This window comes from Streptomyces sp. NPDC048521 (assembly GCF_043199855.1).
Lineage (GTDB): Bacteria > Actinomycetota > Actinomycetes > Streptomycetales > Streptomycetaceae > Streptomyces.
In genome coordinates this window covers 56779-172121 of sequence record NZ_JBICWR010000018.1, presented here as the reverse complement: position 1 = coordinate 172121, position 115343 = coordinate 56779, and the positions used below count along the sequence as shown (strand labels likewise).

At 69.4% G+C, this 115343-nt stretch carries 91 protein-coding genes and 18 pseudogenes (2 of these 109 only partly in view); 56 read left to right on the top strand and 53 right to left on the bottom strand.

All coding sequences use genetic code 11. The features are described 5' to 3' along the window. Positions 1 to 1967: the 3' portion of a S8 family serine peptidase gene (locus tag ACGFRF_RS33185; RefSeq protein ID WP_393746320.1), read on the top strand. 1795 nt of this gene lie to the left of the window's left edge; the window shows 1967 of its 3762 coding nt (coding positions 1796-3762); its start codon lies beyond the left edge, outside the window; it ends in the stop codon at positions 1965 to 1967. A gap of 303 nt (positions 1968 to 2270) precedes the next feature. On the opposite strand, the gene ACGFRF_RS33180 is transcribed toward ACGFRF_RS33185, so the two are convergent. Next, positions 2271 to 2810, bottom strand: coding sequence for a hypothetical protein (locus ACGFRF_RS33180; RefSeq protein WP_393746318.1), 540 nt, complete (start codon positions 2808 to 2810; stop codon positions 2271 to 2273). After that, the gene (locus ACGFRF_RS33175) at positions 2798 to 3700 is read right to left on the bottom strand and encodes a serine hydrolase domain-containing protein (RefSeq protein WP_393746316.1); all 903 of its coding nucleotides are present in this window, start codon (positions 3698 to 3700) and stop codon (positions 2798 to 2800) included. Before ACGFRF_RS33175 ends, ACGFRF_RS33180 begins: the two co-directional genes overlap by 13 nt. Positions 3701 to 3744: 44 nt before the next feature. On the opposite strand from ACGFRF_RS33175, the pseudogene ACGFRF_RS33170 reads away from it, so the two are divergent. Continuing rightward, positions 3745 to 3982: pseudogene (locus tag ACGFRF_RS33170) on the top strand (IS5/IS1182 family transposase); the annotation flags it as partial. Positions 3983 to 3991: 9 nt separating this feature from the next. On the opposite strand, the gene ACGFRF_RS33165 reads toward ACGFRF_RS33170, so the two are convergent. Continuing rightward, a complete protein-coding gene (locus ACGFRF_RS33165) occupies positions 3992 to 4861 on the bottom strand; it encodes an alpha/beta fold hydrolase (RefSeq protein WP_393746314.1) in 870 nt (289 codons plus the stop codon). A gap of 566 nt (positions 4862 to 5427) precedes the next feature. Here ACGFRF_RS33165 and ACGFRF_RS33160 point away from each other — a divergent pair. The 3 genes and pseudogenes from ACGFRF_RS33160 to ACGFRF_RS33150 all read left to right on the top strand — a co-directional run. Further along, a pseudogene (locus ACGFRF_RS33160) lies at positions 5428 to 5993 on the top strand (serine/threonine-protein kinase); the annotation flags it as partial. Next, positions 5982 to 7265 carry a transporter substrate-binding domain-containing protein gene (locus ACGFRF_RS33155; protein ID WP_393746367.1) on the top strand — a complete coding sequence of 428 codons (1284 nt, stop codon included), beginning with the start codon at positions 5982 to 5984 and terminating at the stop codon, positions 7263 to 7265. The pseudogene ACGFRF_RS33160 and the gene ACGFRF_RS33155, both read left to right, overlap by 12 nt. Before the next feature lie 311 nt (positions 7266 to 7576). Next, a complete protein-coding gene (locus ACGFRF_RS33150; RefSeq protein ID WP_393746365.1) occupies positions 7577 to 10798 on the top strand; it encodes a TIM-barrel domain-containing protein in 3222 nt (1073 codons plus the stop codon). A gap of 74 nt (positions 10799 to 10872) precedes the next feature. On the opposite strand, the gene infA is transcribed toward ACGFRF_RS33150, so the two are convergent. The 4 genes and pseudogenes from infA to ACGFRF_RS33130 all read right to left on the bottom strand — a co-directional run. After that, on the bottom strand, positions 10873 to 11097 hold the full coding sequence (infA, locus tag ACGFRF_RS33145) for a translation initiation factor IF-1 (protein WP_393746312.1): 225 nt from the start codon (positions 11095 to 11097) through the stop codon (positions 10873 to 10875). Then, entirely contained in the window at positions 11094 to 11885 is a 792-nt protein-coding gene (locus ACGFRF_RS33140) for a GNAT family N-acetyltransferase (protein ID WP_393746310.1), read from the bottom strand. Before ACGFRF_RS33140 ends, infA begins: the two co-directional genes overlap by 4 nt. A gap of 347 nt (positions 11886 to 12232) precedes the next feature. Further along, positions 12233 to 13126: a response regulator gene (locus tag ACGFRF_RS33135; RefSeq protein WP_393746363.1), complete on the bottom strand. Its 894-nt coding sequence runs from the start codon at positions 13124 to 13126 to the stop codon at positions 12233 to 12235. A 98-nt stretch (positions 13127 to 13224) separates the two neighbouring features. Further along, positions 13225 to 14070 (bottom strand): annotated as a pseudogene (locus ACGFRF_RS33130) (short-chain dehydrogenase/reductase); the annotation flags it as partial. Positions 14071 to 14181: 111 nt separating this feature from the next. Here ACGFRF_RS33130 and ACGFRF_RS33125 point away from each other — a divergent pair. The 3 genes from ACGFRF_RS33125 to ACGFRF_RS33115 all read left to right on the top strand — a co-directional run bounded on the left by ACGFRF_RS33125 (position 14182) and on the right by ACGFRF_RS33115 (position 16382). Then, complete coding sequence (locus ACGFRF_RS33125) at positions 14182 to 14679, top strand: winged helix-turn-helix transcriptional regulator (protein WP_393746308.1); 498 nt, start codon at positions 14182 to 14184, stop codon at positions 14677 to 14679. A gap of 111 nt (positions 14680 to 14790) precedes the next feature. Next, a complete protein-coding gene (locus ACGFRF_RS33120; protein ID WP_393746306.1) occupies positions 14791 to 15324 on the top strand; it encodes an SRPBCC family protein in 534 nt (177 codons plus the stop codon). Then, positions 15324 to 16382 carry an LLM class flavin-dependent oxidoreductase gene (locus tag ACGFRF_RS33115; RefSeq protein ID WP_393746304.1) on the top strand — a complete coding sequence of 353 codons (1059 nt, stop codon included), beginning with the start codon at positions 15324 to 15326 and terminating at the stop codon, positions 16380 to 16382. The genes ACGFRF_RS33120 and ACGFRF_RS33115 overlap by 1 nt, the downstream gene beginning before the upstream one ends. A 137-nt stretch (positions 16383 to 16519) precedes the next feature. Here the strand turns inward: ACGFRF_RS33115 and ACGFRF_RS33110 are convergent, their stop codons facing one another. After that, positions 16520 to 16681 (bottom strand): hypothetical protein, encoded by a 162-nt coding sequence (locus ACGFRF_RS33110; protein ID WP_393746302.1) that lies wholly within the window; start codon positions 16679 to 16681, stop codon positions 16520 to 16522. Positions 16682 to 16693: 12 nt separating this feature from the next. Here ACGFRF_RS33110 and ACGFRF_RS33105 point away from each other — a divergent pair, with 12 nt between their 5' ends. Next, on the top strand, positions 16694 to 17728 hold the full coding sequence (locus tag ACGFRF_RS33105) for a hypothetical protein (protein ID WP_393746300.1): 1035 nt from the start codon (positions 16694 to 16696) through the stop codon (positions 17726 to 17728). A gap of 409 nt (positions 17729 to 18137) precedes the next feature. Here the strand turns inward: ACGFRF_RS33105 and ACGFRF_RS33100 are convergent, their stop codons facing one another. Continuing rightward, positions 18138 to 18899, bottom strand: coding sequence for a DeoR/GlpR family DNA-binding transcription regulator (locus ACGFRF_RS33100; protein WP_393746298.1), 762 nt, complete (start codon positions 18897 to 18899; stop codon positions 18138 to 18140). An 89-nt stretch (positions 18900 to 18988) separates the two neighbouring features. Here ACGFRF_RS33100 and ACGFRF_RS33095 point away from each other — a divergent pair, with 89 nt between their 5' ends. The 6 genes and pseudogenes from ACGFRF_RS33095 (at position 18989) to ACGFRF_RS33070 (ending at position 23094) form a co-directional block, all read left to right on the top strand. After that, a complete protein-coding gene (locus ACGFRF_RS33095) occupies positions 18989 to 20176 on the top strand; it encodes an MFS transporter (protein WP_393746296.1) in 1188 nt (395 codons plus the stop codon). 157 nt (positions 20177 to 20333) lie between these two features. Further along, a pseudogene (locus ACGFRF_RS33090) lies at positions 20334 to 20426 on the top strand (hypothetical protein); the annotation flags it as partial. 130 nt (positions 20427 to 20556) lie between these two features. After that, positions 20557 to 20745, top strand: a pseudogene (locus tag ACGFRF_RS33085) (alpha/beta hydrolase); the annotation flags it as partial. A 125-nt stretch (positions 20746 to 20870) separates the two neighbouring features. Next, positions 20871 to 21941 carry a MerR family transcriptional regulator gene (locus ACGFRF_RS33080; protein ID WP_393746294.1) on the top strand — a complete coding sequence of 357 codons (1071 nt, stop codon included), beginning with the start codon at positions 20871 to 20873 and terminating at the stop codon, positions 21939 to 21941. A 23-nt stretch (positions 21942 to 21964) separates the two neighbouring features. Next, positions 21965 to 22471: a hypothetical protein gene (locus tag ACGFRF_RS33075; protein ID WP_393746292.1), complete on the top strand. Its 507-nt coding sequence runs from the start codon at positions 21965 to 21967 to the stop codon at positions 22469 to 22471. Between the two features lie 143 nt (positions 22472 to 22614). Then, on the top strand, positions 22615 to 23094 hold the full coding sequence (locus ACGFRF_RS33070; RefSeq protein ID WP_393746290.1) for a hypothetical protein: 480 nt from the start codon (positions 22615 to 22617) through the stop codon (positions 23092 to 23094). 312 nt (positions 23095 to 23406) lie between these two features. Here the strand turns inward: ACGFRF_RS33070 and ACGFRF_RS33065 are convergent, their stop codons facing one another. Beyond that, entirely contained in the window at positions 23407 to 24210 is an 804-nt protein-coding gene (locus ACGFRF_RS33065) for a MerR family transcriptional regulator (protein ID WP_393746288.1), read from the bottom strand. A gap of 80 nt (positions 24211 to 24290) precedes the next feature. Between ACGFRF_RS33065 and ACGFRF_RS33060 the strand changes: the two genes are divergently transcribed. Together ACGFRF_RS33060 and ACGFRF_RS33055 are read left to right on the top strand one after the other, a co-directional pair. Beyond that, a complete protein-coding gene (locus tag ACGFRF_RS33060) occupies positions 24291 to 25082 on the top strand; it encodes an SDR family oxidoreductase (protein ID WP_393746287.1) in 792 nt (263 codons plus the stop codon). 47 nt (positions 25083 to 25129) lie between these two features. Then, on the top strand, positions 25130 to 25477 hold the full coding sequence (locus tag ACGFRF_RS33055; protein ID WP_393746285.1) for a nuclear transport factor 2 family protein: 348 nt from the start codon (positions 25130 to 25132) through the stop codon (positions 25475 to 25477). A 532-nt stretch (positions 25478 to 26009) separates the two neighbouring features. Here the strand turns inward: ACGFRF_RS33055 and ACGFRF_RS33050 are convergent. The 5 genes from ACGFRF_RS33050 to ACGFRF_RS33030 all read right to left on the bottom strand — a co-directional run bounded on the left by ACGFRF_RS33050 (position 26010) and on the right by ACGFRF_RS33030 (position 33271). Continuing rightward, positions 26010 to 26618, bottom strand: a complete 609-nt coding sequence (locus tag ACGFRF_RS33050) for a TetR/AcrR family transcriptional regulator (RefSeq protein WP_393746362.1) — start codon at positions 26616 to 26618, stop codon at positions 26010 to 26012. A gap of 359 nt (positions 26619 to 26977) precedes the next feature. Beyond that, positions 26978 to 29023 carry a glycosyltransferase gene (locus ACGFRF_RS33045; protein WP_393746283.1) on the bottom strand — a complete coding sequence of 682 codons (2046 nt, stop codon included), beginning with the start codon at positions 29021 to 29023 and terminating at the stop codon, positions 26978 to 26980. A 535-nt stretch (positions 29024 to 29558) separates the two neighbouring features. Beyond that, complete coding sequence (locus ACGFRF_RS33040) at positions 29559 to 31622, bottom strand: hypothetical protein (protein WP_393746281.1); 2064 nt, start codon at positions 31620 to 31622, stop codon at positions 29559 to 29561. Further along, the gene (locus tag ACGFRF_RS33035) at positions 31615 to 31929 is read right to left on the bottom strand and encodes a hypothetical protein (protein ID WP_393746279.1); all 315 of its coding nucleotides are present in this window, start codon (positions 31927 to 31929) and stop codon (positions 31615 to 31617) included. The genes ACGFRF_RS33040 and ACGFRF_RS33035 overlap by 8 nt, the downstream gene beginning before the upstream one ends. Positions 31930 to 32188: 259 nt before the next feature. Beyond that, the gene (locus tag ACGFRF_RS33030; protein ID WP_393746277.1) at positions 32189 to 33271 is read right to left on the bottom strand and encodes a multicopper oxidase domain-containing protein; all 1083 of its coding nucleotides are present in this window, start codon (positions 33269 to 33271) and stop codon (positions 32189 to 32191) included. A gap of 254 nt (positions 33272 to 33525) precedes the next feature. On the opposite strand from ACGFRF_RS33030, the gene ACGFRF_RS33025 reads away from it, so the two are divergent. Next, positions 33526 to 35961 carry a ThuA domain-containing protein gene (locus tag ACGFRF_RS33025; RefSeq protein WP_393746275.1) on the top strand — a complete coding sequence of 812 codons (2436 nt, stop codon included), beginning with the start codon at positions 33526 to 33528 and terminating at the stop codon, positions 35959 to 35961. Further along, positions 35958 to 38162, top strand: a complete 2205-nt coding sequence (locus ACGFRF_RS33020) for an OmpL47-type beta-barrel domain-containing protein (RefSeq protein ID WP_393746273.1) — start codon at positions 35958 to 35960, stop codon at positions 38160 to 38162. Before ACGFRF_RS33025 ends, ACGFRF_RS33020 begins: the two co-directional genes overlap by 4 nt. Here ACGFRF_RS33020 and ACGFRF_RS33015 read toward each other — a convergent pair. Beyond that, a pseudogene (locus ACGFRF_RS33015) lies at positions 38163 to 38340 on the bottom strand (ATP-dependent DNA ligase); the annotation flags it as partial. 127 nt (positions 38341 to 38467) lie between these two features. On the opposite strand from ACGFRF_RS33015, the gene ACGFRF_RS33010 reads away from it, so the two are divergent. Both ACGFRF_RS33010 and ACGFRF_RS33005 read left to right on the top strand, forming a co-directional pair. Then, positions 38468 to 38797: a WhiB family transcriptional regulator gene (locus ACGFRF_RS33010; RefSeq protein WP_393746271.1), complete on the top strand. Its 330-nt coding sequence runs from the start codon at positions 38468 to 38470 to the stop codon at positions 38795 to 38797. Between the two features lie 139 nt (positions 38798 to 38936). Continuing rightward, positions 38937 to 39470 (top strand): 2'-5' RNA ligase family protein, encoded by a 534-nt coding sequence (locus ACGFRF_RS33005; protein WP_393746269.1) that lies wholly within the window; start codon positions 38937 to 38939, stop codon positions 39468 to 39470. Between the two features lie 408 nt (positions 39471 to 39878). On the opposite strand, the gene ACGFRF_RS33000 is transcribed toward ACGFRF_RS33005, so the two are convergent. From ACGFRF_RS33000 to ACGFRF_RS32955, 10 genes and pseudogenes are all read right to left on the bottom strand, one after another. Further along, a complete protein-coding gene (locus ACGFRF_RS33000; protein ID WP_393746267.1) occupies positions 39879 to 40673 on the bottom strand; it encodes an oxidoreductase in 795 nt (264 codons plus the stop codon). A 72-nt stretch (positions 40674 to 40745) separates the two neighbouring features. Further along, positions 40746 to 41573, bottom strand: a complete 828-nt coding sequence (locus tag ACGFRF_RS32995; protein ID WP_393746265.1) for an alpha/beta hydrolase — start codon at positions 41571 to 41573, stop codon at positions 40746 to 40748. A gap of 208 nt (positions 41574 to 41781) precedes the next feature. Next, a complete protein-coding gene (locus ACGFRF_RS32990; RefSeq protein ID WP_393746360.1) occupies positions 41782 to 42756 on the bottom strand; it encodes a LuxR C-terminal-related transcriptional regulator in 975 nt (324 codons plus the stop codon). Next, the gene (locus tag ACGFRF_RS32985; RefSeq protein ID WP_393746373.1) at positions 42753 to 43892 is read right to left on the bottom strand and encodes a hypothetical protein; all 1140 of its coding nucleotides are present in this window, start codon (positions 43890 to 43892) and stop codon (positions 42753 to 42755) included. The genes ACGFRF_RS32990 and ACGFRF_RS32985 overlap by 4 nt, the downstream gene beginning before the upstream one ends. A 221-nt stretch (positions 43893 to 44113) precedes the next feature. Then, a pseudogene (locus tag ACGFRF_RS32980) lies at positions 44114 to 44467 on the bottom strand (helix-turn-helix transcriptional regulator); the annotation flags it as partial. Between the two features lie 731 nt (positions 44468 to 45198). After that, complete coding sequence (locus ACGFRF_RS32975) at positions 45199 to 45762, bottom strand: hypothetical protein (RefSeq protein ID WP_393746263.1); 564 nt, start codon at positions 45760 to 45762, stop codon at positions 45199 to 45201. Positions 45763 to 46975: 1213 nt separating this feature from the next. Then, positions 46976 to 47155 carry a hypothetical protein gene (locus ACGFRF_RS32970; RefSeq protein ID WP_393746261.1) on the bottom strand — a complete coding sequence of 60 codons (180 nt, stop codon included), beginning with the start codon at positions 47153 to 47155 and terminating at the stop codon, positions 46976 to 46978. Then, on the bottom strand, positions 47152 to 47331 hold the full coding sequence (locus ACGFRF_RS32965) for a hypothetical protein (RefSeq protein WP_393746259.1): 180 nt from the start codon (positions 47329 to 47331) through the stop codon (positions 47152 to 47154). The genes ACGFRF_RS32970 and ACGFRF_RS32965 overlap by 4 nt, the downstream gene beginning before the upstream one ends. 90 nt (positions 47332 to 47421) lie before the next feature. Next, a complete protein-coding gene (locus ACGFRF_RS32960; RefSeq protein ID WP_393746257.1) occupies positions 47422 to 48402 on the bottom strand; it encodes an aldo/keto reductase in 981 nt (326 codons plus the stop codon). Between the two features lie 45 nt (positions 48403 to 48447). After that, on the bottom strand, positions 48448 to 49212 hold the full coding sequence (locus ACGFRF_RS32955; protein WP_393746255.1) for an SDR family NAD(P)-dependent oxidoreductase: 765 nt from the start codon (positions 49210 to 49212) through the stop codon (positions 48448 to 48450). 230 nt (positions 49213 to 49442) lie between these two features. Between ACGFRF_RS32955 and ACGFRF_RS32950 the strand changes: the two genes are divergently transcribed. Both ACGFRF_RS32950 and ACGFRF_RS32945 read left to right on the top strand, forming a co-directional pair. Further along, the gene (locus ACGFRF_RS32950; protein ID WP_393746253.1) at positions 49443 to 50333 is read left to right on the top strand and encodes a helix-turn-helix transcriptional regulator; all 891 of its coding nucleotides are present in this window, start codon (positions 49443 to 49445) and stop codon (positions 50331 to 50333) included. A 527-nt stretch (positions 50334 to 50860) separates the two neighbouring features. Continuing rightward, on the top strand, positions 50861 to 51466 hold the full coding sequence (locus ACGFRF_RS32945) for a dihydrofolate reductase family protein (protein ID WP_393746251.1): 606 nt from the start codon (positions 50861 to 50863) through the stop codon (positions 51464 to 51466). A gap of 369 nt (positions 51467 to 51835) precedes the next feature. Here the strand turns inward: ACGFRF_RS32945 and ACGFRF_RS32940 are convergent, their stop codons facing one another. The 3 genes from ACGFRF_RS32940 to ACGFRF_RS32930 all read right to left on the bottom strand — a co-directional run bounded on the left by ACGFRF_RS32940 (position 51836) and on the right by ACGFRF_RS32930 (position 53818). Then, a complete protein-coding gene (locus tag ACGFRF_RS32940) occupies positions 51836 to 52120 on the bottom strand; it encodes a hypothetical protein (protein ID WP_393746249.1) in 285 nt (94 codons plus the stop codon). A gap of 244 nt (positions 52121 to 52364) precedes the next feature. After that, positions 52365 to 52733, bottom strand: a complete 369-nt coding sequence (locus ACGFRF_RS32935; protein ID WP_393746248.1) for a MerR family transcriptional regulator — start codon at positions 52731 to 52733, stop codon at positions 52365 to 52367. A 59-nt stretch (positions 52734 to 52792) separates the two neighbouring features. Then, the gene (locus ACGFRF_RS32930; RefSeq protein WP_393746246.1) at positions 52793 to 53818 is read right to left on the bottom strand and encodes an MDR family NADP-dependent oxidoreductase; all 1026 of its coding nucleotides are present in this window, start codon (positions 53816 to 53818) and stop codon (positions 52793 to 52795) included. A gap of 422 nt (positions 53819 to 54240) precedes the next feature. Here ACGFRF_RS32930 and ACGFRF_RS32925 point away from each other — a divergent pair, with 422 nt between their 5' ends. Next, positions 54241 to 54648, top strand: coding sequence for a hypothetical protein (locus tag ACGFRF_RS32925; protein WP_393746245.1), 408 nt, complete (start codon positions 54241 to 54243; stop codon positions 54646 to 54648). Here ACGFRF_RS32925 and ACGFRF_RS32920 read toward each other — a convergent pair. Together ACGFRF_RS32920 and ACGFRF_RS32915 are read right to left on the bottom strand one after the other, a co-directional pair. Then, positions 54645 to 55670 carry a hypothetical protein gene (locus ACGFRF_RS32920; protein ID WP_393746243.1) on the bottom strand — a complete coding sequence of 342 codons (1026 nt, stop codon included), beginning with the start codon at positions 55668 to 55670 and terminating at the stop codon, positions 54645 to 54647. The genes ACGFRF_RS32925 and ACGFRF_RS32920 overlap by 4 nt on opposite strands. A 305-nt stretch (positions 55671 to 55975) precedes the next feature. Next, positions 55976 to 56251, bottom strand: a pseudogene (locus ACGFRF_RS32915) (transposase); the annotation flags it as partial. A gap of 208 nt (positions 56252 to 56459) precedes the next feature. On the opposite strand from ACGFRF_RS32915, the gene ACGFRF_RS32910 reads away from it, so the two are divergent. The 3 genes from ACGFRF_RS32910 to ACGFRF_RS32900 all read left to right on the top strand — a co-directional run bounded on the left by ACGFRF_RS32910 (position 56460) and on the right by ACGFRF_RS32900 (position 60011). After that, a complete protein-coding gene (locus tag ACGFRF_RS32910) occupies positions 56460 to 57674 on the top strand; it encodes an MFS transporter (RefSeq protein ID WP_393746241.1) in 1215 nt (404 codons plus the stop codon). Positions 57675 to 58053: 379 nt separating this feature from the next. Then, the gene (locus ACGFRF_RS32905; RefSeq protein ID WP_393746239.1) at positions 58054 to 58848 is read left to right on the top strand and encodes an alpha/beta fold hydrolase; all 795 of its coding nucleotides are present in this window, start codon (positions 58054 to 58056) and stop codon (positions 58846 to 58848) included. Between the two features lie 530 nt (positions 58849 to 59378). Further along, positions 59379 to 60011, top strand: a complete 633-nt coding sequence (locus ACGFRF_RS32900) for a DUF6368 family protein (RefSeq protein ID WP_393746237.1) — start codon at positions 59379 to 59381, stop codon at positions 60009 to 60011. Between the two features lie 99 nt (positions 60012 to 60110). On the opposite strand, the gene ACGFRF_RS32895 is transcribed toward ACGFRF_RS32900, so the two are convergent. Further along, entirely contained in the window at positions 60111 to 61268 is a 1158-nt protein-coding gene (locus tag ACGFRF_RS32895; protein ID WP_393746235.1) for a Dyp-type peroxidase, read from the bottom strand. 87 nt (positions 61269 to 61355) lie between these two features. On the opposite strand from ACGFRF_RS32895, the gene ACGFRF_RS32890 reads away from it, so the two are divergent. Further along, on the top strand, positions 61356 to 62693 hold the full coding sequence (locus tag ACGFRF_RS32890; RefSeq protein WP_393746233.1) for a right-handed parallel beta-helix repeat-containing protein: 1338 nt from the start codon (positions 61356 to 61358) through the stop codon (positions 62691 to 62693). Between the two features lie 6 nt (positions 62694 to 62699). Here ACGFRF_RS32890 and ACGFRF_RS32885 read toward each other — a convergent pair whose 3' ends face one another. From ACGFRF_RS32885 to ACGFRF_RS32875, 3 genes and pseudogenes are all read right to left on the bottom strand, one after another. Further along, positions 62700 to 63380, bottom strand: coding sequence for a hypothetical protein (locus ACGFRF_RS32885; RefSeq protein ID WP_393746231.1), 681 nt, complete (start codon positions 63378 to 63380; stop codon positions 62700 to 62702). A 312-nt stretch (positions 63381 to 63692) separates the two neighbouring features. Then, positions 63693 to 66110 (bottom strand): SdrD B-like domain-containing protein, encoded by a 2418-nt coding sequence (locus ACGFRF_RS32880; protein WP_393746229.1) that lies wholly within the window; start codon positions 66108 to 66110, stop codon positions 63693 to 63695. Positions 66111 to 66757: 647 nt separating this feature from the next. After that, positions 66758 to 67036 (bottom strand): annotated as a pseudogene (locus ACGFRF_RS32875) (hypothetical protein); the annotation flags it as partial. A 106-nt stretch (positions 67037 to 67142) separates the two neighbouring features. On the opposite strand from ACGFRF_RS32875, the gene ACGFRF_RS32870 reads away from it, so the two are divergent. The 3 genes from ACGFRF_RS32870 to ACGFRF_RS32860 all read left to right on the top strand — a co-directional run bounded on the left by ACGFRF_RS32870 (position 67143) and on the right by ACGFRF_RS32860 (position 69052). Next, positions 67143 to 67646, top strand: a complete 504-nt coding sequence (locus tag ACGFRF_RS32870; protein WP_393746228.1) for an AAA family ATPase — start codon at positions 67143 to 67145, stop codon at positions 67644 to 67646. Between the two features lie 204 nt (positions 67647 to 67850). Further along, positions 67851 to 68372, top strand: a complete 522-nt coding sequence (locus ACGFRF_RS32865; protein ID WP_393746226.1) for a hypothetical protein — start codon at positions 67851 to 67853, stop codon at positions 68370 to 68372. 332 nt (positions 68373 to 68704) lie between these two features. Further along, positions 68705 to 69052: a hypothetical protein gene (locus ACGFRF_RS32860; protein WP_393746224.1), complete on the top strand. Its 348-nt coding sequence runs from the start codon at positions 68705 to 68707 to the stop codon at positions 69050 to 69052. Positions 69053 to 69066: 14 nt separating this feature from the next. Here the strand turns inward: ACGFRF_RS32860 and ACGFRF_RS32855 are convergent, their stop codons facing one another. The 3 genes and pseudogenes from ACGFRF_RS32855 to ACGFRF_RS32845 all read right to left on the bottom strand — a co-directional run. Next, the gene (locus ACGFRF_RS32855; RefSeq protein WP_393746222.1) at positions 69067 to 70140 is read right to left on the bottom strand and encodes an LLM class flavin-dependent oxidoreductase; all 1074 of its coding nucleotides are present in this window, start codon (positions 70138 to 70140) and stop codon (positions 69067 to 69069) included. Between the two features lie 12 nt (positions 70141 to 70152). After that, positions 70153 to 70707 (bottom strand): annotated as a pseudogene (locus ACGFRF_RS32850) (ABC transporter substrate-binding protein); the annotation flags it as partial. Continuing rightward, positions 70695 to 71678: pseudogene (locus tag ACGFRF_RS32845) on the bottom strand (ABC transporter substrate-binding protein); the annotation flags it as partial. The pseudogenes ACGFRF_RS32845 and ACGFRF_RS32850, both read right to left, overlap by 13 nt. 513 nt (positions 71679 to 72191) lie before the next feature. On the opposite strand from ACGFRF_RS32845, the pseudogene ACGFRF_RS32840 reads away from it, so the two are divergent. Continuing rightward, positions 72192 to 72925: pseudogene (locus ACGFRF_RS32840) on the top strand (IclR family transcriptional regulator). A 68-nt stretch (positions 72926 to 72993) separates the two neighbouring features. Here the strand turns inward: ACGFRF_RS32840 and ACGFRF_RS32835 are convergent. Then, positions 72994 to 73134 (bottom strand): annotated as a pseudogene (locus ACGFRF_RS32835) (DUF6233 domain-containing protein); the annotation flags it as partial. A 145-nt stretch (positions 73135 to 73279) separates the two neighbouring features. On the opposite strand from ACGFRF_RS32835, the pseudogene ACGFRF_RS32830 reads away from it, so the two are divergent. After that, positions 73280 to 73520: pseudogene (locus tag ACGFRF_RS32830) on the top strand (transposase); the annotation flags it as partial. Between the two features lie 16 nt (positions 73521 to 73536). Here ACGFRF_RS32830 and ACGFRF_RS32825 read toward each other — a convergent pair. The 3 genes from ACGFRF_RS32825 to ACGFRF_RS32815 form a co-directional block, all read right to left on the bottom strand. After that, positions 73537 to 75120: a serine/threonine-protein kinase gene (locus ACGFRF_RS32825; protein ID WP_393746220.1), complete on the bottom strand. Its 1584-nt coding sequence runs from the start codon at positions 75118 to 75120 to the stop codon at positions 73537 to 73539. Positions 75121 to 76076: 956 nt separating this feature from the next. Then, on the bottom strand, positions 76077 to 76517 hold the full coding sequence (locus ACGFRF_RS32820; RefSeq protein WP_393746218.1) for a hypothetical protein: 441 nt from the start codon (positions 76515 to 76517) through the stop codon (positions 76077 to 76079). 408 nt (positions 76518 to 76925) lie between these two features. Then, complete coding sequence (locus tag ACGFRF_RS32815) at positions 76926 to 79703, bottom strand: multifunctional oxoglutarate decarboxylase/oxoglutarate dehydrogenase thiamine pyrophosphate-binding subunit/dihydrolipoyllysine-residue succinyltransferase subunit (protein WP_393746216.1); 2778 nt, start codon at positions 79701 to 79703, stop codon at positions 76926 to 76928. Between the two features lie 415 nt (positions 79704 to 80118). On the opposite strand from ACGFRF_RS32815, the gene ACGFRF_RS32810 reads away from it, so the two are divergent. The 3 genes from ACGFRF_RS32810 (at position 80119) to ACGFRF_RS32800 (ending at position 82564) form a co-directional block, all read left to right on the top strand. Beyond that, positions 80119 to 80562, top strand: coding sequence for a DUF6884 domain-containing protein (locus tag ACGFRF_RS32810; RefSeq protein WP_393746214.1), 444 nt, complete (start codon positions 80119 to 80121; stop codon positions 80560 to 80562). 308 nt (positions 80563 to 80870) lie between these two features. Beyond that, on the top strand, positions 80871 to 82022 hold the full coding sequence (locus ACGFRF_RS32805; protein WP_393746212.1) for a TDT family transporter: 1152 nt from the start codon (positions 80871 to 80873) through the stop codon (positions 82020 to 82022). 74 nt (positions 82023 to 82096) lie between these two features. Next, positions 82097 to 82564, top strand: a complete 468-nt coding sequence (locus ACGFRF_RS32800) for a cupin domain-containing protein (RefSeq protein ID WP_393746210.1) — start codon at positions 82097 to 82099, stop codon at positions 82562 to 82564. Positions 82565 to 82920: 356 nt separating this feature from the next. Here the strand turns inward: ACGFRF_RS32800 and ACGFRF_RS32795 are convergent, their stop codons facing one another. Further along, entirely contained in the window at positions 82921 to 83409 is a 489-nt protein-coding gene (locus tag ACGFRF_RS32795) for a winged helix-turn-helix transcriptional regulator (RefSeq protein ID WP_393746208.1), read from the bottom strand. An 81-nt stretch (positions 83410 to 83490) separates the two neighbouring features. Between ACGFRF_RS32795 and ACGFRF_RS32790 the strand changes: the two genes are divergently transcribed. Together ACGFRF_RS32790 and ACGFRF_RS32785 are read left to right on the top strand one after the other, a co-directional pair. Beyond that, positions 83491 to 84501: a GlxA family transcriptional regulator gene (locus tag ACGFRF_RS32790; protein ID WP_393746206.1), complete on the top strand. Its 1011-nt coding sequence runs from the start codon at positions 83491 to 83493 to the stop codon at positions 84499 to 84501. 559 nt (positions 84502 to 85060) lie between these two features. Further along, positions 85061 to 85468 (top strand): hypothetical protein, encoded by a 408-nt coding sequence (locus tag ACGFRF_RS32785; RefSeq protein WP_393746204.1) that lies wholly within the window; start codon positions 85061 to 85063, stop codon positions 85466 to 85468. An 11-nt stretch (positions 85469 to 85479) separates the two neighbouring features. On the opposite strand, the gene ACGFRF_RS32780 is transcribed toward ACGFRF_RS32785, so the two are convergent. Next, positions 85480 to 86913: an MFS transporter gene (locus ACGFRF_RS32780; RefSeq protein ID WP_393746202.1), complete on the bottom strand. Its 1434-nt coding sequence runs from the start codon at positions 86911 to 86913 to the stop codon at positions 85480 to 85482. 462 nt (positions 86914 to 87375) lie between these two features. On the opposite strand from ACGFRF_RS32780, the pseudogene ACGFRF_RS32775 reads away from it, so the two are divergent. The 3 genes and pseudogenes from ACGFRF_RS32775 to ACGFRF_RS32765 form a co-directional block, all read left to right on the top strand. After that, positions 87376 to 87486, top strand: a pseudogene (locus ACGFRF_RS32775) (helix-turn-helix domain-containing protein); the annotation flags it as partial. Positions 87487 to 87573: 87 nt separating this feature from the next. Continuing rightward, positions 87574 to 87801: a hypothetical protein gene (locus tag ACGFRF_RS32770; RefSeq protein ID WP_393746371.1), complete on the top strand. Its 228-nt coding sequence runs from the start codon at positions 87574 to 87576 to the stop codon at positions 87799 to 87801. Between the two features lie 137 nt (positions 87802 to 87938). Continuing rightward, positions 87939 to 88316 (top strand): annotated as a pseudogene (locus ACGFRF_RS32765) (GNAT family N-acetyltransferase); the annotation flags it as partial. Positions 88317 to 88509: 193 nt separating this feature from the next. Here ACGFRF_RS32765 and ACGFRF_RS32760 read toward each other — a convergent pair. Next, on the bottom strand, positions 88510 to 89118 hold the full coding sequence (locus tag ACGFRF_RS32760; protein ID WP_393746369.1) for a hypothetical protein: 609 nt from the start codon (positions 89116 to 89118) through the stop codon (positions 88510 to 88512). A 649-nt stretch (positions 89119 to 89767) separates the two neighbouring features. Between ACGFRF_RS32760 and ACGFRF_RS32755 the strand changes: the two genes are divergently transcribed. Continuing rightward, positions 89768 to 90124: a hypothetical protein gene (locus ACGFRF_RS32755; RefSeq protein WP_393746200.1), complete on the top strand. Its 357-nt coding sequence runs from the start codon at positions 89768 to 89770 to the stop codon at positions 90122 to 90124. On the opposite strand, the gene ACGFRF_RS32750 is transcribed toward ACGFRF_RS32755, so the two are convergent. Then, entirely contained in the window at positions 90099 to 90851 is a 753-nt protein-coding gene (locus ACGFRF_RS32750) for an SDR family oxidoreductase (RefSeq protein WP_393746198.1), read from the bottom strand. The genes ACGFRF_RS32755 and ACGFRF_RS32750 overlap by 26 nt on opposite strands. A gap of 877 nt (positions 90852 to 91728) precedes the next feature. Here ACGFRF_RS32750 and ACGFRF_RS32745 point away from each other — a divergent pair. The 11 genes and pseudogenes from ACGFRF_RS32745 to ACGFRF_RS32695 all read left to right on the top strand — a co-directional run bounded on the left by ACGFRF_RS32745 (position 91729) and on the right by ACGFRF_RS32695 (position 104406). Next, positions 91729 to 92328: a sulfite oxidase-like oxidoreductase gene (locus ACGFRF_RS32745; protein ID WP_393746196.1), complete on the top strand. Its 600-nt coding sequence runs from the start codon at positions 91729 to 91731 to the stop codon at positions 92326 to 92328. Between the two features lie 2 nt (positions 92329 to 92330). Next, complete coding sequence (locus tag ACGFRF_RS32740; protein ID WP_393746194.1) at positions 92331 to 93053, top strand: FAD-binding oxidoreductase; 723 nt, start codon at positions 92331 to 92333, stop codon at positions 93051 to 93053. A 29-nt stretch (positions 93054 to 93082) separates the two neighbouring features. After that, positions 93083 to 93355, top strand: a complete 273-nt coding sequence (locus ACGFRF_RS32735; RefSeq protein WP_393746192.1) for a DUF6510 family protein — start codon at positions 93083 to 93085, stop codon at positions 93353 to 93355. Between the two features lie 282 nt (positions 93356 to 93637). Next, a complete protein-coding gene (locus ACGFRF_RS32730; protein ID WP_393746190.1) occupies positions 93638 to 94321 on the top strand; it encodes an SDR family oxidoreductase in 684 nt (227 codons plus the stop codon). A gap of 49 nt (positions 94322 to 94370) precedes the next feature. After that, positions 94371 to 94589: pseudogene (locus tag ACGFRF_RS32725) on the top strand (XRE family transcriptional regulator); the annotation flags it as partial. Positions 94590 to 94933: 344 nt separating this feature from the next. Then, positions 94934 to 96529: an amino acid permease gene (locus tag ACGFRF_RS32720; protein WP_393746188.1), complete on the top strand. Its 1596-nt coding sequence runs from the start codon at positions 94934 to 94936 to the stop codon at positions 96527 to 96529. Positions 96530 to 96605: 76 nt separating this feature from the next. After that, positions 96606 to 97529 carry an urea amidolyase associated protein UAAP1 gene (locus ACGFRF_RS32715; protein ID WP_393746186.1) on the top strand — a complete coding sequence of 308 codons (924 nt, stop codon included), beginning with the start codon at positions 96606 to 96608 and terminating at the stop codon, positions 97527 to 97529. 1 nt (position 97530) lies between these two features. Then, the gene (locus tag ACGFRF_RS32710) at positions 97531 to 98343 is read left to right on the top strand and encodes an urea amidolyase associated protein UAAP2 (protein WP_393746184.1); all 813 of its coding nucleotides are present in this window, start codon (positions 97531 to 97533) and stop codon (positions 98341 to 98343) included. Beyond that, the gene (gene uca, locus ACGFRF_RS32705; RefSeq protein ID WP_393746183.1) at positions 98340 to 101939 is read left to right on the top strand and encodes an urea carboxylase; all 3600 of its coding nucleotides are present in this window, start codon (positions 98340 to 98342) and stop codon (positions 101937 to 101939) included. Before ACGFRF_RS32710 ends, uca begins: the two co-directional genes overlap by 4 nt. 5 nt (positions 101940 to 101944) lie before the next feature. Beyond that, positions 101945 to 103630 carry an allophanate hydrolase gene (locus tag ACGFRF_RS32700; protein WP_393746358.1) on the top strand — a complete coding sequence of 562 codons (1686 nt, stop codon included), beginning with the start codon at positions 101945 to 101947 and terminating at the stop codon, positions 103628 to 103630. Between the two features lie 74 nt (positions 103631 to 103704). Then, complete coding sequence (locus ACGFRF_RS32695) at positions 103705 to 104406, top strand: TetR/AcrR family transcriptional regulator (protein ID WP_393746181.1); 702 nt, start codon at positions 103705 to 103707, stop codon at positions 104404 to 104406. 271 nt (positions 104407 to 104677) lie between these two features. On the opposite strand, the gene ACGFRF_RS32690 is transcribed toward ACGFRF_RS32695, so the two are convergent. From ACGFRF_RS32690 to ACGFRF_RS32670, 5 genes and pseudogenes are all read right to left on the bottom strand, one after another. Then, on the bottom strand, positions 104678 to 105178 hold the full coding sequence (locus ACGFRF_RS32690) for a PolC-type DNA polymerase III (protein ID WP_393746179.1): 501 nt from the start codon (positions 105176 to 105178) through the stop codon (positions 104678 to 104680). Positions 105179 to 105438: 260 nt separating this feature from the next. Beyond that, positions 105439 to 107328, bottom strand: coding sequence for an ATP-binding cassette domain-containing protein (locus ACGFRF_RS32685; protein WP_393746177.1), 1890 nt, complete (start codon positions 107326 to 107328; stop codon positions 105439 to 105441). Between the two features lie 40 nt (positions 107329 to 107368). Further along, positions 107369 to 107734: a hypothetical protein gene (locus tag ACGFRF_RS32680; protein ID WP_393746175.1), complete on the bottom strand. Its 366-nt coding sequence runs from the start codon at positions 107732 to 107734 to the stop codon at positions 107369 to 107371. 91 nt (positions 107735 to 107825) lie between these two features. Next, positions 107826 to 108411, bottom strand: a pseudogene (locus ACGFRF_RS32675) (ISAzo13 family transposase); the annotation flags it as partial. A gap of 12 nt (positions 108412 to 108423) precedes the next feature. Next, complete coding sequence (locus ACGFRF_RS32670; RefSeq protein WP_393746173.1) at positions 108424 to 108876, bottom strand: winged helix-turn-helix transcriptional regulator; 453 nt, start codon at positions 108874 to 108876, stop codon at positions 108424 to 108426. Between the two features lie 94 nt (positions 108877 to 108970). Between ACGFRF_RS32670 and ACGFRF_RS32665 the strand changes: the two genes are divergently transcribed. Both ACGFRF_RS32665 and ACGFRF_RS32660 read left to right on the top strand, forming a co-directional pair. Further along, positions 108971 to 110278: an MFS transporter gene (locus tag ACGFRF_RS32665; protein ID WP_393746171.1), complete on the top strand. Its 1308-nt coding sequence runs from the start codon at positions 108971 to 108973 to the stop codon at positions 110276 to 110278. Between the two features lie 207 nt (positions 110279 to 110485). Further along, positions 110486 to 110965 carry an HIT family protein gene (locus ACGFRF_RS32660; RefSeq protein ID WP_393746170.1) on the top strand — a complete coding sequence of 160 codons (480 nt, stop codon included), beginning with the start codon at positions 110486 to 110488 and terminating at the stop codon, positions 110963 to 110965. A gap of 773 nt (positions 110966 to 111738) precedes the next feature. On the opposite strand, the gene ACGFRF_RS32655 is transcribed toward ACGFRF_RS32660, so the two are convergent. After that, on the bottom strand, positions 111739 to 114078 hold the full coding sequence (locus ACGFRF_RS32655; protein WP_393746168.1) for a lamin tail domain-containing protein: 2340 nt from the start codon (positions 114076 to 114078) through the stop codon (positions 111739 to 111741). A gap of 34 nt (positions 114079 to 114112) precedes the next feature. Between ACGFRF_RS32655 and ACGFRF_RS32650 the strand changes: the two genes are divergently transcribed. Then, positions 114113 to 114703, top strand: a complete 591-nt coding sequence (locus tag ACGFRF_RS32650) for a hypothetical protein (protein WP_393746166.1) — start codon at positions 114113 to 114115, stop codon at positions 114701 to 114703. A gap of 9 nt (positions 114704 to 114712) precedes the next feature. On the opposite strand, the gene ACGFRF_RS32645 is transcribed toward ACGFRF_RS32650, so the two are convergent. Then, a protein-coding gene (locus ACGFRF_RS32645; RefSeq protein ID WP_393746354.1) for an IS5 family transposase occupies positions 114713 to 115343 on the bottom strand; the annotation gives its coding sequence in 2 pieces (ribosomal slippage) (positions 114713 to 115206 and positions 115206 to 115343; 861 coding nt in all); it runs 229 nt beyond the window's last position.

Genomic DNA, 115343 nt, shown 5'->3' with positions numbered 1-115343 from the left:
TCCAGCGCTGGACCGGACGGCTGACGGCGTCCGCAGGGGGCACCGCGGTGACCCGCACCCTGCTCGGCGTCAGCACCCGTCAGCAGTTGTTCCACGTCCGCACCAAGGTCACCGGCCGTTCCGGCGAGGCCACGGACGGCGTCCTCACCTTCTACCGCAAGGGCGACGAGTACGCGGGCACCTACCTCTACGGCAACGGCCAGTCCGACGAACTGCTGCCGCCGGGCGTCTACACCGTCTACGCCGACTTCCGGGTGCAGGGCACGCACGGCGCCGCCTCGGCCGGATACGCCCGCATGGTCATCCCCGAGGTGAAGGTCACCGGCACCACCGACCTCGTGCTGGACGGCACCAAGCTCAAGGAGATCAAGGAGGTCACGCCGAAGAAGACCGAGAACTTCACCCGGCGGCTGGACTACTACCGCGAGTTCGAGGACGGCTCCTCCGTCGCCGACAGCTCGTTGATCGGCGACGGCTACGACAGCCTCTGGACGGCGCCAACGGCCGCGCCCGGCGACGGTGAGCAGTACCTCACCGCCCGCTGGCGCAACCAGGAGCCGCTGCTGGAGGTGACCGCCGGCGGGCAGAAGTTCGACGACCTGTGGATCATGCCCGGCTCGGCGAAGCTGCCCAAGGACGAATACACCCTCGACCTGATCCACCCGGGCGACGGTCTCGCGGAGGACTACGAAGGCGTCGACGCCGCCGGCAAAGCCGCCGTGGTGCCCTGGGACTCCGGTGACGAGGACACGGCGGACGACCAGATCAGGGCCGCGCAGGCAGCGGGCGTGAAGCTGCTGCTGTTCGTCAACGACCTCGACGGGCGACTGCGCGAGCCCATCATCAAGTCCTCCATAGAGGTGGCGGGCCTGTCCCGCACGAACGGCGACAAGCTCATGGCGAGCGTGGACGCGAGCACGACCGGCGGCGTGCCGCTGCGGGCCGTCTCCCGACCTGACACCGACTACCTGTACGACCTGGTCCGCACCTGGAAGAACCGCATCCCCGCCAACCCCGTCTACGCACCCACGACCGGGCAACTGGCCCGGATCGAGACCTCCTTCCGCAACCCCACCGGCCGTGAGGTGTACGAGAACCGCTACGACATCCACCCCTGGACCGCCTACCAGGTCGGCACCAACCGGCTGAGCACGGCCGGTGCGCACCGCACCGACTACGTCAGCACCGACAGCACGTTCTCGTGGACCGAGGAGGGCGAGCTCCAGTCCCTGTCCTACAGCGCGTCCGGACCCGTCACCTATCCGGCGGGCAGTACGACGGACGTGGAGTGGTTCGGCCCCGTCGTGCGGCCCCGCATCAACGGCACCGTCCAGCCGCCCGTGCGCACCGGTGACCAGCTGGACGTCGTCATCCCGTCCTGGGGCGACTCCGGCGGAGGGCACGCCAACTACGCCGCCTTCGGCAGCACCGACACCACCCAGGAGACCTCGCTGTACCGGGGCGACACCCTGGTCGCCGAGGGCGGCTCCGGAGTGAGCGCGACCGTTCCGGCGCACAAGGGCACCTACCGCCTGGTGCACACGGCGACCCGTGCTGCCACGACCGCCTTCCCCTACTCGACCGCCACGCGCACCGAGTGGACGTTCACCTCAGCAGCACCCAAGGACGCCGACGGCAGCGAGCAACTCCCGCTCGTCCAGGTGGACTACACCCTGCCGACGTCCGACGACGGCAAGGCAGCCGCCGACGCCACCCTGCTCGTCACTCCGCTGCACCTGGAGGGCGGATCCAACGCCGCGCTGCACACCAGCAAGGTGGAACTGTCCTACGACGACGGCGCCACCTGGACGACGGCACGCCTCAGCGGCAGGGGCAACGGCAAGGTGAGCCTGCGCCTGCACGCACCCGCCTCGGCGCAGTACCTCACGCTGCGCGTTCAGGCCGGTGACAGCCGCGGGAACACCGTGACGCAGACCGTCGTACGCGCCGCGGGAATCGCCGGATGACCTCGGCCTGAACGAAGCCGCCCGGCAGTCCCGCACAACCGCCGGGCGGCCGGTCGAAGGCGATCGTCCACCGCTTCCAGCGCGAGTTACGGGAACTTCGTCCCCGCTACGAGCAACAGGGGGCCCGGCACCAGCCGGGCCCCCTGACGCGTTCCTCCGACCACTGGTTCGACACCGCGCGGTTCGTTCGGCTCGCCGGGCTCCACCGCGGCGCCCTGGCGGGCATCGTCCCCCGCAGCCGTCTTGCCCTGGTACACCCGGACTGAAGTTCCAACAGGTGCATTACGGAGGAAAGCGCATCACCTAGGCGACGTCGGGCCGTGTCATCAGCGGCGACCGCACATGCAACACCAGACTTGGGCTGGTCAGGGGCACGTTGTTCCACGTCGCCGTAGCTGTCCCCGCGTCGGCGTCGACCGACAGCCGAACCCGGTGCGGCGTGGTGATGACGTAAAGCTCGGCGACGAACGTGTCGCCCTGCCAGGCGCCGGCCGCGACGACAGGGCGGCCGAGCGGCGAACTTTCCCGCCATTCGCCCTGACTGACCTCGACGTTGAGGAACGGCCCGAGTCGAACGAGCCATCCACCGTCCACGGGATCCACGATCACCGTGGTTCCGTCGGGTAGAGCCGAACCCTCGGCGGAGGCGTCTAGTCTCGCCTTGGCGAAACGCTCCCGGGCGGCCGAACCCAGCACCGGTGCCAAGGACAACCGCCGCAGCCGAGCGGCGAGAACCTCGTCGTCCGAGGTGCTTCCCGCGTCCTCCACGCCGGGCAGCAGACACTCCCATAGGGCGTCGAGCACTGCCTGTGCCTGCGTATGGCCGCCGGTCACGGCGACCACAGATCGTGCGAGGGGACGACCACGCATTGTTGGCCGAATGAGCCGTCGCCGTGGTAGCCGTGACGCGACATCCAGAACTGGTAACCGTAACCGTGAAGGTAGTCGGCGTCCCCCGATCCGTCCTCGAGTTGCAGGGTAGCGGTGTGCCGTCCGGTCGCGAGCTCCACCCATTCGCGCGGGACGAGCCGACGGTCGCCCCACATGCCTCCGCGCAGAAGCAACTCACCGAAGGCGGCAACGGGCTCGGTCGTGAGGTGCAGTCCGTGGAATCCGAAGGCGGTACCGCTCGCCACACGGTCCCATTCGGCGTGATCGACGCCCATCGGCTCGAAGGGGCGCTCCTCGAGCAGTTCCGGGAGGCTGCGGCCCGTGGCCCGTTCCACCATCCGAGCCAGGACGAAGGTGGTCGGATTGTCGTAGGCGTGCCGCGTTCCCTCGGCATCGAAAAACGGTACGCGCAGGAAGCCCTTCACCAGGTCGCCCGGTTCCCGTTGCCAGGCCTCGGCAAGGCTGTCCGTGCGGTGTCCGGTCGTCATGGACAGCAGGTGGTGAACGGTGAGGCGGCGTCCCTGCTCCGAGATGTCGTCCGGAACGTGGTCGGGCAGCACGTCCGCCACCCGATCGTCCAGTGAGAGCATCCCGTCGGCGATCGCGAGCCCCACGGCGATCGAGGTGAACGACTTGGTCAGCGAGTAGAGAAGGTGCGGGCGTTCGGCCGAGTACGGCGCCCACCAGCCTTCGGCGACGACGCGACCGTGGCGTACGATCATGATGGAGTGACATTCGACGGATAGTGCTTCGAGCCGATCCAGCAGCGCGGTGATCGAACGGGACGACATCCCCGAGGCGGCCGGTGTCGAGCGCGGCAGCAGGGTGCGCTGAGAAGCCATCCGGGTACCGTATACGAAGGGTCTTTCGGGCTCCAGCGATCCACGACCGCGGCTACGACTTCGACAAGTACCGGCGCCTGCTGTGCAAGCGCGGCATCACACCGGTGATCGCCCGACGCTGCGTCGCCCACGGATCCGCACTGGGCAGGGCCCGCCTTCGGCTGGCTGCACCAGTTCAAGCGGCTCGGCATCCGCTGTGAGCGCCGCGCCGACCTCCATCAGGGCCTGCTCGAACTGGCCTGCAGCGTTATCTGCCTCCGCCGCCTCAGGACGTCATGTTGAAACGATCAGTTACTCAGGCCGTCCGGCGAAGAAGTCGGCAAGGGAGGACGCGAGCGCTTCCGGAGCCTCTTCGGCCACGTGGTGCCCGGAGTCGATGCCGTGGCCCCGTACGTCCGGTGCCCACTGGCGCCAGATCTCGACCGGGTCCCCGTACAGGTCCTCGAGGTCGTCCCGCAGCGACCACAGGATCAGTGCCGGACACCGGATCCGTACCCCGGCGGCGCGATCGTCCTCCTCGTGCCGCCGGTCGACGGTGAGGCCGGCCCGGTAGTCCTCCAGCATCGCGCGCACCACGTCGGGGTTCCTCGTGGCCGCACGCCACTCGTCGTAATTCTCCTGACCCATGCTCTGCGGATCGCCGCTGTACCAGCTGTCCGGATCGGCGTTGATGACCCGCTCGGGGATGTCCGGCTGGGCGAAGAAGAACCAGTGCCACCACTGCGTGGCGAACTCGGTCGTGATGCGGGACAGGTGCTCGGTGAGGGGCAGACAGTCGATCAGCGCCACCCGCGAGACCGCGTCGGGGTGATCGAGCGCGAGACGCAGCGCGGCAGCGCCTCCCCGGTCGTGCCCGGCGAGCGCGAACCGGTCATGGCCGAGCGAGCGCATCACCTCGACCACGTCACCGGCGACGGCCCGCTTGGAGTACGCGGCGTGGTCTGCGGTGGGCGCCGGGCCGGTGGACCCGCCGTATCCCCGGAGATCGGGACAGACCACGGTGAAACCGCGCCGGACGAGGAGCGGGGCGACACGATGCCAGGTCGCGGATGTCCGGGGATGGCCGTGCAGCAGCACCACAGGCGGCCCTTCCCCGCCGTGACGAACGAAAATCGACGCTTCGTCGACCTGGACCCGCTTGGCCTCGAAGTCCTCGAACAAGACCCGAACCTCCCGCCTCGCTGACACACCGACCACTGCACCTATCGGCCGGGGCGACCCCGCACTCGCACAGGAGGACCACCGAGCCAACAGGCTGCGCCGGCTGGCCTCCTCGACGGCGAGTCAGAACCGACACAGTCTTCCTCTTGCCCCAAGGGGGTCCGTGGACACAACGCCCAACCGCGGCGCGAACGGCAGGATTCGCCTGCCCTGCCAGCATGATCGAACAGAGTGCAAGGGGCGAGCGACCATCTCGCGGTGCACGTGCTCGATTGTCTCGGCAAAAGGCGACAAGCACATTCCTCAGGACCAGATCACGAAGTGGCTGAGCGGAGTGAACGGCCTGCCCGCCGCAGGTTGCGCGTGGACGGGACCCCAATGGTGATCACCGGTCTCATCCCGCTGCCCGGCTCCTCACTTGTGTGGCAGAGTCGGCCACGGCTTCGGTAGAGGGCCCGGTAACCGCACGACGACCGTGGACGGACCCTCGTTAAGGCACAGGGGGCGGCGTGGCGAGGGTGATCGACGGCCGTTTCGAGCTGGTGGAACGGCTCGGCGGTGGCGGCATGGGGCTGGTGTGGCGGGCGCGTGACCTCGCGCTGCACCGCGAGGTGGCACTCAAGGAGGTACGCCCGCCCGATCCGGCACTCGCCGAGTACGATCCCGAGGCCGCCGCCGCGCTGCGGGGCCGCGTCCTGCGCGAGGCCAGGGCGCTCGCCCGTATCGTCCACCCCAACGTGGTGACCATCCATCACATCGTGGACGGCGCAGAGCACCCCTACCCCTGGCTGGTCATGGAACTGGTCCCCGGCGGTTCGCTACACGACCGCCTCGACGGCGGCACCCTCACCCCCTACGAGGCCGCCGTCCTGGGCCGAGAGGTGCTGGCCGGCCTGCGCGCGGCCCACGCGGCGGGCATCCAGCACCGCGACATCAAACCCCCCAACACCTGCTGCGCCCAGACGGCCACCCCGTCCTCACCGACTTCGGCATCGCGACCGTCTTGGGCACCACCGTGCTGACCCCTGCCGGGTCGGTCATCGGCACTCCCGACTACATGGCCCCCGAGCGCGTCGCCGGCCACGACGGCGGCCCCGCGGCAGACCTGTGGTCCCTGGCCATGACGCTCTACGTCGCCGTCGAGGGCCACCACCCGCTGCGCCGCGCCAACACCCTCGCCACGCTCGCGGCGGTCCTCAGCGAGGACGTGCCGCCCCCGCGTCGGGCCGGCCCGCTGGCCGAGGCGTTGACCGCCGTCCTGGTGCGCGACGCTGCCGCACGACCTGACGCCGAGATACTGACCCGGATGCTCGCGGAAGCGGAAGCGGAAGCGGAAGCTGAGGCCGAAGCGGAGGCGGCCGCAGCACCCCGGGCACAGGCACCGTCCGCTGCCTCCGAACGCCCCGCCACCGACCCGACCTCGTACCGGATCGCCCCGCCCCGCCCGGCAGACCCGCAGGCGGCACAGCCACCGGCACCGACCATCACGCGACCGACCGCATCCGGCATGCACGGCCGCGCCTACGCGTACGCCGCAGGCTCCCTGGCCCTGGCCGGCGTCCTCCTGTGGGCCTTGCTATCCGGTGGCAACGGCAACGGCGACGACAAGGCCGACGTCAACTCCCCGGGGACCACAACCGGCACACCGGGCAGCACCGCGCCCGCCGCCGCAGGCGGCACCGGGGGCAGCGGCACGGCCGACGGCAAGAAGATCACCATCGGCATCAGGCCGGACCAGCCCGGCCTCGGGTTCCGGGCAACAAACGGTACGTATGCGGGCTTCGACATCGACGTGGCGCAATACGTCGCCGCGTCCCTGGGCTACGACTCCGCCCACATCGTGTGGAAGGAGGTGGCCAGCAGCCTGCGCGAGACCCAACTCGAGCATGGCGATGTCGACTTCATCGTGGGCTCGTACACGATCACCGACGAACGGGAGAAGCGCATCGATTTCGCGGGCCCCTACCTCGCGGCCCATCAGGACGTCCTGCTGCGCGCGGACGACACGTCGATCGAGGTGCCCCAGAACCTGAACGACAAGAAGGTATGCGCGATCACAGGCTCGGTCTCCGCCCTCAACATCCAGACCAAGTACGCTCCCGAGGCACAGCTCCTGCCCCGCGAGACGTACATGCTCTGCCTGAACGACCTCGCACGCGGCTCCGTGGACGCCGTCACCGGCGACGACACCATCCTCGCCGGCTACGCCGCCCGGGAACCGGGCAGGTTCACACTCGGCGGCCTCCAGATGTCCGACGAACGGTACGGCATCGGCATCCCCCGCAACAGCCCGCTCAGACAACGCATCAACACCGCACTGCAGAAGATGACCGAGGACGGCACCTGGACCAAATCCCTCCGCAAGAACCTCCCCGGCCTCAGGACCACCCCACCCACGCCGTAACAGCGTCGCCGAGCACGAGTGCCTGTGCGGGGCCTGCTTCTGGGAGAGCGTTGACAACGATGTCCGGTACGGGTGTGGACAGTTGGAAAAGCGGCATGGTCTCATGCCTGGGAACCGCGATGACAACGTTGTAATCGCCGTGCCGGGCCGGCCGGTTCGGGCGCCGGCGCATACCCGTCGCGCGTTCGCCGGAGTGCTGCCGTCCCGGAAGGGAGCTGTGCTGGATGGAGTGTGCTGTGCGACCGACGCCTTCGAGATTGCTTCGCAAGTGGCGCACGCCCGTGCTCGGCCACCTCGTGGCCTGTGTGTCGTTGGGGCTCGGCCTGGCCGCCCCAGGTGTCGTGGCCGCGGACACCCCGAGTCCGCCGGTCCGCACCGCGACGGTGTCCGTGTCGGACGCCCGGTTCGAGGTCCTGTCACCGACCCTGATCCGTACCGAGTACTCCGGGGACGGCCGCTTCGAGGACCGGTCCACCTTCAACGTGATCGGCCGGGGTTCCTTCACACCGCCCCACTACACCTCGTCGGTGCGCGATGGCGTCCTGACCATCACCACCGACGCGATGACCCTGCGCTACCGGGTCGGCTCCGGCCCCTTCACCGCGGACAACCTGACCGTGAGGCTCCAGGCGGGACAGCAGCCGGTGCTGGCGGCTCCCTGGCAGCACCCGGTCTGCGCCCCCGACGCCCTGTGCGAGGCAGAGGACCAGAGGTACGACGGCCCCGGACTCGCCACGGACCACGGCGGGTTCACCGGCAAGGGCTTCCTGGCCGGGTTCGAGGTCGACAACAACTCCCTCTCCACGGACGTCCAGGCCAGGACGACCGGCACGTACGACTTCGCCGTGCGCTACGCCAACTCCGTCGGCGGTGACGGCCGCCACGAGACCCGGACGCTCAGCCTCAGCGTGGACGGCGGCGTGGACCGGACGTTCAGCCTCCCCGAGACGGGCGACTGGAACACCTGGGGGGTGGCCCGGCTGCCGTTGTCTCTCGGCGCCGGTCACCACACGGTCCGACTTCACCGTGCCGCCGCCGACTCCGGGAACGTCAACATCGACAGCGTCGCCCTCCTCACGCCGGGAGCGGCCTATCCCTCCCGAGCCGAAAGCGCGGTCCCGGGCTGCCGGTTCGGTACGAGCTGTGAGGCCGAGGACGCGCTCCTGTCGGGCTCCGCGGTCGTCGCCACCGACCACAAGGGCCATGCGGGCTACGGTTTCGCCGGCGAGCTCGACCAGGGAGCCCGCATCACCGACCGGATCGCGGGGGTGCCCAAGGACGGCACCTACCTGCTCCATCTGCGCTACGCCAACGGCACGGGCGGCGACGGCCTGCACCAGACGCGGAGCATGCGGGTCAGCACCGAGGGCGGACCCGACAGCACCCTGTCCCTGCCACCGACGGACAACTGGGACACCTGGGCGTCGGCGTCCATCCCGGTCAGCCTGAAGGCCGGTACGGACGAGATCACCCTGGGATGCCCCGACGCCACCAGCTGCCACGTCAACGTGGACACCCTCGCACTGGCCCCCCAGCAGGACCCGGCCCCCGCGCCGCACCTCGCCCTGGGCGGCTACCGGCGTAGCCTCGACGGACTCGACGGCGACAACGACCCCACCCCCTGGACCACACCCGGCCTGCTGCACCGTGACGGCTGGTACCTGCTCGACGACACGCCTTCCGCGGTCTACGACCCCGACTCCAGGAAGGCGTCCGCTCGTCCCAGCCACAACGGCCGGCCCTACCAGGACGGCTACCTCTTCGGCTTCGGCCACGACTACCAGCAGGGTCTGTCCGATCTCGCCACCCTGACCGGCCCACCGCAGCTGCTGCCCCGCTGGGCCTACGGCGTGTGGTACTCCGAGTACATCGACCGCACGGCGAGCGACTACGAGAACACCGTCCTGCCCGCGTTCCGCGCCGCCGGCGTGCCGCTCGACGTGCTCGTCACCGACACCGACTTCAAGTACCCGAACACGTGGAGCGGTTGGAACTTCGACCCGGCCAAGTTCCCCGATCCCAAGTCGTTCTTCGACTGGTCCACGGACCAGGGACTGCACAACACCCTGAACGTGCACCCGAGCATCCTCGGATCCGACCCGCAGTTCGCCACGGCGCAGGCCACGGCCAACGGCAAGCTGCGCAAGGGCGGATGCGCGCCCGCGGGCGGCGCGGACTGCTACACCTTCGACTTCGGCGATCCCGGCCAACTCAAGGCCTACCTCGACCTGCACCGGCCGATGGACCGGGCCGGCAACGACTTCTGGTGGCTGGACTGGTGCTGCGACACCTCACGGTCCTCGCAGGCCGGTGTCACCCCGGACGCGTGGATCAACCAGCAGTACGCCGATCTCACCGCCGAGACCAGCGAGCGGGGCTTCGTCCTCTCCCGCGCCTACGGCTCCCTCCAGGCCGGCGGCTACAGCGGGGGAGTGGGCCTGCCCACCGGACCCTGGGCCGACAAGCGGACCACGCTCCACTTCTCGGGTGACACGACGTCCGACTGGGGCACCCTGCGCGCCGAGATCGGCTACACGCCAGGAGAGTCCGCCGCCACCGGCATGGCCGCCGTCAGCCACGACATCGGCGGCCACAACGACGGCTACGGCATTCCCGGAGCGGAGACGTACACCTCCGACGGCCAAACCCATCGCACCACCAAGCTGCCCGACGACCTGTACGCACGGTGGGTGCAGTTCGGGACGTTCCAGCCGATCGACCGTCTGCACAGCAACCACAGCGACCGACTGCCCTGGCAGTACGGCCCCGAAGCGAGGAAGTCCGCCGAGAAGTTCCTCAGGCTGCGTGAGGCGCTGGTGCCCTACACCTACACCCTGGCTCGGGAAGCCGCTGTCAGCGGAGTCCCGATCGTCCGGCCGCTGTACCTGCAGTACCCGGAGGAGGAGACCGCCTACACCAAGGCGGGCACCGAGTACCTGTACGGGCCCGACATGCTGGTCGCACCGGTCACCACGCCCGGCACCAGCACCACGACATCGGTCTGGTTCCCGCCGGGACAGTGGACGGACTACTTCACCGGACGCACCTACACCGCGCCCGCCGGCGGCACCACCTACGACGTCACGACGAGCCTGGACACCATGCCGGTCTTCGTCCGTGCGGGCGGCGTCGTCACCACGCGCTCCGAGAACGTGGCCAACGACGCGCAGCACCCGCTGAACAAGGTCGGCGTCACCGTCGCCGCGGGGGCCTCCGGCTCCTTCTCCCTCTATGAGGACGACGGCGTGGGCCCCGTGTCGCAGCGGGCGGCGACCACACAGCTGCGGTTCACCGAGCACAACGGCTCCCACCTGCTGAAGATCGCCCCTGCCAAGGGCTCCTTCAAGAGTCAGGTGACCCGGCGCGAGTGGACGGTGTCCTTCCTCGGCGTGGAACACGCGCCGACCCGCGTAGCCCTGAACGGCACCGGGACGGCCCCATCCACCTGGCGATGGGACGCCGACACGCACACCCTCCGCGTCACGGTGCCCTCACAGAGCATCCGGAAGGCAGCGACCGTCATGTATCGCTAGCCAGACCCTCCTGCCCGGCAGGGCGCCCCCGATTCCGGTGTGTCCGGACGGGGGCGCCCGGGTGCCGACCGCCGCTAGTTCCGGTACCGGAACACGATCCGGCCGCGCGTCAGGTCGTACGGCGGGAGCTCTACCAGCACCCGGTCCTCCAGCATGATCTTGATGTAGTTCTTGCGGATCTTCCCGCTGATGTGCGCGAGCACCTGGTGGCCGTTCTCGAGCTCCACGGTGAACATGGCGCTGCGCAGGCACTCGACGACCTTGCCCACGACTTCGATGACGTTCTTGTTCTTCGTCATCGCACCAGCTCCAGGTTGCTGCCCATCGACCGGGCGCCGATGCCCTCGAACAGCGCCGAGGCCGCTCGGTTGGACTCGTCGACCTCGGCCCAGGCCGCAGCGGACCCGGAGCGGTGCAGCGTCCCCAGCGCGTGGGCCAGCAGCGCCCGCGCGATGCCGCGGCGCTGCTCGCCGGCCCGGACCGCGACCAGCCCGATGCGCGGCCGCTTCACCCTCACCACCCGGATCAGACCCAGGTAGCGGTCCGGCGCCGCGGCCACCGCGTACTTCGACGGGTCGACGATGGTGTCGCCTTCGGGGCGGGGAATCACCTCCGCGGGCATCGACTGCCACCCGACGGTCGCCTCCACTTCGTCACGGATCGCGCGGTCCACGGCCCGCAGCAGACTCTCGTCCGCCTGACCGGCGGGCACGATCGTCACGCCCGGAGGCGGCAGGACTGCTTCGAGTCCTGTGACCCGCGGGTCGGTCGGCACGACGTACTCCGACTCGCGGCGCCCGATCGTGAAACCGGCCCGCTGCCAGCCGGCCGTCAGCTCGACGTCGGCTTCGTCGACCACCGTGTACAGCGGCGCCGGCAGTTCCGCCAGCATCGCCTCGGCGAGCCCGTCGAAGGCGACGTCGTGCCAGGCGTCGATGCCGACGAACAAGCGTCCGTCGGGCCGGTGATGCGCATACCCGCGGCCGACCACCAGGTCGTCATCCAGTGCATGCCACTGCCTGTCCGCGACACGCGTGATCAACACCGCGTCCTCGCTCAGGCCAGAGGTGAAAGGCTTCGTGTTCATCGGAGTCTCCCTCCAGGAGTGCCTCGATCTCAGGCGCTCCTGGCGACACCGAACGTCAGCCGCCGGACCGTGACGGGTTGAGGGAGCACCCACGGGTAACTGTGTTCACGGGGCTCACCTCCCTAAGACGACTTCACGGTCCACCACGAAAGTAGCAACGGGCCGCCGCATCGCTCAAACCCTTTCCTACGAGCGCGTGACGCGATCATGATCCGGTCTTGTTGAGGGTCAGGGCCGGCCGCGCCCGGCAGCCGGGCCGAGTCCGCAACCGGCGCCGCGACAAGCACTGCCCGAACCCGTGCCTTCTTCGGGTACGGGATCGGGCAGTGCTGTGTCTGTCCGGGGGCCTACTGCCCGTGTCGCTCCAGGTAGATGGAGGTGAACACGGCGACCTTGGCACGCAGGGCCCATGGGTCGAAAGGCTTGCTGATGTAGTCGACCGCGCCGGCCGCGTATCCACGGGCGGAGTGCTCGGATCCCACGCCCATCGCAGTCAGGAAGATGATGGGGATGTCCCGGGTCCTTGAGCGGCGTTTGATGTGAGCGCAGGTCTCGTAGCCGTCCATCTCCGGCATCTGCACGTCCATGATGATGACGGCGAAGTCGTCCTGGTCGAGCAGAGCTTTGAGAGCCTCTCGGCCGGAGGAGACGGTGACGAGTTCCTGTTCGAGCGTCGCCAGAACCGCGGTCATCGCCAGCAGGTTGTCCGGCTGGTCATCGACGATGAGGATCTTGGGCATGCTCCGGCGCCCCGGCGGCAGAGCAGCCGTTGTGGCCTGCTCGACGGCGTCCAGCTGGCGTTCGAGTAGATCGCAGCGGCCTTCCGCCGCAGCACGCTGTTCCTGTGCCTCTCGAAGAGCCGCACCGAGCCGCTCTACCTCCAGCTGAAGCTCGTCGCGCTCCTGGATGAGGCCATAGACATCCGGATGCGCCTCCGCGAGCTCGTCCGCCCGCTTCTGCTCCGCAATCCGGTCAGCCTCCAGCTGATTGAGTCGCGTCTCCAGGTCAGCGATGCGCTGCGTCCGGTCCAGCAGCGCATCGCCCAGGACGTCCCCGCGGACACTGGACCGCCGGGAGACATGGTCGGCGTCGGCCAGCTGCTGCTCCAGGATCTCCACCGCATGCTTGGGCGAAGAAGCGGCGTCCACGGCCGATCCGTACAGGGCCCGCACCAACTCGATGGCCTCGGTGGTGACTGCGGTCCCGCGATGCTCGGCAACATCGGTGAAGAGATCGATGATCGCGTGCGGAAGCCTCGCACCAGGCCGGCGCGCGCCTTTACGACTCGATCGTTCACGGCCGGTGAAAGCCGGGTGGCTGGGCGCCGCCCCGTGCGCGGCTAGGGCGACCTGGTCTCCGCCGCGTGGGCACTGCTACCTGGAGTGAGTTGGTCATGCCTGCCCAGTGCCGCGACCTCCCGTTCGAGGGGCGGAACCGCCCGGGCCGCGAAGCGTCTCGTCCAGGGCCAGACCAGCGGTGAGTTCAGCGCCGCCTTGGCCCAGTTGGTCACGACGACTGCGCGCGGGACGTACACGCGGCTGCGGCGACGCACGAGCCCGTCGACGATCGCGGCGGCCGCCCGTTCGGGGCTCGTGGTGACGTTGCCCGGGTACGGCAGTCGCCTGCGCAGGCCCTGGAACGAGGGAAGGTCAACCTCGGCGCACCGGACGAGGTCCGTTTCGATCCAGGAGGGATGTACAAGGCCGACCGTGACCCCGAGGTGCGCCACCTCCTGGCGGTAGGTGAGGGCGAGCAGCTCGGTCGCGGCCTTGCTCGCGCCGTAAGCGGCCATCGAGGCCAGCGGCGTGAAGGACAGCGCGGACGCCACGACCACCACGTGGCCCCGGCTTCGCTCGAGATGGGGTGTCGCGTACTTGAGGGTGCGGAAGACGCCGTTCAGATTGATGTCGAGCACTCGCTCGAACGACGCCTCGTCCGTCTGTCGCACCGTTCCGTACGCCACTACGCCGGCATTGGCGACGGCGAGGTCGATGCCGCCCATGATCTCCGCGGCCTCATCGATCGCCGACCGCAGAGCGGTGCCGTCGCGCACATCGGCCTCACGCCAGGAAGCGGCGGGGCCCAGGTCATCGGCGACGTCACGCAGCCGACCGGGCTCCAGGCCGATCAGGGTCACCCGGGCACCCCGGGCGGCGGCCAGGCGTGCCACCTTCTCGCCTATGCCGCGGGCCGCTCCATAGCTTCGTTATTACCGGGAGCGCAAGGTGTCGTGCGCCTTGACTGCCGTCTCTCCATCTGCTGAGTCTCACGACCGGATGAACCTATGCTGGCTGCCATGAAGCGGACATCCTTTGCACAGTGGCCCTGCTCCATCGCGCGGACCATGGATCTGCTCGGAGACTGGTGGACGCCGTTGGTGCTGCGTGAGGCGTTCTACGGAATCCGGCGGTTCGATGCGTTCCAGGAGTCGCTGGGGATCGCCCGCACCACGCTGGCGGACCGGCTGCGGCGGCTGGTGGATGAGGGCCTGCTGGAAAAGCGGCCGTACCAGACGGAGCCGGTTCGGTACGACTACGTGCTCAGCGCGAAGGGGCGGGACTTCTACGGCGTCCTGCTGGTGATGAGCCGGTGGGGGGACCGCTGGCTGGCCGGTGAAGCGGGCCCGCCGGTGGTCATGCGTCACGAGACGTGCGGGCAGGTGGCCCACGCCGAGGTCGTGTGTGCCGCCTGCGGCGAACCGATGACCGCGGACAACACCCGCCCCCGGATGGGTCCCGGCTATCCATCGCATCTGGCCGAGCGGTCGGATGTGCAGGAGCGTTTCGCGGGCTGACCCAGTGGCTCCGCCGGGCCTCTGTCTGCCCTTGACAAGTGAGTCTATCTACGCAACTTTACTGTTCAGGCGCTGTCAGGGGAGTCGGATGGGCAGGGAGGACGCGGCATCATGGAGTGGACGGGCGCGCGCTACGAGGACAAGCCGACGGTCGAGGTCCGCACCTGGATCGCAGCCCCGCCGGCCCGAGTGTGGACGCTGGTGTCCGACATCGAGCTGATGCCGCGCATGAGCTCCGAGCTGCAGTCCGTCGAATGGCTGGACGGCAGGACCGCCCCTGCTCCGGGAGCCCGATTCATCGGCCGGAGCAAGCATGAGGCATTGGGGGAGTGGGCCACTACGTCGCACATCGTCGAGTACGAGCCGCCAAGGGTCCTCGCCTGGGCGGTCGAGGATCCGCAGAACCCGACGGCGATCTGGCGGTTCACGTTGGAGCCACAGGACGGCGGCACCCTGCTCCGGGAGTGGATGCAGATGGGGCCGGCCCGCTCGGGCCTCTCCTTCGCCATCGATCGCATGCCGGAGAAAGAGCAGAAAATCGTCTTCGTCCGCATGCGGGAGTTCGAGGCCAACATGACCGTCACACTCGAAGAGATCAAGAAGCTGGCCGAGCGGGACCGGACCCCGGGCGAGGCGAGTCTCTGATGCGTACCTCCACCACGATCGAAGCCTCCGGGGGCGACTGGCGGGAGATCGTCGACTATGTCACCGAGGCGGAGAAACTCGGCCTGGACATAACCTGGGTGGCGGAGGCGTGGGGCTCCGAGGCCCCCTCGCCGTTGGGCTACCTGGCGGCGAAGACCGAGCGCATGCTACTCGGATCCGGAATCATCCAGCTCGGCACCCGCACACCGATGGCCATCGCTCGCGCCGCGATCACGCTGTCGCAGATCTCCCAGGGGCGCTTCCTTCTCGGACTGGGTCCCTCCGGGCCGCAGGTGATCGAAGGGCTGCACGGTGTGCCCTTCGACCGTCCGCTGTCACGGATGCGCGAGACCGTCGAGATCGTGCGACAGGCCGCCTCCGGCGACAAGGTCTCCTATTCCGGGCGGGAGTTCCAGATCCCGCTGCCGGGTGAGACGAAACCCATGCGGCTGTCGATGCGTGCCGAGTACGACATCCCCGTCTACCTGGCGACCCTCTCGCCGAAAATGCTGCACCTGACCGGTGAGATCGCCGATGGTTGGCTGGGCACCAGCTTCGTGCCCGAGGGCGCCAAGGAGGCGTACTTCGACCATCTGCACCAGGGCCTGGCCGCCGCCGGCCGCGCCCGCTCCGACCTCGACGTCTGCCAGGGCGCAGAGGTCGCTTTCGCGGATGACGAGGACGCGCTGCGCGCGATGGTGGCCGGACGCAAGAAGGAGTTGGCCTTCAGCCTCGGCGGCATGGGCTCCGCGACCACGAACTTCTACAACAACGCCTACAGCCGCCAGGGTTGGGCGGAGGTGGCGGCCGAGGTCCGGACCCGCTGGCAGGCCGGGGACCGGGACGGCGCGGCCGGTCTGGTCACCGACGAGATGGTGCTGGCGACCACGCTGATCGGAACCGAGGACATGGTCCGTGAACGCCTGCGCGTGTGGCGCGATGCCGGTGTTGACACCGTTCGGTTCTACCCCGCCGGCGAGACTCTCGATGCCCGACTCACCACCCTGGGCCGGGCCATCGACCTGGTCCATGACATCGAGACCGCGGCAGCACCATAGCGACACGCCATGTAGGCGGCCGAGGAGGGCTGCTGTGCGGTTCTGTCCGCCGGCCCACGGCCGACGGCAACCGTGGGCGCTGACGCCGTCCGCCGCCAGGCCCGGTATCAGCAGGGTGATCGCACGGAATGTCCTTGTCAGTGCAGGACGGTGAGCAGCCGTTCGCTCGGCGGCTGGGCGGCGCTGTCGTTGATGTGCCGGTACTGCTCCCCCAGGATCGAGGGCGCCCGGGCCATCAGCTCTCGGTGCAGGGGATCGTCGATGGTCCGACGCAAGAAGGCGTGCGTGAGGTTGGACACGGCGGTGAGTGCATGGTCGGCTGCCGGACAGGCGCCGCGAATCGCCTGACGAAGAACTACCTGTGGTTCGCCGAGAAGCGTGGCGTCCGGATCATCGCCGAACAGGAGGTCGTGGACGTCGCGCCGTTCGGCGCTGCGGACGGCAGCGGGGGATACCGGATCGTCGCCGCCCGCCGCGCGCCAGGCAACCACGGCAAGCAGTCGACCTTTTCCGCGCGCGGCGTCGTCTTCGCAGGCGGTACCGTCGCGACGAACGAGCTGCTCGCCGACTGCAAACAGCGTGGCTCACTGCCTGGGATCAGCAACCGACTCGGCGACCTGGTCCGCACGAACAGCGAGACGGTACTGGGCGTGGTGTTCCCCAAGGACATCGAGACGGTACTGGGCGTGGTGTTCCCCAAGGACATCGAGACGTGGCGCGACGTCACGGCGAGCAGCCGGCTCCTCCTCGACGGGGACACGCAGGTCGAGCTCCTGACGAGCGGGCCTCACGCCGACTCGCAGCTCGCCCTGTTCACCATGCTCACCGGCAAGGGCAGCGTCCCCGTGCGCTTGGCCAAGTGGCTGAGCAACGTCATGAGCAGCCCGCGCGATTGGCGCATGACGCTCCAAAGGTCCGGATCGAGTGCGCGCACCCTGCAGATGCTCGTCATGCAACCGCGAGACAACGCGATTCGGTTCCGCGCGAAGAAGCGCCGCTCCGGCGGGTATCGGCTCGTCACACAGACCGACCCGGAGCGTCCGGCACCGACTTACCTCGAGGTCGGCCATCGGGCCGCTTCGCGGGTCGCGGAGATGACCGGCGGGGTCGCACTCAGCAGCGTGTTCGAGGCCTTCGGCGACATCCCGCAGACCGCGCACATGCTCGGGGGTGCGGCGATCGGGTCTGACGCCGGCAGCGGTGTCATTGAGCGCGGCCTGCTCGTCGAACTGCTCGACCGCATTTCCACAGGTGGACACCGACCTGTCGACGAGGCAGGCCCCGCCTGTGACGCCGTCCGGCACCCGGGAAAGCCTGGCGCGCCCACGGAGACCCCCGTGCCATAACCGAACAGGTCCAGGCAAGGGCCCGAAGCACCTCGGCACGCGGGCTGAGCCCGGGCAATGGCGTCTCGTCGTGCTTCCGGCCAGGCCCGCAGCCTGATGGTCACGCTAGTGCCCCGCTGCGTTCGCCTGCGGGGCACGTGGGCCGGGCACCGCCGCCCGGACGGGCATATCCAGCTCGAGACGGCTGCTCATGTCCCGCTCGAACCGGCCGTAAGGACTCATACGGGCCCACAACAGCGGCGACAGCGCCCGGCGGTCCGCGCCGGTGAGCCTGTCCGCCCACTTCGAATCGGCCAGGACCCCTGCACCACCAGCGTGTTGACACGCACCAGGGCCTGCCGGAACTGGCCTGCAGCATCCGCTGCCCGGGGCGGCTACGGACCTCGTTCTGGACGATCAGTCGGACGATTCAGACGATCTTCAGAGTGGTGCCGCTGCCTTCGAGTGCGGTGGTCTCGTCGGCGGGTGCGGTGGTGTCGGTGACAAGGATGTGCACGAGGCTGGAGGGTCCGACGTAGGCGTGGGCGGTGCGGCCGAGTTTGGTGCCGTCGGCGGCGGCGATGATGCGGCGCGCTGAGGCGATCACCGCCTTCTTCACCGCTGCTTCGTCGAGGTCGTAGGCGGTCATGCCGTCGGCGGCGGTCAGGCCGCAGCAGCCCAGGACGGCGGTGTCGAAGCGCAGCGCCGACAAGGAGGCGAGGGTGAGGGGTCCGGTGAGGGCCCCCTCGCCGGAGCGGGGCCGGCCCCCGGGAACCAGGAGTTCGGTCGGTTCGGGGGCGTCGCTGAGGACGGCGATGGCCTGCAGCGACAGGGGCATCACGGTGACCTGCCGTCCGCGCAGCAGGCGTGCGACTTCCAGGCAGGTCGTGCCGCTGTCCAGCAGGACGGTCTCGCCGTCGGTGATGAGAGAGGCCACCTCGGCCGCGATCCGTCGCTTGGCGTCGACGGCTTCATGGGCGCGCAGCGCGAAGGGGGGTTCGTCTCCTCGCAGGAGCAGGGTGCGGGCGCCGCCGCGGAACCGTTCGAGGACGCCTTGCGCGGCCAGATGGTCGAGATCGCGGCGGATGGTCATCTCCGAGGCGCCCGTCAGGCCGGTGAGTTCGGCGACCGTGGCCGTTCCTGCCTCCTGGACGGCCTGGGCGATCAGACGGTGGCGTTCCGCGGTGCTCATACCGTGATTCAACACTACTCTCCCCGAACAGTGAAGATGTTCGAAAGGCCGGCTATCAAACAGATCGGTTGTTCGTTACGGTGTTCGGCATGGAAAGAGCGCTGCGCCTGGCCCGTGCCGTGACATTCGTCTACTTCGTCCTCAATGGCACGCTGCTGGGCATGTGGGTGGTTCAGATCCCGGCCATCGAGGAACACGTGGGCATCAGTCACGCGGCCCTGGGAGGATTCCTCGTGCTGCTGGGGGCTGGGGCCTTTGCCGGCATGCAGGTCGGCGGCCGCCTGTCCGACCGGCTCGGCACACGCACCGTCGTCCCCCTGGCTGGCGTACTGTGCAGCGTGACCCTGGTAATGCCCGGTCTCGCCCAAGAACCGTGGGCCCTCGGAGCAGCCCTGCTGGTCTTCGGATTCGGCAACGGCACCCTCGACGTCAGCATGAACGCGCACGCCGTGCAGGTGGAGAAGGCGTACCAGCGGCCTGTCATGTCGGCCTTCCACGCCACGTTCTCCGTCGGCGGTGTCCTGGCCGCGTTCGCCGGCGCCGCGGCCATCGACATCGGCTGGGGCCCGGCCACGACACTGGCTACGGCCGCAGGCATCGGCGTCATCGTCGCCTTGGTGTCAGCCCGTGGCCTCCTGCGCGCCGTGCCGACCACCCCCGCGACCGATGCCAATGGTGAGCCTGAGGTGCACAAAAGCGCTGTTCCCGCACGGATCTGGCTCCTGGCGGGCGTCGCGCTGCTGATCATGCTGTGCGAGGGAGCCGCCAACGACTGGAGCGTCCTGCACCTCAAGACCGTCCTGGGCGCGCCGGAGAGCACGGCCGCCTTCGCCTATGGGACCTTCGCGGCGACGATGACCATCGGCAGACTCCTGGCGGACCGGGTCTCCGCACGGTTCGGGCCGATCGCAGTCCTGCGCTACGGTGCGGCTCTGGCCACCGCAGGCATCACGCTCGTGGCTCTCTCGCCCTGGATCTGGGCGGCACTGGCTGGCTGGGGGCTGTTCGGCCTGGGCCTGTCCGGCTGCATCCCGCAACTGTTCAGCGCTGCAGGACACGCCGACCCGGCAGCCGCCGGCACCAACGTCTCCCGGGTCGCCGGACTCGGTTACATCGGCATGCTCGCAGGCCCCGCCGTCATCGGTTGGATGACCCACCTCATGGCCCTCAACCACACTTTTCTGCTGCCCGCCCTGTTCTGCGCCACCGCCTCCGCGGCGGCCGGAATCCTGCGCACTCCCTCAGACCGGCCGCGCACGGTCGAACTGACCTCCTGACCGCCTGTGCGGCGTGACCTGACCCCGCGCCGCACAGGCTCTTGCCCCGGCCGTACCGGCAGCGCCGCGCCTGCTGCGATTCGACCAGACCCGGCCCGAACCGCTGAACATCTGCTGGCCGCTCCTTGGCTCAACGTCCGCGAAAAGCACGCGTGGAGTGACGGCTGACGCATTCGGGCATGTGGCGGTGGTTGCCCCTGGTTCCTACGGGCTCCGCCACGTTCGCGATGACGAGGACCCGGGCCTTGAGAACGAGGTACGCGTGCTCAGGCTCGTGCGGGGGCATGGTCACGCAGCACGCGGAGACACTGCTGTCTCCGCGTATCCCGACGCTCGAAGATCCCCTCACCGACTGAGGCGTTTCCAGCGGACCACGCTTCTTCCGAGACGAGGACACCGACTACGCCACCCGCATCTGGGCGGCCGGCGGCCAGGTCGAACTCCACGTCTGGGCGGGCGGCTTCCACGGTTTCGACGCCCTGTATCCGCAGGCGAACATCTCGGTCCCAGCCCGCCGAACCCGCACCGACTGGCTCGCCCGACTCCTGCCCTCGAACGGCGTCGCATGAAGCATCGTCCATCCGGTGCACCGCGCGATGTTCCGGGTTCTGGTCTGAGAGCAGCGAAGGCTTCCTCGGGCACGACACCTGGTCGGTGTTGACCTTCGAGTTGGTTGAAGCTCGAGGATAGCCGGGTGCCGAACTCTGAATTGATGCCGATCGGGGTCTTCGCCGAGCGCAGTGGACTGACGTCCAGCGCGTTGCGGTTCTACGCCGACTCCGGGCTGCTTGCTCCCGCCGTGGTCGACCCCGCCTCGGGCTATCGCTACTACGGCGCCGACCAGGTAGCCCGGGCGGCCATGCTGCGTCGGCTCCGTGAGATCGCCATGCCCCTCACTGCTGTGGAGGCGGTGCTGGACGCTGAGACCGAAGCAGCGTCCCGGCTGATCGACGAGCACGTCGCGAAGGTCCTCGAAGACGCGGAAGTGGTGCGGCACAAGGCGGCTCTGATCAAGGCATCACTCACCGACGCGCCACGTCGGCCGATCGCCGCGCTGAAAGGACCGGTGCTGGCTGACGCGATCGAGCAGGTCCTGACCGCGAGCGCACCTGATCCAGGGATGCCGGTACTCGGTGGACTGCGCGTGGAGGCGACCGAAGAAGCGGTCACGCTGACCGCGACCGACCGGTACCGGCTCTCGACACGAACCCTGGTCCCCGCCGAACCGACGACCTCGACTTGGGCCGCCACGGTCGACGGTGACGAACTGCGCACCGCGGTCGCCGAGATCCGCCGCAGCGCGCTGGTACGAGTCGAAGCGACATCGCACGGAATCTGGTTGCGCATGGCGGACCGAGAGGACCGGCACTGCCGGCTGCTGGGGGAACGGTTCCCCGACTACCGGCTGATGCTCGCGGCACTGCCCGAAGTCACCACCCGGGTGACGGTCTCGAAGGATGTACTCCTGCGAGCTCTGGAGGAACACCCGGGTGAGCGGTTCTCGCTGTGCCTGACCCACCGCGGCCTGAACGTCCTGGCGTCCGACGGCAAGCACGCCGACTCCCTGCTCCCGGCCACCATGACAGGTCAGGACCTAAGGATCTCCTTCGAACTGACCACGCTCTATCCAGCCGTGAGCACCGCCATCGGCCCCGACGTGATGCTCGACCTGCGAGGCCCCGACCAACCCGTCACCATCCGCTCGGCCGACCGCGGCGACCTCACCACCCTGGCCATGCCCGTCAAACCCGACCACTCCGCCTGAGCAGAATGACGAGGAGCACTCCCATGACCGCCACCCCCACCAGCCCCGACCCGACCATGGAAGCCATCGGCCGAGCAGTCACCGAAGGATCCGGCGACGTCGAGGCCGCCCGCCGCAAACTACTGGCCCTCTGGTCCACGATCGGTGTCACCGGCGACCCGCTGCACCGATGCACCCTCGCGCACCATCTGGCAGACCTCCACGAGGACCCTGCCCTGGCCCTGGCCTGGGACATCCGTGCCCTGGACGCGGCTGACGCCTTGACCGAGCAGCGCGTCCGAGAACATCACGCCGGTCTTCACATCGCAGGCTTCTACCCGTCCCTGCACCTCAACCTCGCTGACGACTACCGCCGACTCGGGTCGTTCGACGCTGCCACCGAGCACATCGACGTGGCCAGAGCGCATGCCCCCAGCCTGCCCCAGGACGCTTACGGTGCCATGCTGCGTGCCGCGATCGAGCAGGTGGCCGAGGCCATCACCCGACGGGACACCGCCAAGCGAGCCTCCGCCCCGGGCCCCGCCGCATGACGCACATGGACGCGTCTCTCACCAACGAGCGGCGGCGTTGACAACAGCGGAACGAGTGTCAGTGCGGGGCCGTGCGGTATGCACACCCGCGCACTGTTCGCTGCCGGCGAGTGGTCGCGGCCACCTTCTACCGAGGACTTGACATGAGTACTGCTACACCCACCGACGGGCGCTCTGACTTCGATTTCATCTTCGGCCGCTGGCGGGTACGCAACCGCAAGCTCGTGGACGTCACCGACCCGGCCTGCCAGCAGTGGATCGAGTTCGACGCGACGGCCGAGGCCGAACCGATCCTGGGAGGTCTCGGGCACATCGACCGGATCCGGGCCGACGCCTTTGAGGGATTCACCCTGCGCCAGTTCGATCCGGAAGCCGGAGTCTGGCGCATCTGGTGGGCCTCCAGCAACAGGCCCGGGCACCTGGACCCGCCCGTCGAAGGGTCCTTCATCGACGGCCGCGGTCGGTTCTTCTGCGACGACGTTCTGGGCGGCCGTGCGGTGAAGGTCCGGTTCGAATGGACGACTCCGAGCCCGGACACCCCGCGCTGGGAGCAGGCGTTCTCCTACGATGACGGCTCCACTTGGCGCACCAACTGGACCATGGACCTGACCCGCGTCGACTGAGGCTCAGCAGCCGTCCTCTGTCGGGTCGGGTGGCCGCTGGTGCTCGCACGGCGGATGCATGGGGGCAGAGTTGGCGGCTGAGCGCGCATGAAGAAGGGGCCTTTTGGTAGCACGCGGGCGCTGAACCCGTAGGCACCAATCGGATCCGTAGGCACCAGCCGAATTCGGTAAGCACCAATCGAAGGCGTAGCCACCAGTCGAAGGCGTAGGCCCCACAGGGGTCCCTGTGCTGACGGCCATGGGGAAGGCGCCGGGGGTGATGCCTGCCAGGGGTGACGAGCGCGCCGACGAGGAAGCCGCAGCGACTGCTGATCAGCCTGTGCTGGTGACATGGAATACCGGCCAGCCGATCTCCGTGCGCCACTGAGCGGCGGCGGGGGTGTCGCGCGGGCCGACGACGTAGGTTTCGCGTACCGGCCCTGCTACGGCGAGGGAGTGGTCCGCCACCCACCTGCCGAGCTCGCCGTAGGTCACGTCGATCGTGTCGTGGGCGCCTGAATGCACGGCGACGGCGAGTTCCGCGCCCGGCAGTTCCATGGTCCGGACCCGTCCTACGGTCGGTACGCGCGCGTCGACCGGCACATGAACGAGGAGGTGCCCTCGCCCTTCGGTGAACAGCGCGTTGTCGTAGAGCCCGCCCGGGGGACCCGACGGCCTGCGGACGACCGCTTCGAGTTCGGCCATCGCGCCCGCGTACCAGTCGAGCACGTCGGCGTGCGCGACAGTGGCTTCCACCGCGGCCACGAGCTGTGCGGGCACCTGGCGCAGCTCGACATCGAAGCCGGCCGACTGGGGGTGCAGCAGGCGCTGCAGAGACGCGACAGCCGCCTGGGTGCGCGACAACTGCTCCTCCAGCCGCTGCAGGTGTTCGGTCACGAGTGCCGCACGCGCGGCCGGGTCCTGCGCCAGAAGCACTCGCCGGACGTCCGCGAGCGGCACGTCGAGATCCCGCAGCCTGGCGATCACCTGAGCGGTGGCGATCTGGCCGGCGTCGTAGTACCGGTAGCCACTCGTCGGGTCCACGCGGGCGGGCTCCAGCAGTCCCGACTCGTGGTAGCGACGCAGCGTCCGGATGGTCAAGTGGGTCATCTGGGAGAACTCGCCGATGGTCAGCACGCCTCCTACTGTGCACTCTCCCCCTGGGGGAGGGTGGAGGGCTTGACCCGGTCGCCGGGGGAGGCCGCAGCGTCACATGCATGACCAGCACGACATCTCCAGCCCTAGATCTTGAGGGGCGCCTCGCCCTCGTCACCGGCGCAGGCAGAGGCACCGGCGCCGCGATCGCGTCACGTCTGCGCGCGGCGGGCGCCACAGTGCTCGCCACGGCGCGTACGGCGCCCCCGACCGCAGACGAGCGCTTCTTCGTCACCGCCGATCTGACGTCGCCCGAAGGCATCGACCGCGTCGTCTCGGCTGTGCGCGAGCGGCTCGGCACCCTCGACGTCCTCGTGCACACCCTCGGCGGATCCCACTCGCCCGCCGGCGGGTTCGCCGCCCTCACCGAGGAGCACTGGCACGACGAGATCGCCCTGAACCTGCTGTCCGCGGTCAGGTTGGACCGCGCGCTGCTGCCGGCGATGCGCCAGGCGGGCCGCGGCGCCGTCGTCCACGTCTCGTCCATCCAGCGCCGGCTGCCGCTCTTCGACGCCACGCTCGGCTACGCCGCCGCCAAGGCCGCGTTGACCGCTTACAGCAAGGGCCTCTCCCGTGAGTTGGCGCCGTCCGGAGTGCGGGTCAATGTGGTCTCCCCGGGAGCGATCGAGACGGAAGCGGCCACGGCCCTCGTCACCCGCATCGCCCGGTCGCAGGGCATCGACCATGCCGCGGCCTGGGAACAGATCGTGGCGTCTCTCGGCGGGATCCCCCTGGGCCGCCCCGCACAACCCGGAGAGGTTGCCGAGCTCGTCGCCTTCCTCGTCTCCGACCGGGCCGGTGCCATCATCGGCGCCGAACACACGATCGACGGCGGCACTGTTCCCACCCTCTAGGCCCACCGACCCCGACGAAGCCCCCACTGCCTTGGAGAACGACGACCATGCCCCTGACCTCCCTTGATCACCTGCCAGGCGCCGTCCGGGCCTATCTCGACGCGCGCGCCCGGGACGACAGGCCTGCGGCAGCCGAGTGCTTCACCCCGTCCGCGGTGGTCGTGGACGACGGCAGCACCTATCGCGGCCACGAGGCGATCCGCCGCTGGCTCAGCCGTTCGTCGACCGAGTACACCTACACGACCACCCTCATGACCGCCGTCCGGCATGACCGCACACACTGCAACGTGACCCAGCGTCTGGAGGGAGACTTCCCTGGCGGCGTCGCCGACCTCGACTTCGCCTTCACACTCGACGGCGCGGGCATCACCGAACTCGTCATCGGTCCTCTCTAGCCGTTCCCGGGCTTCCGCGAAGCTCCCCGCACCATCGGTGAGGGTTCTCAGGAAGGCTGCAATCCTCCACTCCTGCGCCCAGTGACGAGCGGCACCAGCTCCGCTGAACGAACATGGTGCAGATCCAGACGTCCTGTTGCCCTGGCTCATCGACGGAACCGGGGCAACGGGACGTACGTGCGTCAGGCCCTCGCCGGCTTGTGGACGGCTCCGCGGTCTCACCATCACACTCGCAGAACGCAGCGCTCCGGTGACGGCTCCGACGATCGCCTCGGTGGTGCCCCGCACTTTGTACACCTCCACGCACCGGCACCGCGTACGCCTCCACGCACCGACCGCTCGTAGAGTTCCTCCAGCCCCCGTCGGTCGGCCGCGTGCGGCCGCCGGGGACGTGGTCGACGGGCACGACGTCAGTGGCGCCTCCGGACCGTGGCCCGCGAACAGCGCTCCAAGACCGTAGGCCGCCGTTCGTACGGCCGGCCGGTCAGGTCCGCGCTGGCGTGCACCAAGTCGAAGGCCGCGTAAAGCGGGGTCATGCGTTACCTGGGGTCAGGCGGGTGATGCGGACCATGGCGCGGTAGAGGGCGGTGGGGGCGGGCGCGTCGGGCAGCGGGGGCAGGGGTGCGCTGGGGGTGGCGTAGGAGCGGAGCATGTGCGCGGCCAGTCGGCGCCAGGTGTCGGGGGCGGCGTCGCCGGTGGCGTTGATGACGCCTGCGTTGGCCATGAGCAGGATGACGAGGTCCTGGCTGGTGAAGTCGTCGCGCAGGTGGCCGCCGGCCTTGGCGCGGGCGATGACTTCGAGGAATCCGTTGTACGCCTCCGCGCGGCGCTTCTCCAGGGCTTTGGCGGCGGGGAAGGTCATGGTGAGGACGTCGGCGAAGCCACGGTCGGCGGCCTGCATGACGCATACGGCGTGGATGTAGCAGGTGAAGCCGTGCCAGGGGTCGGGGTCGGCGAGGGCTTCGCTGACGGCGTCGGCGTAGGCGTCCATGCGGTCGGCGAAGACGGCGTTGATCAGGTCGTCGCGGGTGGCGAAGCGGCGGGAGAGGGTGGCTTTGCCGACGCCGGCTTCGCGGGCGACGGAGGCCATGGAGACGCCGAGCCCTTCGCGGGCGAAGAGGCGGCGGGCGGCGGCGAGGATGCGGTCGCGGTTGCGTTCGGCGTCGGCGCGCAGCCCGGTCTCGTGCGTGCGGCCTGGGATTCCGTCGGGGTCTGCGGAGCGCGGACCTCCTTGCGCAGCCGCTTGAGCCCCTCGCGCTCGGCGCTGGTCAGCTCACCGGACTCGCCCTCTGCCCCGGTTCGCCTCGCCCGCCGGCACCAGCCGCCAGGGAATGGAAGCTGGTGCCGAGCTACCGGGCGACGGTGACCGTCCTGCCCGAGGAATCGATGAGCGCGATCGCGTCCCGCTTGAACTCCTCGGTCTACCGTTTCGTGTACTTGCTTCACACCTGGTGATACTTCCCCTGGAACCTCAAGATCCCAGTCTCCAGGAGTCCGCGATCAACGGGAAGCTTCACGGACGGTCTTCACCGCGAACCTGTGCAGGACCGTGAAGTACGGCCGTAGTTCGGTCTTCGTGAGGGTGGGCGCCGGGGGTGTAGCCGCCGGAGTGCGCCGGGCCTTGCGCCCGGCCCACCCTGTGCGCGCCACGGACGGCGCCTCTGTTTCCTCCGTGGTGATCACGAGCCGGGGGAAGGTGAACACGTCGGCCGGCTTGAGCACGTCGGTGGCGAGTTTGGCCAGGGCGACCCGGGGCGACCCGCCGACCGGGCGGATCCAGAGGTCCCAGATGACCTCCTTGCCCTCCTGATCGGTGTGCTGGTCCACCAGGGTCCTGCAATCGATCACCGCGACCACCGTGCCGTCCCCCTCCGCCTTCAGCGGGAAGGTCAGCACGCGCTTCTTGTTCCGACGGTGAATGGCCTCCACCACCGCGCCCGGTCCCGGTGTGGCCCCCCACAGCTCCGCCCGGACCCGGATGGCCTCCTGGTCCACCTGGACGGGGCCGACCTCGGCGTGCACCTCGCGCCGCGCGCTGCGGATCCGCAGCCGGCCGTCCTCATGCCGGTGGGGCAGCAGTAGCGCCAGCGGATGGGTTCCGGTCCGGGGCAGTTCGACCGCGAGCAGGTCGCGGGTGTCGCAACCGTAGCCGTCGGTGGTCAGCGGCACCTCGATACCGGACGGGGTGGCCAGGAACGTCTCCCAGGTACCGTTCGGCACAGGAGCGTCCCAGGGCACCAGGGCCTCGCCGTCCGCGGACAGCGCGAAGCGGTGCTCCTCCGTGTCCTTGCCGTCCCGGCGCAGCACCAGGTCGGCACCGAGCGCCTCCTCGGGCAGCCGGCCGACGCCGATGTGCACGCTGCCGCTGGTGTCGACCCGGGCGGTGGCGTGCCGGGGCAGTGCCTTGCGGGCGAAGGCCCGCTCAAGGATCGCCTCGAACCGCTCGCGGCTGGCCGTCTCGTGGAACCGCTCGGCGTTGCGTACGGCGTTCTCGGACATCTTCGCCCGCAGCTCGTCGTCCCGTATCAGGCTCAGGATCGCCCCGGCCATCGCCTCCGCGTCACCGCGCGGGACGATCAACCCATCCTCCCCGGGGGTGAGGATGTTACGCGGGCCGTGGTCGGCGTCCGTACTGACGACGGGCATCCCGGCTGCCATGGCCTCCACGAGGACGTTGCCGAACGCCTCCCGCTTGGAGGGCAGGACGAAGACCGACCCCTTGCCGAATTCGGGTGTGACCGGGGCGACCTGACCCATCAGCAGAATGCTGTCGGACAGCCCCAGTTCGTGGATGCGGGCCTTCAGCTTCGCCTTCTCCGTGCCGTGCCCGTACAGGCGCAGGGTCCAGTCCGGCGCCTGGGCGTGCACCTTGGCGAAGGCCTCGACGAGGAGCGCGTGGTTCTTGTTGTCACTGAGGTGACCGGCGGAGATGACGACCTTGTTGGTGCCCCGGGAGCGGACCGGCGCGGCGGGCACGCAGTTGGGCATGACAGCGAGCCGGTCCCGGACGGCGGGCACCTGCTCGCCGATGCTGGCGACCTCCTCGGGCGTGAGAGCCGTCAGCGCGTCCAGTGACAGGTACGCCGGGAAGAGCCGCTCCTTGATGTCGTCAGCGTAGATCGACGGCATGGAGTGCTCCTGGGCGACCTTGAGGTAGGTGCCCCGGGCGTGGGCCAGCATGATGGTGTTGCGGGGGCTGGAGCTGACCACCACGTCGGCGTCGGTGGTGGCGAGGTACTTCAGCAGACGCAGTTCGGCGAGCCGGCTGACGACCGGCTTCTCCGCCCCGACGTTGGGCGGGTAGATCAGCGGCCACTTCTCCACGAGCGGGTCGTCCAGGTCGCAGACCGGCGAGTGCGGCCGCAGATCGCTCAGCACCCGGACGGTCACCCGGGGATCGAGGGGGAAGTACGACTCGTCGCGCACCTTGCGCAGGGCGACGATCTCCACCTCGTGCCGGTCGGCAAGCGCTCCCGCGAGGTTCTGGGTAGCGCTCACCACGCCGCCCATGTGGCAGAGGTCGCGAACCAGGAATGCGATCTTCACTGTGTGTTTTCCCATCCAGGCGCCGCGCTCCGACGCCGTCCTTGGCCGTGGTCCGGACCATTAGATCCGTAGGGGCCGTGAAGGGTTGTTCACCCGATGATCACGATTGGGTCACGAGTGTAGCTGTGATGTTCCCCGCGTGATCGGGCGGGGAGAAACCGCCACCGCTTGCCCCGCAGCAGCTGTGCGACCCCCTTCAGCACCCTGGCGGGTGTGCAGCGGTGGCTGCGATATTCCACTTGTGTCGCCAGTCGGGGCGCATTCCAGGGGTCGTGGCCACGGCCGTATCCAACCGTTGCCACTCGGAGGCAACGCGTATCCACCCAGTGGCTACTGCTCAGCTGCCGCGCGGCCGTTCGGCACCGCACTGAATTTCACACAGGCATTCGCGCCAGTCCGGCAGGCCGCTCACGGCGCGGCCCTTGCAATGCGTCATAGCGGTTGTGCACGGTGTCGTGGCCATCCCCCGAAAAGCTGACGGCAGTGAATGGCGCTGTTGGGCATGCCCTGATCTTCCGCAGCGATCGGCCTCCGCTCAGCGGCGCATTGCGAGACGCTCCTGGAAACGGGCGTGCCGGAACTGGTAGACGGGGCCCACTGCCCGCAGCAGGTTGCGTCGGCGGGCGTCCTCCAGGAAGGACAACAGCCGTACGGGAGTACCTTCTCGCGCGGAGAGTTGGACGGTGGTGATGACGGTGGCCGTGGCGAGATTGCTGATGACTCCGTTGGCCAGGACGGGCCAGATGCCCACTGTGACGCCCAGGCCCACACCGAACCGGAAGTCCAATGTCCACGTCGTCACCATGCCGACGAACAGCCCCAGGCCGACGCCGGTCATGACGGCCAGCGGAAGCCAGACACGAGTGTGGTGGCGCCATACATCGACGGGTCCGACGGGTCGGCTCTCGGTGTCTGGCTGTCCCGGCCGGAGCGGGCCCTCGTACGGGGCCTTCGTACCCATGGCGAGCAGGGTGCGGCCCACGAGCGTAGCGCCACGCCCTCGGACCAGCGCTGTGCTGAACCCGAAGGGAAGAGTGGCCAGAAAGCACAGCGGCACGGGCATTGCGTGGCCCAGGAGTTGCAGGAGGAGCCAGATCACGGCTGCCATGACGACCCAGCGGATGGTGCCGGCCAGTATTGCCCCGCGGGGAAACAGATCACGCCACTCAGTGCTTGGCAGCGGCCTTGGCTCTCTGAGCTGTGCCACCCGACGGCCTGCGTCCAGGGAGACCGTGCACAACGTCGCCGAGCCGACCACGAGAGCGATCGAGAAGCCCAAGGCCGGTGTCAGCACGCCGATGACGACGACCAGGAGAGTGCCGGCGACCGCAAGTCCGGTGACCTTGGACCGGGCCTTCGGCTCCGCCCAGTTGGGGATGTCCCACCACCGTAGTTCCCGGGTTCCCGCCGCCGTCAGCTGTGCGGCGACGTAGCGCAGCGTCCGTTCGGCCGTCTCGGGGGACCAGGGGGGACGCGGGTCTGCCGGACGGGGTGTGTACGCGGCCGTCACCACGTGATCGAGCAGATGGTCCTCCACAGCGCGGGAGGTGGGGAACCGGGAGGGGTCGAGAAGTTCGTCCACCGGGTCGTCGGGGCCATAGACGTCCCGTAACAGACTGATGGCGAGTGGCTTGGCCAGAGCCTTGGCGAGCACGCTGGTGGGCTCCTCCCGGAGCAGGTCGGTGACCGCCTGCCAGGCGGGCGGGGTCGGGTTCGGCAGTGGGCGCAGCAGGTACTCCGCCGCGTCGGCGGGATCCACGGGACAGACCTCCAACCCCACCGCCCCGCTCAGTAAGGCCTTCCTGGCCGTGATCGTGGCCTCCTTGGAGCGCGAGACGAGCACAACTCGGCATTGCGCGGGCTCCAAGAATCGCAGGATGTCCTTGCGTCGCGCGCGGTCAACCTCGTCGAACCCATCCAGGAACAGCGATACCCGTCCCTCTCGTAACAGCTCCCGGGCCAGCTCCTGACCCTCGCGGCCCCGGAACGCGGTGTAGTCACGGGACAACCGTTCCACCGCCCAGTCGATTGCGCTTTCCTCGGGGCCCGGATTCCATCCCTCCAGCGTAAACAGCACGGGCACCGGGATACGCGCACGCTGGTCCGGAGGGGCCGACTCTCGGTAGCTGATCGCGTGGAGCAGCAGCAGTACGGCGGCCGCGGTCTTGCCGACCGCCGGAGGCCCGACCAGCAGGAGCCGGCCCGAGGCCAGCCCCCCGTACACGGCGTGCAGTTCGGCGATGCCGCCGCTAGCCACCAACTGCTTGTCCGTGACGGCTGTCAGACCCGGCAACGGCGGGAACAGGGGATTCTCGGCGACCGCCGCGGAGACCCGGCCGGCGACCTTGCGTTCGCTCAGCTTCCAGCGCACTGGAAGCGGCGCCGGGTTCAGTAGGCGCCGCAGCCCCGCCTCGTCCCGCCACTGCGCCTTGACCGCCTTGGCGAGCTCGTCGGCTGCTTCCTCGAGTACCGACGGGGTAAGGAGGTAGTGAGCGTGGTGGTGTTGGCCCAGGTAGATTGTGTCGGCGTTGTTCTGGGGCCCGTAGACGTGCTGACCGCGCTGGTCGGTGTAAGACCCCCAGCCGTGCCCGTCAGCCACCGAGCATTCCGGTGCCACGCAGGAAAGCGCCCGCCATCTCGGCCAGTGTGCCGCCCATGGCGCGTAGCCGGCCCATACGTTCCTGTGCACGGCCGGTTTCGCCGGCCTGGAGGTCTGCACCTGTCGCTTCCAACTCCGCGGTCACCTGGCGGCGCGTCACCTCGTCCAGGTCCATCGACTGCACTCGGTCCAGGGCCAGACCCAGCTCCCGGGCCACCACCTGCCGATCGACCTTGTTGACGTTGATCGTGTCGGCGTTGTTCTGGTCCCCGTAGACGTTCTGGCCTTGTTGGTCGAAAGTCGCCATGAGGGCATGATGCCGCGCCCATGGCCCATTGTTGAGGCAGTGGACGCAAATCCCACGACCGGCCGGGGAACATATCGGCCAGGCCGCCGCTGGACGAGCATGTCGCCGACGCCGAAACGCAGCTCGGCGGGCTGGGGCCCTTCGGTCACCCCTTCACCCCTGCCTTTGCCCAGCGCGGTGGCACCGTCCAGCTGTGCCGGCTCGGCGCCCTGCACGCCGACGCCGCCGGGCACACGCGGCGCGCACCCCCTTGCGGCCCTCAGTGGTGGTGCCCCCCGTGTGCTCCCGGCGCCTGGTGCCCGGTCTCCGCCCGCTGCGCCCCGTCCGTCGCGATCCCCTTCGCTCCCTGGGCCTTCGCGGGATCAGGGGCCGCGCCGGTGGTCCCGTTTGCTTCGTGCGGGTGGTGAGGCTCGTACCCAGGGATCGTGCCGTCCGGCTTCTTCACCAGGAAGAGGCCTGCCATGCCCATGTCCGAGTGACTCTGGACGTGGCAGTGGTACATCCACGCCCCGGCGCCGACCCCCTCCCCGGCGATCACCTGGAAGCCGAAGGAGTCGGCCGGCCCGACGATCTTGTTGTCGATGATCTGGCTGGGGTCGTCGGGGCCGGTCAGCATGCCGGTGCGGTTGTCGGCCCAGCGGTGACCGTGCATGTGGAAGGTGTGGTAGTACTCGCCGTGGGTGATCACGGCGAACTCGACGCGGTCGCCCACCGTGGCCTCGAAGTCGGGGCCGGTGTGGGGTGGCCGGTTGTTGATGAGCAGGTCGTTGAAGACGATCGTGTGGGTGGCGTCCGGCAGCACGTCGCCCGTCCTGCGGACGATCACCGGGCCGTACAGGCCCTTCCGGATGCCTCCGGTGCCGTGGTCCGTGCCCACGACGTGGTCGTGGTAGTGCCAGTAACCGGCGCTGCCCGCCCGCCAGGTGCCGTCCTTGCGGCGGCCGGGGACATGGGTGCGCCAGGTGTAGGTGCGGGTGGCGCCTGGCTCCACGTGGCTCTTGTTCAGCCTGGTGCCGTCACTGGTGATCTCGTAGTCCAGGCCGTGCACATGCAGGCTCACCGCGATGTCCGTGGTGTTCTCGAACTCGATGTGCACGGTGTCGCCCTCGTTGACCTCGATCAACGGTCCCGGGATGGTCGCCTTGCCCTTCTCGAATCCGTAACCGAGCTGTCCGTCGGCGAGCTTCTCGGCGTAGAGCTTGAGGTGTCTGACGGCCCCCCCGGCCGGTGCGGTCCGCGCCGTCGGCTCGCCTGCTCCGGTCGCCTCCGAACTGAGCGACAACGATGTCGCGACGGCGGCGCCACCCAGGAGGACCCGCCGGTTGAACCCACGCCTGTCCATGCCGAACTCCCCACTGTGGTAAGGGATTCGAGACGGTAGCGGGATGGAAGGCGTTTATCCACACCCAGGACAAAGTTCGTCCGAGCCCGGTCATACCTATTGGCGAACCGAGCAAAGAGGTCTAGCTTCCTAGGCGCTGTTGCTGTGACCGACGAGGGGTGGATGACCACATGCGGTCCACATCGCACCACCGACCCACTGGCTCACAAGAGTTATGGCGGAAGAGGACTGGAAAACGGGCGCTGACGGCCGCCTTGACGGCCGGACTGGTGACCGCCGGGCTTCTCTCCGGACCCGCTGCGGGCGCGCTCCCGGCCCCGGAACCGTCGCTGACAACGATGTCCATCAAGTCGCCGCCGGGCGGCGCGAACGTACGCGTGCTGATCTTCTACGGGTCGGCGGCCGCCGGAGACGAATCACCGGTGGTGAACGCCGGCATCGAGGCGGTCGAGCGGATCGGCCTGACCGGCCCCACCGACCAGCGCTTCAAGGTGGAGGCCACCAACGACGCCGCGGTCTTCACCAACGAGACCAAGCTGGGCCGTTACAACGCGATCGTCTTCCTGACCGGCGGCGGTGACGTCCTGGACCCGGAGCAGGAGGCGGGCCTGGAGGCGTACATGGAGGCGGGCGGCGGTTTCGTCGGTCTCCACGACGCGGCCCGCGCTGAGCCGTACTCGGACTGGTTCACGGGCCTCATCGGCGCCCGTCCGGCGCCGAACAGCCCGACGTCCGTCCAGCGGGCGACCGTCGAGGTGGGCGACCGCGGGCATCCGGCCACCAAAGACCTGCCGGTCCTGTGGAAGCGCCCGGACAAGTGGCTGAACTGGGTGAAGAACCCCTCCGGCGAGGTGCACACGGTGGCCCGGGTGCGCGAGGCGTCGTACCAGCCGGGCGCGGGCGCCAACGGCTGGGACCACCCGATCAGCTGGTGCCGCGACTACGACGGCGGGCGCTCCTTCTACACCGGCATGGGCGGCACGGTGTCGTCGTACGACGAGGCCGACTTCCGCGCCCATCTGCGCGGCGCCCTGCTGTGGACCACGCGGCTCGTACAGGCCGACTGCAAGGCGACCATCAACGGCAACTACAAGGCCGAGCGGCTGACCAAGCCCAACCAGCCGGGTCAGAACGACCAGATCGGCGAGCCGCACGGACTGGTCACCGCACCCGACGGTCGCGTCCTCTACATCGGCCGCGGCGGTGCGGACTCCTCCCAGCCGGTGATCACAGACTGGAACAACCCGGACATCGGCAAGGGCAAGGGCGAGATCCACGTCTACGACCCGAAGACCAAGCAGGTCACCCTCGCCGGAGCACTGACCGTCTTCGGCAACAAGGGCGGCGGCGACGAGCTGGTCAAGGTCGAGGAGGGCCTGCTCGGAATCGAGCTGGACCCGCGCTTCGAGCAGAACGGGTGGGTGTACCTGCACTACACCCCGCACGCGGGGATCGACCGCGACACCCACATGGCCGAGCGGCGCGTCTCCCGCTTCACGCTGGACCTCGCCACCAACAAGCTGGACCTGGGCAGTGAGAAGGTGCTGCTGAAGTGGCCGGTGCAGATCCACAGCTGCTGCCACGCGGGCGGCGGGATGGCCTGGGACTCCAAGGGCAACCTGTACATCGCCACCGGCGACAACAACTCCAGCGGCTTCAGCGGCGGTTACTCCGGCAACAACCCGCAGCCGAACTACAAGGGCGTCTCCTTCGCCGACGCCCGCCGCACTGCCGGCAACACCAACAACCTCAACGGCAAGATCCTGCGCATCCACCCGGAGCCCGACGGGACCTACACGATCCCGGACGGCAACCTCTTCACCGGCAAGGAGACCGCCGAGGGCGGCGGCAAGACGCGCGGTGAGATCTATGTGATGGGGGTCCGCAACCCGGCCCGCATCTTCGTCGACCGCAAGACGGACGTCCTGTACGCGGGCTGGGTCGGCCCGGACGCCTCCGCACCGTCGACGACCTGGGGACCGGCCAAGTACGACACCTTCGCCGCCATCACCCGGGCGAGCAACCGCGGCTGGCCGTACTGCATGGGCAACAAGCAACCCTACCGGGACCGCAACCTGCCGGACCCGTCGCAGCCGCTCGGCTGGTACGACTGCGACCACCCGAAGAACGAGTCGCCGAACAACGACGGACTGGTCAACCTGCCGCCGGTCACCGGGAACAACATCTGGTACTCGCCCCAGGGCGGCGCCCCGGACTTCCCGCGCGACGCGAACGGCGTCCCGTCCTACAAGCAGGACGAGGCCGTCTACGGGCTGTCCTGGCTCAAGGGCGGCGGGCAGGCCGCGATGAACGGCCCGGTGTACCGGTCCGAGGACGTGTCGGCCACCAGCGACGTCAAGTGGCCCGCGTACTGGGACGGCAAGTGGTTCGTCGGCGACTTCTACGACGCCGACCAGCCGCGCAACGCGGTACTGATGGATCCGAAGACCCTGGGTGACGGCGGACTGCCGGTGCACGCGGAGTCCCTGAAGAAGATCGTGCCGATCGGCAACGACGGCATCAAGAACCTGATGGACTGGAAGTTCGGTCCGGACGGCGCGCTGTACGTCCTCGACTACGGGCGCGGCTTCTTCACCTCGGACGCCAAGTCGGCGCTGTGGCGCGTGACCTACCGGGGCGGCGACCCGACGCCCGCCGCCGACCGACTGGCGAGGGGGGCACAGCGATGACGAACCGACGAAGAGTGTGGGCGGCCCTGGTGGCCGCACTGCTGATGGTCCTCGGCCTGCAGGCCACGGCGGCCACCGGACAGCAGTCCCAACCGGCCGGGACGGCCGCCGCCCAGGTACTCACCTGGACGGCCGGCAACAACATCGACAAGTACCTGTCCGCTCCGACGACCGCGGTGGCCGGGCCGGCGACGATCGTCTTCGAGAACAGTGAGGCGACCGGCAACACGACCGGCATGCCGCACACGCTGACGTTCGTCACGAGCGACCCGGAGTTCAACAGCGACGTCCAACTCAACATCCTGGCCAACCCCAACGACGACCAGGGCGGCAAGCACACCGCCGAGGTGACGCTCACCCCGGGCCGGTACTTCTACCACTGCACGATCCCCGGCCACGGCATGATGCAGGGCATCCTGACGGTGACCGAGGGCAGCGGCGAGGACACCACGGCGCCGGAGGCCTCGGCGCACGTCAGCGGCGTCCAGAACCAGCAGGGCGAGTACGTCGGCTCGGCGAGCGTGGCCGTCCAGGCGACGGACGAGACGGGCGGCTCCGGCGTCGACCGGATCGAGTACGCGATCGGGGACGACGGCGCCTGGCAGCCGTACACCGCCCCGATCGTCGTCGACCAGGTCGGTGATCACACGGTCCGCTACCGGGCGTTCGACAAGGCGGGCAACGTGTCCGCCGAGAAGAGGGCCACGTTCACGGTGGTGCCCCCGCCGACCGACGACAGCACGGCGCCGGAGACCTCGGCGACGGTGAGCGGCGAGCGGAACCCCGACGGCACCTACATCGACATGGCGACGGTCACCGTCACCGCGTCCGACACCGGGTCCGGGGTCAACACCATCGAGTACGCGATCGGCGCGTCCGGGGCCTGGCAGGCCTACACGCAGCCGGTGATGGTGCACCAGGTGGGCACCCACACCGTCCGCTACCGCGCCACCGACAAGGCGGGCAACGTGGCGGCGGAGAAGAGCGTCGAGTTCACGGTGGCCGCCGCGCCGCCGCAGGACAAGACGCCGCCGGTGACGGGCGTGACCGTCGAGGGCAGCCGCAATTCCGACGGGGCCTACGTCGCCTCCGCGAAGGTCGTCGTCAGCGCGACCGACGAGGGCGGGGTCGCGAGCGTGCAGTACTCGCTCGACGCCGGGCCGTACCTCGCGTACTCCGGCCCGGTCGTCGTCGACCGGGCGGGCGCCCACACGGTGGCGTACCGGGCGACCGACGAGGCGGGCAACACCTCCGCGGCGCGGACCGTCAGTTTCACGGTCGTGGCGGGCGGAGTGCCGGCCCCGCCGTGCCCGGAGTACGACGAGCGGGAGACGGTGATCGTCGGCACGGTCGACTCGGGCGTGCCGAACCGGCTCACCGACAACCGGTGCCGGATCAACGAGCTGATCGAGGACGAGAAGGAGTGGACGTCCCAGGCGCTGTTCCTCAAGCACGTCAAGGCCGTCCTCGACCAGCTGCACGCCGACGGCGTGATCGACAAGCGGGAGCGCACGGCCATCACCAGGGCCGCCCGCCAGTCCGGCATCGGCACGCCCGGCCAGACGGAGGGCTACCACCCGCTGTTCGACGGCACCGCGGAGTCCTTCGCCAAGTGGCAGCACGTGGGCGGCGGTTCGTTCGCGCTGAACGCCGACGGGTCGATGACGAGCGGCACCACCAGGGACGGCCTCGGGATGCTGTGGTTCCCGCAGCGCAAGTACGGCGACTTCTCGCTGAAGCTCCAGTGGCGGGACGACGCGCCGGGCACCGGCAACGCCAACTCCGGCGTCTTCGTGCGGTTCCCTGACGTCCACGACCACCCGGAGGAGCCGCGGCCGGAGTGGGTCGCCATCAAGTACGGGCACGAGGTACAGGTATTCGACTCACCCACCGGTGACGCGTACAAGACCGGGTCGGTCTACGGCTTCGACCGGGTGGGGCTCGCCGGTGCGGGCGTCACCCAGAAGGGCACGTGGAACGACTACGAGATCCGGGTGGTCGACCAGCACTACTCGGTCTACCGCAACGGCAAGCTGATCAACGAGTTCGACAACACCGGCGGTCAGGTCTTCTCCCCGCCGCGCTCGGACGACCCGGGCACGGACGGGCGGCGGTTCGCCTCCGGCTACATCGGACTCCAGGTCCACAGCACGACGGACGTCGTCTCCTTCCGGGACGTCCGGATCATGGAACTGTCCTGATCAGAAAGCTGTAGACCCCGGTCTCCTCGCGCGGCTCGGCCGTACCCGCTCAGGATCCCTGGCATTTTGGGACACCCGGGCGGGTACGGCAGGTCGCCGAAGCCGTGGTCGCGCTCGTCCCGCCGGTCAGCCCCAGCAGTGCCTCGGACGAGTAACAACGGTCCATGTCCGCTGTCACCACCACACGGCGCTCCGAAATCGACTGGCCCTACCGCGGCGTCGGCCGGTTCTTTCCTTGTCATGGGCATACGGTCTGCACCAGCCCCCGCAGGCGGGGGCAACCAATAGGGGAGGGGCAGTCGGCCATGGCAACAGGCGATCGGGAGTGGGAGACGCAGGCGAAGTGCCGCACCGCGGACCCTGAGGACTTGTTCGTCGAGGGCGCGGCCCAGAACCGGGCGAAGGCTCTGTGCGGCCGCTGTCCGGTCAGAACCGAATGCCTCGCCCACGCTCTCGACCAGCGCATCGAACACGGCATCCGGGGAGGCATGACCGAGCGGGAACGCCGCGGTCTTCTGCGGCGCCGCCCGACGGTGACCTCCTGGCGCCTGCTGCTGGAGGCTGCCCGCGCCGAGCACGTACGCCCGGGCCGACCGCTTCCGACCGCGGCCACGGACCGCAAGCGGACCGCCTGAACAGCGTCCTGCGCCGTCCTGGCGGCCCTCACACGGATTGCGGACCGGTCGGGGAGGGCGCCGCGTGCTGCGCGTTGGCACGAAGGCATGGGCAGGTGCCCGGCGACGGAACGGCGGCGATCGCCGGTAGGCTGCGGCGGTGCGCACGGTCGAGCTCCTGTTGGACGAGGCGGCGGACCTGGCGGTCCGGGAGGCCTGGCGGCGGCTGGCACACGCGGGGCTGCCCAGTCAGGCGCGCCACCGCTCACCGACCAACAGCCCGCACCTGACTCTGGCCGCCTGCCCGGAGCTGACCGCTGCGATCCGCTGGGAGCTGGCCGAGGTGGCTGCCGCCCTGCCGCTGCCGGTGCGGTGCACCGGCGTGGTCCGCTTCGAGCGGCCCACCTCGGTGCTGGCCTGGGCGCTGGACCTCGACTCCGCGCTGGCCGGGTTGCACCGCCGGGTGTGGGAGGCGGTGGCCTCGGACAGCCCGCCCGAGACCCTCAACCCCTTCCACGAACCTGGCCGCTGGAGCCCGCACATCACCCTCGGCCGGACCCGGCGAGCCGGCGCCTTCGCCGACCGGCGGGTCCCTGAACTGCTGCCGGCGCCACCGCTGTCGCTCCGGCTCACCACCCTGCGCAGCTACGACACCCGGACCGGCGCACTGGAGGTGCTGGAGCCCCGGCCCTGAGCGTCGCGGCGATCACCGGCATCGCGGGTCGCAGCCCCAGCAGGTCGTACTCCGGCTCCGGGCATCCGGCGCCGCCGGCGTTTGCGGACCCGTCCTTGCGTGCGTCGCGTCAAGCGGCTGACCGGCCGGCTCGGCAGCACCCCGCCGGCAGGGGAGAGGGAAGATCACTTCCATCCGGCGTTGAACAGCGCGCATTCGAGCAGGTGGGGGAGCAGCTGACAAAGATCATCAACCTGTCGCAGGACGAGCGCGTCAAGGCGTTCCGCGACTGCTGGTCACACTACCGCCGGGTCCGCCGGCGGTGGGTCTCCTCTGCAGACGAGCGCCGGCGGCCAGGGAGCCGAAGCCACGCCTGCGTCCGCTCCCCGAGCAGCGACGGGAGCGGACGCAGGCAGTCCGAGGGGTTGGTCAGAGGGTCTTGATGAGGCCGCCGTCGATGGTGAAGTCGGCGCCGGTGATGTTGGCCGTGCGGTCGCTGGCGAGCATCAGGACGAGGTCGGCGACCTCGTCGGGCCTGGTGAAGCGACCGGTTGCGAAGCCCCCCAGGCTGTTGATCGTCTGGTCCACGGCTTCCTGCGGCTCGACGTCCATGGCGGCCGCGATGGTCTCGGCCATGCCCCCGGGCCCGATCCACAGGTCGGTGCTCACCGGACCGGGCGCGATGGTGTTGACGCGTACGCCCTGCGGGGACACCTCCTTGGACAGAGCCTTGGAGAAGTTGGTCAGAGCGGCCTTGGACGCCGTGTAGTCGATGACGCCGGGATCGGGCAGGAAGGCGTTGACCGAGCTGATCGTGACGATCGACCCTTGCGAGGCGAGCAGCGCGGGAAGAGCCGCGCGTGAGGCGCGCACCGCGCTCAGCAGGTTGACGGTCAGGGTCTCGAGCCACTGTTCGTCGGTGACGGAGGCGAAGCCGCCGAGTCGCGGCTCGGCCTTGCCCACGTTGTTGACCAGGACGTCGATGCCGTTGAACCGTTCCATCGCCGTCTCGATGAGCGTCTCCACGCCGACCGCGGTCGCCAGGTCGGCGGTCACGGGGACCACGGTTCCGGTGACCGCCAGTTCGGCGAGTTCCGAAGTGGTGGTGCGGGCGCCGGCCACGACGCGCGCGCCTTCCGCGACGAAGGCCCGGGTGACGGCCAGTCCGATGCCGCGGCTCGCGCCGGTGACGACGACGGTCTTGCCCTTGAGGTGCAGATCCATGGTGGTCTTCCTTGCTTGTCAGATGTGCGGGGTGGTGCACAGAAGTGTGGACGAACGGGACAATCCCGACGGTCAGGAGCCGGCGGTGTCGGACCGGCCGGTGATGCCCTGGCGCGCCAGCCAGCCCAGCGCGCAGTCGGCGACGGCCCGTCGGCCGCGGTCGATGACCAGGGAATGGCCGCGGTCAGGGAACTGCTTGAGGTCGGTGGTCGCGGTCGACTCGCCGTACAACTTGTAGGCGGCGCGCGTGACGACGTCCGGCACGGTGTGATCGCGCCGGCCGGACATCAGCAACAGAGGCCCACGGTGGTTGTTGCCGGTGTCGACGGCAACCGGTGACCTGCGGGAGAAGGTGGCGAACGCCGCTTCGAACAGCGGCCCGCCGGGGGAGGGGATGGTGTACGCCTCGAACAGGGCGTCGGCCTCCTCCTGGGGGATGGCGTTGCCGAACGCATAGCGGAACTGCGCCGCCGTGAGGGAGACAGCCCGCGAACGGTTGGCCGGGTCGCGCAGAACGGGGAAGGCTGAGCGCACCTGCGTGAACGGCAGGGGCTTGACGCCCTTGACCGGCGCGGGGTCGATCGCCACAGCGGCTCGCCCCAGGCCGAGACCGAGCAGCTTCTGGGCGATCAGACCGCCGAAGGAGTGCCCGATGAGCACGGGCTCGGCAGGCAGCGCCTTGATGACGGCCGCGTAGTGCTCGGTGACATCGGCGATGCCTACTCCCGCCACGGCTTGCGGATGCGACCGCGCGTCGAGCAGACCGGCCGGTTCGCCGGGCCAGCCGGGGGCGAGGGGAGCGAACCCTTCGGCGTCCAGCAGCTCCATCCAGGGGTGCCAGGAGGACGAGTGCAGCCACAGCCCGTGGATCAGGACGACGGGGGTGCGCTGGTCCGTCATGAGAGCCTCCTTGGGACGCAGGACCGCCTGATGCGGCCCTCCTCTTGGTGCTCTTCAAGGTGCCGTCAGCGTCATCCCGGTCGGCTCAGTCAGATGACCCAAACCGTGAGGTTGGGCCATGACGGGGGGACCCTGCCCGGTGTGCCCGCGACTTCCGCCTGCCCCCGGCGGATGCGAGGAATGGTGCGCGGCAGGGCGTCGGGCCAGGTCAGCCCTCGTCGGGCGGGACGGTACCGGCGTCGAGGGCGTCTCGTAGCGCGGCGCGGCTGGTGATCCCCAGTTTGGGGAAGATGCGGTACAGGTGGGAGCTGACCGTACGGGGTGACAGGAACAGCTTCGCGCCGATCTCCTTGTTCGTCAGTCCGGTGGCCGCGAGCTGTGCGATCTGCCGCTCCTGCACGGTCAGCGACTGCCATCCGCCGCCCCGCGTGCCTATGCCGACCCCGGTGGCAGTGAGCTCCGCCCGGGCCCGTTCGGCCCAGGGATGGCCGCCGAGGTCGGTGAGGATCCGCAGGGCGACCTCGAGTTGCTCGCGCGCAGCTGTCGTTTCGTGGTCGCGGCGCAGTCGCTCACCGTGGGCGAGGCGGATGCGGGCGGCCTCGAACGGGAACAGAGCCGCACCCGGCAGTGCGAGGGCGTGCTCGTACAGACCGGATGCGTCCTCCTCCTGTGCTGTCATGGCCTGTGCCCCCGCCGTGACGAGCGCCAGTCGGGGGGAGAGAGCGGGCAGTCCGGCGGCGAGGGCCGCCTGCGCGTGGCGGCGGGCCTCACCGAGGTGTCCGCTGCGTACGGCCGCTTCGACGAAGTCCAGCAGGGTGCGCGGCGCCTGCTGGGAGTGGGGAGCGAACTCGCCGGGTGCGGTGATGGCCGTCGCGAAGCGATACGCGGTCGCATGGTCGGAGCGAGCCAGTGCCGTCATCACGCCGACGGCGTTCGCGTACTGGGTCAGGTACCCGATTCGGCGTGGCCCGGCCCAGGCCTCCACCGCCCTGCGATGACCGTCCGCGGAGTCGGTGTCGCCGCGGTAGGCGGCGAGCATTGCGAGAAACGCGCGGAACTGGTGGGCGAACAGCGCGTAGCCGTGGCGGGTGGTCAGTTCCAGACCACGGCGGCCCGTCTGCTCGGCCTCGTCCCAGCGGCCCGCCCCCATGTGGTCCAGCATCAGAAGCTGGAGCAACGTCATGGCGTTTCCGGCGGCGCCCGCATCCTGCTCCCGGGCAACGAGGCGGGCCAGCAGTGCGCGGAACTCGTCGAGTGCATCCAGGTAGTAGGCGGTGACCAGCAGTCGCATGGCATCCCACGGCCGATCGGCGGTGGTGCGGACGAAATCCTGCCGCAGACGTTCCACACCGCCTGTGCCCCGGCGGACGACGTCGCCCCACGCGTCGCGATAAAGACGGCTGGCGGAACCTTCCGGATCGGCAGGGTCGCAGAAGCGGTCCACACACGACTCGGTGATCGTCCAGGTCGCGGTGTCGGCCGCGAAGAGGAGATCACCAGCAAGAGATTGATCAGTCGCTCCACCGCGGGCTTGTCCCGCACGGGGTCGAGCCGTTCCAAGGTGGCGACGACCTTCCGATGCGTGGTGCGTACTTCGCCGTCCCGGTACAGGGCTGCGTAGCTCTCTGCGATGATCGTGCCGGTCCCCGCTGTGCCCGCGTCCGCGATCTCCGACAGCTCTTGCGCCCGTTCGAGCTGGGCCGACTGCCCGGCGACGAAGGCCGCCTCCGCCAGCCGCCGGGAGCGCTCGTCCGGCCTCTCGCTGAGCTGCGCGGACCGCTCCAGCCAATTCACCGCGACGGAGGAGGCTCCTCGCCTGGTCGCTGCCGCGGCAGCACGTTCCAGCAGCGCGGCGACCTTCTCGTCGGGGTCCACTGTCGCCTCGGCGAGGTGGTGAGCACGCCGCTCCTGGTCGTCCGGGTAGAGCTCGGCGAGTTCGGCGTGCGCCGTCCGTCGGCGGTTGGGCGTGGCGAGCTGGACGACCGCGGAACGCACCAGCGGATGCCGGAAACCGAGCTGGCCGGTGACCGGGTTGACCAGCAGGAGTCCGCGGCCGATGGCCTCGTCGACGTCTCCCAGCCGCCGTTCCAATGCCGGACGGCGGGGCCCGGCCACGGAGGACAGGCCGTCGAGGGCCGCGAGCAGCAGCGCCTCCTGTGTGGAAGGCGCCAGTTCGGAGATCCGGTGCCGGTACAGGTTCTCCGAGCGACGCGTAAGGGGCAGCAAAGACGCCTGCTCGACCGGGGAAGCAGGCAAGTGCTCGGCCGTCTTCGGCAGTTCGACGAGCGCGAGCGGGTTGCCCTCGGCCCAGTGCAGCACGCGCTCACGGGCGTGCGGGTCCAGATGGCCGCCGGTGCGCTCCAGCAGTGCCGCCGCATCCTGACCGCCAGGGGTCCGACCTCGATCTCCTCCAGCGCGACGTCATCGAACGCGGACGGCATGTCCGCCCGTACGGTGACGACGCCCCGACCGCCGACTGCCCCGGCCCGTCGCATCACGAAGGCGCAGACACGGGCACTCTCGCCGTCGAACCAGTGCGCGTCGTCGATCGCGAAGAACAGGTGGCGATCGTCCGCGGCCGCGGCGATGAGCGAGAGCATCGCGCCGGCAACCTCCGCCATGCCCGGAGCCGAGCCGGCGCGCAGACCCGTGACCTGTTCCAGGACCGACCGTGACGCGTCGGGCAGTCGGGCGTCGTAGGGGAGAAGCGGGAGGAGCAGCTGGTGCAGACCCGCGAACGGCAGTGCGGACTCCGCCTCGACACCAGAGGCGCTCACGACCCGCAGTCCCGCCTCGCCGGCCAGGGCCACGATCGCCTGAAGCAGCGCGCTCTTGCCCGTGCCGGCCTCACAGCGCAGCACGGCGAACGCGGAGTGCGGGGGAGCCGCTAGCACCTGCTCCAACCGCGCGAGCTCCTCTTGCCGCCCGATGAGCCGATTCTCCTCCTCCGACACCTGACCTCGTCCCCTCCGGGTTCGCCCTGGTCACCTGCGGACACACCGTCATCCCCGGTGGTCAGGACACGTTAGCGCGGGAGGGGGACGCGGTTGTACGACGGCCTGCGCTGATCAGGGCGCACCCACGGCCTTGACCTCACGCACGGCCCGGCCCGGCAAGCCACCGACCCCGGAACTCCGGGCGGCGCCGGGGACCCGGCTGCGGCCGGACCGCCCAGAAGGAGAGACGAGGATGGCGGCTGTAGCGGAGCGCGTGCACTCCCGAGGTCTCGGCGAGGTCGAGATCGTAGTGGGCTGTCCGGCACATGGTCGTCAAGAGCGGCGCCCCTACATGCTGAGCGGATACTCGCAAGACCCCGACGTGGCATCCGCATGCGGACATGCGAGAGCTGCGCTTATCGCCCGCAAGGCCCGGAGCATGGTGGGACGCCCGCCGGGCAATGACGTCGTCGGTGTCCGGGTCGTAGATGGTGCCCAGCGCCGGGGCGGCGAGCAGCTGGTCGATGCACTTCCATGCTGTGAGCTCCGCGCAGCCGCGAGTGTCGTCGGCCAGGTCCTCGCGCCGGGAATCTCAGACGTCCAGAACATGCCGACGTAGCGCCATGCGCGAATCACGCGCGCCCCAGAGCCTTCCGGCTGATGGCGACAGCCGATGTGTTCTCGCGCGCCTATGACATGAGGTGGGTCGCGGAGCGGGCCCGCTCCCACAGGCCGGGAATCTGCTCGGTGGGGCGCTGCTGTTCGCCGTGCAGGGCGTTGAGGACCACCAGGCATCCGGTCAGGGCGGGCACCGCCCACTGCGCGTAGGCCAGCTGTCGCCGTGCTTTGTGCAGGTCGATGGGATGCTTCTGCGCCTTCTCGGCGTCAGCGGGGTCGGAGGAGAGTTCGACCTTCTTGCCCAGTACGCGGGCGTAGGCGGTGGCGGCCAGGGCCGCTGCGGTCACGACGGTCTTAGCGGTGGTGGAGGCGGCCACGCCCTGCTGGGCAGCGACACGGTGCGCGTTCACGGCGAGCAGCCCGCCGCCACCGAACAGGTGGGCGCCGATCGCGGCGGCGTTGACCGGCGCCCACTTCGCCCACCCCGAGGAAGAGATCCGGTCCTTGGTCGCTTCGGTCCCGCCTTCGTCCTTGGCCGCGCCGTTGAGGCCGATCGCGCCCATCAGCGAACCGCCGAACCAAGCGGCCAGACCCACATCGTGCAGGCTGCGGATGAGGGTGTTGCGTTCGGACATGACGGTGCTCCTTCAGGAGGGGGAACAGGGCAGAGCCGACAAGGATGTCGAGCACACCCCACCCTTCCCGAACCCGGGCCGCTCTGCCATCACGGCTCGGCCGGACGAGTAGCCCGCACTTCCGGTGCGCTGGAAGGGGCGCGTCAGACGGCAATCGGTGTCCAGGTCGACCCACACGGTCTTGCCGGTGCCGCGGGGGAGGACGCCCCAGGTGCCGGCAAGTCCTTCGAGCAAGAGCATGCCGCGGCCGCTGAAGGCCCCTTCGTCGGCGAAACGGTGGCGGGGCGAGACGCAGGAGACGTCGGACATACGAGCCGGACTCCGTCGACCGTGCCCTCGCCACTCGCCGACGGCTCCAGCCTGCCATCCCCGCAGCTAACGGCACACCGATACCGCGTCGACCGGGAGGCTGTCGCACCACTTACGCCAGAGGGGAGTCAAGATCGATTGTCGGCGGCGATGCGGCCGGGACGTCAACTCGCGGGCGCACGCGGTTTCGGCCTGGTCGGGGTGCTGACATCCCCGTTGCGGCCACTTTCGCCCATTTCCCTCGGCTGGAGTGTGAGGAAGGGACGGGCAGGATCGGTGGCGCGGCCGCGGCCAGGGACCGGGGCGCCGCTCAGCCGGTCGCGCGTCGGCCGGTTCGCGGAGCCGTGCCGCCTCCGGCAGATGCGGGCTGGGCCACTGGGCCCAGGAGCACCGTTTGGCCGGGGACGACGGGGCGCCGTTGCAGATGAAGCTGACCCGGATCAAGAGGACGGTCGAGGCCCGCACGGCCAAGGAGGTCGGCGGACATCTGCCGCCCCTACGGCTGACGAACACGGCGGAGACGTCCTTCGCCCACTATCTGCGCGGGGATCCGTTCATCACCGAGTGGCCCGCCGAGGTCCTGACCGAGGCGATCACGAACGCCGAACAGCACGCCCGCGCGGTCCTGCTGCGCCTGGGCGGCATGGATGCCGGCACCGTGGCTGAAGATGTGTGCCAGCCGGCCGCGGCCGGTGAGCTGGACACGCTCGCCGCCGGCGGCCGGTGCCGGGAGTCGTTCTTAGCCTGCTTCGGCTGTCCAAATGTCCTGGTACTGGGGCGGCATCTGCCCGCTCTGCTGGGGCTGACAGACGCCCTGCGCGAGGACCTGCAGCGGCGGGACGCCGGGCAGTGGGCAGCCGGGCAAGGGCGAGGAGGGCCCACGGTGTGGCAGCGGCCTGGATCGTCACCGCTTCGGTTGCCCGCGCTGTCGCCGTCCCCTGCGCGAGGGCGCCGCCGTCCTGCCTCTGCCCGCACGCGCCCGACAGACCCCGGGATCACGGTCCTGATCTGTGCCCGTCCGATACCACTGCTTGAACAGGGGAGTGGTGTTGTACCAGAACACCGGGTGCTGGAAGACGATCACGTCGTGTTCGGCCAGCAGTGCCTGCTCGGCGGCGGCGTCGATCTGGAAGTCGGGTAGGCGGCGTAGAGGTCGTGCACGGTGACATGGGCCAGGCCACGGACGGCGTCCACCAGGGCCTTGTTGGCCTTCGACTGGGCCAGGTCGGGGTGGCCCAAGACGAGGAGAACCTGGGACATGATGAGGCACCTTTTCAGTGATCAGGGAAGTGAGTGAATGGATGCGGGTTGGTCGGGTGCGACGGGTCAGCAAGTCGCCGCGGCGTCCGATCACCAGTCGATGCCGGCCATGTTTGCCTCGTCGTGGCGCTGGCCCGCTGCCGGAGTGAGGTTGTTCAGGCGGTCGAGCTGAGCGGCGCTGAGTTCGATGCCATCGGCGGCGGTGTTCTCCTCGACGCGTGCGACTCGCCGGGTTCCGGGGATGGGGGCGATGTCATCGCCCCGGGTCAGCAGCCACGCCAGTGCGGTCTGCGCGGGGGTTGCGCCGATCTCGGCGCCGATCGCCTGCACTTCGTCGACGATGGCCAGGTTGCGCTGGAAGTTCTCGCCGGTGAAGCGCGGGTTGGTCTTGCGCCAGTCGTCGTCGGGGAAGTCGTCGACGCTGCGGATCTGTCCGGTCAGCAGGCCGTGTCCGAGCGGCGAGTAGGGGACGAAGCCGATGCCGAGCTCGCGCAGCAGCGGCAGGATCTCGTCCTCGACGTCGCGGGTCCACAGCGAGTACTCGGTCTGCAGCGCGGCGACCGGATGCACGGCGTGCGCGCGGCGGATCGTGGCGGGGCCGGCCTCGGAGAGCCCGATGTGGCGGACCTTACCTGCGGCGACCAGCTCGGCCAGGGCGCCGACGGTCTCCTCGATGGGTGTGTTCGGGTCGACGCGGTGCTGGTAGTACAGGTCGATGTGGTCGGTGCCGAGCCGCTTGAGCGAGCCTTCGACCGCGGCCTTGACGTTGGCGGCGCTGCTGTCGATGACACCGGGGCCGTCGCCGGCATGGGAGACGAGACCGAACTTGGTCGCCACGACGACTTGGTCGCGGCGGCCCTTGATGGCCTTGCCGACGACTTCTTCGCTGTGGAAGGGGCCGTAGATCTCGGCGGTGTCGATGTGCGTGACGCCGAGGTCCAGTGCCCGGTGGATGGTGCGGATCGACTCGACGTCGTCGAGTCCGCCGCCCGTGGTGTAGGTGCCGGCCATGGTCATGGCGCCCAGGCCGATGCGGGAGACGTCCAGCCCGCCCAGTGATACGTGCTTCATCAGGTACTCCTTCGTCGTGGTGGTGCGGCGAGCGGTGTGCGGTGATCAGGCTTGGTCGGTGGGCATGACCCACAGTTCGGCGATCGCCGTGTGCCGGGGCCGGGTCACCATGTAGGTGATCGCGTCGGCGATGTCCGCGGGGACGAGACGTTCGTGCTGTGCGTTGAACGGGTCGAGGATCTCGGCGTGGATCGTGTCGTTGTTGTGCGAGCCCAGCTCGGTGTCGACGGCGCCCGGCTCCAGAACGCCCACCCGCACATGGCGGCCGGCCAGCTCCTGGCGCAGCGACTCGGTGAACCCGTTCACGCCGAACTTGGTGAGGTTGTAGACCCCGTAGTTCGCCCACGCCTGGCGGCCGGCGATCGAGCTGATGTTGACGATGTCGGCGACCTGCCGCGGGCCCTCTTCGGCGGCCTTGAGCAGGTGCGGCAGGGCGGCGTGGGTGGTGTGAAGCAGTCCCTGGACGTTGACGGCGATCATGCGCTCCCATTCCTGGGGATCCGCGCCGACGACCGGTCCCAGCAGCATCAGCCCGGCGTTGTTGACCAGGATGTCCAGCCGCCCGAACCGCTCGACCGTTTGCCGTACGGCTGTTTCGGCCTGGTCGCGGCCGGTGATGTCCGACTCCACCGCCAGCGCGGTGCCGCCGGCCTCGGTGATCTCGGCGGCCAGCGTCTCAAGGCGGTCCTTGCGGCGGGCCACCAGAGCGACCGTGGCGCCCTGGTCGGCGAGCCGGCGGGCGGTGCCGGCGCCGATGCCGCTGCTCGCGCCGGTGACGAGGGCGACGGTGCCGGTCAGTTTCGAAGCCATGGATCTTCCCTTTTCTGCGGGGCAGGTGGTGTCACCTACGTCCGGTCACAGCAGGTGAGAGGGCCGTCGGCCTGCCAGTGCCATGAACGGTGCGGTGCAGCAGGCTCGATATCCAGGCAACCACCCGCCAAGCTGCCGTGGAGGCCCGTACGGGGGCGCGTTCGTCCGGGGGTCCGGCAGTACCCCTTTCGCTGCCCGTCAGGCCGATGGGCCCGCCGTACGGTGGATGCATGGACCGCAGCAGCGAGATCCGCGAGTTCCTGCGCACCCGCCGGGCCCGGATCACCCCCGAACAGGCCGGCCTCACCCCCCACGCGGGGCCCCGCCGCGTTCCGGGGCTGCGCCGAGAGGAAGTCGCTCAGCTCGCCGGAGTCAGCGTCGACTACTACATCCGCCTGGAACGAGGCCGCACCCAAGGCGTCTCCCAAGCCGTCCTTGATGCCGTCGCCCGCGCCCTGCACCTGGACGACACCGAACGCGCTCACCTCTTCGACCTCGCCCAGCCCACCACCGCAGCCGCTCGGTCCCGAAGCAAGCGCCTGCTCGCCCCACAAAGAGTCCGCCCCGCCCTCTACCGGGCCCTGGACGCACTCAGTGTCCCCGCCGTCGTCCAGGGCCGGCGCCTGGACATCCTGGCCGCCAACCCGCTCGGCTACGCCCTGTTCGCGGACTTCGCCTCCCGCCCGCACCGCGACCGGAACTTCGCCCGCTTCGTCTTCCTCGACCAGGCCGCCCTCAGCCTCTACAGCGACTGGGAAAAAGCCGCCCGGGACACCGTGGCCGGCCTGCGCCTGTACGCCGGACGCCACGCCGACGACCCACAGCTCACCGAACTGATCGGCGAGCTGTCCCTGCACAGCGACACTTTCCGCCGGCTCTGGGCCGACCACGATGTCCGCGCCCACACCACCGGGACCAAACGCCTGCACCACCCCCTCGTCGGCGACCTCACCCTCGACTACGTCGTCCTCGCCGCCGAAGACGATCCCGAGCAGAGCCTCGCCATCTACACCCCCGAACCCGCCTCACCCTCCGCCGAAGCACTCGGCATACTCGCCAGCTGGACCAGCACCACCACGGCCGCGCCCACGCCGGAACAAACCCGCAATCCGCCCAGCTGACCTGATAGGTCGCCTCCGCAGCCGTCAGTGCGCCGCTTCCTTCACGCCGGAGCCACGGTTGCCCGGGAGGTACGCGGACGGCTCAGGTCCCCCGGCTCCCACTCGTTCTGCTCAACGAGGCGATCACAAGGTCAAACGAACCAAGACGGTTACACAGCGTTAGGCATCACTTCGCCGTAGCTATGGCGAGAGCAGGGCCGATACCGCAGAGCTGGCGGACAAACGGACAACCGCCAACCCCCGCCATCACTTGGGCTTGCCCGCCCAGCCCGGTCGTAGATCCGGCGTGGGTACGGGAATGCTCAGCACCGGCTCCGACAGCGTCCACGCCGCACCGGCCCCTTTCCACCAGGCGTCGCCCTGCCTCCTACGACCGGCTCTCGGTCAACTGGCCGGCGGTGTTCTCGATCCACAGCAGCATCCACTGGGCTTCGGCCCGCCATCCGGGGTCCGCGCTGTCGTAGCGGCCTTCCGCCGATGAGTTTCCGGGGGTTGTGCGGTCTACCCGTCGACGAAGGGAGCGCACCATGCGCGAGATCATCGTTTGTACGTTCCTGACACTGGACGGCGTCATGCAGGCGCCGGGCGGTCCGGACGAGGACGCTGAGAGCGGCTTCGAGCACGGCGGCTGGCAGAAACCGGTGTCCGACGACGAGGTCGGCACGGCCATCGCCGGTTGGTACGAGCACTCCGACGCGATGCTGCTCGGCCGCAAGACGTACGACATCTTCGCGTCGTACTGGCCGACCGCCGATCCCGACAACCCGTTCACCCATCGGATGAACACCATGCACAAGTACGTGGCGTCCCGGACCCTGACGTCCGTCGAGTGGCAGAACTCCACGCTGCTGGAGGGCGACATCGTCGAGGCCGTACGCAAGCTGAAGGCGTCCGACGGCGGCGACATCAACGTCGTCGGCAGCGGCGACCTCGCCCAGACCCTCATGCAGCACGGCCTCGTCGACGAGTACCGGCTGACCATCCATCCGGTGATCATCGGCACCGGCAAGAGGCTGTTCGCCGACGGAGCGATCCCCACTGCGCTGGAGCCGGTCAGTGTCTCGACGACGAAGGGCGGCACCGTCCTCGGCGTCTACCGGCCGGACGGTAAGCCCAGCTACGACAGCTACTAGGTCCTGTCCTCCGGCGGATCATGTGGAACTCCCCTCGTGCCGCTGGGTTTTGATGCCTACGGTGGTGGCTGACACAGCGGCGATGGGGAGGGGACAGAGTGATCGCGGGCTGCGTCATTGGAGAGAGAGGATGTGGCTGAACGCACCCCGCGCGATGGCCACCTGGCGCAACGTCGCCATCGGAGCCCTCCGCACGGCCGGAGCGAAGAACATCGCGGCCGGCCTCCGCCGCAACGCCCGCGGCCTCGCCGCCCCCTCGCACTCCTCGGCCTCGGGTGATCACGAACCGCACGTCATGCAACTACGCCGAAGCTCCCTGGGGCTCACGGGACCAGGGAAGGGCATCCCACCGGGACTCCGCCGACCGGCCTACTCGCCCGGCGCAACCCTAACGAAGCCCTCGGTCCAATCGTCCTCATCGAGCTCGCAGGCGTCGAAGTAGAAGCACTCGGGTTCATCACGGAAGCCTGGTAGAAGTCGAGCCTGACGCACACGCTCTTCAACCCGTTCGAGGGTTGAGTAGATACCGAGCAGCTTTACGTCGTCGCCGTCCGCCTCGTCGCAGAACACGCCGCTGTCATCGACGTGCACTGTCGAGCCGTCGTCGCCGGCTTCGTTCTGGTGGCCGACATGCCACAGCGGATACACGATCACGACGCGAAGCTACCAGCACGCGAGTTCGTGGGGCCCGCGACGTTCGGCGCGCCTCACCCCCTCGGGATCTCACGAACACAAACCGGGCATCACGCGACTTCGCCGAGGCCCTGCCTTCGTGGCGAGCATCAATTACCCGTTGAGCCGAGGCACGATGGTTGTCACAAAGGCAGGCTTGTTGTAGCCGAGTGGCCGTGGCGCTCTGCCCATGGTTCTCCTCGGGTGACGCGGAGAACAGCCGACGTCAGTCTCCGGCTGCCCGCCGCGCGAGGTTCTCGCGAAGTCCGGCCAGTCGGCTGATCTCGGCATCGAGGGCGGCGAGCCTCCGGCCGACGATCCCGGAGGCGGCTTCGCCGGGTTCGACAGAGCCACAGCGCGGGGGCGGGTCCTCGGCGAGCAGATGGAGGCGGTCGGCGCAGCTGCGCAGATCCTCGACGGTGAGTCCGAGGGCCAGCAGGTCGCGGATGATGCGGACTCGTGCGACTTCGCCGGGCCCGTACTCCCGCTGGCCTGAGGCCGTGCGGACTGGTGGGGGCAACAAGCCGCGCTGCTCGTAGAACCGCAGTGCCCTGGCCGTGGTGCCGGCTGATGCTGCCGCTTCGCCGATCCGCACTGTCTCCCACTCCCTGTCGCTGCTCGCCCACGGCTGCCGAGCCGCCGCCGCGTCATCAGCTACAACTCCACGACGACAGCTCCGAAGTGCCGGCCTTCGATCAATTCCTGCAACGCCAGCGGTGCGCGAGCAATGCCCGAGATCCGAGTGTGAGGGAATCTGATCTTGCCGGAGCGCAGCCACTCGCCGAAGCGGCCGATCCACTCCTTCTCCACGTCGGGGTGGTCCGCGCCGCTGTATCCGCGCAGCGAGATGCCCTTGACCACGAGGCGGTAGGCGTCGATCTCCACCGGCGCGCTACCGCCGGCCCGCTGCGCCGACAGCTGCCCCGACAGAGCCCCCACCAAGGCGAAGCGCGCTCCCTGCCGCGCCACACCGAGCGCCGCGGTCAGTTGCTCGCCCGCGACGGTGTCCACCAGAACGTCGATGCCCTCCGGGGCCGCCTCGGCGAGCTGGTCCGCGATGGACCCGGCCCCTCGTAGCACGACCGCGTCGTAGCCCAGCTCGGACACCAGCCGCTCCGCCTTCTGCGGCGAGCCGGTGCTGCCGATCACCCTGCTGGCACCCAGCAGCCGGGCGATCTGCCCCGCCAGGGAACCCACCGCTCCCGCAGCTCCGGTGACGAAGACCACGTCATTGGTACGGACGTCGACAAGGCGGGTCAGCGCACCATAGGCCGCCGATCCCTGGGCAAGGTACGCGACCGGATCGGGCAACGCATCGAACAAGGGAGTGCACTCGACGGCCGACACCAGTGCGTACTCCCGCCAGCCGCGCATGTGTGCCACGACGTCGCCCGTGCGCAAGGGGCTGTCGGCCGGGGCGGCAACGACTTCGCCGACGCAGGGGCCGAACAGAGTGTCACCGCTGCGCAGTGGAGGCAGCGGCACTCCGTCGGCCTCCCCACCGATCAAGGTGCGCAGGCCGGGGAAGACCAGGAAGTGTCGGTTCCTGACCAGTACGTGACCTGCTCCAGGTTCGGGCAACGGCGTCTCGACGACGACGAAGTCTTCCTGCTTGGGCAGCCCTTCGGGGATGGCGGCGAGCCGAACTTCACGGCCGGTACGGGGCAGGGCTGCACTCATGCGGGGGCTCCTGGACGGGTTGCGGGCAGCGGCTCGGCACGTGTCCGCCGCGGGGTGCGGTGACGTTAACCCTTGACCCGCACGTCAGGGTCAAGCCGATCCCGGCCGGCCTTCGAGAGGACCGAGCCCTCCGGCCCTGCGTTCGAGGGCCCCGGATCAGACGCGCCCCGCTCTCCTACCATGGGAGGAAACCGAAACAGGCAGCTCACCCTGTGCCAGCGGCGACAACTTCCGTGCTTCGGCCCACCCGTACCCGGACCCGAATAGCCACGCCGAACATGAGGCGAACCGTCAGGCCGCCGACGACTACCCGCGCCAGGAGGAGGAAGCGGCCGCTCTTCACCGCCTGGGCCAAGGGCTTCCCCGCTCGCCCCGAGGTCCCTCTCGTAGCAACGCCCACGTTCAGTCTCTACAGTCATCGCATGGCCACCGAAGACGAGCCTCCAAGCCAGCCCGACATCGCCGCGATGCTCACCGACCAGACGAGCGCGTGCAAGCCAGCACGCGAGGCCATCGCCGCCGGCGCCGAGGTAAGGGTTTTGGATAGGAAGGTGCCCCAGTGGATGGTCGCCGGCATAGCCGCAACGAGGTTGAAACGGTCGTTGGCCCGCGGCCTGCAGGAGATCATCGGCCTCGACGAGACCGTTGAGATCCTCGCGCGGCACCGCGGCGAGCAACTGCGTACCGGGAGCATCGACGCAGCAGACCGGCTCTGGTTCTTCACTCTGTACTTCGACGCCACCGGGACCGAGCTCCTGGCGTGCAGCGGTGTCAAACGCTCTCGGAGGCCCAGCACGAAGGTCTCTTTCGAGCCCAGGCCGAACGCCTAGAATGTCGCCGTCATCGAGATGCCGAGATTCTGCTCGACGACTTGGATCGGAGTCACCACCGCAAATCGCGCGGGGCCCAGGGCGCCGTCGTTGTCGACATATCCACTGCCGTGGAGCAGTCCGACGATGTTGTTGTCTCCGTCCAGGACCACGGAGCCGGAATCGCCCTGGTCCGAGAAGAAGATCGACTGTGGGAAATCGACCTTTACCTGGAACTGGCCGGTCAGCTGGCGCCTGATAGTGGGCTGTCCGGTAAGGGGATTGTTCACCGGCGGGAGGTGCGCGCACGTGGACATGTAGGTGCCGCGCGTCGAGGGGTGGCTGTTGTCGGTGGTGACGATGCCGAAAGTGAGACCGGTGGTCCTGCCTCGCTTGCGCACCAGCATTCCAGGGAATTCCGACCTCGTCCCGGCGACTGCGCCGACGTCGCGGATCTCCGCGGCTGTATCCACTTCAATCGAACAGATCGCCGCATCGGCCGTTCCGGAAAAGACGATTTCCGGGAAATCCCAGCTGAGAAGGCTGCCTATCCTGTCGCCCGGGAACCGGCCGAGAACGCCCGGCTCTGGCTGGATGATCTCCTGGCCGAAGTCGCGAAGGCTGTCGTGGGCGAGGACATGGTGGTTGGACAGCCCCACCGTGATGGGGGAGGGGGTTTGTGTGGTCTGCCCGATGGCCCCGAGCGTCCCGGCGGGGAAACCTGACGGACTGTTGGCGAAGCGAGCGGCGCCGACCGAGGTCCCGCCGGCCACCGGCCGGTGCGGCTCGGTGTCGGGAAGCGTGGCCGTGGGCTCGAATCTGCGCTGCAGGACGACCGCCGGGACGGACGACTGCTCGAGCATGAAATTGATTTCCTGGGGTATCTGTGAGACATCCTGAACGAAAATGCGGACTGCCAGGTCCTCGGGATCGAGGGATTCCTCGTCACGCATTCCTATGTCGAGTCCTGTCACTCCGTCCAGACCGAATATTACCGCCTCAAGGGACTCTTTGACAGCGATCATATCGTCGGATGCAGGCATGGTGTCTCCCCGATGCGCGGGGGCCTATGTGGCATTCCATTTCCAGGCTGCCAGGCTCTGCGGCAACGCGCCACTGGAACCGGTGGCGTTGATGGTGTCCGGCCCCGCCGTACGACTGACGTATGAGTTCGCCTCCACCTCGCTGGGCCTCATACGCCTCGACATTCAGCCCACTTCCTTGGTTCCCTGACGAAAAACGATCAGCCGACCGCAAGTTCAGTGGGAAGTCTCAGGGAACGGTGGTCATCCAACGCATTTGACGGAGGCTGACAACGGCTAACACCTGAGCTGAGTTGCCGTGAGTCAGGCTTGCGGCGGGGACGGCCGACCTGGCCGCGGACCGGCGGGATGGCGTCGAGTAGCGGCAGTAGTTGCGTAACGTCGTTGCGGTTGCCTCCGGTGAGGATGACCGCGAGAGGAGTGCCGCGCCCGTCGGTGATCAGATGGTGTTCGGAGCCGACCCGGCCCCGGTCGACCGGCGACGGGCCTGTGTGGATCCCCCCTTTCAGCGCTCGCACATGGCTGGAATCGACAAGGCAGCGCGACCAGTCGAGCCGCGATGCGGCATTGAGCTCGGCAAGGGGTGAAGCCCCCATGTGATCAGAATCCTCAGCCCGCCTTGCGGACACCACAGCCAGGGCCAAGGCACGTCACTGCGTTGACCGTTGTCAGCCGGAATGCGACATCACCCGTGAAGAGCAAGGGTGCAGTCGCGGATCTGCCAGCCACCTCTCGATGAGACCTGCTGGACTGATCGCGAAACGCACTGCCTTCACAGGACGGAACGCCATGCAGGCAACCACCACCGCTTCAGTCAACAGCAAACGTTTACCCCCTCGGTCCCCGCTGAGGGGGTGGCTGGCCGTGGTCTCGGTGATGCTGGGAATCTTCGTCATCGTTACCACCGAGATCCTGCCGATCGGTCTGCTGACCTCGATCGGATCCAGTTTCACCGTCTCGGACGGGATGGCTGGACTGATGATGACCATGCCGGGCTTTCTGGCAGCGATCGCGGCTCCACTGGTCACCGTGGCCACGGCGCGCTTCGACCGCCGACTGATGCTGTGCGTCTTCATGCTCTTGCTGGCACTGGCGAACTTCCTTGCCGCCGCGGCACCCGACTACTGGCTCGTACTGACCTCCCGGATCCTGGTCGGGATCACGATTGGCGGCTTCTGGTCGATCGGAGCCGGGTTGGCGGAACGACTGGTGCCGCCGGCCTCGGTCGGCAGGGCAACTGCTGTGATCTTCTCTGCCGTCCCGCTGGGATCCGTCCTCGGCGTGCCGACGGGCACCCTCATCGGAGATCTCGCTGGATGGCGAACGGCCTTCACCGTCATGGGAGCTCTGACGGTCGGCGTACTGATCATGCTGCTCTTGTTCGTTCCGCCGCTTCGTCCGGTCCAGACCACGCGGCTGAGCGTGCTCAACGGCATGCTCCGCAGCATCAACACTCGCTTCGCACTCCTGCTGACGTTCCTCGTTGTGCTGGCTCACTTCGGCACCTACACCTACGTGACACCATTTCTGGAACAGGTCACCCACGTCAGCGGTGGTCTGATCACTACATTCTTGCTGCTCTATGGTGCCGCCGGCATCCTCGGCAACTTCCTGGGCGGCGCCTGGGTGTCCCGGTATCCGCGGACCGTCCTCGGGCTCGCGGCCGCCCTGATCGCCACGGTGACCCTCCTGCTTCCAGTGTTGGGCCGCTGGGAGACCGGCGCAGTGATGCTGCTGATCGTGTGGGGCATCGCGTATGGCGCCGTGCCAGTCGCGTCGCAGACCTGGTTCTCCAAGGCGGCACCGCACGCACCGGAAGCGGCATCCGTCCTGTTCACCGCGGCTTTTCAGGCAACGATCTCGATTGGTGCACTCGTAGGGGGAGTCATCCTGGACCGCACCTCTCCGTCCGCGGTCATGCTGCTAGGCGGTTGCACCGCAGTGCTCATGGTCCTGGCAGTAGGGGCACGCCTCGTCGGGCCTGACGGCAACGAGCGGTCCTGAACACACAGAGATTCGCCCACGGATGCTTCTGTCGAACGCTGAGCGCATGGCCCTCGACGTGGCTTCCGCTCCGTCAGCCACTGACCACTCGACTCATGGTGTCAGCCGTTGTAAGGGCTCGTAACACGATCACGATCCGGCCTCTTTGAGGCACCTCCGGCAGATGAGGTTGCAGCTCAACGAGAGCAAGGCTTCGTGGCGTTCGAAGTGCCGCTCTCTGTAGACGGCCAGGCCCTTGAGCTTCCGAAACAGGCCGAAGATCCACTCAACGGCGTGCCGGCGGTCAGTCGGGTTAGGCGATCGCACGGCACCGACGTTCATACAGCCGTCCTAGACGGACGTATTGTACGTGCGTATAGATGTTGGCTACGGTGGACCCATGAACACCGACAACGCCAAGCGTTCCGCGCTCACCATCGACGGCCGCACCCTGTCCTACGTGGACTTCGGCGGACCCGGCCGCCCGCTGCTCGCCCTGCACGGGCACATGTCCGAGGGCATGTCGTACGCCGATCTCGCCGCCCGCCTCGCCCCGGACTGGCGGGTCATAGCGCCCGACCAGCGCGGCCACGGCGACTCCGACCGGGCGGCCGACTACAGCCGGGAGGGCTACCTCGCCGATCTGGAAGCCCTCATGGACCACCTGGGACTGGACCGCGCGGCCCTCCTCGGCCACTCGCTCGGCGCGATCAACGCCTACCAGTTCGCCGCCCGGCATCCCGAGCGCGTGACCGCGCTGGTCAACGGGGAGGGCTGTGCCGAGCTCGGCCTGGACGGCAGCAACCCGCTGGCGTTCGTGCTGAACCTTCCGGAGGACACCCGCCCCAGCCGGCAGGCGTTCGTGGCGCAACTGGGCCCGTTCGCCCCCTTCCTTGAATCCGCTGTTCGCCGGCGGCCGGACGGATCTTGGGGCCTGCACTTCCACCCCAAGGACATCTACGAATCCGAGGATCAGGTCCACGGTGACCACTGGGCAGACTGGACCGGCTCCGCCTGCCCGGCACTGCTGATACGCGGCGCCGAAGGCGGTGTGCTGTCGGCGGAGCAGGCAGCGCAGATGGTCGCTCGGCGGCCCGGCACCCGTCTCGTCGAACTGGAGACGGACCACTTCTTGTACGCCAACGACCCGGTCGGCTTCGCGGACGCGGTCCGGGACTTCCTCGCCTCGGCATAGCCATGGCCCGCGGCCTTTGAGGCCCCCACCGATGGATCACGATGCGGCCTTCTTGAGGCGCCTCCAGCAGATCGGGCTGCAGGCCAGTGAGATGAGAGCGTCGTGAAGTTCAAGGCGCCTCTCCCAGTGCACAGCCAGGGGTTTGAACTGGTGAAGCAGGGCGCAAGTCTGCTCCACGACGTAGCGCAGCTTGCCCAGGCCCTCGTAGCGCACACCTCGTACCGCCTTCAAGTCGTAGGCCTTGTCGCCCAGGACGGCCTCAGGGCGCTTACGCGGATGGCCAGGGCGTCCGGCTACCGGCGGACATGGTCCCCCCTTTGAGAGCCCTGATGTGGGACCGTCCGTGGCGCAGCCGTCCAGGTCCAGGAGGCCCGCACGACGCACTCGGTCAGCGAAACGGCGTGCAGGCGGGGCCAGATGCCGGCTTCGGTCCAGTCCCGCAGCGGCATCCGGAACACCTTGCCGAGCAAGATCGACAAGTGCAAGGCCTGCAGATCGACTCATTCTGAAACGATCAGTAAGCTCCCGGCATGTCTGGTCCGACGTTGGTGATCGAGTTGGCGGAGCCGCTCTCCACGGCTGCGCTGCGGGAGTTCCGCGCGTTGATGGCGGGGCTCTCCTCCCGCTTCGACGAGAGGCGGCCCGGGTTCTTCGACGTCAACGTGCCCGCAGAGCGACTGGGCGTCGAGGACAGGCGAGAGGAGGACTGGCGAAAGCCGTTCCCGCTTGCCCTGTTCGGCAGCACCCCCGCGGACGAGGAGTTCACGGCGCTGATGGGGTTCAATCCGCAGCGCGAGGACTGGCGTCGGCCCTTCCTGGTCTACTTGATGGGGCCGGGTGTCGGCGACGAGAGCACCTTCGAGGCTGAGCACGCGGACGAACTCGAGGCGGAGGCCATCCTCGGCTTCAAGCCGACCCACGCCGTCAATGTCAGCGCCGGCTGCAATCGCGAGATCGACCACGTGGCCACGGCCCTGCTGACCGCCGCTGTCATGGACGTCATCGGGGGCGTGGCCAAAGCCGAGCTGCTGGACGGACAGGCGTCGGTCGTCGCTGGTCTTCCGGGGGTGCTGGGGATCACGGACGACGACTGGATGGCGCTGGGGACGGCGGAGTTCCTGCGAGCCTGGGTTGGGCACCCCGCCTTCCGGCTGGTCAAGTAGCCCACCGGCGATGCCAGGACAGTCAGCCGTGCATCGACGCGTGCACATCGACAGGCAGCGTGAGGCATCGCGGTCTCCCCACCCTCGAGTTGATCGTGATCAGCGGAACAGCTGGGACCCGAGCGGGTGTTGCCGGTCGAAGCCGGGGAGGATCAGGAATGTCGCGCTCGCGGTTGTGGTGGTGAAGGGCAGCAGCGCGTCGGAGGTCTCCATGTGGGTGAGGGTGGCGGTGAAGGTCCGCAGGTCGTTCTGGAAGCTGATGAAGAGCAGACCGGGGGCGGGCTCGTCGGTGCTGTAGGAGCGGCGGAGCATGAGCCCCACACCGACCACGGTGGCGTGCGCTCTGCGCACGTGGGCGTCCGCGGGGACGAGATAGCGTCCGTCCGGTGTCTTGGCTCCGAGTTCCGGGCCCGAGGCGGCGGTGCCGCCGGAGAGGGGGACGCCGCTGGCCCGGCGCCGTCCGAAGACCGCTTCCTGTTCGGCTACGGACAGGGCTGCGAACCGCGACAGGTCGAGTTCCATACGCCGCAGTACGGCAAGGGTGCCGCCGGCGACCGCGGGGGGCCCGGCCAGCCACAGGTCGCGTCGTTGTTCGGCGCTCGTGTGCGGGCCCACGATGCCATCGATGAAACCGAGCGGGTTGCGTGGCGCGGTGAGGCCGTTGCCGACGGACACGTTCGTACCGCGGCGTGCGGACTGGCGCCAGCGTTCGCGGATGCGGTCACCGGCCTGGTCCAGAAGCGCGGCGGCGACGATCGGTAAAAGCAGCGCGTCGCTGGCGCAGATCTGTATCAGCAGGTCACCGCCGCGTGCATGCGGGGCGATCCGCTCCCGGGAGAATCGCGGGAGGTCGGCCGCGCCGGGCAGCGAGGCACCGGCCGTGCGCACCAGCCGGGGGCCCACGCCGACGGTCACGGTGAGGTCGCCCGGCGGCAGGCCCAGCAGCCGCGTGTCGGTCCCCGCTGTGAGTGTGCGGATGGCCCGGCCGAGTTCGGCCAGTAACGGGCCGGGAGCCACGGTGGCACCGAGGTCGGCCACCACGGCGAGCAGGTTGGGCTGGGCCGGCTGGGGGAGCGTGATGCCTGCCTGGTGGCGGCCCGTCGCAGGGACCGGCATGGGCGTGGCCCCTGGGGCAGGGGAGTGCCGGCCCGCCTGGGCGGAGTCCGATGTGCACCCGGCGGTCAGACCGGCGGCCACCATGGCGCCGACGACATCGAGGAACGTGCGGCGTGACGGGTGGGGGTCGGCTCGGCGCATGGGGTGCAGAGTGCCACACCCGACTCGCGCGTGCCGGTCAACCTCGGGATTCTGGTGTGGAATTGGGCGTCATGCCAGACTGGGATCATGCCTCGATTAGCTCTTCGCGTGTTGGCGACGGTAGTGGGCACGCTGACACTGGTGGCAGGCTGCGGCGGCGATGGCGGATCGGGCAAAGGCCGGCGTCCGGTCGGTGCGCATGTGACGATCCGAGTACCTGCCGACGCCCCGACGATCTCGGATGCGGTGTCCTTGGCCCGGCCCGGTGACCTGGTGCTGGTCGCGCCGGGCGTGTACCACGAGTCGGTGAAGATCGACACGGCGCGCATCACTCTTCGCGGTCTGTCCCGGGACAAGGTCGTCATCGACGGGCGGTTGCAGCAGCCGAACGGCGTCGTCGTCTCGGCGCCCGGGGTGGCCGTGGAGAACCTGACCGTAAAGAACAACACGCAGAACGGGGTCCTGGTCACCGGTTCGGCGAAGGCGGCCGCCGGCCTGCCGGGAGGAAGCGGCGGCTACGACACCGGCGACGAGCCCGTCACCTTCCTGAAGTCGTTCCTGGTCTCCCACGTGACCGCGACCCGCAACGGTCTGTACGGCATCTACGCGTTCTCCGCCCAGAACGGTGTCATCGAGCACTCGTACGCGTCGGGCGGCGCCGACTCGGGGATCTATGTCGGCCAGTGCAAGCCCTGCAACATCGTGGTGCGGGACAACGTCGCCGAACTCAACGCGGTCGGTTACGAGGGCACCAACGCCAGCGAGGACATGTACGTGGTCGGCAACCGCCTGGTCGGCAACCGGGTCGGACTCACCACCAACTCTGATCACCAGGAGAAACTGCTCCCGCAGAAGGGCTCCGTCATCGCGGGCAATCTCATCGCCGCCAACCAGCAGACGGCCACCCCGGAGCAGGCCGACGGCGGGTGGGGCATCGGCGTCGGCATCGACGGCGGCAGCGACAACCGGTTCATCCGCAACCGCATCGCCGGCAACCGCGACGCCGGGCTGATGATCACCGCGACCACCGACATACCTCCGGTCGGCAACCAGATCGTGGACAACACGTTCTCCGGCAACGGCGTCGACGTCGGCTGGACGTTCCCCACCGCCACGCGGGGACGGGGCAACTGCCTGCGGGGCAATGATCTGCGTACCACCGTGCCTGCCCGGCTCGCGACGACCGCGGCCTGCCCGCTTCCGGCCGGGTCGTCCTCGCCGGCCGGCACGTGGGCGGCGCCGACGGCACCCGGTGGCATCCCGTTCACCGAGGTCGCGGCGCCTGCTCCGCAACCGCAGTTCCCCGACGCCGCCACCACGGGCGCCACCGCTGTCCCGCCCGTCCCGGCCCTCCCGAAGACGGAGGGCATCCGGCTGCCGCCGGTGTCCCTGCTCGCCGCGAACGCGCGGGTGCAGACGTCCTGAACAGCGCTACCGGGTCCGGGTGGTTCCAGGTACCGGCTCGACCGGAACGTACTTGTGGGTGTCGAACTCGATGACTACCGGCTCCGGCTGTGAACCCACGCTGACGCGGACCCGGTACATGGTGCCGTCGGAGCCGATCCAGTAGCGCACGTTTCCCGTCGTACCGGAGCGGTCGCGGGAGGACGGTCCGGTCATGACGTCCGCCCAGCGCCCGTCCACCTGCTCCCGCCCCCTCCAGGCGGCGCCGTTCTGCGCCAGCAGTTGGGCGTTGTCCGGCCGGTCGCCGCCGAGACCGAGCGCGATGAACAGGGAGGTGTCCAGCGCGCTGCCGGACGACAGCAGCGGACGGTCGTACCAGCCCTGGCGGGGCGGCGACGCGGGTGCGTGCGCCGGGGCCTGCGTCATCGGGCGGACGCGCACCGAGGTGGGCGTCCACTGGATCAGCCCGTCGCTGGACTTGTCGCGCCCGGTGCCGTGCGCCACGCCGTAACCGACCTTGCGCCGAAAGTCGACGGACCCGGTGACGGTCAGCCCACCGGTAGTGCCCGGCACGGTGATCGTCACCGCGCGGCCCTGCGCCTGGTAGTTGCGGAATCGCGTGATCGCCAGCCGGCTCGCCTCATCCGTCGTCAGCGGGCGCGGACCGCCGGCGCCGGAGTCGCCGTCGGCGAGCAGCAACGCGGCCACCGCGACCACCGCGACGGCCGCGATGCCGATGACGGCCGCGGCTCGGCGCGACCTCGGCCATCGGCGCCGGTCAGCCGGACGACCCGGTGGGGCTTGCCGGATTCTCACGCTCCGCACGCGGTTCGACGCCGACACTCTCCGATTCATCCTTTCGATCACCACACCGTACGGCCGCCGCGGGCTCGCGACGGCACTGGGCAGTCCAGTGGCAGACCACGCCAAGGGCGGCCCTCGTGGACCGGCCAAGACATGATCTGCCCGACCGCGCCGCCCGGACGGCGCGGACGGGCAGATCACCGTTGTGCGGTTCGCTCAGTGGTGCCGGGCGCGACGGTTCCGGGTCACGAATGCGATGACCAGGCCCGCACCCACCAGCAGACCGACGAGGCCGATCATCTCCGCCAGCCCGGGCGTACCGGTGTTCGCCAGCGCACCCCCGCCTCCACCGGCCGGGGCCGGGTGGTTGGCAGGCGGCGCGGGCGACGGCGGCGAGGAGCCCGCGGGCGGTGTCGGAGCCGGTGTGGGAGTCGGCGTCGGTGTGGGAGTCGGGGTCGGGGTCGGTTCTTCCTTCGGGATGTACACCCCGGCGTCGATCGTGTGATCCACGCCGCCCGGCTTGTCCGGCGCCGTGACAGGCGCGTAGCCGTTGCACAACGGTCCGGTGGTCGGCGGGGTCACATTGGAGTCGTGCGCACGGTTGGCACCGGCCTGCGGGAGCGTGAACCTCAGCTCGCTCGCCGGGGGCTGCTCGGGCACCTGGCTGGTGTCCGCGGTGCACACGTCGAACTGCACCGTGTACTTCGCGCCCGGCGTGAGCTCGTACGCGGCGCCGACACCACCGAAGTAGTACTCGCCGGCGGCATCGGTCCTGGTCGTGGCGACCTGTTTGCCGTCCGCGTCCAGCAGGTTGATCGTCGCTCCCGGCAGCAGCACGTGCCCCGGGTCCTGGATCCCGTTGTGGTCGCCGTCGAACCACACGACGTTGCCGATCTGGATCGGCGCGTTCGCCGCCGCGTACGCGATGTCACCGAGTCCGCCGGCCTTGCCGAACCCGCCTTGTTCCCGGCTGACGAACTGGAACCCGTTGGCGGTCGGGTTGTTGCCCGGGCCCTGACCGGTCGTGATGTGGTGGTACCCGGTCCCTGAGGTCGCGACGTTGACGACCGGGTCGAACTCCGTGCTGACGACCCACTGCTGCTGCGGGATGAAGGCCACCGACCCCAGCGCGGTCTCCTGGTGCGCGTTGGCGTAAGAGTCGCCCGGGAAGTATTCGACGACATCGGCGGCCTGGCCGCCGTTGTTGGCGGGGGTGGCGTGGTTGGGGCAGCTCCCGGTGCCTTCCCACTGGTATTCACCGGTGGGAGTGGCACAGACCATGGTGATGTCACCACCGGACATGCCGTTTTCCGCCGTGTCGTTCCCCGGGCGGGGGTCCAGCCCTCCCCAACTGAGCACGTCCATGAACCGGTCGCGGAAACCCAGGATCATCGAGCCGTCGCGGGCGAAGGCGAGGGAGGCCAGTTCCGGCTGCGGATCGATGAAGACGTTGCCCGCCTTCCGCTCGTCCCACGTGTCCAGGCTGGTGTTCCACGGGTTCCAGTGGGTGGCCTTGTCGCCGGAACCGAAGACGCTGCCGCGCTCGTACGTGAGCGGGTGGCTCAGCACCGTGGTGAACCGCTTGCCGTCGTAGGTGGAGACGAAGGCCTTCAGGTCCGTACGCCGCTGCGTGCTCTCCGCGCTGCACACGCCGCCGACGTACAGCGTGTTGTCGTGAGCCTGGAGACCGAACGGCCGCCAGTCGTCGGGGCTTGCGCACCCCGGGTCCGGGATCGGGACCGTCGACTTGGGTGCCGCGGCGGTGGCGCCTGTCGCGTCGAAGCTCACCAGGCTGCGGGTCCGCAGGTTCACCGCGTACAGCGTGGAGCCGTCCTCCGACAGGGCCAGGCCACCGATGCTCTCCTTGCCCGGCGCGTCGGTGAACCCGGGATCCTTGATCATGTTGCCGGTGTCGTGCCGCGTCACCGCGGCGTCCGGCACCCGCGCGAACAGCTCCGGCGCACCCGAGCCGTTGACCGGCACCGTGTAGATCGCGCCCCCGCCCTGCGGCCCGTACGGGGCGTACCGGCGGGCGAACGCGCTCTGGAACAGCCGGGTCCGGTACGTGTCGTACGCCAACCCGAACGTCGTGCCCACCTGGTCCTGCGTGGCCAGCGTGGTCGGGCACGCCACATCGGTGGGACACGTTCCCCGGGTCTGCGTCCCGAACGCCACCAATGCCCGGTTGTCGGTGCTGTTGGCGCCGCTGTGGACCGGCACGAAGTACCGCGAGTCCGGCAGCGCGTAGTCGGCCGGATCCCACACCCCCGTCACCACCGAGGCGTTCTCTCCGTCCGACACGTCCACGAACGACGTGAAACTGTCGAAGTGGTTCTCGCTCGTCGACGCGGGCGCCGCCCGCAGATAACCGTTGTACGGCGCCGGGATGCTGACGTCGACGCGGTACCGGCCGCCGCTCAGCACGGTCGACGGCGACACCACGACCTTTCCGGTGGCATCCGTGACGCCGGTGACAACGTGCCCAGCGGGGTCGGAGACCTCTACCTTCATGCCCCGCTGCGGTACGTCCATCGTCGTGTTGATCACGCCGGTGCCGAAGAAGTCGCGCAGTACCTCGACCGTCAGAGTGCCGTCGGCGGTCGAAGCGGCGGCCGGTCCAGCCGTCGCTCCCACGGCGCCGCCTGCCAGCAGAAGAACAGATAACGCGACGCGCGCCGGTGGCTCCACCAGCCTCCAGGGTAACCGGCGCGAGTCTCTGCCGAGTCGGTTCATGGCATCACACTCCACACTTCTCTTGTCGTGAGAACGAAGCACTCGCTTCTCGCTGCACGCCGACTTCGTGACCCCGGACGCGGACGCAGGTCGCGAACGTCACGGAAGAAAAAAGGGCCCACTGCTGTTGCGTGGACCGCTTTGTGGTGATCATACGAGGATATTGTGGGTGAGTTGTAAGCGCCGCAGGCCAGGAAAAGCAAACGCGCGTTCACGACCCCGGGCGGGACCGCCCTTGGTTGCGTGTTTTTGCAGCTCAATCACAGTGCCTTCGCCCCCACCCCCGACCTCGCCGACCGCCATCGCGAGCAGCGCGCAATATCCTATCCCCTGGAGTCTCGCCGTCACCAGCAGAACCTCTCGCATCCATCGGATCCGCGACAATTTCCGAGCACTCAGAGAATGCGACCGGAAGAATGTGCGACTGGGAATGATGGCCGAATATGGTCCCATCGGGTCCGTGCCGTCCGGATGACGCGTCTGGGACGTGCTCGTCACACAGGGGCGTTGCGTGGTCGAGATCGGTCCCGTGCGCCGCCAATGAGCGGCTACGCGAGGCCGTGAACGGAGCGAACGTGGCGTGACGTGCGCGGTGTCGGCCATTGCCTTTGGTGGGGCGTCGTCGACGAACCCAGCCGCCGGTTCCTGCCGATGGCAGAAGCGTTGCCGGGGTGATGGAGGATTCGCAGCCAGCGGGCTGCCGTAATGTCAGGGGTGGATCCCGGCTCGACATCGGAGACCCACAGCGGGGTGCCGTCCGGGGCAGACAGGAACTGTATGTTGTCGCCGAACGCCTTGTGTTTTTGGCTGAACCACACGCCGTTGCCGTTGCCGTTGTCGCGGACGCCGGTGACACGGTCTGACGCAAGTGCATCACGATAGGGGCCAACAGTGCAGGAGCTCGGTTCCGCAGTCATGCTCGTCACGGGCGTCATGGCGTCCGGGAAGTCCACCGTTGCTCAACTGTTGGCCGAGCGGCTCCCTCGCTCTGTGCACCTGCGCGGCGACGGCTTCCGGCGGATGATCGTGTCCGGTCGCGAGGAGTTCACTCCGGAGCCGACCGCTGAGGCAACGGCGCAGTTGCGACTGCGCTACCAGGCATCCGCCGCGGTCGCGGACCTATACGCACAGGCGGGATGGACCGTCGTCGTCCAGGACGTCGTTCTCGGTGAGCACCTCGACCCCTACCTCAACGTCGTGACGTCCAGGCCCTTGTACCTGATCGTCCTCGCACCGACACCCGAAGCGGTTGCGGCACGCGAGGCCGACCGCTCCAAGAACGGCTATGGCGGTCCCTGGACGGTCGACATCCTCGACGACGCCCTACGTCGCGAGACTCCGCGTCGCGGGCTCTGGCTGGACACCTCGTGCCAGACGCCGGACCAGACCGTGGACCAGATCCTCGCTGACCTCGCCACAGCCCGCCTGACCGATTGAGAATCCATCGAGAGATCGCTGAGAAAACGTCAGTGAGTCCCATCTCGCCTCAGTGATCCATGAAGGTGATTGCCCGCTCTGGGGCGTGTCCGAGGGCGCGCCCCAGGGAGCTGCAACGACGATAGGGCTCGACAGCGGGCCTTCGAACCTGCCGCCTGGGTCGCGGCAGAGTTCCGTGGGACCCGGTCAGGTAATACCGTCTGGTTGACCGACCCGTCACACCGCGATGTCCTGCATGTAGCCCTGGGCCTGGTGCCGTTTGCGGGGATCTTCTTCCTGTGGTTCATGGGCGCGGTGCGGGACTACTTCGGGAAGGCGGAAGACAAGTTCTTCGCCACCCTCTTCCTGGGCGGTGGCCTGCTGTTCGTAGCGATGCTCTTCGTTCTCTCCGCAGCGACCTACGGGCTTTTGGCCTCGGCAGACACGTCGCAGGACTCTTCCCAACTCCAACTGTGGCGGTACGTGCGTCAGTTCGTCACCGCCCTGCTGTCCACCTACTGCACACGCATGGCCGCGGTGTTGACCCTGGCGACCACGACCATCGGGCACGGCCTGGATACCTTTCCGCGTTGGCTCATCTGGCTCGGCTACCTGGTCGCGGTGGTGCTGCTGTTCATCGACATCCCCTGGTCCGAACTGATCTTCCCGGTCTGGATTCTGCTACTCAGCAGTTTCGTCTTCCTGGCCGACCGCCACCATCGGGGCGCGGACACCCCCACTTCCTGACCCGCAGATCATGCTGCACTCCACCGTCGCTGACTCAAGTGGCGAGACGCTGCCGGCCATCCACCGCGGGCGATCGGCCGCGGGGTACGCGTCGTCGAAGAGGCCCACTGGGACGGCCTGCCCACGGGCAAGGGACGCCGCACCACCACCGGCGATGTCCCGCCCCGGCCCCGCCAGGAGCGTCCTCTGGGCAAGGAGACCGGACCGTTGCAGGCCCTGCTGAACCGGGCCGCGGCCACCCGCATCGAGGTCGGCCCCCGGCCGCTGTCGGTCTGTGACGAGCTGACCGGCACCCGTTCCCTCACCACCCGTCCGAGCACGAGGGAAACGTCTTGAGCGAGGTTGTCTCCACCCGCATCCGCCAACGCATCACCGGAGCGGCACGCGGAAGGTGGGTCAACGCCGGCCTGGTTCAGGACGAGTATCACGACCACGTGGTGGCCGGACGGCCGGCAAAACAGCTCACCGGATGGAAACCCCTGGCCCGTGCCTCCGCCCAGACTCTGACGATCAAGCGGATCACGGAACTGCGGCCAGAGCCGTTTTCAAAGATCCCCCTCATCGGCGATGAGGCCGGCTTCATCACCGGTCAGATGCTGGGCGTGAACGCGATGGCGACATCCCGCGCGGCGAGACCGACCGCACCGTCGACCGCCGGCGGGGGCGGGTACCGGCGCTGACGTGTCCGGCGGACTCAGGACGGGATCCCGAGTTGCGGAAGGACTGTTTCCGCCACCCGGTACGCCTCTTCGAGCAGCGGGTTGCCCGAGAGGATGAACGTGTCGACGCCCAACTCCTCGTACTCCCGCAGCCGTTCCACCACCTGCGCCGTGGAGCCGACCACCGCCGTCCCCGGCCCGGGGCGGAACAGGCTCATGCCCGGCCAGAGGTTCGGATGGACCTCGAGCTCACGGGCGCGAGCCGGTACCTTGCCTCCGTGCTGGCGGAACTGGCGCTGCCATCCGACGCCGTCCTCGCCCGCCCGGCCGCCGAGCTGCCGTGCGTACGTGGTCTCACTGGTGACGTCGAGCAGCCGGTCGGCGGCCGCCCATGCCTCGTCCTCGGTGTCCCGCATGATCAGGTGCAGCCGCAGCCCGATGCGGAGGCTGCGCCCGTGTGCCGCCGCGCGCTCGCGCACCCGGTCGAGCTTCTCCTTCAGCAGGTGCGGAGGTTCGCCCCAGGTCAGGTAGACGTCCACATGTTCGGCCGCCATCTCGATGCCCGGCGCCGACGAGCCGCCGAACCACAGCGGGACGTGTGGCGCCTGCACCGGTCTGAGGTCACCGAAGGAGGCGCCGGCGTCCTTGAGGTCGTAGAAGCGGCCCTTGTGGTCGAAGACCTCACCGGCGGTGAGCCGCTTGACGATCGACCAGTACTCGGCACTCAGCGCATACCGTTCGTCGTGCTCGACGTTCAGACCGTACTCGCGCAGCGTCGTCGTGGACCCGTTGACGACATTGAAGCGCAGCCGGCCACCGAAGAGCGTGTCGAAGGTGAGGGCCATCTTCGCGAGCAGGGTCGGCGAGATGAGGCCGGGGTGGACGGCGAGCAGGGGCTGGAAGCGCGGGCTGGTGACGGCGGAGAGCGCGCTGCCCAGCGGCCACACGTCGTACAGGTCCGTCGCCAGCAACGCGCCGCTGAAGCCGAGGCGCTCGACGGCTCCGGCCAGGCGCTGGAGGTAGCCGAGGTCGACGGGGCGCCGGCCCTCGGGCTCCCAGGGGTAGGCGCCTTCGCGGGGGATGATGTACCACAGGATTTCGGTGGCCATGGTGTCTGCCCCTCAGCTCTGGCGGGCGACGGCGTCGGCGACCGTGACCGGGCGGTCGACGAAGCCGGTGCGGAGGAAGATGTCGGCGGCCTGCTGCTGTTCGGCGAGGAATTCCTCGCTCACCTGCTCGATCCGCCAGGGCAGGGTGCGCAGCGCGGTCTCCCAGTCCTCGACGCTGCCGCCTTGGTGGTCGGCGGCGATCGCCGCTGCTTCCCGGGGATGTGCCTCCGCCCAGGCTTCGGCCCGTCGCAAGGCCCTGACGAGGGCGTCGACGATCTCGGGGCGGCGCTCGGCCAGCTCCCTCCGGGTGAAGAACACGGAGCGGTCGGTGATGACGTCCGCGGTGCGCACCAGCACACGGACGCCACCGGCGCGCAGGGCGGCGCCCAGCTGTGGCCCCTGGGCCACCCAGGCCGCGATGTCTCCGGAGCGCAGTTGCCGTTCGCTGTCCGCACCGGCACGGACGGGAGTGATGTCGGCCGTGTAGGACAGGTCGGCGTCGTCCAGGGCTTTGGCGACCAGGTGGGTCTGCCAGGAGCCGATGGCCAGGTGCACGACGCCACCCTTGGGGGTTCGGGGTCGGCCCAGGTCTCTATGTCGACGGGCGAGGGCAGGAAGCCGTGGGCCCGCAGCGCCGCCTCCTGCCGGGCGAGGAGACCGAGCCGCTCGTCCGACAGGTCGGGACGCAGGGTGCGGTGGGTGTCCGGCCGGTAGGCGCCTTGCACGCCCTCTGCTCCGGCGCCGGTCTCGGAGCCCAGGATCCGGGCCACCTCGGCAGGCTGCGACGCCGCCCAGTCGGAGGCCCGCAACAGCACCGCGAGGAACCGTTCGACGAGCTCCGGATGGTCGTCCAGCAGACGCTGGTGAACGGTGATGGGCCGTGGGGTGCCGTTGTTCACCCGGTGGGCGCGGTCGGGCAGTTCGTCCAGTTCCACGGCGACCTCGGCACCGGCGCGTCGCGCGGCCTCGACGGCGACGGCGCCCTTGACGTAGACCGCGTCGACGTCACCGCGTGCCAGGGCGGCGAGTTCGGCCGCCCACTGGCCGTGATGGCCGTCGGCCGGCACGTCGACCGCTGTGGCGTCGGACAGGGTGTATCCGGCAGAGGCGAGGGCGCCTTCGAAGCCCCGTACCGCCATGGCCCGCCAGAAGTCGATGGGCGCCCGGTGGCGTGGCAGGGCGAGCCGCAGGCCGCGCAGCGCGGCAGCGCTGCGGATATCGGAGCCGGGCGCCACCAGGATCGTCTGCCGTTCCTCGATCCAGGTCAAGCCGATCAACCGGGTCGGCTCGCCCCGGGAACGGGCCCAGAGGGCGGGCACGTTGCCGCCTTCCCGGAACAGCGCGGGCAGGGCGTGCGTGTAGTGGGCGGCGCGGACGGAGCCCGTCACGTCGGACGCGGTGTCCTGCAACGAGCGGACGGCGATGCCGTCGGGAGCGAACTCCTCGGCGAGCCAGTGGCGATCGGCGGCGATGCCGGTCGCCGTGGGCACGGGACAGCGGGTGAACCACAGGGTTTCGGGCAGGGGGGTGTGCGTCATGGAGTCTTCCCTGAAGGCGGTGCGCCGCGGGCAGGCGTGCGCAGGGGGAGGCCGGCGAACGGGTCGCGGGCGTCAGGGCCGTACGGCGGCAGGCGGAAGCTGCGCTCGGGCCGTCGTGGCGGTACCGGACGGCTGTGGGGGAGGGGTCAGCGACAGGCGGCGCTACAGACGCGGGCCAAGTCGATGTGGCGGCGCGCGGTGAGAAGGAGCGCGGCGGCACAGTGGTGCATCGCTGGCCCCTTCCTGTGGTTCCCGTCGGACCTGTTCCGGCGGGACGACCGCAGCCTGACACGGGCACAGAGCGCCCGGCAAGCAGCTTCCCATCATGTGGGAACCGATGTGAACAGTCCGTTGCAGCAGGCTGTGAGGGCGCGGCGAGCATCCCGCGATGTGGGAATCTCAGCCCGTACCCAGGCGCCCGTGGAGCTCCACGCGCCGACGGATCAGAGGAGACGACACGTGGTGGCCAGGACTCCGGTGGCGGGGGCGCAGGCGGTCCGCCGAGCCCTGGACATGCTGCACTGCTTCCACGACAACGGCCCGGACCCCAGCGCGTCGGAGATGGCCCGCAGACTGTCCCTGCCCACTTCGACGGCGCACCGCCTGGCCCGGACGCTGGAGGAGGCCGGCTTCCTCGAACAGGATGCCAGACCGTCCGTTACCGTCTCGGCTGGGCGGTGACCGAACTGGGGCGGCTGTCGTACCACCAGCGGGGACTGCACCTCGCCTCGCCCGAACTGGCCGACCTCGCGGACCGCACCGGTGCGACTGCCGACCTGGCACTGCGGAGCGGGCCGCACGTGGTGATCGTGGCGGGCGGTTCGGTGACCCCGAAGGTGGGGCTGCGCCGGCCACTGCACTCCACGGCCTTGGGCAAGGTGTTGCTCGCCTGGCCCCGCCCCGGCGAGGGTGGCGCCAAGTCACTGCCGCCGCTGCGGGCTTTCACCGACCGCGCGATCGTCGATCGGGAACTTCTCGCGGCCGAACTGGCCCGTGTGCGCGCACAGCAGTACGCCCTCAACGACGGCGAGTCCGCGCCCGGTGTCCGCACCCTGGCCGTGCCGGTGCGCGACCACCTGCAGGCGGCGCGGTTCGCTCTGGCGGTCCGCGGCACACCCGAACTGATCACGACGGAGCGCACGGACTGGTTCCTGGAACAGGCCCGGGCCTGTGCGCGGGCCCTGGAGGTGCTCCTCCTCCCTCCGTCACAGCGCTGCAGCACGGCCTCGCCGCCGACCGGATCGTGACGCTCGGCCGTGGCCGGATCCGTTCCGGTCCTTCCGGACCGCCTTGCGGTCGAACAGCAGGCGGGCAGCCCTGCGGCCGGCAGTCGGCGGGCTTCGTCGCGGCCGATGGGGCGGCGGCGTCTGCCGGTGATGTGACAGTCGCCGGCGTGGACCACACAGGGCCGACCACCGTCCTCGGCATCGCCGCAGCCCTCATCTGCTACCGCCATCTGGACAGATGAACCGATCAGACAGGGTGGGCGCCCTATCGGGCCAGCATGAGGGCGATGGCATCGCCTGCGGTGGCAGCAGCGGAGAAGAACCGGGCCGGCCCCTAACAGGTCATGTCGTTGTGCGTGTTCGATACCTGCCGCGGTGGGGATCGTTGAGCGGCTGGTGCCGGATGAGCTGTGGGAGTTGTTCCAGCGGGTGGTGCCGGAGGCGCCGACCCGTCCTCAAGGCGGCGGAAGGCGTCGGCATGGTGACCCGGGAAGTGCTGGCCGCGATCGTGTTCGTGGCGACTTCGGGCTGCACTTGGCGGCAGCTGCCGTCCGCTTCGTTCGGCCCGTCGGGAGCGACGGCTCACCGGCGCTTCAGCGCCTGGCAAGCTCCACGGTGACAAGGGCTACGAACTACGCCTTCCTCCAGACGGTCATGCCCAGTTGCAGGAAGGCGTCCTCCTGCAGAGCCGTCTGCTTGACCTGGATCGTGAGCGCCGCGATGTCGCCCGAGTCGTTCCCGACGCAGAGCTGGGTGCCGGTGTCGGCCGCCGCGAGCGACCAGGTGCGGTATGCGGAGCCGGTGGCGCCGCTGAGAAGGTGACGGCAGACGGCGGGGGAGGCGGCCTTTCCGTTGAACAGCTGCACGAACCGGCTGGTACCGCTGTGCAGCGCGCAGTCGATGTCGTCCTCGCACTCGAGGCGGATGTCGCCCCCGCGATCGGCGCGGAGCAGCGGTTCGCTGAAGCTCAGGGAGTTCGTCCGGTTCAGCCACATGGGTGACCACGCGACGGCTCCCGTCGCCAGGGAGGCGTTCGGGACAGGCTGCGAGGCCCGGGGGGAGGCGTCGGCGGACGGCGAGGTGCGTGACGGCGAAGCCGTGGACCGTGCGGGCGTCGAGGTGGGTGTGCCCGCGGCCCGCTTGCCGACGCCGGACCGGTCGCCGCCGAACCACGTCAGACCCGTCCATATCAGAGCACCCGCCGTCACGGTCACGGCTGTGACCAGAGCGGTTCGCCGCCCGGTCGCCCGGCGCCGGGCGGGCCTCAGCGACAGCGTCGCGGCCGCGGTCGACGGAGCCACGGGAGTGCGCGCCGGGCCCGGAACGGTCGCCTCGGGTCCCGTGACCTCGTTCCAGACGGCTGGCCCCGCGTCCGAGTCGCCGTCCACTCCCAGCCGCCCCCGGCACCACTGTACGACCTCCGCCGGCGTGGCCCGCTCCCGCGGATCAGACGCCAGGCACCGGGCGAACAGCGGGCGCAACGGCTCCGGCAGCCGGGACAGGTCGGGTTCCTCGTGCACGATCCGGTACAGCACGACTGGCGCTATGCCGTCCCCGTACAGCGGTTCGCCCAGAGCCGCGAAGGCCGCCGTCTGGGCCAGTGCGAAGACGTCGGTAGCCGGGGAGACTTCACCGGCGGTCGCCTGCTCGGGGGCCATGAAGTGAGGTGTGCCGACAGTGGAGCCAGTAGCGGTGTGCGAGGAGAGGTCGGCGGTGACCGAGATACCGAAGTCGATCACCCGTGGCCCGTCAGCGGCCAGCAGCACGTTGGACGGCTTGAGGTCCCGGTGCACGACCCCCACGCTGTGGATCGCCTGAAGCGCCTCGGCCACGCCGGCCATCAACCACAGTACGGCGGACACCGGCAACGGGCCACGCCGGGCGACGGCCGCCGTGAGGGACGGTCCGGGCACGTACAGCGTGGCGAGCCAGGGGGGTACGCCGTCGGTGTCGGCGTCGACCAGTTCCGCGGTGTAGGCGCCCCTGACCCGGCGGGCGGCCTCCACCTCCCTGCGAAACCGCCGGCGGAAGGCCGGATCGTCGGCCAGCTCCGGCCGCACCACCTTGATCGCCACCGGGCGGCCGCCCGGGGTGTGCGACAGGTACACCCGGCCCATGCCCCCCGCGCCGAGCCGGGCCACGAGCCGGTAACCGGCCACGACGGAAGGGTCACCCGCCTGGAGAGGCTGGAACACCTCGGCGATGCCGCTGCTCATCGAACTGTCGTCCCCCTGATCTCCGACCGGCCGAAGGGCCGACCCAGACAGAAGCCTAAACGGACTGGGCGGACCGGCCGGCCTGGGACGTTCCCCCGCCATGGCTGAGCTGACGAAGCAGCGCACGGAGGGTGTGTTGCCGGGTGTCCAGCTAGGTGAGGAAGTCGATGGCAGCGCGGATGTTCCCGCAGTCGCCCTTGTGGGCGGTGTAGGTGCAGCGACCGCGTGCCGAGCGCTGGCGGGCATCGCGGATGATGTGCCACTCGGCGAACGGGCGAATCAGGGTCGCCTGATGCGTCGGCAGCTTGGCCAGGGTGCGGGACCTCGTACGGCCCGTGCCGTCGACATCCGGATCGCATTGGCGCCGCTACGCAGGTGCATGATGAACGCCTCGCCATCAGCAGGAGTCCATTGCCACGGGTACAGCCCGGTGAACACCTCGAACCCGCCGACGACGTACACCACCTCGGGCTTGCGCTCGCCCTTGCTGGTGGTGACCGTGCCGGTCTACTGGAGCGCGACCGGAGCGGTGGTCCGGTGCACGGTCGCGGTGTACGTCGCACTGGACGGCGCCTGCCCCTGCATGACGGCGGACTCGCTGCCCCACAGCGCGAACGTCCACCCCTTCGATTCTCCGCCCGCATGGTCTGCGGTCTGCGCGCCCTTCACCGAGGACTGCCGTCCCGCCGGCTTCCGCTTGCCGTCATGTCCCGAGCACCCCGACGACACGGCCACGGCAACCGCTACGGCCAAGACCCCGACGGCGCGGCGCCGCCGATTCGCACGAAAGGGTATTCCGCTTCCGGGCAGCACGTCCCGATCCTCTGTCAGGGGCAGGGAGTTCGATGGCGGCACGGTTATACAGCGGCTGGGGGCACGACGGCGAGCTCCCGTATCAAGGGGGCGCCGTGCACCGTCGTTGTCACACCGACCCGGAAACACAGCCGCATTGTCCCTCAGGCTGTGTCAACCACCGGGTCCTCATAGACGAGCCGGCCGATCTCGCGGCCGACATACGGGCGTGGCCGCCCCGGAGGAAGCACTGGCGCGACGACCCGGAAGACGCTGCGCAGCGCCTCCCCCGTGTAGTCGTCGAGGCGATCCGTAGCTCTCAACCACACGCTTCCCATGGGTAGTTCCTCTACCTCCGTAAAGGCACCCGACTCGCGCAGTCGAGCGACGCCGCCGAGGCGACCGGCGATGCGTGCGGAGCACACGGTCACCCAGGGATATCCGCGAAGCACATCCTGGCTCTCCTGGATCCCCTTCAGCGGGCTTAGCCCCAGCCGGTCCTCCAGCATCGTTTCCCCACCGTGACCGCCGTCATCAGTGACACAGCCGAAAGTGATCGGAACCCTCAGCGCAAAACGCCTGAGATGCTCGACTGCGGAATCCACATCCAGTGACGAAATGATCCTATGACACGAGCGCGCGCCAGGCTCTCCAACCTCACTCGCCGGAGCACCTGCCGGAGCCCACCGACCCCCCGCCGACCAAACGCCGCACGATCGGGGCCACCAGTCCCGGCCCGCCCCGGCGACCCGGACACGCCTCGCCTGCCCCTGGGCCCGGGGGAGTGGGATTCCCGTGAGTCCCGCTGCTCTACGCCCGCTCGGTCATCGCATCCACCGTTCTCAGCGCCCGGCTACGCGCCGCGCGCAGGAGCCGGCGGGGCATGCGTGACCCGGAACTGGTGGTCGGCGACGGTTAGGTGCATCAGCCGGGCCACCAGCAATCCCACGGTCCGCTCGCACCAGCGAAACGGTCCGTCGGAAGAACCGACGGACCGTCGTCCAAGATCGAGGTCAGGCGAACGCCCGCCGTACGAGATCTTGCTGTTCGGCGGCGTGCCGGTGGGCGGATCCGGTCGCCGGAGCGGAGGCGGCCGGTCGGCTCACACATCCCACTGGGCCAGGGACCAGGGGAGCGAGCCGGGGATCGACAAAGGTCCACGCACCCTGGTTGGCCGGCTCCTCCTGAACCCACCGCACGTCGACGCCTGCCGGGTACCTCGACAGTTCCGAGTGCAACTCGTCCACCGGAAACGGGTACAGCCGCTCCACCCGGACGATGGCGGTCCCGTCCTGTCCCGATGCGCGCCGGTGCGCGTCCAGGTCGTAGAAGACCTTGCCCGAGCACAGCAGCACCCGTTCGATCCGGGCGGGGTCCTGCGTGGGGTCCGGGACGACCGGGCGGAGGGCACCCTCCGTGAACTCCTTCGCGGCCGAGGTCGCGGCCTTCGACCGCAGCATGGACTTGGGCGTGAAGACCACCAGCGGCCTGCGTAGCGCGTCGAGGCCCTGTGCTCTGAGCAGGTGGAAGTAGTTGGCCGGCAGGGAGGGGTTGGCGACGGTCATGTTGCCGTCCGCGCACAACTGCAGGAAGCGCTCCATCCGGCCGGAGGAGTGGTCCGGCCCCTGCCCCTCCAGGCCATGCGGCAACAAGAGCGCGACGCCTGAGCGCTGCCCCCACTTCTGCTCCGAGGAGGAGATGTACTCGTCGACGACTGTCTGCGCGCCGTTGGCGAAGTCTCCGAACTGCGCTTCCCACAGCACCAGGGCATCCGGCCGGGCCAGTGAGTAGCCGTACTCGAAAGCGAGCACGGCGAGTTCTGACAGGAGCGAGTCGTACGGTTCGAAACGTGCCGCTTCCGGGCCGAGCGAGTTCAGTGGAGTGTGCTGCGACCCCGTACGGCGGTCGGTGAGGACGGCGTGTCGTTGACCGAAGGTGCCGCGGCGCGAATCCTGCCCGGAAAGCCGTACCGGCACTCCGTCCAGAAGCAGCGATCCGATCGCCAGTGCTTCCGCGGTGGCCCAGTCGACGTTCCCGCCGTCGAGCATGACCGCACGCCGTTGCAATTGCGGAAGTACACGCGGATGCGGGGTGAAGTCCTGCGGCAGGTCGGTCTGGGTGCCCAGAACACGCCGCAGCGTCGCTTCGGTGACGGCTGTTACGGCCCGTCTGACCGTGGCACCGGTGTCCGCACGAGCCGGAAGCGACTCGGGGGCGGGCGAGGGTGCCCCGGCGGTCTCGGCGAAGGCGCGCTGGAGCTGGTCCCGGCAGCTCTGGTGGGCACGCTCGGCTTCCCGCGCGTCGATGGCGCCTGCGTTGTGCAGCGACTCCGTGTACAGTTTCCGCACGGACGGCCTCACGCTGATGCGGTCGTACATGGCCGGCTGCGTGATCGACGGATCGTCGACCTCGCTGTGCCCGTGACGCCGGTAACAGACCAGGTCGATGACAACGTCCTTGCAAAACGCCTGACGGTAGTCGAAGGCCAACCGCGCCACCCGGACGACCGCTTCGGGATCATCCCCGTTGACATGGAACACGGGGGCCTCGAAGGTCCGCGCGACATCGGTCGCGTACCTGCTCGACCGGCTGCCGGCGGGCGAGGTGGTGAACCCCACCTGGTTGTTGATCGCCACATGGATCGTTCCGCCGGTGCTGTAGCCCGGCAGCTGTGACATGTTCAGCGTCTCAGCGACCACTCCCTGCCCCGCGAGGGCGGCGTCCCCGTGGACCACCAGCGGCAGCACCGAGAACTGCCCGTCGCCGCCCTCCGCGAGATCCTGGCGCCCCCGCACGACCCCCTCCGCCACCGGCCCCACGATCTCCAGGTGAGAGGGATTCGCCACCACGGAGACCGCGATCGCATGACCGTGCGCGGCGTGAAAGGTGCCGGACGCCCCGAGGTGGTACTTCACGTCGCCGGAGCCCTGGGCGGACCGGACGTCGACCGTGTCCTCGAACTCGTCGAAAATCTGGGCGTACGGCTTGCCCACGATGTTGGCGAGTACGTTCAGCCGCCCGCGGTGCGCCATCCCGATGACCGCCTCGCGCACGCCCACCTGCGCCGCGCGCTCGAGCAGTGCGTCCAGCAGGACGATCGCCGACTCGCCGCCCTCCAGCGAGTACCGCTTCTGCCCGACGTACTTGGTGTGCAGGAATGTCTCGAACGCCTCGGCGGCGCCCAGACGTTCCAGAATGCGTAGTTGCTCGGCGCGCTCCGGGCGGGGCTGCGGACCTTCCACGCGCTGCTGGATCCAGCGCCGTTCCTGTTGATCCTGAATGTGCATGTACTCGACACCCGTGGTGCCACAGTACGCGTCGCGCAGTGTGTTCACTACATCACGAAGTGTCATCACCTGGCGTCCGGCAAAGCCGTCGACGGGGAACGCCCGCGCGAGGTCCGCGGCGTCGAGGCCGTGCCCCGACGGCTCCAGGTCAGGGTGGCCGGAAGGCGACTTCGCGGAGAGGGGATCGGTAACGGCCGCCAAGTGTCCACGGACGCGATATGAGTGGATCAACGCCGCGACGCGGATCGCCTTGGTCACAAGGTCGGCATCGTCACTGTGCGCTGCCGCTCTGTCACGGTCTACCACAACGTGCGTGGGCGTGGACGCACGGAAGTAGTCCCGCCACACCGGATCGACGGACTGGGGGTCGCGGCGATACCGCTCCCGAAACTCGTCGACGACCCACTCGTTGATGCCGAATTGCACCTGGTCCGAGACCGAGGAAACACTGCCTGATGGTGACGCCACGGCGTAGAACGCCCTCTTTCCACTCACGGAGATCATCACGGGCGGCATGGCCGGCCGGTCAAGCCGCCGCCTGGGCCGAGGCGGTCCGGGAGATTCCGGCGGAATTCCGAGGTAAGAGGACCGTCGGCCTCGTCAGCCCCATCGAGGTTAGGAGAGCTGTCCGGCCGTGCGGGGCACGATTTCGTGCCAGGACCGGGGCAGATCAGGACATCGGGGTCCGGGGCCCGCGGGATGTCCGGATACGAGGGCCGTATGTCTCGCGGTACGGCCATCGGCCTCGTCCCGAACCGCGTTGCCCATGCTGGGCGCCGCGCTCGTAGCCGACGAAGTCCACTCCGCAGGACAGACCTGACGGGCACACGGCGCCCGCGGCGCCCACCCGGTGCCGTGCGAGGCCGCAGGACGCATCCCGCCTCGCGTCCGACCGTACATGGACCTGGAGGAGAGCCGCATGACTCCGAACGAATACACCGACGGCGTCGCGCCAGAACTGGTCGTCATCCCCTGCGGCGCGCGCAAGCTGGACCACCGCGCCCGAGCCGCGGACATGTACATCGGTTCGTACCACCGTGCGTGCCGAAGGGCCGCCGAGGCACTCCGACCGGATCGGCTGGTGATCCTCTCGGCCCGCTACGGTCTGCTCGACCTCGACGACGAGATCGAGCCTTACGACACGCCGCACGGGGCCGTCGGCGCGGTGACGGTCGGACTTCTTCGCGACCAGGCGAGGACGCGCGGCATTGTCGCCCTCGACCCCGTCGTCGTCCTCGGTGGTGCCCGGCATGTCACTCTCGCCAGGAGTGTGTGGCCACATGCCCTGACCCCGCTGAGCGGAACGCGGGGCATGGGCGAGCAGTTGGCGCGCCTCGCGGCGATGGCGCGCTCGGCGGCCTGACGGGTGCTGGATGGCCGGGCGGCTCCGCTCGTCCCGGCAGTTGATCCAGGGGGACGTTGGATCGCCCCTATGGGCATCCGCTCGAGCATCTCCGTACGAGAGTGCCGGGGTACGGGCGGTGTCCCCGTCGAGTCCCGATGTGAGGGTGTTGTGGCGCACGCTCCTATGCGGCCGGGGTGAGATGCCGCCATACCGTCGTGGGCGCAACGACTCGACCGACTTGGCCGAACCCGGGCCATAGGGGCCTTGGGCATGGACGGCCGGTTGTCGAGCGTGGTGTCGAGAAGAGGAAAGAGGAAATCCACGCCGTGTCAGCCCACCCCAGCAGTGACGGAGCCGTTCTCACCGAGGACGACGTGGATCCGGGGCCTGCGATCCCTGCCAGTTCGCGGCTGCCCACGGCGGACGTAGCCGGTGTTCGGGTATTCGGGCCGAGCTGGTTCGCGGCGGTCATGGGCACCGGCATCGTCGCCAACGCGGCGGTCACCCTGCCCCGAAGCTTGCCCGGGCTGCGGGATGCCGCCACGGTGGTCTGGGCGGGGGCCGCGCTGCTGCTCGTCGTACTGGCGGTCGGCTATGTGCGGCAGAGGGCGCTGCTCTTGCACGCCGCCGATCCGATGCACGCTCAGTTCTTCGGCGCGCCGGCGGTGGCGCTCCTCACGGTGGGTGCCGGGGCGCTGCAACTCGGTCCGCAGGTGATCGGGACGCGCGTCGCGCTGGACGTGGACTGCGTCCTGTGGTCGCTCGGTACCGCACTCGGTCTCGTCACGGCCGCCACGGTGCCGTACCTGATGATCACCCGGCATCGCTTCGCACCGGACGCGGCGTTCGGCGGCTGGCTGATGCCGGTGGTACCGCCGTTGGTCTCCGCCACGACGGGCGCGCTGCTCGTTCCGCACATGCCTGCCGGGCAGGGGCGGCTGGCCCTTCTGCTGGGCTGCTACGCGATGTTCGGGGTCGGCATGGTGGCGGCGATGCTGGTGCTGGCCATGGTCTACAGCCGCCTCGTACACCACGACACGCCCACGGGCGCCATGGTGCCCACGGTGTGGATCGGCCTGGGGGCGCTCGGTCAGATGGTCACGGGCCTCGGCGCGCTGGCCGCAGTGGCGCCGAGCGCGCTGCGCGCGCCGTACGCGCACGGCGCCGCGGTCCTGGCGCTGCTCGGCGGGATCGGGATGTGGGGCTTCGCGATGCTGTGGCTGGCACTGGCCACGGCACTGACCATAAGGGAGTTCCGGAGAGGGCTGCCCTTCGCGCCCACCTGGTGGTCCTTCATTTTCCCGCTCGGCGCCTGTGTCACGGGCACCGGCGCCCTCGCCACCCGAACCGGCTCGGAAGTGTTCGTGTGGGCCGCCGTCATTCTCTACGTGGTGCTCGTCGGCGCCTGGGCCGTGGTGGCCTGTCACTCACTGCGCCACGCCGCCGCGCACGCGGACCGGACGACGAGCCGGGTCTGATCAATCGCCCGGGCGGACATGCCGTGTTCGACCATCCGGCCCGGACCCAAACCGAAGGAGTGACAATGGATGCCATGACCACCGCGCTGGTGGTGCAACCCGGCGACGCGGCCGGAGTACCGCTCGCGGACGGCGCGTTCGAGCTGCTCGCCGACGGGGGCGCGGTCAGCGCCAGCCGGCTCACCCTCACAACCGGCGCAGACGGGGCACCCCCGCACCACCACAAGCTCTCCCATGAGCTCTTCTACGTACTCGACGGGACGATGCTCTTCCGCCTCGGTGACACTCTGACCACGGTGGGAAAGGGCGGCCTCGTCGTCATACCGCCCGGCCTGCCGCACGTCTTCGGGGCAGCAGAGGGCGAGGTGGCCGACACGGTCGTCGTACTCAGCCCTGGTATCGAACGGTTCGGCTACTTCGAGCAACTGGCCGCCATCAGCCGCGGTGAGGCGGAATTCGCGTCACTTCTCACCGAGCAGGACCGCTACGACGTCCACTTCGAGGACGTCCCCCACTGGCGGTCGGCCCCATCACGACAGTAGGGCGGCGCCGGGCACGGCAGCGTCTCCACCAGAGGCGGCGCCTGGGCGGCGTTGTACGCCTCGCCCGCGACGGCGTTCTGCGGCCTCGGAGGCGACACGGCGACAGCCTCTGCGAGCGGCTCCGGCACGACGAGCGTGAACTCCCGCCCGGCGCCCCTTTTTTTGCGACGTACGTGCCCTGGACACCCGGCCCCCGGGTGTCCGGGCCGCGCTCGAGGTGTGTGAGGGACGAACAGTCGGGTGACATCCGGCATGCCCCCACCGAGACCGACGAGATCCTCGAGCAGCGGACGACGCTCTCCTGGCCGTGCTGAAGCCGGCCGTCGCCCACCACTGAGGCCGTGGTCATCCGACGATCATGACTGCCCGGACCGCTGGGGCACACGGGAACCTCCATCGGGCCCGGAACGGTCGACCTCCTCCACCACGGTCACCAGTCCGCCTCCCTCAAGGGGTTCGGCGCACTCCGCGCAGACGACCCGCGTCCGTACGTCGGCGCCGCACGTGTGCAGGAAACGCGGCGCGGCCGGTGGGTCCTTCAGATGCCGGAGACCCCATTCCCGAAGCCCGATCAGCACCGGCTCCAGCGCCTGCCCGGACGCCGTCAAGTGGTACTCGAAGCGGGGAGGGCGGTCCTGGTACTGGCGGCGCTCCAGGATCCCCGCAGCCTCCAGGGACCTCAGCCGCTTGGTGAGGACGTCCCGTGGCGCTCCGGTGTTGGCGTGGATGTCGGCGTAGCGCCGGACTCCCATGAATACCTCACGCAATGCCAGCAGCGACCACCGCTCTCCTACGAGATCGAGGGTCCCCGCGATGGGGCAGGCACGTGGCTGGACAGCGGTCATGCTGCGATCCTAGTTGGTTTGTGTTTCAAACCTACTCTGTCTAGCATCGAGGATACGTGCTGGCGGGTCCGGAGGCATTCGATGAACCACAAGCAGGTGGGAACCGGCTCACTCCTCGTGACGATCTTGGTCTTTCCTGGAGTCCGGTTGCTGGACGTGACCGGTCCGATCGAGGTGTTCACTTCGGCCAACGATTTCGGCGGCCGCTACAGGTTGAACCTGGTCTCGCCCGACGGCAGCGAGGTCACGACCGCAGCGGGTACCCGTCTCGGCGTCGACATGGGGGTCGAGGATGCGCAAGAGATCAGCGACGTCCTGATGATTCCAGGGGGCCCGGACTGGGACCAGGTGATCAAGGACGACGCGCTGCTGGACATGGTGCGCAGGCTCGACGCCAGGTCCCGTTGCACGGCTTCCGTTTGCACCGGCGCCTTCCTGCTGGCCGCCGCCGGCCTACTGGACGGCCGTCGGGCCGCCACCCACTGGCGCTACTCACGAGAGCTCGCCCTGCGCTTTCCCGCGGTCCAGGTCAAGCCCGACGCGATCTTCGTCCGGGACGGCAAGGTGATGACCTCGGCCGGAGTCACCGCGGGCATCGACCTCTCACTGGCTCTTGTGGAAGAGCAGTGCGGGGCCGAGGTGGCCCGCGCGGTGGCCAAGGACATGGTGGTCTTCATGCAACGGCCTGGGGGGCAGTCTCAGTTCAGCGTCCGGGCCCGTGCTCCGCGCACGCGCCATGAGACGCTCCGCCGGGTACTGGACGCCGTCGCGGAAGACCCCGGCGCCAACCACACCCTGTCCGCCATGGCGCGCAGGGCGGGCATGAGCACCCGCCACGTGACCAGGGTCTTCTGTGACGAACTGGGCATGACACCGGCCCGGTACGTGGAGCAGATCCGGCTGGAGGCGGCGCAGGCCATGCTGGAGACCGGCGACGATCCCATGGCCGTGATCGCCCGCCGCAGCGGGTTCGGCTCCCCCGAGTCGCTGCGCAGGTCGTTCGTGCGCAATCTCAAGGTGACCCCGGGAGCCTTCCGGGCGCGGTTTCACACCACCAAAGTGACGGACATCGAAACACCTGCGGTGCCGTAGTGCGGAACCGGGGCAGTGACAGGGCGGGGCAGCCCACCAAGGTGATCACCGAGCATGACGCCAGCGCTGTGGGACCTGAACCGGACGATCTCTTGAAGCTTGTCCCGTAACGGCGTGCGCGGGATCAGGATCCGTTGCGGTCGCGTGAGGCGGTGTACTGCAGCCACTTGTCCACCACGTGGTGGGACGCGACGTGAGCCGGATCGCGACTTCCACCAGGGGCGTCTGCCGGGGACCGTTCGGCACACAGCGGCAAGTGGGCGCAGTACCAGGCCCGCTTGGCGCCCGATCGCTCCGCGGAATTCGCTGACCAGCACGTGGTGCACGAGACGCAGTACTTCACGAACCCCTGCGGCGCCCGGGCCTGGCGGGCCGCGCTCGCGGAGCCGATGCCGGCGCCGGACCATCGCCGGAGCCTGATTCTCGGCGGCTACGACCTGGATGCCCACCGGCGCGGCTCGAACCTGTCGGACACCGCTATCGTCCGCGTGGAGCGTCTCTACCCGTTCCCGGAGCAGAACCTCGGCGCGGAACGCGCCCGTTCCCCGAGGACGTCGAGGTGCGGTGGGTGCAGGAGGAGCCGGAGAACCAAGGAGCCTGGTCCTTCGTGACACCGCACGTGCACCGGGTGGCGAACCGCCCGGTCGGATGCATCAGCAGACCGCCGGCGTCGGGCCAGTACCCGGTGGCACGCCGGAGAGCAGAAGGATGCGGTGGCGTCTGCCTTCCGCCGACCGCGTCGCCTGCCGCGGCACGGAGAGCGGGCTCGCGGGCTACAGCGCGCGAGCCCGCCGTCGTGGACCCCCCACGGGCACACTCGAGGGGGCCACGTGTGTGGGGCCTCGGCGCCGGCCCCGTGCCGCGCCGGCGCCGTGCCACCATGACGCCGGCGCGTGACTACTCAGCGGTCGTCAAGCGGTTCGCCGCGGCCGGGAGTTCATCGCCGTGCACACCGCAGGGGCGCTGATGTGGCCGGCATCACGAGTTCGCTTTCCGCGCCGTCGGGTGGATCCCGATGAAGCCGAGCACCGCGCCGAGGGCCGTCACACCAGCGGCGATGGCAAAGCTGAAGGCATAACCGTGTGTGGTGGCGGTCATCGGGGCGGCGCCTGCGTGCCGCAGCACGGTGGCGTGGCTGGTGCCCAGTGAGACCAGGGCGGCCAGGCCGATGGCGCTGCCGATCTGCATGGACGCGTTGTTCATGCTGGTGGCGATGCCCGCGTCCTCACCTGTGGCACCGTCCACTCCGGCGACGGTGGATCCGACGAGGACCAGGCCGCCACCCAGCGGCACGAGGATGAGTCCGGGCAGTACATCAGCCAGGTACGTGCCGTGGGTGCTCAGCCCGGCAAGGAAGACGTACCCGACGGTGGTGATGGCAAGTCCGCCTCCGTTCAGCGCCCGCAGTCCAAACCGGGGAAGGAGGCGCGGTGCCATCACGGTGGCACTGAACAGAATGACCGCACCGAACGGCACGAAGGCGAATCCGGTCGCCAGTGCGGAGAAATGCAGTATGTGCTGCACATACAGGCTCAGTGAGAAGAACAGGGTGGCGAAACCGACATAGTAGCAGATGCGGACGACGTTGGCGATGCTCCGGTTGCGTGAACGCAGGAACGTGAGGGGCACCAGGGGCTGGGCCACTCGGGCCTCGACCAGCACGAAACCGATCAAGCAGAGCACACCGATCGCCACGCAACCCAGGACCAGGAACGACAACCAGGGATGGGTGTCCTTCTCCAGCAGGCCGAACACGACCAAAAGCAGGCCGAGAGTCACCAGGACGGCGCCCAGGACGTCGGGCCGGCCGCGCTTGGCGGCGGCCCGGCTCTCGGAGATGAGCGGGAAGGTGGCGAGAAACGCGAAGGCAGCGATGGGCAGGTTGATGAAGAATATCCAGCGCCAGGAGGTGATGGTGGTCAGGACGCCTGAGAGCACGACGCCCAGGGCCACGCCGACTCCGGCCAGGCCGCTCCAGATGGCCATGGCTCGTGCCCTTTCCTGCCGTTGTGTGAACAGCAGCGTCACCATCGACAGGGCCGCCGGGCTGACGAGTGCCGCGCCGATGCCCTGGATGAAGCGGCTGGCAACCAGTAGACCGGCTTGCTGGGCCACCCCCGCGCTCGCCGATGACAGCGCGAAGATCGCCAAGCCGGTGAGGAAGAGGCGCCTGCGGCCCAGCAGATCACCCAGACGTCCGCCGAGCATCAGCACGCCGCCGTAGGTGACGGTGTATCCGTTGACGACCCACGCCAGGCCGGTGGTCGTCAGGCCGAGGTCCCGCTGGATGGGGGGAAGCGCGACATTGACCACGGTCACATCGAGCAGCAGCATCACCTGGACCAGGCAGATGATCCCGAGGGCGCGCCACCTGCGCGGATCCGGTTCGGGAGTAGGACTGATCGATGTCATTGCTGATCTCCTTCTGGTCGGCCGGGACGCAGCCGTGCTCCTCAGCGGTCGTAGGAGGCAAGGCCCAGGCGGCCTGGTCCGTGAAATAGTTCTTGACGCGTTCAACGCAAGGGGGCTGCCTGTACCTGGCCGCAATTGAGGACAGCAAGGGTGCACATTCGGTCCTCCGCAACGGTCTCGCCGCAAGCGCGGGGGAGCCGCTCACCGTCGTGTCACCGTCTGCACACCCCGGCGCACCGAGCCTCGCCGACGGGTGAAGGGCTCCCGGACCCTGTCTTGACAGCCCCGGCTGAGACAGCCGTTTCGCCGTGTTCGGCCGAGAGGGCGAGGCAGTAGCCCCCGGCACGGCCCGCACCGTCCCCAGCAGGTGCGGATCGGATCCGGCGCTCGGTCTGAAGCGGCGACGACGCCGCCCTGGCCGGGGAGACAGGCGCGACCCTGGCCAAGCGACTGACGGGTTGGGTGTCCGCCGGGTGGGGTGTCGTGCCGATCGACCACCGGAGGCCCGCCGGGGAATCTGCCCGGCAGTTGGCCAGACGGCTGGGCCGATCGCCTTCGACCGTCTCCCGCGAGATCGCCCGCAACGGCGGCCGGGACCACTACCTTGCGCCGCGTCCGCTGCTGCCACCCTGCGATCTGATCGGGAGACCAGCACAGAGCATGGGCACCCGGCCTTCGGTGGTTGCCACGCTCGTCGAGCGCACCAGCCGCTACACGACCATCGTGGCGCTGCCGGACGGCATCAAGGCCGAGCAGGTCACCCCGCACCTCACCAGGAGCCTCCTCGGCATCCCGCCCCAACTGCGGCGGACGCTCACCTGGGACCGCGGCCGGGAGATCGCCGAGCACCAGGCCATCACCACCGAGACCAGGATGCCGACCTTCTGAACAGCGGTGATGCGCTGACCGCTTGAGCTCGCCATCCTTTGCCGACAGAGGCGGCGGCTGATCGGGAGCAGTCAGTCACGTGGCTGAAAGGTGTTGAGCAAGCAGTTCCCGCGTCGAGGTCGCCTGGATCATGAAGGATGCTCCCGGATGACTGGCACCTCACCCAAGACGTCGACGACTTCCTCGCCCGAGCCGGGGACTTCCTGTCCTCGCGCGCCGCCCTGCACAACACGCCGCTGACGGGCATCGAGAAGCTGCGGATACGTAGGGCGGCCGATCACGACGCCGAAGCCGCCGTTTTCGGCCGACTAGAGGCGCGGGGCGAGGTCCGCGCGATCTTCTATCTCACTCCGCGCGGACGCCTGGGCCTCACGCCTCTGTCTGTCGAGCAGACCGACACTCTCGCTGCGCACCTGGCCGGCCTCGGCCACTCACCCGCCAACGTCATCGCGGACCGCGACACCGCTAGCGCTTTCGCCGAGTCATGGCAGCAGCACACGGGCGCGGCTCCGGAACCTGGTGCACGGCTCATCAAGGAAGGCGGCCACGGTCTGGGGGAGGCGGTGGCGTTGAGCGGAGGTGAGGCGGTGAAGCGGGGGCGGTCTCGGAGGTCGGCACGGCGAACTCCTCCAGGAGGCACGCACCCCCGGCCGGTGGCCGAGGGGCGGTGGTGGCTGTTCGTATCAAGGGGCGTCGGTGACGTGGTGCTCAGTCGTGAGTTGTCGGGGGAGTGGTGCGCGGGCGTCGCGCTTCGGCACTGGGAAAGCGCGGCTGATAGCTGCGGGAGACCTCATGCACCTTGCGGAGGCCGAGGAACCCAAGGACGACCGCGGTCAGGACGGCCGTGGCGGAGGCGACCAAGGTCCGCTGGGTATCCCCGGCACCGGCTGCCTCACAGACCACCGCGGCCAGCACGCCCGTGACGACGGAGTTGACGACGCCGATGACGACAGGTGAGCCGGACAGCCAGTGCGTCACTCCGATCCGGCGGCGGAAGCTGTAGGTCGTCCAGATTCCTGGCGGGTCGTCGTGGTGGCTGGCGATGAAGTACGGCTCAAGCTCCGGTGCGAGCTCGACGTACGCGTGCCGCAGCCGGTTCATGCCGATGATCAGCCAGGTGTCCTCGATGTCCGCCTCGATCAGCCGGAAGTACGTCCCGAACCCGATGAGCAGGACGACCGGCAGCACCAGCAACGCGAACGTCGTGAACCCGGACCCGAACCCGGCCGCGTTGGCCACTAGCGAGAGCGCCACCACCGCGGCCGACAGCACCGTCAGATATGTTCCGGTCCGGCTGAAGATCTCCTGCCATGTCATGCTCCGCGTCGCCAGCAAACTCCAGTGCTCGGTCGCCAAGAACTGTGCATGCGGCGTCCCGGCATCGACTGCCTTGAGCTCTCTCATCCCCCGAGTGTGACCTCAGTCGTTGACGATTTTGATAGGGCCCGCCGGTGGTGTCAGACGAGTTCGACGAACAGCCTGCCGCGGGGGAGGTCATCGGTCGGAATGCGTTCCACATGCAGCGCACCGCTGGTTCGGGTCTTCGTAGCAGTTCGTTCGTCATGCAGCGGACTGTGCACACGTCGGCGGCTTACCGACTCGTGCTGCCGTGGCGCCCCGCCTGGCGGGCGCTGCGGTAGAGATCTGGTGATGCCCTCCCGTCAGGACAGCCGGGCGCCTACGCGTTGGCCTGCCAGGCCACCGACCGGACGCACCCGCCGAAGCGCACAGTGCCGCTGCCGCTGACCGAGCTGCGCGAAGCGATGGCGCGCCTCAGCGATCCGGGCGGTCGGCGCCGACACCTTCCACCGGCTGGCGGAGCGGGCCCCGGCGGCGGCGCGGCGGTGTGGTCGCGGGTGCGGCCGGTGATCGACAATTGCGGGACCGTCGATACCAGCGCCGTGGTGATCGCGCGTGTTCGCGCGGCCATTGACGGACCACCCTCACCGATGAGGAGACCAGTGACGTGTCCAGCCGCCTGGCCCAACGGGCGGTAGGTCCCGGTTACTCGATCGAGCACGAGTTCGGCTGGTTGCACTTCGACGGGTTCGCGTTCAACACCCAGCTCCTCTATCCGCCGCTCGACGACGCCGACGCGCTTCTGGCACAGGCTGACTACCGACTCGCACCGAACGGCGAGATCGTCTGGCAGGGCAGGGCAGGGCAGGGCAGGGCAGGGCAGGGCGGGGTCGGGTCATCAGCAGTCCTCGGGCGCCAAGGCCCGAGGGCTGCGCCCAGTCGGATCGCCCGTCCCCCATGGACTCGGTGGATGAGCCAGGTGGCCGAGTGGGAGCCGATCACCGATCCCGAACCTGCTGCGTGAGCCACTCGTCGAAAGTGGTCGGCGCGATGCGGGCGCCCTCACCGGGCAGCAGGACGTCACCGGCCATGTCGACGCCGAGCACCGACGACCACGTCGGTACGAGTTTCACTGCGTGGCCGCGTGCGTCGTTGGTTCGCCGGGCCATGTCCACCAGATCCTGCGGCTCGGGGCCTGCGACATCCCGGTAACGCCCCTGCGGCGCGCCTGTCGCGATCTCGGCGAGGACATCGGCCACGTCCGCGGGCGCGATCGGTTGCACGAGCAACGGTGGGATGGTGGCGACGCCGTCCCGCTCGGTCCAGTTCGTCAGCGTCACGGCGAAGTCGTGGAACTGAGTAGCCGCAACGATCGTCCACGGCACCCGCCCCGCAGCCACGAGGCGTTCCTGCTCCCGCTTGCCGACCATGTGCGCGTTGCCTACCACTCGATCCAGCCCGACGATCGAGAGCAACACGTGGTGGCGGACCCCGGCCCGCTCCTCGACGGCCAGCAGATTACGCGTGGTGGCGCCGAAGAACGCCACCGCCTCGTCACGGTCGGCGGTCTCGGTGCTCGTGGTGTCGATGACGGCCTCCACGCCGGTCAGAGCCGCGTCCAGCCCTTCACCGGTGACCAGATCCGCGCCCTGTGAGCGACTGATGCCCACGACGTCGTGACCGTTGCGCTCCAGGGCGGCCACGGTAAGGGCCCCGATGTTTCCCGTCGCACCGGCAACGGCAATACGCATGGCGACCTCCCGTACTCTCCGGGGCCGCCCGTTCCACGGAAAGTCCGTGGAACGGCTGGACCCGGACGATGATGAATGGCACTGCCACCGTGACCGATCCGAGCGTCCTCGGCACATTCAGGGCTTCGCCGCGTGCACTGCTGACGCAGACTCGGCTCACCGAGTACGGTGAGGCGGACGGATACGACCCGCGGAGCGGCCGCCTGCCGGGCAGTACTGACCGCTCGCAGAGGTTGCGGCAGAGCCACGGGCGCGCTCCAGCTCCGCTCGTGCCTCGGCGGTCCAGCCGAGCCGGGCAGTTCACCGCGCAGCGTCGGCAGCGTGTGACGGCGACCGCGCCTGAGTGAACCGGGCGGGCCTGAGACGTGGCGGGCAGCGGTCTTGGTCCGTGTTGCCAGGCAGTCGCATGGCGACACCGGCCGGGCAGTAGTCGCCGAGTGCGACCGAGAGCGTCCCGTCAAAGCGGGCAGACGGGTCAGCCCACCGGGCGCGGGGCGCGCAGGTGAGCCCGTTGCGCCAGTTCCTCCTCGTCCACCAGTGTGAGCATGGGCTTGCCCTGCTCACCCAGCATGGTTACGACGAACCGGGCCCAGGCGTCCGTTCGGCCGTTGCCGTTCGACGTCCTGCAGCACTTTCAACGAACCGGGTGGGCGGAAGTGCTGCCTGACCCGGAACTGTATGAGCGGTTCATGGCCACTGACATCCTGGCGTTGTGCGGCCCCAACCGGCTCGGGGACACAGCTCACCCCCCTACCCTCTGGCCGGCTGAGGGGATGCGCCCGGCCAGAGCTCGAGTGGTCAACGCGCTGCCGTAGTCCGATACTGGGAATTGCCTTGTTCTTGCGTCACGGTGGCCAGATATGGCTAGGAGATGACGTTGACTTCTTTCTCACCCGGCTTCCGAGGTCGACCTCACTCGTTGACGGAGCGGCTGCCGCCCGGCCAGTATCCGACCGAGTCGTTCCCCGTCCTGTCGGCCGGTCCCACTCCGCGGGTGCCGACCGAGGAGTGGTCCTTCACCCTCACCACGGAGCTCGGCGAGACGCGGAGCTGGACCTGGGACCAGATGATGGCCCTGCCTCAGCAGGAGACGGTGACGGACATCCACTGCGTCACCCGCTGGTCCAAGTTCGACACGCGCTGGCGCGGTGTGTCACTCGACGCCTTCCTGGAGGAAGTGGAGACCTCCGCCGATTACGTGGTGGTGGACAGTTACGGCGGTTACACCACCAATCTTCCGCTGGAGGACCTTCTCGACGGAAAGGCATGGGTCGCCCACACCTACGACGGCTACGCGCTCTCGCCGGAGCACGGCGGGCCGGCGCGGTTGCTGGTCCCGCACCTGTACTTCTGGAAGTCGGCGAAGTGGGTGCGCGGGCTGCGGCTCACGCACGAGGACGACCCGGGGTTCTGGGAGTCCGCCGGCTACCACAACTACGGCGACCCCTGGCGCGAGCAGCGTCACTGGGGTGACTGACCATGGCTCTCGCCTGGCTGCCGGCACGGCTGGTCGGGCGCCGTGCGCAGAGCGCGACCGCCCGCTCCCTGGTGTTCAGCGTGCCCGGCTGGCCCGGTCACCTGCCCGGTCAGCACGTCGATGTGCGTCTCACGGCGGACGACGGCTACCAGGCCGTCCGCAGCTACTCCCTGGCCGCGCCCGCCGACGACGAGCGGGTGGAACTGGGCGTGCAGGCCGTGGCGGACGGTGAGGTCTCGCCCTACCTGGCCGGCCAACTCCCGCCGGGCGAGGAGGTCGAGGTACGCGGGCCGCTCGGCAACTGGTTCGTGTGGCGCCCTGAGCAGACCGAACCGGTGCTCGCGGTGGCGGGCGGCTCCGGTGTCGTACCGCTCATGGCCATGATCCGCGCCCATCGCTCGGCCGGGTCGCGCAGTCTCTTCCAGTTGGTGTACTCCGTGCGCGATCCCGAGGACGTCTGGTACCGGGAGGAACTCGCCGACGGCGGCCCGTTCCTCGACATCCGGTTCGTCCATACGCGTCGGATCCCGGACGGCGCTTCCCGCGCGCCCGGCCGCATCACGGCAGCGGATCTGCGGGAGCCGACAGCCCGCCTCGATCCGGTGAGTCCCGTCTACGTCTGCGGTTCGACCGGATTCGTGGAGACCGTCAGTGACTTGCTCGTCGGGCTGTTCGCCGGCCGGGGGAAGGAACCCGCGACCATCCGCACCGAACGCTTCGGCTGACCCTTCTGTTCCTGACAGGGGAGATTCTCATGGGAGACCCCGCCGCCTTCCTCGATGGCAACAGTCTCGCCGGTCCGTTGTCGGAGATCCTCGCCGTGGAGCCCACCACGGCCTGGTGGCGATGCCCGAACTGCAGGCAATCCGGGCCTCTGGCCCAACTGCACATCTACGGACCCGAACCGGGGATCACCGCCCGCTGCCCGGGGTGCTCATACGTCGCGCTGCGCCTGGTCAAGGAGGAAGACCACATCTGGCTGACCCTGGGCAGCGACACCGGCGCCTTCCGGTTCCGTACCGCCTGAGCGGGCGGAGGAAGCAGATCGCCGTATGTGACGCAGATGCGGGTGCGCGGGTGTGCGTCGCCCTCCGGTCCGTATGAGATGCGGGCACTCGGCGAAACGGGGTAGCGCAGCCTGAGCCGGCATCCACGCGGTCCCTGCCGGGTGATCCGGGAACTCAGCCACGCAGGCATTTGCTCGGCCGCACGGGTCGACGGCCGTACAGCTCCGCATCACCGTCCGCCAAGGAGCCTTACCGTGAGGATCGCAGTCATCGGTGGTACCGGGTTCGTAGGGTCCCGACTCGTGGACAGGCTGAGAGCCACCCATCATGAGGTCGCCGCACACGGCAGGTCCAGCGGTCTCGACCTTCTGAAAGGAGAGGGGCTGCCCGACGCGCTGAGAGCGGCTGAGGTCGTGGTCGACACCATAGACGCGCCCAGCTTCGACGCGAAGGCGGTCCCTTTCTTTCGCAAGACCACGGCCAATCTCCTGCGGGCTGCCGAGCAGGCCGGAGTCGGTCACATCGTCCTGCTGTCGATCGTCGGTATCGACCGCGTTCCCGATGTCGACTACTACAACGCCAAGGTCCTGCAGGAGGTTCTCGTACAGGAAGGCCCCATTCCGTATTCGATCGTGCGCGCCACCCAGTTCATGGAGTTCATCGACAAGATCGTGGAATGGACCAGCGACAGCGACAGCGTGCGCCTTCCGACCACCCGGCTGCAGCCGATCGCGGTCGGAGAGGTCGTCGACACGCTCGCCGACGTCGTCACCGGACCTCCGTTTAACGGCACGCTCAGCGTCGCCGGCCCCGATGTCTTTCCGCTCGACGAACTCGGTCGGCTGACCCTCCAAGCTCACCACGACCGGCGCAGCGTCGTCCCCGACGAATCCGCGGGTCTGTTCGCTGCCGTCCCTCCGGACGCGATCATCGCTCCGGCCGGAGCGATGATCGGCCGCATCCACTACACGGACTGGGTCGCCTGACGTGGCACAGAACACCTCGCCGCCCCGGGGCTGTGTCTGAGTTCCTCCGCGGACATTCACCCGCCCGGCGCCCAAGAGCGCGGGCGCGCAGATGCGGTACTCGGTCAAGCAGTTCAAGGGCACCAAGCCGGTCGCCCAGATGCTGCGCATCTCCCAGCGCACCGTCGAACGGTACATGAAGGACCAGATCAAAAAGCCACGCCCGGACCTCGCCGATGGTGCCCGGGTGGCAGTTCCGCGACGGGCAGTGGCTGCACCTCGTTCTCGCCGCACCGTCGTCCTCTGGAGTGCCTGGCCGTGCCTCCAGCGGGCGGCGCGCGGGGTGCGGCACTGGACGGTGACGACGGACGCCCTGGTCTCCTTCGATGTCACCGCCGCCTGCGCGCTCTTCCTCGGTGGCGCCGGCCGAGACCGGCCACCCTCTCCCGGGGTGCGGCCGATGGCGCCGCGGCAACCTCCCGGTCAGGACCTGAGGCTCCACAGGGCGAGGCGTGTGTGAGGCGCCGGATACGTGAAGTTTACGGCCGTGACGCAGGGGTGAGACCGGTCCACTTCACGATCGCAATACCTGTCGATCGACAGGTAGACCTCTAGTGATTCGGAGGTGCGGTGATGAGACGGTCCGGGTTCACCGCGTCAACCCTTGCCGGTGGCGTCACCACCGGTTCCGCTCCCGTCGGCTATCAACAGGAACTGCGCCGTGGTGTGGGCGGCTTCGCGTCGTTCGCCGCGGGCTTCTCGTTCGTGTCGATCCTCACCACCGTCTTTCAGCTGTTCGGCCTCGGTTTCGGTCTCGGCGGGGCGGCGTTCTTCTGGACGTGGCCGCTGGTGTTCGCAGGGCAGATGCTGGTGGCGCTCTGCTTCGCCGAACTCGCGGCGCGCTGGCCCATTTCCGGTGCGATCTACCAGTGGTCGAGCCGGCTGGCCGGTACCACGGTGGGCTGGTTCGTCGGCTGGGTCATGATCATCGGCCAGATCCTCACCGTCGCGGCGGCCGCGATCGCCGCGCAGGCGGTGCTGCCGGGCATCTGGTCCGGGTTCCAGATCGTCGGGGGACCGGGCGCGGATCCGTCGGTAGTTTCACCGACCGGCGCGCACAACGCGGTCCTGCTGGGCTGTCTCCTGCTGGTGATCACCACCGTGGTGAACATCCTCGGCATCCGCCAGATGGCCGCCGCGACCAGCGTCGGCGTCGCGGTGGAGATCGTCGGCGTGATCGCCCTCGTGCTGGTGCTGTTCTTCCTGCCCGAGCGGGGTCCGCAGGTGGTGACCCACACCACCGGCTGGGCGGGTGGCGGCGGCTATCTCGGGGCCTTCCTGGCGTCTTCGCTGATGGCGGCGTACGTGATGGTCGGCTTCGACTCGGCGGGTGAGCTGGCGGAGGAGACCCACAGCCCGCGCCGGACCATTCCCCGGACCATTCTGCGCGCGCTGGTCACCTCGGGTGTCGGCGGCGCACTGCTGATCCTTTCGGGACTGATGGCGGCGAGGAGCCTGACCGATGGGAACCTGGCGGCCGGCGGTCTTTCCTGGGTCCTCACGGACCGGCTCGGAGGGGTGGTGGGAAGGCTGCTGCTGTGCTGCGTCGCGGTCGCGGTGTTCGCCTGCACGCTCGCGGTGCAGACCTCCGGCGCACGGATGATGTACTCCATGGCGCGCGAGGGCGCCCTGCCGTGCCACCGCTACCTCGGCAAGGTCTCGGCCCGCACCGGTACGCCCGTCATCACGTCGATCGTGGTGGGTGCCGGCGCCGCGATCGCGCTCCTGGTCAACATCCGTCAGTCGGCGATCTTCACCGCCCTCTCCAGCCTGTGCATCGCCATGTTGTACCTGGCCTATCTCGGCGTGACCGTGCCGCTGCTGGTCGCCCGGATCCGGCACCGGCACACCGACCGGCTGCCGGCCGGTGTCGACGAGCGGGGCCGGCCGCTGTTCACGCTGGGCCGCCGGGGCACCGTGGTCACCGCGCTCGCCGTCCTCTACCAGGCCGGCATGACGGTCAACCTGCTGTGGCCCCGCGCGGAGATCTACGACCTCACGGGCGGCACCTGGTGGCTGCGGTGGAGCGCCCTGCTGTTCATCGGGCTCAGCCTCGCCGCCGGTGCCGCCTACTTCCTGGCCCGCCGGCTGCACCGCCGGATCGAACTGAGGCACGTACCCCACACGCACCGCGAGCCGTCCGCCGAAGCCGTCGCCGAACCCGCCTGACACTGCGGGGCCCCGCGGGCACCCAGCGCACGAGACGGGACCGACAACACACCCACGAAGGGGTTACGGGACACCCATGACCACGGCCGAAGAGTCGACGGCCAACGTGCCGCACGACCAGCACCCCACCGAGCAGCCGACCGGACGGGCCCCCGCCCGGGTCCGTGACCTGCACCTGACCGACAGTGTCCGCAGCGCCCGGGACGACGCCCGTGCCCAGGGCGGGCGGGCCGGCGACTGGATGCCGTACCTTCCGGCGTCCAGCAGCCCGTACCGCCCGCCGGCTGTGGATCCGGCCACGCTGGTGTGGGCGGAGACGGTGGCCCCCGGCGGCTACACCCACAAAGTGCTCGCCCGCGGCACCCGGCTGCGCTTCGACGATCCCACGGGTGACGCCTGCGCCCACCTGCTGCTCTTCAATGCCCTGCAACCGGTCGAGCGGCTGAACGTCGCCGACACCCAGAAGATCCCGTGGCGGGCCTACCTGGGGGAGAACCACCCGCTGCTGTCCGGCGACGGCCGGATCCTGGCCGTGGTCACCGGTGACTCCTCAGGCCGGCACGACGCGTTCTGCGGCACCACCACGGACGCCTGGAACGCGCGCAAGTACGGTGACGCCCGTCCCCACGGACCGTCCCCGTCCGGCCGCGGGCTCTTCGTCAAGGCCGCCGCCAGACACGGCCTGAGCCGGCGGGACCTGCCGCCGAGCGTCTCCTTCTTCCAGGGCGTACACGTCGAGGCGGACGGCACCCTCGCCTGGCAGGGCAGCGCGGGAGCGGGCACGTACGTCGAACTGGTCGCGGAAATGCCCCTGTTGGTCCTTCTCGCCAATGTCGCCCACCCTCTGGACCCGCGTCCGAGCTACGTCGTCGGGCCACTGCGGGTGCACGCCTGGCGGGGCAGCCCGACCGGCCCCGACGAGCCGCGGTTCACCGCCACACCCGAACTGCACCGGGCCTACCTCAACACCGTCGAATATTGCGAAGCCCGGGGGCTGTGACATGGCGACCACGCAAACCGGCAACACCGTGTCCACCTGGCCGACCGCCTCGGGCGGCACGGTCGCCTCCACCGTCCCGGTCGGCGCCGTGTACGCGGAAGGCTCCACCCTGGACTGGGGAGCGACCCTGGCCGAGGGCACCGTCGTCCTGGACGAGAAGGTCGCACCCAACGCGCCCTGGTCGGCGGTGGTGACGAAAGGACACATCCTGACCATCGTCGATGTCGGCGGCAACCAGTCCGCCGACTGCCTGCTCTACAACGCCGACGACCCCGAGGAGCGCTACAGCGTTCCCGACACCCTGGCCTGGCAGGGCAACGCCTACGTGCGCACCGGCACCGTGCTGCGCAGTAACGAGGGCCGCCCGCTGATGACCGTCGTCGGCAACGAGATCGACCGCCAGGACACCATCGGCGGCGCCTGCGGCAAGGAGTCCAACACCCTGCGCTACGGCCACCATGTGATGTTCCATCACGGCTGCCGTGAGAACTTCCTCGCCGAGGCGTCCCGGCGCGGCCTCGGGGCCCGGGACATCGTCTCCAACCTCAACTGGTTCATGAACGTGCCCGTCGAGGCGGACGGCGCGCTGGGCATCGTGGACGGCATGTCGGCGCCCGGCCGCCGGGTCGCGGTACGTGCCGAGACGGACGTCCTGGTGATGGTGTCCAACTGCCCGCAGATGAACAACCCGTGCAACGACTTCAACCCGACCCCGCTGCGGATGATCGTCGTCGACCCGGACAGCGCCCGCAGCCCGTCGAGCGCCGAGGCACAGAGCCCGCGGTCCGTACACGCCTCGGAGGGCGCCGCATGACCCGACCCACCGCCGTCCTCGTCGCCAACCGCGGGGAGATAGCCCGCCGCGTCATCCGCACCGCCCGGAAGCTGGGCCTGGGCACCGTCGCCGTCTTCTCCGACGCCGACCGAGCCGCCCCGCACGTCCGGGAGGCCGATCACGCGGTCCGCCTCGGCCCGGCCCCCGCCCGCGACTCGTACCTGCGCGGCGACGCGATCATCGAAGCCGCACTCGCCCACGGCGCCGGCATCGTCCACCCGGGCTACGGCTTCCTCTCCGAGAACACCGCCTTCGCCCGTGCCGTCGAGGAGGCCGGCCTGCGCTTCGCGGGCCCGACCGCCGACCAGATCACCGCCTTCGGCGAGAAGCACACCGCCCGGGCCCTGGCCAAGGCGGCCGGAGTCCCGCTGCTGGCCGGGACGGAGCTGCTCGGATGCGCCGAGGAGGCCGTCTTCGCCGCCGAGTCGATCGGGCTGCCCGTGATGGTCAAGGCCACCGGCGGTGGCGGCGGCATCGGCATGCAGGCCTGCACCACCGCCCAGGACGTCCGTGAGGCCTTCGCCCGCGTCGCGGCGCTCGCCGAGTCCAACTTCGCGTCGGCCGGCGTGTTCCTGGAGCGCCTGGTGCGCCCGGCCCGCCACGTCGAGGTGCAGGTCTTCGGCGACGGCACCGGCCGGATCGCCGTCATCGGCGACCGCGACTGCTCGCTGCAGCGCCGCAACCAGAAGGTGATCGAGGAGGCGCCCGCCCCGGCCCTGCCCGGCCATGTCCGCGCAACTCTGCACGACTCCTCGCGCCGGCTGCTCGCCTCGGTCGGCTACCGCGGCGCGGGGACCGTGGAGTTCGTCTACGACCCGGTGCGCGAGGAGGCCGCCTTCCTGGAGGTCAACACCCGCCTGCAGGTGGAACATCCGGTGACCGAGGAGGCGTACGGCGTCGACCTCGTCGCCCTCATGCTCACCCTGGCCCGCGACGGCCGGGTCGACGACGCGGTGTTCGAACGGGAGTGGACGCCCACCGGCCACGCCGTGGAGGCCCGGGTCTACGCCGAGGACCCAGACAAGGACGCGCAGCCGTCCTCCGGCCTGATCACCCGGGCGGTCCTCCCCGGCCAGGGCGCCGACGAGATGCCCGGCGTCCGTGTCGACGGCTATGCCGAGACCGGCCTGGAGATCTCGCCGTACTACGACCCTCTGCTCGCCAAGGTGATCGCGCACGGCGCCACCCGCGACACCGCGCTCGACGTGCTGGGCGAGGCCCTGGCCGCCAGCCGGATCGACGGCATCGTCACCAACGTGGGCCTGCTGCGCTCGCTGACCGCGCGGGACGAGGTGCGCCGGGCCGTGCACCACACCAGCACGCTCGCCACCACCGCCGACCCCGAGCCGCGCATCGACGTCCTGGCACCGGGCGCCATGACCACCGTCCAGGACCTTCCCGGCAGGCTCGGCTACTGGCACGTCGGTGTGCCGCCGAGCGGACCCTTCGACCCCGTCTCCTTCGCCGAGGCCAACCTGGCCGTCGGCAACCCGGCCGGGGCACCCGCGCTCGAGGTCACCGCGGGCGGGCTGACCCTGCGCTTCTCGGCCCCCACCGTCGTCGCCGTCACCGGCGCCCCCGTCCCGGTCACCGTGGACGGCACCGAAGCCCCGCTGTGGGAGCCGGTGCCGGTCCCGGCCGGCGCCACCCTGCTCCTGGGCAGCTCCACAGGTCCCGGCCTGCGCAGCTATGTGGCCGTCCGGGGAGGCATCGACGTACCCGCATACCTGGGCAGCGCCTCGACCTTCACCCTCGGTGGCTTCGGCGGGCACGGCGGCCGGGCACTGCTCGCCGGAGACGTGCTGCGGCCCGCAGCCGCCACGACCGCCGGCGGCGGCGGCCCGACCCCGATCGAGCGCCGCCCCGCGATCACCTCGCACTGGCGAATCGGTGTCACCGAAGGGCCGCACGCGGCACCGGAGTTCTTCACCCGCGAGGACATCGACACCCTCTACGCCACCGACTACCAGGTGCACCACAACTCGGCCCGCACCGGCATCCGCCTGATCGGGCCCAAGCCGCGGTGGGCCCGCCAGGACGGCGGCGAGGCCGGCCTGCACCCCTCCAACATCCACGACACCCCGTACGCGGTCGGCGCGCTGGACTTCACCGGCGACACACCGATCGTTCTCGGACCCGACGGGCCGTCCCTCGGCGGATTCGTCTGCCCCGCGGTGGTCGCCAGCGGCGAGCTGTGGAAGCTCGGCCAGCTCCGCCCCGGCGACACCGTCCGCTTCGTGCCCGTCAGGGAAGCCGAGGCCGCCGCCCTCGACGCGCGTCGCGCCTCGCCCGCGCTGATCAGCAGCGGCGGGGACGGCGACGACGGCGTCCTGGGCCGCCTGCAGGCCACGCACGACCGGCCCGATGTCACCTACCGCCGCGACGGCGACGACAACGTCCTCGTCGAGTACGGCCCCATGGTGCTCGACCTCGGCCTGCGAATGCGCGTGCACGCCCTCCAGGAAACCCTCGCCGCACACGCACCCGACGGCATCATCGACATCACCCCCGGCATCCGCTCGCTGCAGATCCACACCGACGCCCGCCGGCTGAAGGCCCGCGACCTGACCGCCCTCCTGCGTGAACTCGAGGACGAGGTACCGCCGACCAGCGAACTGGTGGTGCCCTCCCGCACGGTGCGGTTGCCGCTCAGCTGGGACGACCCGGCGACCCGGCTGGCCATCGAGCGGTACATGGCCGGGGTGCGCGACGACGCCCCGTGGTGCCCGTGGAACATCGAGTTCATCCGCCGCGTCAACGGCCTGGAGAGCGCAGACGACGTCTACCGCACCGTCTTCGACGCCTCCTACCTGGTGCTCGGCCTCGGGGACGTCTACCTCGGCGCCCCCGTCGCCACCCCGCTCGACCCACGGCACCGCCTGGTGACCACCAAGTACAACCCGGCCCGCACCTGGACCGCGGAGAACTCCGTCGGCATCGGCGGCGCCTACCTGTGCATCTACGGCATGGAGGGCCCCGGCGGCTACCAGTTCGTCGGCCGCACCGTGCAGATCTGGAACCGTTTCCGCAAAGGCGGCCTGTTCCAGGACTCGCCGTGGGCCCTGCGCTTCTTCGACCGCATCGAGTGGTACCCCGTCACCGCGGAGGAACTGCTCGAGCTGCGTGCCGAGACCGACGCCGGCCGCGGCGCCTTCGACACCGAGCAGGGGACCTTCTCGATCGCCGAGTACAACGCCTTCCTGGCCGCCAACTCCGGCTCGATCGCCGCCTTCCGGGAACGGCAGAGCGCCGCCTTCGAGGAGGAGAAGGAACGCTGGCGGGCCTCCGGCGAGTTCGACCGCGACGACGATCCCCGTCCCCCGGCCGCCGACTCCGCCGCCCTCACCGTCCCGGACGGCACGGTCGCCGTCACCGCACCGTTCACCGCGACCGTCTGGCAGACCGTCGCCGAACCGGGCGCCGCCGTCGCCGAAGGCGACCCGATCCTCTGGCTGGAGGCGATGAAGATGGAGTCCAAGGTGAGCGCGCCCACCACGGGGACCCTGCTGGAGATCTACGTGAAACCCGGTGAACAGGTGGCCTCCGGCCAGATCCTCGCGGCGGTGCGGGTATGAGCGCCATGACACCGGCCGAACGCGTCGAGGCCGCCTACGACCGCATCCGGTCGGCCGACCGGCCCGAGATCTGGATCCACCTCCGGCCCTGCGGCGACGTGCTCGCCGAAGCGGCTCGGATCGACCCGGCGCTGCCGCTGGCCGGCCTGGTGGCAGCCGTCAAGGACAACATCGACGTCGCCGGCCTGCCCACGACCGCGGGCGCACCGTCGTACGCCTACAGGCCCGAGACCGACGCACCCGCGGTGGCACGGCTGCGCGCGGCCGGCGCCGTGGTGCTCGGCAAGACCAACCTGGACCAGTTCGCCACCGGCCTGGTCGGCACCCGCAGTCCCTACGGCGCGGTCCGCAACGCCTGGGACCCGGCCCGCATCTCCGGCGGCTCCTCCTCCGGCTCCGCCGTCGCGGTGGCGCTGGGCATGGTCGACGTCGCACTCGGCACGGACACGGCCGGCTCCGGGCGGGTGCCCGCCGCCCTCAACGGCATCGTCGGGGTCAAGCCCAGCAAGGGCCTGGTGCCCGTGACCGGGGTGGTCCCCGCCTGCTACACCCTCGACTGCGTCACCGTCCTCGCCCGCGACCTGCGCCTTGCCCGCACCGCCGCGGAGATCGTCGAAGGCCCCGACCCTGCCGACCCGCTCTCCCGCGCCGGCACCCAGCTCCCACCGCCACCCGCACGTCCCAGGGTCGCCGTCCCGGCCGGGCGGCACCTGGATGGCATGGCGGACGGCTGGCGCACGGCTTTCGACGCCGCGGTCGCCCGCCTGGCGAGCACAGGCGTGGAGATCACCGAAACCGACATCACCCCGCTGCTCCGGGCCGCAGAACTTCTCTACGGCGGCGCCTTCGTCGCCGAACGGTACGCGGCCGTGGGCGGGCACCTGGAGAAGCACCGCCACCTGATCGGCACGGACCTCGACCCCACCGTCGCCTCCATCGTGCTGGCGGGCCGGGACAGAACCGCCGCCGACTGGGCCGCCGACACCGCCCGGCTCGCCGCCCTCGGCGCCGCCGGGCGCGCGTTGCTCGACGGCTGCACCGCACTCCTCACCCCGACCACCACCTGGCACCCCCGCCTGGCGGAGGTGGCGGCCGACCCGGTCGGCGCCAACGCCCGGATGGGACGCTTCACCAACTTCGCCAACCTGCTGGACTGCGCCTCGCTCGCCGTGCCCGCCGGGTTCGTGGACGGCCTGCCGTTCGGCGTGATGCTCACCGGCCCCGCGTTCTCCGACCGCGCCCTGGCCGCCCTGGCCGAGCGCCTCGCCAACCCCGCTCTCGACCTGTTCGTGGTCGGTGCCCACCTCACCGGCCAACCGCTCAACGCCCAACTGGTGCAGGCGGGCGGCACTCTGGTGGGCACGGCACGCACCAGCGGCGGTTACCGGCTGCACGCCCTGGCCACCGAGCCGCCCAAGCCGGGCCTGGTCCGGACCGCCGCCCATGCCATGCCGGGCACCGGCGCGGAAACGGGCAGCGGGGCAGCAGGCATCGAGGGCGAGATCTGGCGGCTGCCAGCGGCGGGATTCGGGACCTTCACCGCCGCCGTTCCCGCACCGATGACCATCGGCACCGTGGAACTGGCCGACGGGCGACAGACCAAGGGTTTCCTGGTGGAGCCGTACGCCGTCGAGGGCACGCCCGACATCACCCGCTTCGGCGGCTGGCGGGCCTATCTGGCATCCGTGTGACCGGCGACGGCGGAGCGGGTACCCGGGCGCCGGCTACGGTCGGTGCCCGCCGTCCCGGGTGACAGGATGGGGGGATGACGACGACGCATCCCCGCCAAGGCCGACCCCGGCACACGCCGCCGTCCACGCCCGGCACCTCGGCCCGGGAACAGATCCTCGACGCCGCAGGGGCGCTCTTCGTCGAACGGGGGATCGCCGCCACCAGCACCCGGATGATCGCCGAGCGGGTGGGCATCAGACAGGCCTCGCTCTACTACCACTTCGCCACCAAGGACGACATCCTCGCCGAGCTGCTGGCCACGTCCGTACGGCCCAGTCTGGAGATGGTGAAGCGGATCCAGGCGCTGGCGCCCGAGCGGACGAGCGCGGCCGCGGCTCTGTACGCGATGGCGGTGATGGACGTGCGTACTCTGTCCAGCACCCCGTACAACATCGGCACGCTGTATCTGCTGCCCGAAGTGCAGGCCGAACAGTTCGACACCTTCCGCCGGGAGCGCGGCCGGCTGTTGCAGAGCTACGGAACGCTCGGCACCCTGGCGGCAACCGAGGACGTGGCCCGCGGCCTGCCCGCCCAACGGATCGGCGAGCTGCTGATCCAGCTGGTGGAGGTCGTCATCCAGATACGGCGTTCCCGTGCACCCGAAGCGGCCGACACGGACACCATCGCGTCCTCGTGCCTGAGACTGTGCGGCCTCGGCGAGCCGGCGGTGACCGCCGCCCGGGAGGAGGCGCGCCACCTCCTCAACCGCCTGACGGACACCGCCCCCCAGGACTGACTCGGGCTGCTGTCCCACGCCGACCACGAGGGCACCTCCCTCGGCCCGGAAGCGCATGTCACCGGCTGCCGGCAAGGCCCGCCGGGTCATAGATCCGTCCCGACGGAAGGCGGCCGCGAGCAGTCGCGGAACGGTGGGTGAACCGCTGTCCCGGCTGGGCCGGCGGCGTGCCCGACTGGGGCCTCTCGCGTGAGCAGAGGACCGGCACGGCCGGCCCCACGAGCGTCGTTCCGGCGGCGCCGTCCGCGCGACGCCCCCTTCGGCGGGCCGGTCAGAACAGGGCACCCTGTTCCGCGTCCGGGGCCCCCGGAGGCCGTGTGGGCTGCAATCCGGCGGCCATGTCCAGTTCGAGCAGCGTGCTCCACCGGCCACCGCCGCACCCGTCGTTCAGCAGTCGGGCCAGTACCTGGGCGGTGACCTCGACGTCCGGCATCGCCCGATGACGTCCGGCCGGCTTGGGGATGCCGTAGTGGCCGAGCAGGCTGTCCAACCCGTAGGAGCCGAGACCGGGCACGACGGCCTTGGCCAGGCGCAACGTGTCCAGCAACGGCGTCGCGGCGAGTACGGGACAGTGCTCTGCCTGGCGGGCGATGATCCCGGCTTCCGTGGAGGCGTGGTGGGCGACCAGCCGGTACGGCGGTGCAGTCAGGCGCGCGTCGAGCTGCGCCATCACCTCGGCAGCGGGGGCCGCCGAGGTGAGCATCCGCTGGGTGATGCCCTTGAGCTGGACGTCCCGCGCGGTCACGGGCACGTCGGCAGGCGGCCGCAGCACTCGCCAACCAGCTCCCCCACCCGGGAGCGGTGCCAGTCGTGCGAGGCGTCGCGTACGGCCACAACCGGCCCGGTTCGCTGCTCCGCCCAGCGCTGCACTCTCGTGGGCAAGGGTTTCGTCTGGCTCATGCCCTGCACCTCGCGCTCGGGTACGAAACGCACGGGGAACGGGAGGCAAGGTCGTCGACAGTGGCGGGTGATGGGGGCGGCTCCTCCTCCATGGGGCCCGTCCCGCCGAGGGGCGGGACGGGGCGAAACGGATCAGCGGTCCTGCGACAGTTCCAGGAGTTCGGCGAAGGTTCCGCCGGCGTGGGCAAGGTCGTCGTACCGTCCCTGTTCGGTGATCCGGCCGTGCTCCATCACGACGATGTGGTCGGCAATCTTGGTGTTCTCCAGGCGGTGCGTGACCACGATCGTGATGCGGTCGGCGGCGATAGCCTTGACCTGCTCGAAGATCTGGTGCTCGCCACGCGGGTCCATCTGCGAGGTGGGCTCGTCCAGGATCAGCAGCCCCGGGCGCCTGTACAGGGCCCTCGAACACGCCACGCGCTGCCACTGCCCGCCGGAGAGCTCCGAGCCACCGAAGACGTCTCGGGCCAGGAGGGTGTCAAGACCCGCGGGGAGATCCTCGACGGCCTCACGCAGACCGACCGCGTCGACGGCCTCCCACACGGGGGCGTCGTCGTGGGTGCGAGGCTGGCCGAGGGTGACGTTCTCGCGGACCCGCAGCGGCCATTGCGCGAAGATCTGCGGCACGAGGCCGGTGTTTGCCCAGACCGTGGCGGGGTCCGACTCGGCGAGGTCAGTGCCGTTCCACGTGACCTTGCCCTTGTCCGGTAGGTAGATCCCGGTCAGCAGCCGGGTGAGCGTGGACTTCCCCGAGCCGTTCGCGCCGACGATCGCGAGGATCTGGCCGCGGTGCAGGGAAAGGGAGACACCGTTCACGGCAGGCTTGTCCTTGCCCGGGTACTGGTAGACGACCTCCTCGAGCCGGATCTCCTCGGTCGGCGCGGCGTGTGCGTGGAGGCCGCGCTTGGGGGCGCGGGCGGCGGCGTCGTCGAGGAATGCCTGCATGTCGCTCAGGTACAGGCTGGTGTGGAAGACCGCGGCGCCGTTGATGACCAGCTGGGACAGCGCGGCGAGCGTAGTCTGCACCGCGATGACCGCCGTCGCCGCGACCGCGAGTTCGATCCGGCCGGACACCGCCAGCCACGCCAGGGCGCCCCAGGTCGCGACGAGGAAGACGCCGCCTGCCAGTGCGGAAAGCAGGGCGATCCGCAGGGTACGCGGGGCGGCGGCCAGGGTGCGCCGGTCACACCGGTCGGACAGGGCCCGGTACCAGTAGATGAGGTAGTCGGTCATCGAGTTGGCGCGGACCTCGTCGCCGTACTTCGACTCAGTCGCCCACCAGCGCATCATGCCGCGCACGTTGCGGTCGGCGATGTTGGCGTAGTGGATCTCGTAGTCGACCCGGGCGGTCAGCACGGCGCCGACGCCGGCCGGCAGCACCACGAGCAAAAGTGGCGGCAGCATCAGCGGGTTCAGCACCGACAGCACGCCACCGGCGGTAACCATGCGGATCAGCGCGGACAGGAACCGCTGCGCGTCGGTGACCATGACGTGCGTGCGGATCACCCCCATCTCGGCTGCCTCATGCCGGTCCGAGAACCCGTCCTCGGCGTATGCGGAGGCCTCGACCCGGCACACCGACTCGACCAGGGCGGTATCCGTCTCCGTCGTCAGCCGCGGAGTGATCCGCCGCTCGGCGTACGTGGCGACCGCCCCCGCCGTGCGTGCCAGTGCGGCGGCGAGCGCCACCACCAGCAGCGCCGGCAGGGCGCCACGCAGCCGCTCGCCGGCAGTGCCGTCCCCGAGGACCGGTGCCATGGCGCGAGTGGTGGCGGCCAACAGCACGGCGGCCGAAACGCCAGTGACCAGTTGGCAGCCGAGGAGGAGTTGCACGGCCCGCCGGTCGGTCCGCCACGACAGCCGCGCGATTCGGCCCAGGACGGCCGGAATCTGCGTGCACATCCGTCGGAAGGAGACTTCGGCGAGCGGATTGACGGAGTACTGCCCGCTGTAGGTGATCTCCGCGGGAGGTGGTGGAGGCAGCACGGTGTGCTGCTCCTCGTTCGTGGCGGCCGAGGTCAACGTGGTCCCCCTAGACGGTCGTCCGGCGTGGTCGTGAGGCTCAACGAGCCGGCCGAGATATCGAACTGGCGTTTTTCAGTCGCTCCGGAATCCCGGAGTGGAGCGGGTAGCGACGCGTGGCGGATGCATCGATCCGTCTCCAGCAACAGGTGTGCGATGAACGGGGGTTGGCTGAAACGCCGACGACGCCCCGGAGGGCGCGGCTGCCCGATGCCGGAGCCGTTGCGGATACCGGTGGCGCCCCCTCACCGGACCACTCGATCAGGTGATTGTCGGGATCAGCGCCGATGCCTTCCCCAGCCAGCGGCAAAAGTGTGGTGTCCGGGGCGAGTTGTTTTTGCTCGCGGGACTCATCCAGTTCCTGGGCCAGTTGGCCGACGAGTTCGTCCAGCGCTGGTTCGGGCATGCCGGTCAGCTCCGGTTGCGCAGCCACCCGGTGCAGGACTGCGGGGACGGGCCGCCGGCCGACCGTGGGTTCTTTGCTGGGCTGGTGGTGTCACGAGGTTGAGGAGGGAGGGTGTAGTTCCAGTCGCCGTGGAAACGGTGCCGGTGCATGGGCAGAGCGTCGATATCGCTGTCGGTGACCTTGACACCGGTGTCGTATGCGCCCGGGTCGAGTTCGGCATGGACTTCCAGCCCGGTGCGGGTGGTGGTCGCCGCAATGCTGTTCACGATGACGTCGTTGCCGGTCAGCGGGCGGCCACGCCAGTTCATGCAGATGTGGAAGAACAGCCGGTGCTCGATCTTGTTCCACTCCGAGGTGCCCGGCGGCATGTGACAGACCGTGATGTCCACACCCGTCTCGGCGGCCAAGGCGGCGAGTTCGGTCTTTCAGGAGCGGGTGCGATAGCCGTTGGACCCGCTCGCGTCCGCGGTGATCAGCAGACGGGTGGCGGCCGGGTAGTCGTACCGGCCCCGGGCCTGCCACCAGCGGCGGATGGAGGCGACGGCGAACGCGGCGGTGTCGTGATCGCTGCCGACGCTGACCCAGTCGGTGTTCGCGGCGATGTCGTAGATCCCGTACGGGATCGCGTTGCCCGGCCCCTGCCTGTCCAGGAGATCGTGCGTCTGTCCTCCACCTGGCCGCCGACGACGTCACTGGGTGTCGATCTTGTGGACGATGGTGTCGTCGGGGTTCAACCGGCGTCCGTCCGCAGACAGCACTTCCAGTGGGCGGAGGCACTGTCCCTGGCGGCGGTCGACCAACTGTGAATGTGGTTCGCCGGGGGCGAAGAAGTTTTGTTCACCCCATTGCCGCAGTGCCACGATGACGGGGAAGAGCGCTTTGCCCTTCGGGGTCAGTACGTACTCGCGGTAGGCGCTGCCGTCCGAGGCAGGGACGGATTCGAGAACACCGCCGGCGACCAGGGTGCGCAGACGCGCGGTGAGGATATTTTTCGCCACGCCGAGGCTGCGCTGGAACTCTCCGAAGCGCCGGCTTCCGTCGAAGGCGTCCCGCACGATCAGCAGGGACCACCAGTCGCCGATGGCGTCCACCGACCGGGCGACGGGACATTCGCTGTCGTCGAAGCGCGTCCTGTTCACCATGGTTTCCCTCACTCTCACGATGGTTGCAACATGCTACCAAGGCGGTTACCGTCGCTATCGGTAGCAAGATGCAACCAGATGTGTGGAGGGGTGGATGCTGATGTCCGACAGCGGTGAGGCTGTGACACCACGGACCGCGGCCCGAAGCGGGGAAGGTCCCGGGTTCGTCCTGTCCCGTGGCGTCGTTCTACTGTTCGCTGTCGCCTGCGGTGCCGCGGTAGCCAACGTCTACTTCTCCCAGCCCCTCCTGGTGACCATGGGCCACGACCTCGCCATGAGCCCTGCACTTGTGGGCAGCGTGGTCACCCTCACCCAGGTCGGGTACGGGTTGGGGCTCTTCTTCCTCGTGCCGCTGGGCGACGTGGCCGACCGCAGAGGACTCGTCGTGGCCCAGTTGCTGCTCCTGGTGGTGGCGCTGGCTGTGGTAGCCGCCGCTCGCACGGCGGCGCTCCTGCTCGCGGGTATGGCCGCTGTGGGGCTTCTCGCGGTCGTCACGCAGACGCTGGTGGCCTTCGCGGCATCACTGGCCCCTCCCGCCGAGCGCGGCCGGGTCGTCGGTCTGGTCACCAGCGGCGTGGTCATCGGGATCCTGCTCGCCCGCACCGTATCCGGCCTCCTGGCCGATCTCGCGGGCTGGCGCTCCGTCTACCTCGTCTCTGCGTCGCTCACCGCTCTGCTTGCCCTGGTCCTGTACCGAGTGCTGCCGCGCCGCAGTGACGCTCCGCCGACAACTCTGCGCTACGGACAACTCCTGCGCTCCACGGTCACTCTGTTCGCAACGGAACGACTGCTGCGGCTACGGGCCTTGTTCGGTCTCCTGATTTTTGCTGCCTTCAGCACCCTGTGGAGCAGTATCGCGCTGCCGCTCAACGAGGCCCCGTACTTCCTGCCCCACAGCGCGATCGGGGCTCTGGGGCTGATCGGTGTCGCCGGCGCGCTGGCCGCGACCGTGGCGGGCCGCCTGAACGATTACGGACTCTCCCGGTGGACCACCGGCATCGCCCTGGCACTGCTCGTCGCCTCGTGGTTGCCCTTGTCCTTCACCCGCAGCTCCCTTTGGGCCCTGGTCGTGGGGGTGATCCTTCTCGACCTCGCCGTGCAGGCAGTTCACGTCACCAACCAGACCCTGATCTACGCGCTGCACCCGGACGCGGGCAGTCGGCTGATCGGCGGATACATGGTCTTCTACTCGATCGGCAGCGCCACCGGCGCCATCGCCGCGACCTCCCTCTACACGGTGGCCGGCTGGACCGCCGTATGCGCACTGGGCGCCGCGTTCAGCTGCCTCGGCCTCGTGCTGTGGGCGTTCACTCGACACGGCATCCCGGGGCCCGCCGCCAAGGTCACCTCTCGCAGCGAAGACCGGCACCCCTCGTGCGGGCGATGCTGCGGGCGCCTGTGACGGGCTGCCCGGGCCCGGAACGGTACGAGCAGACGACCCCGGCTCATCGACGGCCCGTCGCTCGCTGAACTTCCCAAGTCCCTTGAGAGGAGGACCGAGTGGGGCGAAGAGTAGCCCTGGCAATGATCGACACGAACCGGATCGGACCGCCGGTGATGCCCCGACATCCCAGGTGGGGTGGTGATCGCGACCGGGTAGGTTCTGGCCGTGGTTGATGACTGGCGGATGGATCGGGTCGGGAGCGCCCTGGGAGGCGAAAACCCCACAGTTGTGCGGCGCTTGAACGCGGGGTTCGCAGCGATCGGCGATGTGCAGTTCCTCCCGGGCTACTCGGTGCTCCTGGTGGACGATCCCAAGGTGGAAAGGCTGTCGGACCTGCCCAGGGACAAGCGGATGGCCTTCCTGTCCGACATGGACCAACTCGGAGAAGCAGTCGAGCGATCATCCCGTCGCATGGATGCGGCCTTCCGGCGGGTCAATCTGGAGATCCTGGGCAACACCGACGGGTTCCTGCATGCGCACGTATGGCCCCGGTTCGAGTGGGAGCCGTCCGACTTAGTTCGAATGCCGGTATGGCTCTATCCCCGCGACAAGTGGACCGACAAGCAGTACTCACTCGGTCCGCAGCACGATCCGCTGCGCAAAGCGATCGGGGACGAGCTGGACCGTCTGCGCTCGACGCACTGACAGCAGGCGCATCATGAGGTGGTCGTCTTGAGCACGCGCGGAAGGTGGGCGTGCACGTGCTCGACTGCGACCTCGCGGTCCCGGTCCAGCAGTCCTCGGGCAGGGACTTCCCTCGGGCAGGGAACTCTGGACCACCGCGACCGCCCCGGCCTCCGTCGAACGGGCCGAAGCGGCACGGAGCATCCGTCACGCCGGTGAGGGCAGGTCAGAGCTCAGATGGATCGTGATCGGGCGTCGGGGATCACCGGTGGGTTGGACGGTACGGCAAGGCCGGCGGCCCCGCCCTGGATCGGGAGGTGGATGTCCCCGCAGCCGTGCCACCACTCCTCCCCGTCCGGTAGTTCGGTGAAGGGTGGTTTGCGACCACCGCCCACCCCGCCCTCAGAACCCCGGCCTCCCCAATCCCGCTTTCACCTCTCGTCCGCCTCGACCGCTGAAGCGACGGCGCCGCCTCGCACACCCGCATGCCCCGCCTCGTGTTTGGATCATCACCAGAGGGCACCGCAGCGGCCGGCATCCCTTTGACAAGCCCGGGCGACACTGCCCGCCCTGCTGGCGAGCGATTGTTCACCGACCTGCGGGGCGCACCCGAGAAAGCTGATCGAAGAGCGAGAGAGGGGAGACGAGTACGACGAAGCTCCCGGTAGTCAGTGGTCATGACACCGTCTGCCGGAAGCTTCATCGTTACCTACGGGCTGGGAGCCTCTTCGGTCCTGGCTCCACCTCACCTGCAGGCGGCCCCGTGCGTGAGCCGTCTCCTGCAGTCTGGGGGATCAGCAGGGGAAAGCGCCGCTGTAGAGGGCGTGTCCGTAGGAGGAGCTTCCAGAGCCGAAGCCGTAGATGCCGTCATCGCTCCAGACCGCTTCGCGGAAGCCGTTGACGCAGGTCGACATGGGCGCGATGGCGAAGCCCTCCAGGTTGTTGATCGGCATGACGGCTGGGTTCGTGTAGGTCGCATCCGGCACGATCGCGCCGGATGCGTTGACCTTCATGAAAGTGTGCGTCTCGCCGCAGGTGTTGTCGCAGGTCGCGACGATGCGCTGGGTTCCGGCGTCGAACATCACGTCCATCACGGACGCCTTGCCAGTGGCGATGGTGCCGAACGTGGTGAACGTGCCGTCGGAATTCAGGCCGTAGATGTGCAGCGTGCCGTCCCACTCCAGACCGGCGAAGAACAGGCCCGAGCCGTGGAGCGGGTAGTTGGCCGGGTTGTAGGCGGCGTGGGTGAGCGGGTCGATCCAGCCGTTCGCGGTCAGCCAGCTGTCGGGCACGTACCCGACGCCCTCGAAGCCCAGGTTGGCGTCATCCTTGCTGCCGGTGTTGAGCTGGGGAAACTGCGACGTCATGTCCCACTGGTGGACCGGCGTCAGCGTCGATCCGGTCGCAGCCGGGTCGAACTCCATGATCGTGTCCTTGGGGACCGTGTTGTTGGCGTTGTCACGCTCGGACGTCACGTAGATGTGGCCATTGCCGCCGACCGTCACTCCCTCAGAGTCCGGCTGGCCCGAACCGCCCGCGAAGCGGATCTGTTTGCCGGTCGTGCTCCACGACGGGTCCGGGACCCACTTGCCGTTGCTCTTGACCAGCTTGTACAGCCAGCTCTTGTTCTTCGCGGCCCACAGCACCGACGGGTTCGCCGGGTCGAACGCCAGCCCGCTCACGTCGCGGCCCTCGGGGCCGGTGGACGTGGTGAACGCGCAGACGTTGTCCGTGATCGTGACGTCCAGCCCGCCCGGCCACGCCGAAGTGCCCGGCGGAGTCGAGCTCGTGCCGGACGGCGCCTCAGGGGTGCAGCTGCTGATCAGCGAGCCCCCGCCGCCCAGCAGATGGCCGGTCTGACCGCCGCCGCTACCACCGCCGGAGCAGGAGTTGGCGCTGCCGAGCGTCGCGGTCGTGGAGATCTGGAACCAGCCGGTGCCGTTTGTGCAGCGCTCATCGGACGGCTTGGCGCCGTCGGTGGCCCAGGTCACCGAGTCGACGGTAGTGCCGTTGCTGTCGAGGAGGAAGAGCGAGTCGTTGTCGCCCAGACCGAGGGCGGAGTTGAACGTGACATAGCCGCGCGCAGGGATGCTCGTCGCGCTCGGAGAGGAGGACGAGATCGAGACCGGGGAGTGACTGGTGTCGTTGTCGACGTACTTCCACGCCCCGATGCTGATCGCGCTCGTTCCTCCGTTGTACAGCTCCACGGTGTCCGAGCCGTCGGAGGTGACTTCGTTGATCCGCACCTGGCTCGCCGAGGGGATCGACGACGGGCAGTTCGAGGCGTTCGCAGCGCCGAACGTGGTTGCGGTAGTCGCGGTCACCCACGCGCCGGTGCCGTCGCCCCCGCAGCGTGCCATCGCCGGTTTCGCCTTGTCGGTGGTCCACTCAACGCGGTCGACCACAGCGCCGCCGGCCGTGTAGATCACCAACTTGTCCGAGTCACCGAGCCCCTTGGGCGAGTTGAAGGTGACGAACCCCCCGGCAGTGATCGTGGTGGCGGACGGGGTGAACGACTGCGGCGAGAAGCTGTCGTCGGACATCTTCCAGCCGCTGAGGCTCACCGCGGTGGAGCCGGAGTTGTACAGCTCCACGGTGTCATTGTTCGAGGAGGTGACCTCGTTGATGCGAACGTTCTGGTAGCCGGCCGGGTCAGCGGCAGCTGCAGGCTGAGCGGCAAACAGACCGATGGCAACCAGTCCTGAGGACGTCAAAGCCGCGGCACAAACCGAGGCGACGCCGACGCGTGAGTGTGAAGTAGGCACGAGGCGGAACTCTGGTGAAACGACGTTGAAACAGCGTGTACTCCGACTGAATGCCACCTGCTGACCATCAGAACGCCAGGCGCACATCGCCGCTACACGAACGACTTCTCTGGTTTCGGGCAACCGATAGGAGACCAGTGCCAGATGTGTCAGTTCCGTCAGTTCCTCGGCCCGTACTCCGGTGTGGCGCAAGGTTTCGATGACCGCCCAGGACCAGAAGGCGTCGTCCTCCACCAGGCTCTGAATGATGCGGCGGCCGGTGGAGCCGACCGTGCGGATGAAGACGTGCGGCGAGCCGTGGTCCACCCGGCTGGAAATCTGGTTCACCTTGAGCAGTTCCCGCAGCTCCGGGTAGATCAGCTCGGTCATGCGGACTCCTTGGGAGTGAGGGGTGCCGGGCAGCTTGGACGGGGTGCTGCCCGGGGTGATGGGTGAGCAGGGCGGCGGCTTCGCGCAGCGCCGTCAGCGGACGATCATGTGGGCGGGCTGGCCTTTCTTCATGTGGTCCACGCACTGCGGGCAGTCCTCGCGCGGACCGAGCCCGGCGTGCGCCTCTGGCTCCTTGCGAGTGAAGGGCGTGGGCGGTCCAGATGAGCCGCATCCCGGCGTTGTCGGTGATCAGGGCGGCGGGCTCGTGCAGCGGGCAGGAGGCGTCTCCGTCGCGGTCGGGCTCGATCTGCTCGGCACGGCGCGCGGCGACGGTGAGCAGCTGCGCGACACAGGCCATGAAGCCGCCGGGCGGGTCGGTGTCCTGGATGACCTCGCGCAGGATCGCGGCGAGCTCCTCCTGGTCGACGTCGTCGGCGGTGAGGTCGTCCTCGATCTGCTGGAGGGCCAGCGAGGCGATCCCGACCGAGGCGCGTACGCGTTCCAGTCGCGTCCGGGGCTGGCTGGTCACCGGGCGGTGGCCTTGGTCGTGGCGATGAGCGCGGCGACGGTCTCCCAGCCGTGGTGCCAGGAGTTGGCGAGGTGGAAGGCGCTTTCACTGAACTAGGGTCCGTCTTCAAACGGATCTTGCCCAGAGGAGAAATGACGCGAGGGTGACCGCTGCTTCGTAGGAGACCGCGGTCTTCTCGTATCTGGTGGCGATGCCGCGGAAGCCTTTGAGCCGGTTGAAGCAGCGCTCGACTATGTTGCGTTGCCGGTAGATGTCCCGGTCGAACCCTGGCGGCCGCCCGCCGCGGCGGCCGCAGTTGTGCCTGTGCCGTCGCTGGTCGGTCTTCTCCGGGATGGTATGCGCGATGCCACGTTTACGCAGGTAGGCGCGGAAGCCGCGGGAGCTGTAGGCCTTGTCCGCGATGACCTGGTCGGGTCTGCAACGGGGTCGGCCCAGGCCGGTGCGGGGTACTCGGATGCGTTCGGGGAGCGGGCGGGCGCAGATGCTGTCGTGCCGCTGGCCCGGCGTCACGAGAACGGCGAGCGGGCGGCCTTTGCCGTCGCAGGCGAGGTGGATTTTGGTGGTCAGGCCTCCTCGGGATCGGCCGAGGGCGTGATCGTCCGGTTCGTCCTGCCACTGGCGCCCCCTTTTCGGCCGGTGGCCGCGGCGTGCTGGTGAGCGCGGACGATGGTGGAGTCGATCTGGACGAGCCAGTCGATGTCGCCGACCGCGTCCGCACAGGCCTGGATCTGCTGAA

Coding starts and splice junctions, on each gene's coding strand:
- ACGFRF_RS32695 (WP_393746181.1), top strand. CDS start 103,705: ATGACGACGACGCATCCCCGCCAAGGCCGACCCCGGCACACGCCGCCG.
- ACGFRF_RS32920 (WP_393746243.1), bottom strand. CDS start 55,670: ATGCCTGCATCCGACGATATGATCGCTGTCAAAGAGTCCCTTGAGGCG.
- ACGFRF_RS33095 (WP_393746296.1), top strand. CDS start 18,989: ATGGAAAGAGCGCTGCGCCTGGCCCGTGCCGTGACATTCGTCTACTTC.
- ACGFRF_RS33010 (WP_393746271.1), top strand. CDS start 38,468: ATGGCAACAGGCGATCGGGAGTGGGAGACGCAGGCGAAGTGCCGCACC.
- ACGFRF_RS33155 (WP_393746367.1), top strand. CDS start 5,982: ATGACGCTCTACGTCGCCGTCGAGGGCCACCACCCGCTGCGCCGCGCC.
- ACGFRF_RS33125 (WP_393746308.1), top strand. CDS start 14,182: ATGAAGCGGACATCCTTTGCACAGTGGCCCTGCTCCATCGCGCGGACC.
- ACGFRF_RS33175 (WP_393746316.1), bottom strand. CDS start 3,700: ATGGCTTCTCAGCGCACCCTGCTGCCGCGCTCGACACCGGCCGCCTCG.
- ACGFRF_RS33070 (WP_393746290.1), top strand. CDS start 22,615: ATGAGTACTGCTACACCCACCGACGGGCGCTCTGACTTCGATTTCATC.
- ACGFRF_RS32900 (WP_393746237.1), top strand. CDS start 59,379: ATGTCTGGTCCGACGTTGGTGATCGAGTTGGCGGAGCCGCTCTCCACG.
- ACGFRF_RS32960 (WP_393746257.1), bottom strand. CDS start 48,402: ATGAAGCACGTATCACTGGGCGGGCTGGACGTCTCCCGCATCGGCCTG.
- ACGFRF_RS32910 (WP_393746241.1), top strand. CDS start 56,460: ATGCAGGCAACCACCACCGCTTCAGTCAACAGCAAACGTTTACCCCCT.
- ACGFRF_RS33115 (WP_393746304.1), top strand. CDS start 15,324: ATGCGTACCTCCACCACGATCGAAGCCTCCGGGGGCGACTGGCGGGAG.
- ACGFRF_RS32720 (WP_393746188.1), top strand. CDS start 94,934: ATGAGACGGTCCGGGTTCACCGCGTCAACCCTTGCCGGTGGCGTCACC.
- uca (WP_393746183.1), top strand. CDS start 98,340: ATGACCCGACCCACCGCCGTCCTCGTCGCCAACCGCGGGGAGATAGCC.
- ACGFRF_RS33020 (WP_393746273.1), top strand. CDS start 35,958: ATGACGAACCGACGAAGAGTGTGGGCGGCCCTGGTGGCCGCACTGCTG.
- ACGFRF_RS33060 (WP_393746287.1), top strand. CDS start 24,291: ATGACCAGCACGACATCTCCAGCCCTAGATCTTGAGGGGCGCCTCGCC.
- ACGFRF_RS32665 (WP_393746171.1), top strand. CDS start 108,971: ATGCTGATGTCCGACAGCGGTGAGGCTGTGACACCACGGACCGCGGCC.
- ACGFRF_RS32955 (WP_393746255.1), bottom strand. CDS start 49,212: ATGGCTTCGAAACTGACCGGCACCGTCGCCCTCGTCACCGGCGCGAGC.
- ACGFRF_RS32990 (WP_393746360.1), bottom strand. CDS start 42,756: ATGACGTTGCTCCAGCTTCTGATGCTGGACCACATGGGGGCGGGCCGC.
- ACGFRF_RS32700 (WP_393746358.1), top strand. CDS start 101,945: ATGACACCGGCCGAACGCGTCGAGGCCGCCTACGACCGCATCCGGTCG.
- ACGFRF_RS32790 (WP_393746206.1), top strand. CDS start 83,491: ATGAACCACAAGCAGGTGGGAACCGGCTCACTCCTCGTGACGATCTTG.
- ACGFRF_RS32795 (WP_393746208.1), bottom strand. CDS start 83,409: ATGACCGCTGTCCAGCCACGTGCCTGCCCCATCGCGGGGACCCTCGAT.
- ACGFRF_RS32995 (WP_393746265.1), bottom strand. CDS start 41,573: ATGACGGACCAGCGCACCCCCGTCGTCCTGATCCACGGGCTGTGGCTG.
- ACGFRF_RS33055 (WP_393746285.1), top strand. CDS start 25,130: ATGCCCCTGACCTCCCTTGATCACCTGCCAGGCGCCGTCCGGGCCTAT.
- ACGFRF_RS33075 (WP_393746292.1), top strand. CDS start 21,965: ATGACCGCCACCCCCACCAGCCCCGACCCGACCATGGAAGCCATCGGC.
- ACGFRF_RS32750 (WP_393746198.1), bottom strand. CDS start 90,851: ATGCGTATTGCCGTTGCCGGTGCGACGGGAAACATCGGGGCCCTTACC.
- ACGFRF_RS32715 (WP_393746186.1), top strand. CDS start 96,606: ATGACCACGGCCGAAGAGTCGACGGCCAACGTGCCGCACGACCAGCAC.
- ACGFRF_RS33030 (WP_393746277.1), bottom strand. CDS start 33,271: ATGGACAGGCGTGGGTTCAACCGGCGGGTCCTCCTGGGTGGCGCCGCC.
- ACGFRF_RS33035 (WP_393746279.1), bottom strand. CDS start 31,929: ATGGCGACTTTCGACCAACAAGGCCAGAACGTCTACGGGGACCAGAAC.
- ACGFRF_RS32855 (WP_393746222.1), bottom strand. CDS start 70,140: ATGGCCACCGAAATCCTGTGGTACATCATCCCCCGCGAAGGCGCCTAC.
- ACGFRF_RS32905 (WP_393746239.1), top strand. CDS start 58,054: ATGAACACCGACAACGCCAAGCGTTCCGCGCTCACCATCGACGGCCGC.
- ACGFRF_RS32740 (WP_393746194.1), top strand. CDS start 92,331: ATGGCTCTCGCCTGGCTGCCGGCACGGCTGGTCGGGCGCCGTGCGCAG.
- ACGFRF_RS32965 (WP_393746259.1), bottom strand. CDS start 47,331: ATGTCCCAGGTTCTCCTCGTCTTGGGCCACCCCGACCTGGCCCAGTCG.
- ACGFRF_RS32825 (WP_393746220.1), bottom strand. CDS start 75,120: ATGAGCAGCGGCATCGCCGAGGTGTTCCAGCCTCTCCAGGCGGGTGAC.
- ACGFRF_RS33105 (WP_393746300.1), top strand. CDS start 16,694: ATGGTCGGCTGCCGGACAGGCGCCGCGAATCGCCTGACGAAGAACTAC.
- ACGFRF_RS32895 (WP_393746235.1), bottom strand. CDS start 61,268: ATGCGCCGAGCCGACCCCCACCCGTCACGCCGCACGTTCCTCGATGTC.
- ACGFRF_RS32870 (WP_393746228.1), top strand. CDS start 67,143: ATGGCGTCCGGGAAGTCCACCGTTGCTCAACTGTTGGCCGAGCGGCTC.
- ACGFRF_RS32975 (WP_393746263.1), bottom strand. CDS start 45,762: ATGTCCGAACGCAACACCCTCATCCGCAGCCTGCACGATGTGGGTCTG.
- ACGFRF_RS32710 (WP_393746184.1), top strand. CDS start 97,531: ATGGCGACCACGCAAACCGGCAACACCGTGTCCACCTGGCCGACCGCC.
- ACGFRF_RS33140 (WP_393746310.1), bottom strand. CDS start 11,885: ATGAACACGAAGCCTTTCACCTCTGGCCTGAGCGAGGACGCGGTGTTG.
- ACGFRF_RS32670 (WP_393746173.1), bottom strand. CDS start 108,876: ATGGTGAACAGGACGCGCTTCGACGACAGCGAATGTCCCGTCGCCCGG.
- ACGFRF_RS33100 (WP_393746298.1), bottom strand. CDS start 18,899: ATGAGCACCGCGGAACGCCACCGTCTGATCGCCCAGGCCGTCCAGGAG.
- ACGFRF_RS32735 (WP_393746192.1), top strand. CDS start 93,083: ATGGGAGACCCCGCCGCCTTCCTCGATGGCAACAGTCTCGCCGGTCCG.
- ACGFRF_RS32680 (WP_393746175.1), bottom strand. CDS start 107,734: ATGCCCGAACCAGCGCTGGACGAACTCGTCGGCCAACTGGCCCAGGAA.
- ACGFRF_RS32890 (WP_393746233.1), top strand. CDS start 61,356: ATGCCTCGATTAGCTCTTCGCGTGTTGGCGACGGTAGTGGGCACGCTG.
- ACGFRF_RS32950 (WP_393746253.1), top strand. CDS start 49,443: ATGGACCGCAGCAGCGAGATCCGCGAGTTCCTGCGCACCCGCCGGGCC.
- ACGFRF_RS32760 (WP_393746369.1), bottom strand. CDS start 89,118: ATGACATGGCAGGAGATCTTCAGCCGGACCGGAACATATCTGACGGTG.
- ACGFRF_RS32655 (WP_393746168.1), bottom strand. CDS start 114,078: ATGACCGAGCTGATCTACCCGGAGCTGCGGGAACTGCTCAAGGTGAAC.
- ACGFRF_RS32945 (WP_393746251.1), top strand. CDS start 50,861: ATGCGCGAGATCATCGTTTGTACGTTCCTGACACTGGACGGCGTCATG.
- ACGFRF_RS33120 (WP_393746306.1), top strand. CDS start 14,791: ATGGAGTGGACGGGCGCGCGCTACGAGGACAAGCCGACGGTCGAGGTC.
- ACGFRF_RS33000 (WP_393746267.1), bottom strand. CDS start 40,673: ATGGATCTGCACCTCAAGGGCAAGACCGTCGTCGTCACCGGCGCGAGC.
- ACGFRF_RS32925 (WP_393746245.1), top strand. CDS start 54,241: ATGGCCACCGAAGACGAGCCTCCAAGCCAGCCCGACATCGCCGCGATG.
- infA (WP_393746312.1), bottom strand. CDS start 11,097: ATGACGAAGAACAAGAACGTCATCGAAGTCGTGGGCAAGGTCGTCGAG.
- ACGFRF_RS32770 (WP_393746371.1), top strand. CDS start 87,574: ATGGGCACCCGGCCTTCGGTGGTTGCCACGCTCGTCGAGCGCACCAGC.
- ACGFRF_RS32800 (WP_393746210.1), top strand. CDS start 82,097: ATGACCACCGCGCTGGTGGTGCAACCCGGCGACGCGGCCGGAGTACCG.
- ACGFRF_RS32780 (WP_393746202.1), bottom strand. CDS start 86,913: ATGACATCGATCAGTCCTACTCCCGAACCGGATCCGCGCAGGTGGCGC.
- ACGFRF_RS32815 (WP_393746216.1), bottom strand. CDS start 79,703: ATGATCTCCGTGAGTGGAAAGAGGGCGTTCTACGCCGTGGCGTCACCA.
- ACGFRF_RS32930 (WP_393746246.1), bottom strand. CDS start 53,818: ATGAGTGCAGCCCTGCCCCGTACCGGCCGTGAAGTTCGGCTCGCCGCC.
- ACGFRF_RS32810 (WP_393746214.1), top strand. CDS start 80,119: ATGACTCCGAACGAATACACCGACGGCGTCGCGCCAGAACTGGTCGTC.